This is a genomic window from Micromonospora sp. NBRC 110037, assembly GCF_001652995.1.
In the GTDB taxonomy this organism is placed as follows: Bacteria; Actinomycetota; Actinomycetes; order Mycobacteriales; family Micromonosporaceae; genus Micromonospora; species Micromonospora chalcea.
Window position 1 is genome coordinate 283,545 of sequence record NZ_BBVA01000002.1, and the last position, 112,605, is coordinate 396,149.

Here is a 112,605-nt window from a genome sequence, read left to right on the forward strand (position 1 = left end):
ACCGGGACATCGACCAGCTCATGCGGCGCACCAAGCGCCGCCCACTGCCCGCGCACACGGTTTCGCCGCGCAGCGCGCTGATCTTCGGTCTGGTGCTGGCGGCCGTCTCGGTGGCGCTGATGGCGGCGACCACCAACTGGCTGGCGACGGTGCTGACGCTCGCCGCGATCGCCTACTACGACCTGGTCTACACGCTGTGGCTGAAGCGGACCACCGCCGCCAACACGTTCTGGGGCGGCATCTGCGGGGCCGCGCCGGTGCTGATCGGCTGGGCCGCTGTCACCGGCTCGCTGGCGCCGGCCGCGTGGGGCCTGTTCGCCGTGGTCTTCTTCTGGCAGATGCCGCACTTCTACGCGCTGGCCATCAAGTACAAGGCCGACTACGCGCGCGCCGGCGTGCCGATGCTGCCGGTGGTGGCCTCGGTCCGGCGGGTCAACGCCGAGATCATCGGGTTCTCCTGGCTGACCGTGCTCTCCTCGCTGGCGGTCTGGCCGCTCGGGATGAGCCCGATCTACGGTGTCACCGCGCTCGTGGTCGGCGGGATCTTCCTCGTCGAGGCGCACAAGCTGTGCCGTCGCGCGACGCGGGGCGAGGCGGTCAAGCCGATGCGGCTGTTCCACTGGTCCACCACGTACCTCACGATCCTCTTCGCGGCCGTCGCGCTCGACGCGCTGCTCTGACGCGCCCGTCCGGCGGTTCATCAGAAATTTTTTTCGGGCTTCCCCGGAGGGGTCCAACCCGGACAGATTGTGACGATCTCGCCCGCCCGCTTCGCCCAGATATAAGCGACATATGCAGGCGAATTACCTGTGGTTCTTCTTAAACCGGCGGGTAATTGGCATCACATTCAGTTCATGGTTCTCGCACATCCGGGTGGAACTCTGCTTAGGCTTCGCGTCATGGCAGATGGTTCCGATACGACGCTGACGGCTGACAAGACCGCGGAGCAGGCCCCCAACGGCCTGGTCGCGGGCATCAAGTCGTTCGCCGCCGGACACGGCGGCGCGAAGGCGGTCATCGAGTACGTCGGCAAGCGCGGCGCACGGATCGTCCTCGTGGGTTCCGACGGGGTATGGGCAGACCAGTTCGCCGACGGCACCGACGTCGCGCGGCAGGCCTGCGCGAAGGCCGGGGTCGACGTCGAGAACGCCTGGGAGCGTGAACTGATGGACCAGATGCGTCCGAGCAACGACCTGTGGCGGTCGATGGCCCGGCGCACGATGGCCCGTTGACATAACCGAATGACCAACCACCACCAGTCGACCCGGGGGAGACCCCGGGTCGCTTTCGTCACCTGCGCCGAGCTGCCCGACCTCGACCCGGACGACCGGCTCGCGCTCGGCCCGCTCGCCGCCCGCGGGGTCACCACCGAGATCGCGGTCTGGGACGACCCGGCCGTCGACTGGTCCGGGTACGACCTGGTCGTGATCCGCTCCCCGTGGGACTACGCGCGGCGGCGCGACGAGTTCGTGGCCTGGGCGCGTACCGTGCCGGCCCTGGTCAACCCGGCCGACGTGGTCGCCTGGAACACCGACAAGCGCTACCTGTCCGAGCTTTCCGCCGCCGGAGCGCCCACCGTGCCGACGCAGTGGGTCGAGCCCGGGCGGGAGTGGACCCCACCGGCAGGCGGCGAGTACGTGATCAAGCCGGCGGTCAGCGCCGGCAGCCAAAACACCGGCCGCTACGACCTGACCGACAGGGAGCACCGGGAACTGGCGGTGGCCCACGTACGGCGGCTCTCCGACGCCGGGCGGGTCACCATGGTCCAGCCGTACCTCGACGCGGTGGACACCGCCGGGGAGACCGCGCTGCTGTTCCTGGCCGGGCCCGACGGCCTGGCGTTCAGCCACGCGATCCGCAAGGGTCCGATGCTGACCGGGCCGGACCTGGGCGAGGCCGCGCTCTACAAGGAGGAGCGCATCGACGCGCGCACCGCCACCGCGGAGCAGCGCGCGGTGGCCGAGAAGGTGCTGGCAGCCGTGCCGGGCGGCCCGGACCGGCTGCTCTACGCCCGGGTCGACCTGATCCCCGGCCCGGACGGCACGCCGGTGCTGGTCGAGCTGGAGCTGACCGAGCCGAGCCTGTTCGTCGGGTACGCCGACGGCGCCCCGGACCGGCTCGCCGACGCGGTCCTCACCCACTTGACCCCCCGCGCCTGACCCGTCCCGCCTGGCGGTGGCCGTGGCCGTGGCCGTGGCGAGCGTGCCGGCCCTGGCGGCGTCCGGGCTTTGGCAGCGGGCCCGGGACCGCGACCCTCCCGGCTGCGGACGCACCTCGCCGACCCACCCGACGCGGTGCACGCAACGCCAGGCTGTCTCAGGGCTCGAGGCACCCACGGTGTTCCACTCGCTGTCTGCCGCGGCCCTGGGTGGAACAGCATGGGTGTCTCAGGGCTGTCCAGGCACCCATGGTGTTCCACTCGCGATCCGTCCGTGCCGTGAGTGGAACGCCATGGGTGGCACGAGGGGGCGCGTTTCCACTCGGGCTGGCGGCGCGTTTGCCGGCCGTCGCCGCCATCGTGGCGTCGGCGGCTTTCGCCGGGGCCCACCGGGCCGCGTCTTCGATACCATCAGCGCGCGCTGCTCGGCCTGGACGTCGCCAGGCTGCTGCACCGCGACGGCGATCTCTGGGTGCTGATCGTCGCGTACGCGGTCAGCAACGGCAGCTTGGTCATGCTGGCTGTCACCACCGACGCCGGCCCGGCTGAACCGGAGCCGCCCGAGCCGCCGGTGCCGCCCGCGCCGCCGGGAGGTCAGTCGCGGTCGCTGTGGTTGCGTGTCCAGCGGCCGCCGATCGGCGGCGTGTCCAGCCGCAGCGCGGCCTCGGCGCCGGCCAGGTCGTTGTCCTCGAACGCGCAGGAGACGCAACTGCCCGCCTCGGTGACCCAGATGCCGTACGCCTGGGTGTCGGCGTCCCGGTGCCAGATCCGGTTGGCGCGCACGGTGGCCGAGTCGAACGGCGCGGCGATGGTGATGCCGCCGCAGGCCGGCGGGCCGTCCGGCAGCTCGTACCTCGTGCCCGGCCCCGGGGTGGCCTCGTTCCAGCCGGTGGTGCCGTCCGGGCGTACCTCGGCCAGGGAGAGCCGGGTGGCGCTGTTGTCGGACACCACCGCGTCCCGTGAGCCGACCCGGACCACCTTGCCCCGGTGCCCGCCGTCGGGCCAGTCCGCGTTGCCGTCGGTGAGCTCGCGCGGGCCGTAGCGCACCGCCTCGCCGGAGCCGGAGCAGGCCGGGGCGGAGCGGCGGCCGTTGTCCCGGATCCGGTTGCCCACGATCGAGGTGTCCAGCATCGGCCGGTCGATCCGGATGCCGTCCAGCGCGTTCTCCCGGATGTCGTTGTCCTGGATCACCACGTCGGCCGCCGCGCCCCGGTAGCCGTGGCCCAGGTCGTGCTCGTGGTAGCCGAAACCGCCGTTGCGGCTGATCCGGTTGCCCTGCACCGTGTACGGGCCGGGGGTGTTGCCCATGCTGATCCCGTCGCCGACGTTGGCGTCGATCACGCAGCCGGTGAGCAGGCCGCCGCGCCCGGCCACCCCGGCGGTGCCGTTGCCGGACACGTCGAAGCCGGCCTCCAGGTTGTTGGTCATGGTGCAGCCGGAGACGATCAACCCGTCGGCGCCCCAGTCGGAGATGCCGAACCGGTTGGCCTGGCTGTGGCAGCCGATGATCCGGAAACCGCGCGGTGGGGTCCAGTAGTCCTTCTGCAACTCCAGGAAGATCCCGTTGGTGCCGTTGCCGATGGTGGTGCAGTTGGCGATGGTGAGGCGCTCCACGTCGCCCCAGCCGCCGATGCCGACGCCGATCCCGGCGCCGCCCATCTGGTCGCCGTTGTCCAGCCGGCCGCACCCGACCACGACCACGCCGTCGATCAGGCTGTCCTGGAGGAAGTCACAGCCCAGGCCGGTCGCCCCGGTGTGGTGGATGTAGAGGTTGCGGAACACGCCGCGCACCACGTACTGCAGGCCCAGCCCCTTGGCCAGGTAGTCGTAGGAGGTCTGGGCGACCCCGGAGCCGTCGATCTCGAAGTCGGCGAACGTGCAGTCGGCGATGTGCCGGTCCCGGTCCGCGCCGTGCTGGACGGTGGTCCAGTACGCCAGCGGGACCGGTGCGCTGCGGTCGCCCTCGTTGCTGAGCAGGAACCGGGTCGCGGCCGGTCCGGCGCCGATCAGCGAGACACCGCTGCGCCAGACGGTGCCGGCGTCGCGGATCGAGTACAGGCCGGGCGGACAGTAGATCACCCGGGCCCGGCCGTCGGCGTCGTACCCGGCGCCGAGCCGGTCCACCAGGGCCGCCAGCGCCGGCTGGTCGTTCGTCACCCCGTCGCCGGTGAGGCCGTGCTCGTGGGCGTCGCACCACAGCGGCGCGCCGGCGACCGGCGTCAGCCGTTGCGGCGTGGTGGTGGCGAGGCTCTTGCGCGGCACCGGGAACTCCCCTCGGGCGTACGGTCCGTGGCCCGGACTGCTTTCCCGTTCCCGTCGCGCGATAACGCCCCGCTCAGGCGCCGGCGCCCACCGGCTCGGCGACCGGCTCGGCCGGGGCCGGCGGGGCGGCCGGCAGCCGCTCCCGGGTCGCGAACAGGACGCCGAGCGTGGCCAGCAGCACCAGGCAGGAGCCGAGCATGTGCGCGCCGACCAGCACGCCCGGCAGGTGGGTGAAGTACTGGACGAAGCCGATCACGCCCTGGCCCAGCTCGACCGCGATCAGCACCGCGGCGGCCCGCGCCGCGCGCTCCGCGCCGACCGCCCGGAACGCGAAGTACAGCGCCACCGAGAGACCGATCAGCAGGAAGACGCCGTCGGCGTGCACCTGCGAGATCTGCGTCGGGTCCAGGCCGTTGCGGGCCGCGCCGTGGTCGCCGGCGTGCGGGCCGCTGCCGGTCACCCAGGTGCCGACCACCAGCACCGACGCGCTCACCGCCGTGGTGATCCAGGCGAGGGTACGCAGCGGCGCCGGCACGGTCGGGCTGACCGGCCCGTCCGGCTCCTTGATCCGCCGCCAGAGCGCGTACGCGGCGGCGATGACCGCCATCGAGGCGAGGAAGTGCAGCCCGACCACCCACGGGTTGAGGTTGGTCAGCACGGTGATGCCGCCGATGACCGCCTGGGCCGGGATGCCGAACAGCACGCCGACGGCCAGCGGGAGCAGCCCGCGCCGGCGGGGACGGTGGGCCAGCACGGCCAGCACGACGGCGAGTGCGATGATCCCCACCGCGAAGGTGAGCAGCCGGTTGCCGAACTCGATCACCCCGTGCACCCCCATCTCGGCGGTCGTGGTGTAGGAGTCGTCGGTGCACCGGGGCCAGGTGGGGCAGCCGAGGCCGGACGCGGTGAGCCGGACGGCCCCGCCGGTGACCACGATCGCGACGTTCGCGATGATCGAGGCGAGCGCGAGGCGGCGCAGCAGCGTGGACGAGACCGGGAACCGGACGGAACGCTTCACGGAGCGAATCCTACGCACCGTAGTTGATCCCGATCGGGTGACTCCGCCACCCCGGTGGTCGGAATCACCGGACCCGGGTTTGCGAGCCCCGGACGATTTACGTAACGTTGCCGTTGTGAAAAACGCGGCGGCGCTGTCCCGGGCGTCGGTGACCGGTGCGGTCACCGGCGGTTCGCGGTCGCGTCGTGGCACCCGGCACGTCGAGCGGGAGTCCGCTCCGGCCGACCTGTCGACCCGTGACCGGGTCACCCAGCTCCTGCTGGAGCGGGGCGCCACCACCGCAGCGCAGCTCGGCTCGGCGCTCGGCCTCAGCCCGGCCGCGATCCGCCGGCACCTCGACGCCATGCTCGCCGACGGCGACGTGGTCGCCCGCGACCAGGTCGTGCGCGGCAGCCGGGGGCGGGGCCGACCGGCCAAGGTCTTCGCGCTCACCGAGGCGGCCCGGGGCCGCTGCGGCACCCACCACTACGACAACATGGCCACCGCCGCGCTGCGGTGGATCGCCCGCACCGGCGGCGCCGAGGCGGTCGCGGCGTTCGCGGCCGAGCAGGTCTCCGCGCTGGAGACCCGCTGCCGGGCGGCCATGGAGGACGCGGGAGACGCGCCGCTCGCGCGGGCCGAGGCGCTCGCCGGGGCGCTCACCGCCGAGGGTTACGCTGCCAACGCGTCCACGATCGCCTCCGGCGGCCAGCTCTGCCAGCACCACTGCCCGGTGGCGCACGTGGCCGCCGAGTTCCCTCAGCTGTGCGAGGCCGAGACCGAGGTCATCTCCCGTCTGGTCGGCACCCACGTACAGCGCCTGGCCACCATCGCGCACGGCGACGGCGTGTGCACCACGCACATTCCCGCCCAGTCCGGTTCCACCGTCACCACTGTGAGGACAGATAGATGACCGAGCAGATCGTTCAGCCCCTGACCCAGGAGGAGCAGCTCGCGGCCCTCGGTCGTTACGAGTACGGCTGGGCCGACCCCGACGTCGCCGGGGCGTCCGCCCAGCGCGGCCTCAGCGAGGCGGTGGTGCGGGACATCTCGGCCAAGAAGAACGAGCCGGCCTGGATGCTCGACCTGCGGCTCAAGGGCCTGCGGCTGTTCGGCCGCAAGCCGATGCCGAACTGGGGCGCCGACCTCACCGGGATCGACTTCGACAACATCAAGTACTTCGTGCGGTCCACCGAGAAGCAGGCCACCTCCTGGGAGGACCTGCCCGAGGACATCAAGAACACCTACGACAAGCTCGGCATCCCGGAGGCGGAGAAGCAGCGCCTGGTCGCCGGTGTCGCGGCGCAGTACGAGTCCGAGGTGGTCTACCACCAGATCCGTGAGGACCTGGAGGAGCAGGGCGTCGTCTTCCTGGACACCGACACCGCGCTCAAGGAGCACGAGGACCTGTTCAAGGAGTACTTCGGCACGGTCATCCCGGTCGGCGACAACAAGTTCGCCGCGCTGAACACCTCCGTCTGGTCCGGTGGCTCGTTCATCTACGTGCCGAAGGGCGTGCACGTGGACATCCCGCTGCAGGCCTACTTCCGGATCAACACGGAGAACATGGGCCAGTTCGAGCGGACGCTGATCATCGTCGACGAGGGCGCGTACGTGCACTACGTCGAGGGTTGCACCGCGCCCATCTACTCCTCCGACTCGCTGCACAGCGCGGTCGTGGAGATCATCGTCAAGAAGAACGCCCGGTGCCGGTACACGACCATCCAGAACTGGTCGAACAACGTCTACAACCTGGTCACCAAGCGTGCCGTGTGCCACGAGGGCGCGACCATGGAGTGGGTCGACGGCAACATCGGCTCCAAGGTCACCATGAAGTACCCGGCGGTCTACATGACCGGCGAGCACGCCAAGGGCGAGGTGCTCTCGGTGGCCATGGCCGGCGAGGGCCAGCACCAGGACGCCGGCGCCAAGATGGTGCACGCCGCGCCGCACACCTCCTCGACCATCGTGTCGAAGTCGATTGCCCGGGGCGGCGGCCGCACCTCGTACCGCGGTCTGGTGCAGGTGCTGGAGGGCTCGACCAGCAGCAAGAGCACGGTCAAGTGCGACGCGCTCCTGGTCGACACGATCTCCCGCTCCGACACCTACCCGTACGTCGACATCCGCGAGGACGACGTGTCGATGGGGCACGAGGCGACCGTCTCCAAGGTCAGCGAGGACCAGCTCTTCTACCTGATGAGCCGGGGCCTGAGCGAGGACGAGGCGATGGCGATGATCGTGCGCGGCTTCATCGAGCCGATCGCCAAGGAGCTTCCGATGGAGTACGCGCTGGAGCTCAACCGCCTGATCGAGCTGCAGATGGAGGGTGCGGTCGGCTGACGCCGGCCCCCGTCCTCCGCCTCACCTGACACCTCGTCGCAGAACACAAGGAAGAGATGACTACCCAGGCTTCCGCGCCGCCCACGACCAAGTCGCAGGCGCTCCGCTCGTACGACGTCGCCGACTTCCCGGCCCTGACCGGCCTGGAGGAGGAGTGGCGCTTCACCCCGCTCAAGCGCCTGCGCGGCCTGACCGGGTCGGTGCAGGGCGCGACCGGCGCGGTCCGGCACGAGTACGGTGACCTGCCCGAGGGCGTCACCGTCGACCGGATCGGCCGGGACGACCCCCGGGTGGGCAGCGTGCTCACCCCGTTCGACCGGGTCAGCGCGCTCGCGTACGGCGGGGCCGACCGCGCGCTGCTGGTGCGGGTCGCCCGCGACGCGGTGGTGGAGGCGCCGGTGCGCCTGCGGGTGGTCGGCGAGAACGCCGAGGCGCTCGCCTTCGGCCACACGTTCGTCGAGGTGGACCGGTTCGCCGAGGCCACCGTGGTGATCGAGCACGTCGGCTCGGCCACGCTGGCCGACAACGTCGAGGTGTCGGTGGGCGACGGGGCGAAGCTGACCCTGGTCACCGTCGCCGACTGGGCCGACGACGCGGTGCAGGCGCAGCACCTGAAGGTGCGGCTGGGCCGCGACGCCCGGATCCTGCACGTGCAGGTCAGCCTCGGCGGCGACCTGGTCCGGCAGTACACGTCGGTGGAGTACACCCAGCGCGGCGGCGAGGCCGAGCTGTACGGCGTCTACTTCGCCGACTCCGGCCAGCACCTGGAGCACCGGCAGCTGGTCGACCACACCGTGCCGGACTGCCGCAGCAACGTCGGCTACCGGGGCGCGCTGCAGGGCGACGACGCGCACACGGTCTGGGTCGGCGACGTGCTGATCCGCGCCGAGGCCACCGGCACCGACACGTACGAGATCAACCGGAACCTGCTGCTCACCGACGGCGCGCGGGCCGACTCCGTACCCAACCTGGAGATCGAGACCGGCGAGATCGCCGGCGCCGGGCACGCCAGCGCGACCGGCCGGTTCGACGACGAGCAGCTGTTCTACCTGATGGCCCGGGGCATCCCGGAGGCCGAGGCGCGGCGCCTGGTGGTGCGCGGCTTCTTCGCCGAGCTGATCAACAAGATCCCGGTCGAGGACCTGCGCGAGCGCCTCGGTGACGCCATCGAGGCCCGGCTGGCGAAGGCCGGCGCCTGATGCTCAAGATCTGCTCCACCGAGGACGTGCCGAAGGGCACCGCGATCAGCGCCGACGTGGACGGCGTGCAGGTCGCGATCGTGCACGGCGAGGACGACGTGTTCTACGCGGTGCACGACGAGTGCTCGCACGCCGCCGTGGCGCTGTCCGAGGGCGAGGTCGAGGGCTGCACGCTGGAATGCTGGCTGCACGGATCCCGTTTCGACCTGCGTACCGGTGAGCCCACCGGGCTGCCCGCGACCGAACCCGTACCCGTCTATTCCGTCGAAGTCCGCGACGGCGACATCTACCTTTCCGTGGACGGCGACGGCCGTCCGCTGCCGAGCAATGGAGTGACCCGCTGATGAGCACCCTGGAGATCCGCGACCTGAAGGTGTCGGTCAAGCTGCCCGAGGGTGAGCTCAAGCCGATCCTGCACGGGGTCGACCTGACCGTGCGCTCCGGCGAGACGCACGCCATCATGGGCCCGAACGGCTCCGGCAAGTCGACGCTGGCGTACTCGATCGCCGGTCACCCGAAGTACGAGATCACCGGCGGCGAGGTGACCCTCGACGGCGAGGACGTGCTGTCCATGTCCGTCGACGAGCGGGCCCGCGCCGGTCTCTTCCTGGCCATGCAGTACCCGGTCGAGGTCCCCGGCGTGTCGGTGGCCAACTTCCTGCGTACCGCCAAGACCGCCATCGACGGTGAGGCGCCGAAGCTGCGCACCTGGGGCGGCGAGCTGCGCGGCGCCATGGAGCGCCTCCAGATGGACCCGGCGTTCGCCCAGCGCAACGTCAACGAGGGCTTCTCCGGCGGCGAGAAGAAGCGGCACGAGATCGTGCAGCTGGAGCTGCTCAAGCCGAAGATGGCGATCCTCGACGAGACCGACTCCGGCCTGGACGTGGACGCGCTGCGCGTGGTCAGCGAGGGCGTGAACCGGGTACGCGACACCGGTGACACCGGCCTGCTGCTGATCACCCACTACACGCGCATCCTGCGTTACATCAAGCCCGACTTCGTGCACGTCTTCGTGGCCGGCCGGATCGTCGAGCAGGGCGGCCGGGAGCTGGCCGACAAGCTCGAGGAAGAGGGCTACGAGCGCTACGTCGCCGGAGCCGGCGCGGCACGGGCCTGACCTGCCATGACCTCGATGGCCATCCCGGCGGGCATGCCGCAGTACGACGACGTGCCGCGCTTCGACGTGGCGAAGGTGCGGGCCGACTTCCCGATCCTCGACCGGGAGGTCAACGGCCACCCGCTGGTCTACCTGGACAGCGCCAACACCTCGCACAAGCCGCGGCAGGTGCTCGACGTGCTCGCCGAGCACTACGCGCTGCACAACGCCAACGTGTCGCGCTCGGTGCACACGCTGGGCACCGAGGCCACCGAGGCGTACGAGGGCGCGCGGGCGAAGATCGCCGCGTTCATCAACGCGCCGAGCGTGGACGAGGTGGTGTTCACCAAGAACTCCACCGAGGCGATCAACATCGTGGCGTACGCCTTCTCCAACGCCTCGCTGCGCGCGGACGGCGACCCCCGGTTCCGGCTGGGCCCCGGCGACGAGATCGTGATCTCCGAGATGGAGCACCACTCGAACATCGTCCCGTGGCAGCTGCTCGCGGAGCGCACCGGCGCGACGCTGCGCTGGTTCCCGGTCACCGACCAGGGCCGGCTCGACGAGTCCGGCCTGGACGACCTGGTCACCGAGCGGACGAAGATCGTCTCGCTGGTGCACATGTCGAACATCCTCGGCACCGTCAACGCCACCTCGCGGATCACCGCGCGGGTCCGCGAGGTCGGCGCGCTGCTGCTGCTCGACTGCTCGCAGTCGGTGCCGCACCTGCCGATGGACGTGGTCGACCACGACGCCGACTTCATCGTCTTCACCGGGCACAAGATGTGCGGCCCGACCGGCATCGGCGTGCTCTGGGGCCGGGGCGAGCTGCTCGCCGCGATGCCCCCGGTGATGGGCGGCGGCTCGATGATCGAGACGGTGACCATGGGCGGCTCGACGTTCGCCGCGCCGCCGGCCCGGTTCGAGGCGGGCACCCCGCCGATCGCCGAGGCGGTCGCGCTCGGCGCCGCGGTGGACTACCTCACCGCGATCGGCATGCCGGCCATCCAGTGGCACGAGAAGGAGCTGACGGCGTACGCGCTGGACGCCCTCGCCACCGTGCCCGGCCTGCGGATCTTCGGCCCGACGGTGCCGGTGGGCCGGGGCGGGACGATCTCGTTCGCGCTCGGTGACGTGCACCCGCACGACGTCGGGCAGGTGCTCGACTCGCTCGGCGTGCAGGTGCGGGTGGGCCACCACTGCGCCCGGCCGGTGTGCACCCGGTTCGGGGTGCCGGCCACGACGCGGGCGTCGTTCTACCTCTACACCACCACCGCGGAGATCGACGCCCTGGTGGCGGGTCTGGAGCGGGTGCGGAAGGTGTTCCAGTGATGCAGCTCGAATCCCTCTACCAGGAGATCATCCTGGACCACTACAAGCACCCGCACGGCCGCGGCCTGCGGGACGCGGCGGACCCGGCCGCCCGGGTCGGCGAGGCGCACCACGTCAACCCGACCTGCGGCGACGAGATCACCGTACGGGTGGCGACCGACGGCACGGTGTTCACCGACATCTCGTACGACGGGATGGGCTGCTCGATCAGCCAGGCGTCGGCGAGCATCCTGCACGAGCTGCTGCGCGGCAGGGCCGCGAGCGACGCCGCGGTGGTGCACGAGGCGTTCGTGCAGTTGATGTCCGGGCGGGGCCAGGTCACGCCGGACGAGGACGTGCTCGGAGACGGGGTGGCGTTCGCGGGTGTCGCGCGCTACCCGGCCCGGGTGAAGTGCGCGCTGTTGTCGTGGATGGCGTTCAAGGACGCCGCGGCACGCGCCGGGGTGGGCGTGAGCCCGGAGGTGAAGGCATGAGCGACGAGAACATGACCCCCGAGGCTGGCGCGGTGGCGACGGACGGCGCGGCCGTCAACGGTGCTGTTGCCGGCGGCGCGGCCGCGGGCGCGGCGGCGCCGGCCGGCGGCAAGGCCGCTATCGGCGACATCGAAGAGGCGATGAAGGACGTCGTCGACCCCGAGCTGGGCATCAACGTGGTCGACCTGGGCCTGGTGTACGGCGTCCACGTCGACGACGACAACGTGGCCACCCTGGACATGACGCTGACCTCGGCGGCCTGCCCGCTGACCGACGTGATCGAGGACCAGGCCCGGCAGGCGCTGACTACCGGTCCCGGTGGCGGCCTGGTGAACGACATCCGGATCAACTGGGTCTGGCTGCCGCCGTGGGGCCCCGACAAGATCACCGACGAGGGGCGCGACCAGCTGCGCTCGCTCGGCTTCAACGTCTGACAGTTCTCCCGGTCACCGCCACGGGCGCGGCACCCTTGAGGGGTGCCGCGCCCGCGGTGTTCTCTCGGCATGATCGACACCGTTACGCCGATGTGGTGTGGTCGGAGTGGCTTTGATGCCGCCACATCGGCGAAGTGGTGTCGATCAAGGTGACCCGGCGGCACTGCCACGGGCGTTAGTGCCCCGAACAGCGAGATCTTGGTACGAGATCGCCCCTGCGGGGGCCCCTGCGGGGGCAGATTCGTACCAAGATCTTCAGTCCAACCGAGGCGCGGGAAAACCGGTTCCGGGGTGGGGGAACCAGGGGGCAGGATGAGCGGGTGATCGAGGCGTACCCGAAGCAGGCTCCTGTCCGTGCGGCCACCGCCGCGCGCCGACAGCGCATCCTGCCCCCGGCCGCCTCGACCCGCCATCCCTCGTCGTGACCGGGGCGTTCCTGGCCGGCCTGGTCGCCGGCTACGGCGTCGCCATCCCGGTCGGCGCGATCGCGATCCTCATTCTCGGGCTCAGCGCGCGTACCTCGTTCCGGGTCGGTTCGGCGGCGGCGCTCGGCGTGGCCACCGCCGACGGGATGTACGCGGCCGTCGCGGCGCTGGGCGGGGCAGCGGTGGCGAGTGGCCTCGCGCCGTTCGCGGGTCCGCTGCGGCTGATCGCCGCGGGGGTGCTGCTGGCCCTCGCCTGCCTCACCGCCTGGCGCGCGATGCGCCCACCCGCCCCGGCGCAGGAGCCGAACTCACCCGCCCCGGCGCAGGAGCCGAGTCCGCGGGGTGGCCTGGACACGCCGGTGCGGGCGTTCGCCGCGGTCCTCGCGCTGACCCTGCTTAACCCGGCCACCGTCGTCTACTTCGTGGCGCTCGTCCTCGGCCGGGGCGACGTGCTCGGCTCCGGCGGGGCAGGTGCGATCGCCTTCACGGCCGGGGTGTTCCTCGCCTCGGCCAGCTGGCAGCTGCTGATCGCCGGCGGCGGCTCGCTGATCGGCCGGGCCCTCACCGGTCCCCGTGGGCGGCGGGTCACCGCGCTGCTGTCCAGTGTCATCATCGCCGCCCTCGCGGTCGCCACACTGCTCGGCGTCTGACCGAAGGGGACGGCCGCGGCCCGACGGCATCGATCGGATTCCGGGAGCCGGGACGACCCGGAGCATCGTCCGGACGCAACCGCATCATCTTCGCGGCTGATGTTCGGAGTCGCGAGTGGTCCTAGGGTCACGGAACAATCCGTGGACCGTTCACGTACATCCGGTCATCCCCACCGGTCGTGCGTCGATCCACACCAGACCCAGCAGGGAGAAGACTTGAGGATCACCCTGTGGCGTCCGCCGCGCGACCGGCAACCCGCCCGGCGCGGACGGACCGCTGCCCTCCTCGTCGCCGCGCTGGCCGCGGCGACGCTTCCCGTTCTCGCGGCGCCCGCGCCCGCCTCCGCCGCACCCGGCGTCCACGGGCCGTGGCAGAAGGTGGACGGCAAGCCGGCGGCCACCAAGGCGGGCCGCCAGGCCGCGATCAAGGCCAAGCGGCTGACCGCGTACAAGCTGGACCGCGGCACCATGAAGGGCCTGCTGGACAAGGCGCCGGCCGAGAAGCGCGTCGCGGTGGCCCGGGTGGCGAAGCAGGTGGTGTCGCTGCCCGCTCCGGACGGCAGTTTCCAGCGCTTCGAGCTGGTCGACTCGCCGGTCATGGAGGCCGGTCTGGCCGCGAGGCACCCGGAGATCACCACGTACGCCGGCAAGGGCCTGGACGACCCGGCCGCGACCATCCGCGCGGACCTCACCCCGCTCGGGTTCCACGCCTCGGTCCGGTCGGCCAAGGGCAACTGGTACATCGACCCGTACTACCAGCGTGACCAGAGCCTGTACGCGAGCTACTTCGCCCGCGACCTGGAGCACCCGGAGGGCGAGTTCGTCGAGCGTGCGGACGTCACGCAGGAGGCGCACGCCCTGGCCGAGGAGATCGCCGAGGCGGAGGTCCCGGCCGGGCCGCTGGTGAAGCTGCGCACCTACCGGGTGGCGCTGGTGACCGACCCGTCGTACGCCACCTACTTCGGCGCGGAGAACGTCACCGCCGCGAAGGTGACGCTGATGAACCGGGTCACCCAGATCTACGAGGACGAGACGGCGATCCGGCTCGTGCTGATCAACGACACCGACAAGACCAACCTGAACACGCCGGCCCTGGCCACCGAGCCGAACGGCCCGTGCGGCGCGGCGGCATGCTTCACGCCGGCGCAGCTCACCTCCTGCGGCAGTGGCACGCTCAGCCGTAACCGGATCGTGCTCGGCCAGCTGGTAGGCGCGAGCAACTACGACGTGGGCCACGTCGGCCTGGGCGTCAACGGCGGCGGCGTGGCCAGCCTCGGCGTGATCGGCGGCAACGGCAAGGCGCAGGGCTGCACCGGCCTGCCGACACCGGTCGGCGACTTCTACGCGGTCGACTACGTCTCGCACGAGATGGGTCACCAGTTCGCCGGCAACCACACCTTCAACGGCACCCAGTACAACTGCTCGGGCGGCAACCGCAGCGCGGCCAACTCGTACGAGCCGGGCAGCGGTTCGTCGATCATGGCGTACGCGGGCATCTGCCAGCAGGACAACCTCCAGCCGCACAGCGACCCGTACTGGTCGCACCGCAGCTACACCGAGATCACCAACTACGTCACGTCGAACCGCCCGGCCATCAACGAGGTGCAGAACGTCTCGCTGTACGGGTTCGACGCCGACGGTGACTCGTTCACCATCAGCTACGCGGGCAGCGACTCGGCGCCGATCACGCGGGGCGTCAACTACACCACCGCGGGCATCAAGGCGGCCATCGAGGGCATCGCCGGCTGGCCGGCCGGCGCGACGGTCACCGTGGCCGCGTTCGGTGGCAGCGGCACGCTCAACGACAACGGCTTCCAGATGACCTTCGGCGGCACGCTGGCCACCACCAACGTGGCGTCGCTGGAGCTGACGAACGCCTCCGGCGCGTCCGGTTTCGTCGGTGAGACGGCCAAGGGCGGCGCCATCGACAACGGCGGCTGGCTGGTCGAGGAGACCACCAACCACGCCCCGGTGGTCACCGTCCCGGAGACCGTCACCATCCCGGTGCGTACGCCGTTCGCGCTGACCGGCAGCGCCACCGACGCCGACGGCGACACCGTCACGTACCTGTGGGAGCAGAACGACAGGGGCGCCACGACCGGCACCGCGCTGACGAACAACACGAAGGTCAACGGTCCGCTGTTCCGGGTGTTCGGCGAGGCGGCGATCGTGTCGCCGACGGACACGCTGAAGTACTACTCGCCGGGGCTGAACGCGGTCACCACCGACTCGACCCGGGTGTTCCCGGACATGCGGCAGATCCTGGCCGGCAACACCAACGCGGTCACCGGCGCCTGCCCGGCTGCCCCGGCGCCGCCGGCCACCGGTGGCGCGTCGAACGTGCCGGCCGAGCTGGTCGACTGCTACTCCGAGTTCCTGCCCACCCGCGACTGGGTCGGCATCGCGGGTGACCGGACCCTGCACTTCAAGCTCACCGCCCGGGACGGGCGGCTGGGTGGCGGCGGCGTCGGCAGCGGCGACGTCGCCGTGGTGCTGGCGCCGGACGCGGGTCCGTTCCTGGTGACCTCGCAGGGCGCCGCCGCCGTCCTGGACGGCGGCTCGACCCAGACCGTGACGTGGGACGTGGCCGGCACCGACGTGGCGCCGGTGAACGCCGCGCAGGTGAAGATCTCGCTGTCCGCCGACGGCGGGCTGACCTTCCCGTACGTGCTGGCGGAGCAGACCGCCAACACCGGCTCGGCGACGGTGACGCTGCCGAACGTGGCGACCGGGAAGGCCCGGATCAAGATCGAGGCGGTCGGGAACGTCTTCTTCGACGTCAACGACGCCGACTTCACGATCCGGTCCGCCCCGGCCGTCACCAGCACCGCCCCGGACGGCGTGAGCGTCCAGTACAGCGACGCGCTCTCGCCTGCCGTCACGGTCACCGCCACCGACGGCGACACCACGGGCGCGGACCTGACCGCCGCCGCCACCGGGCTGCCCGCCGGCCTGTCCCTGGCCGTCACGAGCACCTCCGCGGCCGACGCCCGGCCGGGCTCGCGTACCTGGACGGTCGCCGGCACCACCACGGCGGCCCCGGGTGCCTATCCGGTCACGGTGACCGTCTCCGACGGCTCCGGGCTGACCGGCAGCACCTCGTTCACCATCACGGTCACCGCCGAGGACGCGGCGGTCAGCTGGGCCGGTGACACGCTGGTGAACACCGCGACCGGCGGCGCCTCCGGCAAGGCCCTGCTGCGGGCCGTGCTCCGGGACAGCTCGGTGCTGCCCGGCGCGACGGACACCACAGCCGGTGACATCCGGACCGCCACCGTCACCTTCACGAAGGACGGCGTGACGCTCTGCGCCGCAGTGCCGGCCCTGCTGGGCACGGCCACCACGAGCGCGTCCGCGGCGTGCGAGGCCACGCTGCCGAAGGGCACGCACACCGTCACCGCGACAGTGGGCGGCAACTACACGGGCAGCACCACCGCGCAGGTCACAGTCGCCGTCTCCGACGGCGGGTTCCTCACCGGTGGCGGTCACCTGACCGCCACCCGCTCGGCGGGCACCTACCCGGCCGACGTGAACTCCACCGTCGAGGTGGAGCTGAACGCGAAGCCGGGCAAGGCGAACAAGCCCGCCACCGGCAAGGCCGAGATCGAGTTCCGCTCCGGCGGGAAGGCGTACACGATCAAGGCCGGCACCGTCGACGCGCTCGGCGTCACCTCGGCGGGCAAGGTCGCCCAGGTGCGCTACCAGGCCGCCCTGTACGACAACAAGGGCAAGCTGGTGGCCTCCGGCCTGACCCTGGCCGTCACGGTGACCGACCGGGGCGCCCCCGGCAGGAACGACACCGTCGGGGTCACGCTGTGGAAGGGCGGCGCGCTGCTGTTCTCGTCCGACTGGACGGGCGGCGGCACCGCCGAGGTCACGCTGAAGGGCGGCAACCTCACCGTCCACTGATCCACCCGGTAGACGCGGGAGGGCACCGGTCACGGTGTCCTCCCGCGCTGCGTTCCCGGGTCCGGCGATGCCGTACCGTCGGGCCATGAGCAGCCGACCCGCCGCCGGCGGCGGCCGGTGGGTCGAGGTCGACCCCGGCCGCGTCGCCCGCTGGGTCGAGGGTTTCACCGACCGGCACGGCCCGCCCACGACCACAGTCCAGGAGTACGGGCTCCTCCTCACCGCCCCGGACGACGCCACCGCCGAGCTGCACACCCCGCCCGGGGCGAGCGCGTCGGCGGACGTACCCGGATTCGTCGCCTCCGCCACCGCGGCCCGCCGGCTCGGTCTGCTGCTGGCCCGCAAGGGCGCTGTCGCGGTCGGCGTCGCCGACGGCGCCGACCTGGTGGTCTCCAAGGTGGACACCAGGTACGTGCAGGGGCGTACCGCGGCGGGCGGCTGGTCCCAGCAGCGGTTCGCCAGGCGGCGCGACAACCAGGCGAAGGCGGCCCTGGGCGACGCGGCCGAGCTGGCCGTACGCCTGCTGTTGCCGGAGGCCGGAACGCTGTCGACGCTGGTGTGCGGCGGCGACCGGCGCGCGGTGGACACGGTGCTGACCGACCGACGGCTGGCCCCGCTGGCGGCGCTGCGCGCGCCGCGCCTGCTCGACGTGCCGGAGCCCCGGCACGCGGTGCTGGTGGCCGCCGTCGCGGCCGCCCGGGCGGTCCACATCCTGGTCCGCTGAACAGGAAAGATCACCTCAAGACGGCGCAATCCCGCTCCTCGATGGTGCATCGAATCGACTCGATGCCTATCGTCGGTGTCACGAAGCGGCGGGTCTCCGGGCGACCCGCAGGGGCAGCTTCGCCTCCGCCATCACGCGCCGACATCGTTGGGAGACAACAACTTCATGAGCGGATATCAGGACGGCCGGCTGCGAGCCCGGTGGCGCCGTGCGACGAGACTCCTCGTCGCGGCGGCGGCAATGAGCGCCGGAAGCCTCGTGCTCACCGCCACACTCACCGCCGGTACGGCGAACGCGGGCCCGGCGCAGCGCGCCGCGCTCGCCGCGCCCACCGTCAGCAGCGTCACCGCGGGCGGCGCGCACACGTGCGCGATCAGCACCGACGGGGGACTGTGGTGCTGGGGCTCGAACTACGGCGGTCAGCTCGGCGACGGGACCACCACGAACCGCAGCGCCCCGACGCGGGTCGGCACCGCCACCTGGACCAACGTCGACGCCGGCTCCGGGCACACCTGCGCGGTCCGCACGGACGGGACGCTGTGGTGCTGGGGCTCGAACTTCCGGGGCCAGCTCGGCGACGGGAGCACCACCAGCCGCAGCGCCCCGGTGCAGGTCGGCACCGCGACCACCTGGGCCCGGGTCGACGCCGGCCCCCAGCACACCTGCGCGATACGCACCGACGGCACGCTCTGGTGCTGGGGCTTCAACCGGACCACCCAGCTGGGCGTCGGCGCCTCGCCGTACGTCGCGAACACCCCGCTGCAGGTCGGCACGGCCACCGACTGGGTGAGCGTCTCGACCGGCTACGGGCACACCTGCGGTATCCGGACCGGCGGCACGCTCTGGTGCTGGGGGGCCAGCTCGGACGGCCAGCTCGGGCTCGGCAACCTGACGCCGCAGACCGCGCCCGCGCAGGTCGGCACCGCGACCGGGTGGACCGGCGTCGCGGCCGGGTACGCGCACACCTGCGGGGTCCGCGCCGGCGGGCTGTGGTGCTGGGGTGAGAACGGATACGGCCAGCTCGGCGTGAGCGGCTCGTACCGGACCGCGCCGGTGCAGATCGGCACCGCCACCACGTGGAACCGGATCGCCGCGAGCAGCGACACGTCCTGCGCGTCGCGTACCGACGGCAGCCTGTGGTGCTGGGGCAAGAACTCGGCCGGCCAGGTGGGCGACGGCAGCACCACCCACCGGTCCGCGCCCGCGCAGGTCGGCACCGCCACCAGCTGGACCGGCGGGCTCGCGGTCACCGACCACGGCTGCGCGATCCGTACCGACGCCGGCCTGTGGTGCTGGGGCGACAACAGCGGAGGCCAGCTCGGTGACGGGACGACTGTCAACCGGTCCACTCCGGCTCAGGTGACACTGCCGGCCTGACCGGCCCCGGAAACGACATCGGCCCGCACCGCCGTCCGTGGCGGTGCGGGCCGATGCGCCGAGCGGGGATCAGGTCCCGGCGCCGAAGGTGTCGCAGGACTTCGGGTCACCGGTGGTGAAGCCCTTGGTGAACCACTGCTTGCGCTGCTCCGAGCTGCCGTGGGTGAACTCGTCCGGGTTCACCGGGCGGCCGGAACGCTCCTGGATCGCGTCGTCGCCGATCTTCTCGGCGGCGTCGATGGCCTGGGAGATGTCCTCCTCGGTGATGCTCTTGAAGATCTTCTGCCCGCGGTCGTCGGCGGTGCCGGTGGCGTTCTTCGCCCACGCGCCGGCGTAGCAGTCGGCCTGCAGCTCCAGCTTCACCGACAGCGCGTTCGCGCTCTGCGGGTCACGCTCCTGCTGGCGGCGCATCTGCGCCTCGGTGCCGAGCAGGTCCTGCACGTGGTGGCCGTACTCGTGGGCCAGCACGTACGGCTGGGCGAACTCGCCCTTGGCGCCGAGCTGGTCGGCCAGCAGCCGGTAGAACGTGAGGTCGATGTAGACCTGGTCGTCGGCCGGGCAGTAGAACGGGCCCACGCCGGAGTCGGCGGCGCCGCAGGCGGTGCTGACGTTCTGGCTGAAGAACACCGTCTTCGACGGCTTGTACTGCTCGCCGAACGCCTCCGGCATCGCGGTACGCCAGTACGCCTGGATCGAGTTGACGTAGAGGGTGTTGCGGCAGTCGAGCTGCTCCAGCGCGTCCTGCGCCGAGCACTTCTGCTCCAGCGAGGTGTTGTCGCCCTGCTCGGAGCCGCCGCCGTTGGTGGCGGCGTTGAGGCCGAAGCCGCCGCCCACCAGGGCGACGAGCACGGCGATGATGATGCCCACGATCCCGCCCCGGCCGCCGCCGATCGGGATCGGAATGCCCATCCCGCCGCCTCCGCCGGACCCTCGCCGGTCGTCCACCTGGCTGGTGTCGACCCGCGCGTTCTCGTTCAGCTCCATGTTGACCCCGATCACCGATGTGTCCGTTTGTGATGGTTGCGGTACCGGACCGGGTCCGGACGGCGGATTTCGTACCCGATGATCTTGCACGGTAATCCGGCGGAGGGGGCCCGCGGGGACCGGTACACTTGCCCCCGTGCTGCGCTGCGAAGGCTGAACCGCCCCGCGCCGACGGGAAAACACCACCCGCCGGCGCTTTCGCGTGCCCTGAGTCAGCCCTTCCGGACCCGAGAGCGAGTACTCCGAGATGATCACTGCCACCGGCCTGGAACTGCGCGCCGGTTCCCGGATCCTGCTGTCCGACACCACCCTGCGGGTGCAGCCGGGGGACCGGATCGGCCTGGTCGGGCGCAACGGCGCCGGCAAGACCACCACGCTCAAGGTGCTCGCCGGCGAGGGACAGCCGTACGGCGGCCAGATCGACCGGCGCAGCGCCATCGGCTACCTGCCGCAGGACCCGCGCACCGGCGACCTGGACGTCACCGGACGGGACCGGGTGCTCTCCGCCCGCGGTCTGGACGTGCTCATGGCGCAGATGAAGGAGCTGGAGAACAAGCTCGCCGAAGGCGCCGACGACGAGCGGCTGGTCCGCCGCTACGGCGCGCTGGAGGACCAGTTCGCCTCGCTCGGCGGCTACGCGGCCGAAGCCGAGGCCGCCCGCATCTGCGCCAACCTCGGCCTGCCCGACCGCGCCCTGGCGCAGACCATCGGCACGCTCTCCGGCGGTCAGCGCCGCCGCATCGAGCTGGCCCGGATCCTGTTCCGCGACGCCGGCGAGAACGGCGGCGGCATCCTGCTGCTCGACGAGCCCACGAACCACCTCGACGCCGACTCGATCACCTGGCTGCGCGGCTTCCTCGCCAACCACAAGGGCGGCCTGATCGTGATCTCCCACGACGCCTCGCTGCTGGAGGCGGTGGTCAACAAGGTCTGGTTCCTGGACGCCACCCGGTCCGTGGTCGACACGTACAACCTGGGCTGGAAGGCGTACCTGGAGGCGCGGGAGACCGACGAGCGGCGCCGCCGCCGGGAGCGCGCAAACGCCGAGAAGAAGGCCGGCGCGCTGATGGCGCAGGCGGACAAGATGCGGGCCAAGGCCACCAAGACCGTCGCCGCCCAGAACATGGCCCGGCGCGCCGAGCGCCTGCTCTCCGGCCTGGACGAGGTCCGCGTCGCGGACAAGGTCGCCAAGGTACGGTTCCCGAGCCCCGCCCCGTGCGGCAAGACGCCGCTGACCGCCACCGGCCTGTCCAAGTCGTACGGGTCGCTGGAGATCTTCACCGACGTCAACGTGGCGGTGGACCGGGGTTCCCGGGTGGCCATCCTCGGCCTCAACGGCGCCGGCAAGACCACGCTGCTGCGGATGCTCGGCGGGCTGCTGGAGCCGGACACCGGCGAGGTACGCCCCGGGCACGGGCTGCGGCTGGGCTACTACGCCCAGGAGCACGAGACGCTCGACGTGGACCGGACGATCCTGGAGCACATGCGCAGCGCCGCGTCCGACCAGACCGACACCGACCTGCGCAAGATCCTCGGCGCGTTCCTCTTCTCCGGCGAGGACGTGGACAAGCCGGCCGGCGTGCTCTCCGGCGGCGAGAAGACCCGGCTGGCGCTGGCCACGCTGGTCTGCTCCGGCGCCAACGTGCTGCTGCTGGACGAGCCGACGAACAACCTCGACCCGGTCAGTCGTGAGCAGGTGCTCGACGCGATCGCCCGCTACCCGGGCGCGATCGTGCTGGTCACGCACGACCCGGGCGCGGTCAGCGCGCTCAAGCCGGACCGCGCCATCCTGCTGCCCGACGGCGACGAGGACGCCTGGTCCGACGACCTGCTGGAGCTGGTCGAGCTGGCCTGACCCGCCCTCTTTTCCCCGTGGGCCGGGTCGGGGCGGGTCGGGTCGGTCAGGTCAGGAGATCGGCCAGGTGGGGGAGGACGCCGGAGGTGAGCAGGATGGTCGCGCCGATGACTATGAAGATCACCGGCACCAGCCAGTGGCCGGCGCGGCCGACCAGGGCCACCACCCGGGGGTGCCCGCCGAGCGCGGCGGCGACCGCGCACCACACGGCCACCAGTAGCGCGAACACCAGCAGCCAGACCAGGCCGGTGGCCGGGTCGAGGGAGCGGAACACCGGCACGTAGACGGCGATGTTGTCGGCTCCGTTCGCCACGGTCACCCCGGCGACGCCGAGCAGGCTGCCGACCACCGCCGGCGGCTCGTCGTCGTCGCCACGGGACATCAGCGCGCGTACGCCGAGCGCGACCGGCAGCAGGCCGAGCAGGCCGGGCCACGGGTCCGGCATCACGAGCAGCCCGGCGGCGGCCACCACCGCGACCGCGACGAGCGCGCCGATGCCCGCGTACTGGCCGGCGACGATCTGCCAGGGCCGGGGGCGTCCGGTGTGCCGGAGGGCCACGAACAGCACCGTGAGCACGACGATGTCGTCGAGATTGGTGGCGGCGAAGACACCGGCGGCACCCGCCGCGGCCGTGATCACGTCAATCACCCCGCGCACGATACGGCCCGCCGCGCCGGCCATCGCATGATCCACACCAGTTCGCCGAAGTGGAGGTGTCCGGAGCGCGGTGACGCAGCCACTTCGGGGAGGTGGTGTCGATCATGGGGGAGGATGCGCTCGTCCGGCGGGGCGGTACGGATCAGCCGGTCGGAAGGATCACTCTATCGGGAAGCTGACATTGCGTAGCGTGTCGGTTGGCGAATAGTTGATATCTGGCGCATGATCGTCCGAGGCGGTCTAATAGGTGGGACCGTATCCGAACCGCACAGTCTGGGACGTGAGGGATCAGCATGGCAGCCACCGGCACAGCCACCAGCACTGAGAAGGGTCGCCGGATCGTCGGGGCCGAGCGTCAGACGCTCGCCAAAGACCTGGTAAAGCGGTACACCGGGGGTGAGAGCATCCGTGCTCTGGCGGCCTCTACCGGCCGTTCCTACGGGTTCATCCACCGTGTGCTCACCGAATCCGGCGTGCAGCTGCGGCAGCGCGGCGGCGCCCGGCGCCGGAAGAAGGCGTGACCCGCCGCCCAGCGTCGTCCATCAGCGCAGTGTTCCGGGGCGTCCGGTGACCGCCGAGACGACTGGAGTGCGCTTCGACTGCGACGGGCCGGTTGCGACGGTGACGTTGTGCCGGCCCGACGTGCTCAACGCCCAGACCCCGGCGATGTGGCGGGCGATGAGCGACTTCTCCCGCGACCTGCCCGGCGACGTCCGCGTCGTCGTCGTACGCGGCGAGGGGCGCGCCTTCTCCGCGGGCCTGGACCTGGCGGTCGCCGGTGCGACCGGGCCGGGCTCCTTCGCCGAGCTGGCCGCGCTCCCGGAGGCGGAGTGCGCCGACCGGATCGCCGAGTACCAGGGCGGCTTCACCTGGCTGCACCGGCCGGACGTGGTGTCGATCGCCGCGGTGCAGGGCCACGCCATCGGCGCCGGCTTCCAGCTCGCGCTCGCCTGCGACATGCGTGTGCTCGCCGCCGACGCCAGGCTCTCGATGGCCGAGGTGACACTCGGCCTGGTGCCCGATCTGGCCGGCACGCGCCGCCTGGTCGAGCTGGTCGGCTATTCGCGCGCCCTGGAGATCTGCGCCACCGGCCGCCGGATGGACGCCACCGAGGCGGACCGGATCGGCCTGGCCACGCTCGTGGTGCCGAACGACGAGCTGGACGCCGCGGTGCGTGACCTGTCGGCCGGGCTCCTCGCCAACAACCGGGACGCGATCGTCGAGATCAAGGCGCTCCTGGCGGGTGCGGCCGACCGTACGCACGCCGAGCAGCAGCGCGCCGAGCGGGAGGCGCAGACCCGGCGTATCCGGGACCTGGCCGGCCAGGGCGAGTAACCGGCCCGGAGCGCGATTTCGTAAGGACCGTTCGGGAAGATCTGAGTTACTCGCGAGGTTGTCACAGGCGTCTGGAGAATGGACTCCGACGATTCATGCTGCCTGACGACCTGGAGGTGACGAGTGTCCCACCCGATGGCCGGCGGCGGCATGGGCGGCTGGAGCATGCTCCGGTCGCTGCGCAACCGGGACGAGGTCTCCGCCCACGAGCTCAAGCGCGGCACGGCCCGGCGGATCGTCGCGTTCGCCCGGCCCTACCGGCGTGACATCGTCGTCTTCCTGATCACCGTGATCATCGCCGCGGTGATCGGCGTGGCCACGCCGCTGCTCGCCGGCGACGTCATCGACGCGATCGCCGGCGGCGGTCCGGACGCCCGCACGACTGTGGTCCGGCTCGCCCTGATCATCGCCGCGCTCGCCGTGGCCGATGCCCTGTTCTCCCTGGTCCAGCGGTGGTATTCGGCCCGCATCGGCGAGGGCATCATCCTCGACCTGCGCACCCGGGTCTACGACCACGTCCAGCGGATGCCGCTGCAGTTCTTCACCCGCACGCAGACCGGCGCGCTGGTGAGCCGGCTCAACAACGACGTGCTCGGCGCGCAGCGGGCGTTCACCTCGACGCTGTCCGGAGTGGTCAGCAACGTCATCCAGCTCGTGCTCACCGCCGGCGCGATGCTCGTGCTGTCCTGGCAGATCACCGTGCTGGCGTTGGTGCTGCTGCCGATCTTCATCATCCCGGCCCGCCGGGTGGGCCGGCGCCTGGCCGAGATCACCCGCGAGTCGTACAACCTCGACGCGAAGATGAACGCGACCATGACCGAGCGGTTCGGCGTGGCCGGAGCGCTGCTGGTCAAGCTGTTCGGCGCGCCGGAGGTCGAGGCCGACCGGTTTGCCCGCCGGGCCGAGCGGGTGCGCGACATCGGCATCCAGTCCGCGATGTACTCGCGGACGTTCTTCGTGGCGATGCTGCTCGTCGCGTCGCTGGCCCAGGCGCTCACCTACGGGGTGGGCGGCTGGCTGGCGGTCACCGGTGCGGTCAGCGCCGGCACCGTCGTCAAGCTGGCGCTGCTGCTGACCCGCCTCTACGGCCCGCTCACCGCACTCTCCAACGTCCGGGTCGACGTGATGAGCGCGCTCGTGTCGTTCGACCGCGTCTTCGAGGTGCTCGACCTGCGTCCGGGCATCGCGGAGAAGCCCGACGCGGTGCCGGTGCCGCGCGGCAGCGGCCGGGTCGAGTTCCGCGACGTGCGCTTCCGCTACCCGAGCGCCGCCGAGGTGTCGCTCGCGTCGCTGGAAGAGGTCTCGACCCTCGACCGTACGGTGAACGAGCCGGTGCTCAAGGGCGTCTCGTTCGCCGTCGAGCCCGGGCAGATGGTGGCCCTGGTCGGCCCCTCCGGCGCCGGCAAGTCGACGCTGTCCATGCTGATCTCCCGGATCTACGACGTCAGCGAGGGCCAGGTGCTGGTCGGCGGCGTCGACGTGCGGGACGCGACGCTCGCCTCGCTGCGCGACGAGATCGGCGTGGTCACCCAGGACTCGCATCTGTTCCACGAGACCATCCGCGAGAACCTGCGGTACGCCAAGCCCGACGCCACCGACGACGAGATCTGGGCCGCCCTGGCCGGCGCGCAGGTGGCCGACCTGGTCCGGGCGCTGCCGGACGGGCTCGACACGACGGTCGGCGAGCGCGGCTACCGCTTCTCCGGCGGCGAGAAGCAGCGCATCGCCATCGCCCGGTTGCTGCTCAAGGCCCCGTCGATAGTGATCCTGGACGAGGCCACCGCCCACCTGGACTCGGAGAGCGAGGCAGCGGTGCAGCGGGCGCTGTCGGTGGCGCTGACCGGCCGTACCGCGCTGGTGATCGCGCACCGGCTCTCGACGGTGCGCGACGCGGACCAGATCCTCGTGCTCGACGAGGGGCGGATCGTGGAGCGCGGCCGGCACGACGAGCTGGTGGCCGTCGGCGGCCTGTACGCCGAGCTGTACCGCACCCAGTTCGCGGTCACCGACTCGCCCGCGCCTCATGCCGAGGCGGAGCAGCCGGAGCCGGTGGTGACCACTGTGCCGATGGGCACCTACGTCGCCCACGAGGCCATGCCTCCGGCGGCAGCCAACTAGCGGCCCGCGAGGCCTCAATCCCGGCGCCGACGGGCGTGGATCGGCGCCGACCGGGTGGACGGGCACCCAGCGGCCGGGCCGTGGCGACCCGGACGGCCGCAGCCCTAGCTCGCGGCGACCGGGGCTCTAACCCGCGGCGACCGCGGCACGCAGCTCGGCGAACGCGGCGCCGAGCGTCTCCGGGGTGAAGTGGGCGTTCAGGCCGCTCGGGTTGGGCAGCACCCACAGCCGGGCCGGCCCGAGCGTCTCGGGCTGCGGCCCGAAGCCGGCCTTCGGCCGGGTGAACCCGATCCGGTACGCGGTCACGCCGACCACCGCCACCCAGCGCGGCCGGTACCGCTCGACCTTCGCGGTGAGCGTCGCCGCGCCGTCGACCAGTTCGGCGGCGGTCAGCTCGTCGGCGCGGGCACTGGCGCGGGCCACCATGTTGGTGATCCCGAGGCCGAGTGCGGGCAGCAGGTCCTGCTCGCTGGGGTGCAGCAGACGCGGGGTGAACCCGCCCCGGTGCAGGGCGGGCCAGAACCGGTTGCCCGGACGGGCGAAGTGCCAGCCGGTCGCCGCCGACCACAGACCGGGGTTGATGCCGACGAAGAGCACGTCCAGGCCGGGCGCGATGACGTCCGGCAGCAGCCGGTCGGCCGCCGCCGCGAGCTGCTCGCGGCTGGGGCGTGGGTGCCGCCGGGCGGGCGTGCCCGGCCCCGGGGCCGCCTCGGGCCGCCCACCGCCCGGGCGCCGTCGGTCGCTCACCGGCCCACCGCCCCGGGCGCCCGGCCCACCACAGCGGCCACTGTCACAGCCCGCGCAGCGCGCCGCCGTCGACCGGGACGGTCACCCCGGTGACGTACCCGGCGGCGGGGGAGAGCAGGAACGCCGCCACCCGGCCGAACTCCGCCGGGTCGCCGATTCGCCCGAGCGGGATCGCCGCCTCCGCCTGGGCGCGGGCGCGCTCGGGATCGCCGGAGCCGGCCAGCAGCTCCCGGTTGCGGTCGGTCATGATCCGCCCGGGTAGCAGGCTGACCACGCGGACGCCGCGCGGGCCGAACTCGTCGGCCATGTCCTTGGCCACGCCGGCCAGGCCCGGTCGCAGCCCGTTGGAGATGCCGAGGCCGGCCAGCGGTCCGCGTACCGAGGTGGACAGCACCAGCCCGATCGCGCCGCCGTCGGTGAGCGCGCCGGCCACCGTGCGGGCGAGCCGGACGCTGCCCAGGAAGACGGTCTCGAACGACTCGCGCCACTGCTCGTCGGTGACGGTGGCGGCGGTGCCGGGCGGCGGGCCGCCGACCGAGATCAGCGCGCCGTCGAGGCGGCCGAAGTGTTCGCGGGCGGCGGCGACGAGCCGGTCCGGGGTGGCGGGGTCGGCGAGGTCGGCGGTCAGCCCGATCGCCCGCTGCGGGTCGCCGAGCGCCTCGATCGCGGCGGCCACCCGTTCCGGGGTACGCGCGGAGATGACCACCCGGGCGCCGTCGGCGACGAGTTGTTCGGCGGTGGCGAAGCCGAGGCCGCCGGAGGCGCCGGTCAGCACGTACACCCGGTCGGCGAGTCCGAGATCCATACGCCCGATCCTGCCGTACCCGGGGGCGCGTGTCAGCGCGGGGCGGGCCGCAGCAGGCGTACCCGGCCGGCGAACTGGGCCGCGACGGCGCCGCCGGCCCGGGCGACGGCCGGCATCCGGCGGGGCCGGGGCGGGCGGTGGCCGTCGTAGCGGCTCGCGGCCTCGCGTGCGGCCAGCTCCTCCGCGCCCAGCGGCGGCAGCGTGCCCCGGTCGCGCAGCTCGCGGGCCAGGTCCCAGCCGTCGCGCAGGGAGCCGTTCGAGGGGCGTCCGTCCGCCCACGTGGTGAACGTCGCCGGCCAGTGCGCGCCGAGGCCGGCGGCGAGCAGCGGCCAGTGCCGGGCCACGTCCGCGGCCCGCTTGCGCAGCAGCGCCCGGCGGGCCGCCTCGACCGGGGCCGGTGCGAAGCCGGGCGGCAGCGGTCCACCGGCGACGAGCGCGGCGACCAGCTCGGCCTGCCGGGCCGCCAGGTCGCCGCTCACGTGACCGCCGGGTGGCCGGAGGCGGCGGCGAGCGCGTCCAGCTCCGCGCGCAGCTCGGCGGCGGGCGGGTAGTGCCCGTCGCGTTCCAGCAGCAACGCGGGCGGCCGGCGCCGCCGGCACAGCTCGCGGACCAGGTCCAGCACGGCGGCGGGCACCGGGTCGGTGTGCGTGTCGTGGTAGAAGCCGCCGTGTTCGGCGCCGCCCGCGACGTGCGCGTAGGCGATGCGTTCCAGCGGCAGCCGGTCCAGCAGCGCGGTCGGCTCGCCGCCCCGGTTGCGGGCGTTGGCGTGCACGTTCGCGACGTCGAGCAGCAGCAGCGCGCCGGTGGCGTCGAGGATCTCGGTGAGGAAGTCCGCCTCGTCCAGCTCGTCGTCGGGCCAGTCGAAGAGCGCGGCGATCGGCTCCAGGGCCAGCGGCACCGGCAGCTCCGCCTGCGTCCGCCGCACGTTCGCCACCACCGCGGCGACCGCCTCGCGGCTGCGCGGCAGCGGCAGCAGGTGACCGGCCTCCAGACCGCCGGCCCGCACGAACGCGATGTGCTCACTCACCAGCGGCGCGTCCAGGGCCGCGGCCACCGCGGCCAGGTGCGCCACCCGGGCCGGATCGACCGGTTCCGCGCCGCCGAGGGACAGCCGCACCCCGTGGGGTACGACATCGACGCCGCGTCCGCGCAGCTCGGCGAGCCCGTCCGGGAGCGGCCCGGCCGGTGCGACCGCCTCCGCGACCACCTCGACGAAGCGCAGCCCCGGCAGCCCGGCCACGAAACGGGCGATCTCGGGACGCCAGCCGATGCCGACGCCGGACGGGCCGCTCATCCGCCGCACCCGCCTCCGCCGCAGCCACCGCCTCCGCCGCAGGAGCTGCCACCGCCGCACGTGGAGGCGCCGCCTCCACAGGAGGTGCCGGAGCTCGCGCCGCCGACGTTGCCCATCGCCTGCCGCTGGATCTCGGCCTGCTCGGCGAAGCCCGGATCCATGGTCCAGAGCGTGGCGGTGCCGAACAGCGCCACGCCCAGCGCCACGTCCGTCGCGCCGTACGTGGCGTACGCGGGGGAGGCGGCCGGTCGCAGCCAGGCGTGCCGGCGGCGCATGTCGTTCAGCGCGGCGGTGGCCGCCCGGGTACGCCAGGGCACGCGGTTGAGCAGCACAAACGCGAGGCCGAGCGGGAACAGGCTGAGCAGCAGCCAGCCGGTGGGCCGGTCGTTGAGCAGGCCGGAGATCGCACGCACGACGCCAATTGCCAGCAGGAAGCCGATCAGCAGCGCGCCGCGCCGCAGCGTCCGGCGCCGCTCCTGGTCCAGGGCCAGGCCCCGGCGTACCAGGCCGTCGCGCAGCTCGTCGAGCGCGCGCCGCACCCACTCGTCGGCGGCCAGGTCCCGGGTCCGCAGGCCGCGGCTCGCCGCGTGGTGGACCGCCTGGTCCAGCGGGGTGGCCCCGGCCGGCAGCGGACCGCCGGTGGTGAGCCGCCGGTCGGGTCGTACGCCGACCGCGCCCGCGTGGCGCAGCGCGCCGAGCGTGGCCCAGACGGCGAGCTGGTCGCCGCCGTTGAGGTAGGCGACCTGCTGCGGACCCAGCGCGCCGTGATCGGTCACCGGCGTGCCGGCCAGCATCCGACGCCGGTACACGATCGCGCCGATGACCAGGACTACGGCGAGCAGGAGGTACCAGCGCAGGAATACGGGGCCGGGGATGCCCCAGGTGTCGGAGGGGGTCATCGTCTGCTCCTGTCGCGAGGAGGGGTCGCGGCTCATTGTGGAGCAGGCGCGCCAGAGTCGATCTCCTGGAGCGGCGCAGTTACCGGACCGAGACCGGCGGGCTCAGTGCCGGCGCACTGCCTCCTCGACCAGGTCGAGCACCCGGGCCAGGTCGCCGGCCGGGCGGCCCATCGCCAGGTGCAGCACCAAGCCGTCGTAGGCCAGCTCCAGGAACTGGGCCAGCACGTCGATCGGGACGTCGTCGCGCAGCACGCCGGCCTCGCGCTGGCGTACCAGGCGCTCCCGGGTCGCCGCGGCGATGGCTTCGGAACGCTCCGCCCAGCGCTTGGCGAAGGCCGGGTCGGTACGCAGCCGGCGCGAGACCTCCAGCTGGCTGCCGAGCCAGCCGGTCGTGTCGGGCGAGACCGCCCGGGCCAGCAGGTCGCGCATGACCTGCACCAGGCCGTTGCGGGCGACCGTCTCCACCATGGCGGCGGCGTCGTCCTCGGCGACGGCGAGGAACAGGGAGTCCTTGTCCCGGAAGTGGTGGAAGATCGCACCCCGGGACAGGCCGGTGGCCTCCTCCAGCCGCCGCACTGTGGCGCCCTCGTAGCCGTGCCGGGCGAAACACGCCCGCGCCGCCGCGAGGATCTCCTGCCGGCGCGCGTCGAGCTGGTCCTGACTTACTCTGGGCACGAACGGATCGTCGCAGGTGGAACCGCGTGATGCAAACCGTACGTACGGCTTGAGATGCGGATTCGGAAGATCATCCGGCCGCGTCCGATGGTTAGGATCGGCGTGTGACCGCCCTTCCCGCGCGCCCGCTCACCGTCGCCGCCGTCCAGGCCCAGCCCGTCCCCGGTGACGTCGCCGGCAACGCCCGCGCCGCCGCCCGCCTCGTCGCCCGGGCCGAGGGCGCCCGGGTCGTGGTGCTGCCCGAGCTGTTCCTGCCGGCGTACCACCCGCCGACGCTGGGCGCCGACCCGGAGGGCACCGACGTGGCCGCCGACGCCGACGGCCGGGTCGCCGACCCCCGGCTGGACCCGCTGCGGACCGCCGCCGCCGACGCGGGCGCGGCAGTGGTGATCGGCGCCGCCGTCCGCCACCCCGACCGGCGGCGCACCATCTCCTCGCTCGTCGTCGACCCGGCCGGCACGGTCACCGCCGCGTACGACAAGCAGCAGCTCTGGAGCGGCGAGCGCGAGCTGTTCGACGCCGGCCGCCGGGGCGCCACGCTCGAAGTCGACACGTGGCGGCTGGGCCTGGGCGTCTGCTACGACGGCTGCTTCCCGGAGCACGCGCGGGCGGCGGCCGGGGACGGCGCGCACGGGTACCTCTGCCCGAGCGGCTACCTGGCCGGCTCGGCGCACCGCCGCGACCTCTACTACGCCGCCCGGGCGCTGGACAACACGATGTACGTCGTGTTCGCCAACGCGGTCGGCGGCGCGGACCCCTGGCGGTTCAACGGCGGCGCGGCGGTGTACGACCCGGAGGGCCGGCCGCTGGCGCGGGGCGCCGACACCGGCGAGGACGTGCTGGTGGCGACGCTGGCCCCGGACGCGCTGGCGGCCACCCGCGCGGCGCACACCATGCTGCTCGACCGGCCGGTGGACGCCGGCGCGGCCCGTACGGCGCTCGTCGCCTGACCGTGGCTGGGCCCGGGGCCCTGTCGGTGCTCCGAGCGTTCCCGTAGGGTGCCCAAGTGCCGTTGCTCCTGCTCGATCTGGACAACACCCTGCTGGACCGCGACGGGCCGTTCCGTGTCTGGGGAGAACGCTTCCTGGCGGGCATCGGCGCGCCGCCCGCCGACCTCGACTGGCTGGTGTCGGTGGACGCCGACGGGCTGACCAACCGGTGGGACGTCGCGGACGCGATCCGCGACCGGTACGCGCTGCGCATCCCCTCGATCGACCTGGTGGACGAGCTGCACGACGGCGTGGTGGCGCACATGCGGCTCGATCCGCTGGTGGCCTGCGCGCTGCGGATCGCCGCCGACGCCGGCTGGGTGCCGGTGGTGGTCACCAACGGAGCGTCCCGTCAGCAGGACGCCAAGATCCGCAAGACCGGCCTGGACCGCTACGTCGCCGACTGGGTGATCTCGGAGGAGGCCGGCGTCAGCAAGCCGAACCCGAGGATCTTCGCGCTCGCCGCCCAGCGGGCCCGGATGCCGTTGCGTGGTGCGTGGGTGGTCGGCGACAGCCCGGAGGCGGACATCGGCGGCGCGACCGCGGTGGGCCTGCCCAGCGTCTGGCTGCATCGGGGGCGCCGCTGGTCGGACCCCCGGTTCGCGCCGACCCGGATCGAGGACGGGCTGATCGCGGCCGTCGCCGCAGTGCTGGCCGGCTGACCGGCGGCGCGGGCCGGCAGGCAGCGCGGCGGCGCCGTGCGGAAATCCGTTGACCCGCGCCGGGGCGCGTACGAGCATGGTGCCGCGCGAGTGCGCAGCCGGGGGGTGCCCGGTCGAGGAGAGGAGGTCGGTCATGGCCGTTTTCGCAGGGTCGTACCACCTGCCTCCACCAGCCTCGATCGAAGGACAGATCCACCCGTGCGCGATCACGACTTCCCGGCGCCGCAGCGCCGTGGCCGCGGCAAGAGCCGCTTCGACGACGACGAAACCGACTTCCTGAAGCGGGGGCGGCCCACGCCGGCCCTCGCCGACCCGGACGCCGAGCCCGACGCGGAGGACAGCTGGTCCTCCTGGGACCGGGCCGTCCACGGCCCCGAGCCGTACCCGGACTGGCTGGTCACCGAACTGGCCGCCCGGGACACCGAGCTGGGGGTGCTCAAGACCGGCAAGGAGGCGGACGTCCACCTGGTCCGCCGCGCCGTGCCGGACACCGACCGTTCGTGCCTGCTGGCGGTCAAGCGGTACCGCGACGCCCAGCACCGGCTCTTCCACCGCGACGCCGGTTACCTGGAGGGCCGCCGGGTACGCCGGTCGCGGGAGATGCGGGCGATGACCGGCCGGACCGCGTTCGGCCGGCAGATGATCGCCGGGCAGTGGGCGGCGGCCGAGTTCGCCGCGCTGTCCCAGCTCTGGGAGATCGGCGCCGCCTCCGGGCGGATCGCGGTGCCCTATCCGGTGCAGCTGCTCGGCACCGAGCTGATGCTCGAGTTCGTCGGCGACGCCGAGGCGGGGGAGGCCGCGCCACGGCTGGCGCAGGTCCGGCCCGACGCCGCCGAGCTGCGTGACCTGTGGGATCAGCTGGTCGAGGCGCTCACCGTGCTGGCCCGGGCCGGGTACGCCCACGGCGACCTGTCTCCGTACAACCTGCTGGTGCACGCGGGCCGGCTGGTGATGATCGACCTGCCGCAGGTGGTCGACGTGGTGGCCAACCCGCAGGGCGGCGAGTTCCTGGGCCGGGACGTGCGGGTGGTGGCCGCCTGGTTCGCCGCCCGCGGGATGCCGGCCACCGTCACCGATCCGGAGGCGCTCACCGAGGCGCTACTGCGGGAGGCGGGGATCCGCTGACGGGCGGGCGTCCCGGGTGGTCGAGCCGCCCGGGACGCCCACCCGTGCGGGTCATTGCAGGTAGCGCTCGACCTCCGGCACCGGGCGCTCGCCCTGGGCGTCCGGGTCGCCGTGCGCCTGGCGCGCGGCCCGGCGACGGCGCAGCAGGTCCCAGCACTGGTCCAGGGACTCCTCCAGGGCCCGCAGCCGCTCCCGGGCCTCGTCGTCGGTGCCGGACTCGTGCTGCTGCGCGTCGGCCCGCAGCCGGTGCTCCTCGTCGACGAGTTCCGAGATCCGGCTCAGGATGGTCTTGTCGTCCATGCCCGAAGCTTGGCACAGCGGACGGGTCCGCGCCCGCGTTCTGCCGGCGTCCGCGATAGGTGAGCGCTGCTCGCGCTCCGCAACCACCACTGTGTACGGGAGTGACGCACATCCCACGGGCTCCATTCTCGACAAAGAGATTGTTGTTACGTGAAATATCCTCCGACCTGCCTTTTGATCTGCGGCTCAGGATGGCATGCTCGCGAGCAACGTCACGGGTCGATACGAAGCCGCGACCCTGAGTCAACCGAGGGAGCGTTCAGGTGCCCGAACCAACGGACACACCGGGACCCACCGGCCGACCCCGAACCGTGCCGCTGCGGCAGATCCTGCCGGCGGTGCTCCGCGACCCCGCCCGGGCGCTCATCGACATCGGCAACCGTACCGAAGGTGAACTGGTCCGGCTGAACCTCGGCTCGTTCCGCCCCTACCTCGTCACCCACCCCAAGCACGTGCAGCACGTCCTGCGCGACCGGGCGGACAACTACGAACGAGCAGGCGATGGGCTGTTCTGGCGTCCGGTCAAGCGGCTGTTCGGCGAGGGGATCCTCGGCGAGGGGCAGATCTGGTCGGCCAGCCGGCGCATGCTCCAGCCGATGTTCACCGCCAAACGGGTCGAGGCGCTGGTCGACGGCATGGCCGACGCGATCCGCGACGCGGTCGACGAGCTGGACGAGCCGGCCCGCGCCGGCCGTCCGGTCGACATCGGCGTGGAGCAGGCGCGCATCGTCAGCCGGGCGATCATGAAGGTGCTCTTCGCCGACCGCATCTCGGTGCCGGACGCGATGCGCGTGATCGAGGCGCAGGACCGGATCGCCACCGCCGTCATCCCCCGCATCATCGTGCCGTTCGCGCCGCTGTCGCTGCCGATGCCGGGCGACCGCACGTTCGCCCGTGCCGTACGCATCGTGGACGACGTGCTGGTGCCGATCGTCCGCGAGACCCGCGAGTCCGCCGACCAGGGCGACGACGTCATCTCGACGCTCTGGCAGGCCCGCACCGACGACGGGCGGCAGCTCGACGAGCGGCAGGTCCGCAACGACACAGTGGCCATGTTCGCCGCCACCACCGAGACCACGATCAACGTGCTGACCTGGGCCTGGCCGCACCTGGACCAGCACCCCGAGGTGGCCGAGCGGCTCTACGCCGAGATCGACGAGGTGGTCGGGGGCGAGCCGGTACGCCGCGAGCACCTGAGCCGGCTCACGTACACCCGGATGGTGCTGGACGAACTGCTGCGGCTCTACCCGATCGGATGGATCATCCCGCGCCGCGCGGTCGCCGGGGACGTCATCGACGGCGTGCCGATCGAGCCCGGCGCGACGATGGCGGTCAGCCCGCTGATCACCCAGCGGATGCGGCAGTTCTGGGACCGCCCGGACGAGTTCGACCCGGAACGGTTCCGGCCCGAGCGGGTCCGGGCCCGGCACCGGTACGCCCACTTCCCGTTCGGCGGTGGGCCGCACCAGTGCCTCGGCATGTACCTGTTCTACCTGGAGGCGCAGCTCATCCTCGCCACCATGCTCAGCCGCTACCGGTTCCGGCTGCACCGCCCCGGCGTACCCGGGTTGCGGCTGGCCGCGGCGCTGCGGCCGCGCGAGCGGGTGGAGCTGACACTCGTCGCGGCCGGGCGGGCGGAGCGGGCATGACCGACGGGCCGACACCGGATTTACTCGCCGTCGCCGCGGAGCAGGGCCGGGTCTGCGCGCTCGCCGCGCAGGGCCAGCGCGGCCTGCGCAAGGCCGCCGCCGCGCACCCGGAGCTGTTCCCCGCGGACCCGTTCGACGCGACGCTGTTCAGCAGCATCGCCCAGGCGATGGCGTTCAGCGCCCCCTGGCACAGCGCCGCCGAGCTGGCCGTGACCAACCGCGCCGTGCTCTGGGGCTTCGCCGTGGACTGGCTGGTCGACCACCAGGCCACCAGCCGGGCCGAGGTCGACCGGATCACCGGTGTCTGCCTGGACGTGCTCGACGGCGCCGGCACCGACGACCCACTGGGCCGGTTCCTGGCCGAGCTGCGCGACGACGTGGCCGCCGCGCCCGGCTACCCGGCGCTGCGCGGCCACTGGCGTGCGGCGATGGAACGCACGCTCGACGCGATGGCCCGCGAGTGGGACTGGCGGCGCACCGGCCGCCCCACGCTCGCCGACTACCTCGCAAACGCCGACAACCTCGCCGCCACAGTGGTCAACGTGGCGCACTGGATCCACACCGGATCGGTGTCCACCGCCGAGGCGATGGACCACGCGGTCGCCGTCAGCGACGAGGTGCAGCGGGCCCTGCGGCTGGTGAACGACCTCGGCACCCACCGCCGCGACGCCGAGTCCGGCGACCTCAACGCGCTGCTGCTGGTGGACGACCCGGCCGAGGTCGAGCGGCGGTTCGCCGAGCAGGTCGACCACTGCCGCGTCCGGCTGGCGAAGCTGGCCGGTGAGGCGCCCCGGGAAGCCGACTTCCTGTCCCGGCAGCTCGGCTTCACCACCGGCTTCTACCGCAACACCGACTTCTGGGGCGTGCGGTGACGCTCACCGCCGGATCGGTGCCCGCCACCCGGTCCGGGACCGCGCACGACCTGGTCGCCGCGCTCACCGGCGAGCCGGCCGGGCAGACGTCGCCGTCGGTCTACGAGACCGCCCGGCTGGTCGCGCTCGCGCCCTGGCTGGACGGCCACGACCGGCGCCTGGCCTGGCTGCTGGCCCGGCAGCGGCCGGACGGCGGCTGGGGCGGTCCCGGCGGGTACGCGCTGGTGCCGACGCTGAGCGCGGTCGAGGCGCTGCTGACCGTGCTGCGTCGCGACGGCCCGGCCGCCGTGCCGGCCGCCGCGGCCCACCGGGGCCTGACGTTCCTGTCCGGCGCGCTGCGCGGCGACGCGCCGCCCGACCTGCCGGCCACCGACCTGATCGTGCCCGCGCTGCTCACTGCCGTGGACCGGCACCTCACCGGACCGGCCGGGCCGCCACCCGGGCTGGCCGAGTGGGCCGGCCGGCCCCGCCTGCCGCTGCCGGCCGGTCTCGACCCGGCCCGCCTGACCCGGGTACGCGCGCTGCTGGCCGCCGGGCGGCCCGTGCCGGAGAAGCTGGCGCACGCGCTGGAGGTCGCCGGTGAGCTGGCGTACCGGGCGGCCGGCGTGCGTCCCTCGGCCAGCGGCGCGGTGGGCGCCTCCCCGGCCGCCACTGCCGCCTGGCTGGGCCGTCCGGAGCCCGGAGCGGCGCTGGACTATCTGCGCGCGGTGGCCCGGCCCGGCCCGGTGCCCTGCGCCAGCCCGATCACCGTCTTCGAGCGCGCCTGGGTGCTCGGCATCCTGGTCCGGGCCGGTGTGCCGGTCGGCGCGCCCGAGCCGGTGCTCACCGAGCTGCGCGCCGCCGTCGGCCCGTCCGGCGCGGCCACCGCGCCCGGCCTGCCCGCCGACGCGGACACCACAGCTGTCACGCTCTACGCGCTGGCCCGGCTGGGCCGCGCCCCCGGCGTCGGGCCGCTGGCCGGGTTCGACACCGGACGGCACTTCTGCACCTGGCCGGGGGAGGACGGCGCGTCGCTGACCACTAACGCGCACGTGCTCGACGCGCTCGGCGAGCAGCCGAGCGGACCCGGCGTCACCGGCGCCCGCCGCCGGGTCACCGAGTGGCTGGTGGAGCGGCAGCAGCCGGACGGGCGCTGGGAGGACCGCTGGCACGCCTCGGCCTGCTACGCCACGTACGCGGTGCTGCTGGCGCTGGCCGACCACGCGCCCGACGGCACGGCGCGTGCCGCCGTCGAGCGGGGCGTCGCCTGGCTGCTGGACACGCAGCGCCCGGACGGCTCCTGGGGACTGTGGCACGGCACCGCCGAGGAGACCGCGTACGCGGTGCTCGCACTGGCCGGCGCAGGCCGTTCCGGGGACGCGCGGATCGCCGCGGCGCTCGCCCGCGGACGCCGTCGACTGTCCGAGCTGGACGGATGCGACGACGAACCGGCACTATGGCACGACAAGGATCTCTACCGCCCGACGCAGATCGTGCGCGCGGCGGTGCTGGCGGCCTCCGGCCGCGCCGTCGAGGCCGGACCCACCATGATCAGGATCGCTTGAATGGAGTTCACGACGGCTGCTAGCGTGCGCCGGAGTCGATCGGATTTCGGACCGACCGTAGACCGGGCCAGGACGGTGTGATGGGTTCCCGCAGTACGAATCTCCGTACGAAGATCATCGCGCTGCTGGCGTCGCTGACCGCGCTCTGGGCGTTCGCCGCGTGGGTGACCGTGCGGGACGGGTTCAACCTGCTCGGCGTGCAGACGCTCAACGCGCGCGTCTTCGAGCCGAGCGACCCGCTGCTGCAGGAGCTGCAGGCCGAGCGGCGGCTGTCGCTGCGCTATCTGGGCGAGTCCGATCCGGGCCGGCTGCGGGAGCTGGACGCCCAGCGCGCCCGTACCGACGAGACCGCCACCGCGCTGTGGCGCTCGGTGCAGGACTGGCGTACCGAGATCCCGGCCAGCGAGGAGCTGATGCAGCGGCTCGGCGAGCTGAAGACCGAGCTGGACCAGATCGGCCAGGTACGCGCCGACGTCAGCCGCAAGACCATCGACCGCACCGCCACGCTCACCGCGTACGACGAGGCGGTCGACGCGATCTTCGCCGTCTTCGACGCGCTCGGCGGCCTCGACGACGACGAGATCGCCAAGGACACCGCCGCGCTCATCGACCTCAACCGGTCCCGGGAGCTGCTGTCCCAACAGGACGCGCTGATCACCGGTGCGATCGCGGCCAACCGGATCACCGTGGCCGAGCAGACCGCGTTCGCCCGCCTGGTCGGCGCGCAGTGGTTCCTCGCCGACCGCACCGCCCGGGAGCTCGCCCCGACCGACCGCGCACGCTTCGAGCGGATGGTCGAGGGCGACGCGTTCCAGCAGTTGCAGACCCTTCAGGACCGGGTCCTCGCGGCCAAGGGCGCCGACGTGCGCCCGCCGGTGACCGCAGCGGCGTGGCAGGCCGCCGCCGAGCAGGCGATGGCCGACCTGCGCGGGGTGATCCTGGCCGGCGGCGAGGACATCGTGTCCCGGGCCATGCCGGTAGCGATCGGCGTCATCGTGCGGCTGGTGCTCGCCGCCGGTCTCGGCCTGCTCGCCGTCATCGCCTCCGTGGTCGTCTCGATCACCACGGCCCGGTCGCTGGTGCGGCAGCTCGAACGGCTGCGCGAGGCGGCCTTCAACCTGGCGCACGAGCGGCTGCCGAGCGTGGTGGAGCGGCTGGGCCGCGGCGACGAGGTGGACGTCGCCCGCGAGGCGCCGCCGTTGCAGTTCGGCGACGACGAGATCGGCCAGGTGGGCAAGGCGTTCAACGTCGTGCAGGAGACCGCCGTCCGCACCGCCGTCGAGCAGGCCGAGCTGCGCCGCAGCGTACGCGACGTCTTCCTCAGCCTGGCCCGGCGCACCCAGGCGCTCGTGCACCGGCAGCTCACGCTGCTGGACGCGATGGAACGCCGGGAACACGACGCCGAGGAGCTGGAGGACCTGTTCCGGGTCGACCACCTGGCCACCCGGATGCGGCGCAACGCGGAGAACCTGATCGTGCTCTCCGGCTCCACGCCCGGCCGGGCCTGGCGACGCAACGTGCCGATGGTCGACGTGGTCCGCGGCGCGGTAGCCGAGGTCGAGGACTACACCCGGGTCACGGTGCGCCCACTCGGCGAGGTGTCGCTGACCGGCCGCGCCGTCGGTGACGTCATCCACCTGCTGGCCGAGCTGATCGAGAACGGGCTCTCCTTCTCGCCGCCGCAGACCACTGTCGAGGTTCGCGGTCAGCTCGTGGCGAACGGCTTCGCCATCGAGATCGAGGACCGGGGCCTCGGCATGAGCCCCGACGAGCTGGCCGCCGCCAACGCGCGCATCGTCGACCGGTCCGAGCTGAACCTGGCCGACGCCGCCCGGCTGGGCCTGTTCGTGGTCAGCCGGCTCACCGAGCGGCACGGCGTCAAGGTGCAGCTCAAGGAATCCGCGTACGGCGGGACCACCGCCGTGGTGCTGATCCCGCGTGAACTGATCACCGCTGACGGCGCCGACGCGGCCGAGGCCCTTCCCGCACCCGGGACGGCCCTGCCCGTGGCGCCCGCGCCGGACCCGGTGCGGAGCACTCCGGCCGGCGACGGGCCGGCGATCCCGTCCGGCCCGGACGGCGCCGCCGAACCGGACCAGCCGGCCGAGCCCGCCCCGCAGGTGCCGGAGCCGGTGACGCGGGCGCCCCGGCTGACCCCGTCCGGGCTGCCGGCGCGTACCCGCAAGCGGCAGCCCGCGGTGGCCGGGCCCACCACGGAGCTGGCGGTGGTGGAGCGGCGGCCCGCCGCCACGACCGACGCGGCGGAGGCGTCGCCGGCGACGGAGCCGGAGACCGAGGCGGAGACGACGCCGGTCACCGACGCGGGACTGCCGGTCCGGGTACGCCAGGCCAGCCTCGCGCCGGAACTGCGGCACGACCAGACCGAGGCGGACGACGACGCCGCCGACGATGACACGGCGCGTGCACCGGAGCAGGTGCGCCGGATGATGAGCTCCTACCAGAGCGGCACCCGACGCGGCCGTACCGATGCCGCGCGCCTGCTCGGCGGGGCTCAGGGGGCCGGCGGTGCGCCGGCCGACGCGGACGAGCAGGTTACCTGACCGGGACGTCGACGCGACGGAAACCGGAAGCTGACGGCACACAGCCGGAAAGAAGAGGACGACGAGTGGCGCAGAAGACGGCTTCGAGCGCGGATCTGACGTGGCTGCTGGATGACCTGGTCGGCCGGGTCAAGCAGGCGGAGCACGCCGTGGCGCTCTCCACCGACGGACTGCTGATGGCCTCGTCCCGCGGATTGAGCCGGGACGACGGCGAGCACCTGGCCGCCATGGCGGCGGGCATCCAGAGCCTGGCCCGTGGCGCGGGCAAGCGGTTCGGCGGCGGGCAGGTGCAGCAGACCATCATCGAGATGCAGTCCTCCTTCCTGTTCGTCACAGCGGCCGGGCGTAACGCCTGCCTGGCGGTGCTGGCCTCGGAGGACGCGGATGTCGGCCTGATCGCGTACGAGATGGCCATGCTCGTCACCCGGGTCGGCCGGTTCGTCGCGTCACCGACCCGGGAACAGCCCCTCGGCGAGAACGCGGCACGATGACCGGCCGGGGGGAGTCCGCGGAGCAGGAGTGGGTGGACGACCACGCCGGCCCGGTGGTGCGCCCGTACGCGGTCACCGGCGGCCGGGCCCGCCCGGTGACCGGCACGTTCGACCTGATCTCGCTGGTCACCGCGACCCGCACGGATGTCGGGTCGGAGTCCGGGCTGGGCCCGGAGCACGTGGCGATAGTCGGCCTCTGCCAGCGGATTCTCTCCGTGGCCGAGATCGCCGCCCATCTCGACCTGCCGGTGGGCACGGTCCGGGTCCTCCTCGGAGACCTGGCCGCCCGCAGTCTGGTGCAGGTACGCGAGCCGCGCGCGACCACCGCCGGCCTTCCCGACGAGCACGTTTTCGAGGCGGTTATCAATGGACTACGGGCGCTCTGAGCGGCCGGCGGGCGCCGGGCCGCTGCCCACCGCGATCAAGATCCTGATCGCGGGCGGGTTCGGCGTCGGCAAGACCACCATGGTGGGCGCGGTCAGCGAGACCAAGCCGCTGCGCACCGAGGAGGTGCTTACCGAAACCGGGATCGGCATCGACGACCTGTCCGGCGTGGAGGAGAAGTCGACCACCACCGTGGCGATGGACTTCGGCCGGATCACCATCAGCGACGACCTGGTGCTCTACCTGTTCGGCACGCCCGGGCAGGACCGGTTCTGGTTCGTCTGGGACGAGCTGGCGCTCGGCGCGCTCGGGGCGGTGGTGCTCGCCGACACGCGCCGCCTGGCGGACTGCTTCCCGTCGATCGACTACTTCGAGGGGCGCGGCACGCCGTTCGTGGTGGCGGTGAACTGCTTCGAGGGGGCCAAGAAGTTCCGGCTCGACGAGGTGCAGGCGGCGCTCGACCTGGACCCGGGCGTACCTGTGGTGCTGTGCGACGCGCGCAAGCGTGAGTCGGCCAAGGAGGTGCTGATCACGCTGCTGGAACACGCCATGAAGCTGCGCGAGGCGCGCCGCCGCGCCGCCGGCGACTGAGGCTGCGTCGCATGACCGAGCTGAGTGTCCGGGCGATGTCACCGGAGGAGTTCGACAGCTGGCAGGACGAGCTTGCCGCCGGGTACGCGCGCGAGCACGTCACGGCCGGCAACTGGACGCCCGAGGAGGCGCTCGACCGGGCCCGGGAGGCCACCGCCGGCTTCCTGCCGCAGGGCATGGCCACGCCCGGCATGCTGTTCCTGGTCGGCGAGCTTGCCGACGGCTCACCGGTCGGCTGGCTGTGGATCGGCCTGACCCACCCTCGCGGTCTCGCCGACTGCGCGTTCCTCTACGACATCGAGGTGGCCGCCGGGCACCGGGGCCGGGGGCTCGGGCGGGCGCTGCTCGCGGCGGGGGAGCGGGCGGCCCGGGAGCACGGCGCCCAGGCGCTGGAGCTGAACGTCTTCGGCACCAACGAGACGGCGCGCAAGCTGTACGAGACGTCGGGATACCGGGTGGTCACCCAGCAGATGCGCAAGGACCTGCCCGCCTAGGCACGAGCGTCAGAGGCGGGTGGCGGTCCGGATCAGGCCGGCCAGCGCCCGGGACCGGCTGTGCGGTGGCCACGCGATGACTGTGGTCACCGCCGGCGCGTCCGGCACCGGCACGGTGGCCAGGTCGGCGAGCAGCAGCGACCGGGCCGACTCCGGCAGCACCACCACGGTCCGGCCGAGCGCGATGAGCTGGAACAACTGGGCGTGGTCCCGGACCTCGGGGCCGGGCCCGTCCGGATACGACCCGTCGGCCCGGGGCCAGCGCGGCATGGGCAGGCCCGGCAGCGCCTCCACCTCGGCCATCAGCAGGTGCGGTCGCCGGGCCAGCGGATGCCCGGCCGGCAGGATCGCCACCTGCGGCTCGGTGATCAGCTCTTCGGTGTCCAGCCCGGTCGTCGAGTCGTACGGCAGGTGCAGCAGCGCCACGTCGGCCCGCCCGTCGCGCAGCAGCCGTTCCTGCTCGCCGATGCCGCACAGCAGAACCTCGACCGGGACCGCGTCCGGCTCGGCGGCGTACGCGCCGAGCAGTTTCGGCAGCAGCTCGCTCGACGCCCCGGTCTTGGTCGCCAGCACCAGCCCGGGGCCACCGGTAGCGGCCTGCCCGGCGCGTCGGGTGCGGCGGTCGGCGGCGGCCACGGCGTCGAGTGCGGCCCGGCCCTCCCGCAGCAGCACCGACCCGGCCGCGGTGAGCGCGACGCTGCGGCTGTCCCGCTCCAGCAGAGTCACGCCGAGACGGCGTTCGAGCTGCCGGATCGCTCGCGACAGCGGCGGCTGGGCGATGCCCAGGCGCCGCGCGGCGCGGCCGAAGTGCAGCTCCTCGGCGACCGCCACGAAGTAGCGAAGCTCCCGCGTCTCCATCCCGCCACCGTACCGCCGCATCGATACCTTCCGGGTATCGCGCGCCACCGAAGCGGTGTTGGAGGCCCGCGCGGCCCGCGGACAGGATCGAGGGCATGAGCGAACGGACGATCGCGCTGGTGACCGGCGCGAACAAGGGAATCGGGTACGAGATCGCGGCCGGCCTGGGCGCGCTCGGCTGGCGGGTGGGCGTCGGCGCCCGGGACGAGCGGCGGCTCGCCGAGGCGGTGGCGAAGCTGCGCGCGGGCGGCGTGGACGCGTTCGGCGTACCGCTGGACGTCACCGACGACGCGAGCGTGACCGCCGCCGCCCGGCTGCTGGAGACGGAGGCCGGCGGTCTGGACGTGCTCGTCAACAACGCGGGCGTGACAGGTGGCGTTCCGCAGCACCCGGGCGACGTCGACCTCGCGACCATCCGGACCGCCGTCGAGGTGAACGTGATCGGGGTGGTCCGGGTGACCGAGGCGATGCTGCCGCTGCTGCGCCGCTCGGCGTCGCCCCGGATCGTCAACATGTCCAGCGGTGTCGGCTCGCTGACCCGGCAGAGCGCCTCCACCGGAGAGGACCAGACCGGGCCGCTGTCGGTGGCTTACTCACCGTCGAAGAGCATGCTCAACGCGGTGACCATCCAGTACGCGCGGGCGCTGGCGGACACCGGCATCCTGATCAACGCCGCCTGCCCGGGCTTCACCGCCACCGACCTCAACAGCTTCCGCGGTGTGCGGACCCCGCAGCAGGGAGCGGCGATCGCGATCCGGCTCGCGACGCTGCCCGACGACGGGCCGACCGGCGGCTACTTCGAGGACGCGGGCACGATCCCGTGGTGACTCCGGTCAGCTTCTAGACGTGACTGAGCGTGACGCTCACGGCGGGGTATACCGCTCTCAGGTGACGTCATCTTCCCCGGACGACACGCCCGGACATGCGGTGGTCCATCAGAGCGCGGTGCGGACCGGCTGTCGAGGGTGGCCCGTCAGAACCACATGACCGGGTTGCCGGTCGCCACCGACGCCGCGCACAGCCGGCGCAGCGGCTCCACGATGTAGGCGAAGTCGCTGCCCGACCGGCTCCGGGACCGCACCGCGAGCCGCTCGGGCGGCGGCTCGCCGTGCTCGCCCACGGGTCGCATCGCCAGCACCGTCCGTGTCCCGCCGGCGGTGAGCTCCACCCGGTCGCCGGGCAGCGGCCGCTGGCCGAACCGGACGGCCCGGAACAGCGTCACCGGCGGGTCGGCGGTGTCGACGACGAAGAAGCCGTCCGGATCTACCCCGGCCCGGAAGTCCGGGCCGAGCATGAACACCCCGTGGTAGCTCTCGACGTACTGCATCAGCACCCGGCCGGTCGCCTCGTCGATCAGTTCGACCCCGTCGGTGATCCGATCGGTGCGCGCGAACGCGTCCAGCTCGGCGAGCGCCACCGCCGCCCGGTCGGCCGGCAGCGAGCCGCCGTTGAGGTTCGGCAGCGCGGTGGCGAGCGTCGGGAAGCGCTCCGGGCCGGCGGCGCGTAGCGCCTGCTGGAACAGGCGTACGCCGGCCCAGTTGGAAACGTGCTCGCTCGCCTGCTCCATGGCCTTGTGCGGGCACGCCTCCGCCAGCCAGGCGTCGAACGTGCGGTGCGCGGCCTCGTTGCCCTCCCACTGCCGCAACAGCGCGAGACAGCCGTCCTCGTCGATGCCGACCGGTCCGACCGGGCACGGCGTGGTGAGGCCGTCCTGCCAGCACCGGCAGTACACGAACGCGTCGAGTCCCACGCCGGCACGCTACCGGCGCCCGTTCGTCGGCGCGTACCCGCTTTCCGCCGGTTCGTTTCCGGCGGCCCACTTCGGGCGCGGGTCACGTGATGGCGAGCAGCAGGCCGTCCCCCTGTTCGGCCGCGGCGCGGTAGAAGTCACGCAGCGCGGTGAAGTTCGGCAGCAGGTAGGCGTCGAACTCGTCGGCGCCGTCGTCCCAGATGTGCGGGTAGATCTCGGCCTCCGACAAGGCTGCCGGGTCGAAGCGGGCCCGCAGCGTCGCCTCGTCGATCGCGTCGAGCCCGCCGGCCACAGCGCGGACGGCGTCGGGCATCAGCAGCCGCGCCGGGCCCATCCCCAGGTCCGGCCCGATCGGGTCACCACCCAGGACGGCCGGCCCGGCGTCGCCCCGGATCTCGTACGTGTCGCCGGTCAGTAGGTAGTGCAGCCCGTGCCACGCCTTGTCGAGGTCGAGCTCGTCCGGGCCACCCTGGAACAGGGTGTCGACCTTCTCCGGGTCGGCGAGGACCGCCGCCAGCTCCTCGGCGGACAGCCGGCGTGCGTTGAAGATCATGCCCACGGGGTGCCTCTCAGGGGTGCCGGTCGGAATCGGCGGCAGCGTAGCGTGCGCTTGCGACAGGCATGGCACCATCGGCGCATGGCCACTGACACCCGCCACCTCGCCGTCCACATCGACCGTCCGGTCGCGGAGGTCTACGCCTTCGCCGCCGACCCGGCGAACCTGCCCCGCTGGGCGCCGGGCCTCGGCGGTTCGGTGAACCTCATCGACGGCCAGTGGTTCGTGGACACACCCGAAGGGCGGGCGCGGCTCACGTTCGCCCCGGCCAACGAGTACGGCGTGCTCGACCACGAGGTGCGGACGCCGTCGGGCGAGACGGTGTACGTGCCGTTGCGCGCCATCGCCGACGGCAACGCCACCGAGGTGGTGTTCAGCCTGCGCCGGATGCCCGGCATGAGCGACACGGACTTCGACCGGGACACCGCGCTGGTCGAGGCGGATCTGGCCCGGCTCAAGGCCGTGCTGGAGAGCGCCGCCGGCTGAGAGGCGCGCGTGGTCAGTCGGCAGTCCGGCCCCGACAGTGGCAAGGAGGGCGCGTCATGCCCCTGCTGCGGATCCACCTCGACAGCGACCCGACCACCGCCCGCCGCGTCCTGCAGACGCATCGCGAGGGCGGCGTGCATCACGAGTCGCGGGAAGCGGCCCGGGAGCAGGTGTGGTGCCAGGGCCGCACCCCGGCCGGTGACCCGGTCTTCGTCGGCATCACCAACGGACGCCGCAACGTGCAACTGCTCTACGACGTCGAGGTCTACTCCGATACCGTCCCGTGAACGCACGCGGCACTCACGCCCCTGAAATGGGAATTGCGCGCCGGGCTCGGCCGGTGATCGTGAGCGGGACGAAATTCGACGCACCTGGGCGCCGAATGCAATTCTTGATTCAGTCGCCGATCGCGTCCCGCATTCGTTCCCTCGTCCAGTATTCGGACGGGTCGGTGGCACCCGGGCTCGGATTGTGGGTCGCGACCACCGGGCCGGGCGGCGCCGGCCGCCCCGCGCCGCCGTCGCGCGCCGCGACGACCACGACGGCCACAGCCACGGCGAGCGCCGCGACGGCGGCCGCGCCGAGCAGTACACGATGTGACATGTCGCCTCCTCCGGACCGGTCGACCGGTGCCGGTCCGCCTGGTGCGCCGGCGGCACACCAGGCGGACCGTCGTTCACCAGGTGTCGTTCGCGTACGTGTTGTAGAGCGTCCCCACCACCGCGGCGGAGAAGTGCGGCGAGCCGTTCGTGTTCGTGCCGCTCGAGTAGCTCATCACCCCGTGCACGTCACCGCGCCTGGTGGTGTTGTCATAGCTGTAGTACCACGGGCCGCCGCTCGAACCGCCCCCGAAGCCGCAGTTCATCTCGATCCGGTTGCTGCCCGCGTCCCTCGACGTGCCCGAGCAGACCCACTGGATCTCGCCGCTGTCCTTGTTGCTCGGGTAGCCGAAGACGTCGTAGTGGTACGCGCGCCCACCGCCGGTGAGCAGGCCGTTCGCGCCGACCGCGTCCACGATCGACCGGCTGCCGTAGACGAGCGCGACCGCCACGTCGTACTGCCGCTCGCGGGTGCTGATCCAGCCGCTGGGCACCGCGAGCGTGGACCAGTCCCAGGTGCCGTACGGCTGCGCGCCGTTGCGGTAGGACGGCACGAACATCCAGTTCGCGGTGTGCCAGTCCCGGCCCGGCCCGTCGTGCACGCAGTGCGCGGCGGTGAAGACCATGTTGCGCGCCGGGCTGTTCACCACGCTCGCCGAGCAGTAATGGCCCAGGCCGTCGGTCGAGCTGGTGTAGAAGATCTTCCCCACCGTGATCGACTCGTTGAGCTGGGCGCCGAAGCCGCTGCCGTCCTTCGGCGCCACCGCCTCCGCGAAGCGCCGTACCCGCTCCGCCGTGGGGCTCTGGGTGACCGGGCCGGCGGCCTTCTCCACCTCGTCGGCGGGAGTGGCCGCCGCCATCCGCTCGGCCGTCCAGTATGCCCTGGCCTGCCCGGCCGACGACCCCACCTTGCGCTCGATCGAGGTCACCGCGGCCGGAGCAGCGGTGCCGGAGGTGGTGTCGGTGGCGGCCTGAGCCGGAGTGCCGGCGAGGATCGTCGGCAGGATCAGGGCCGGCAGGGCCAGAAGTCTGATCGTCGTCTTCATGAAATCCTTCCCAGTTTTCGATTCCCGGATCGAAACTGGAGCGCCCCGTTGTTCATCGCGATGTCGGCAACGTATCGACGGGATTCGGAGCGTGTCAATGAATCATGGACGTCGATTGTTTGCGGTGTCGGATGTGCGATCGGGGAGGGCGGGGACATCATCGAATTGCAATTCCGGGTCCGTGAGCGGCGCTCGACCTCGGTAGCCTCGAAGCCGTGACGAAGCGACCGGGGCCACGATGACTGCTGATCCGCCGCCTGCCGCCGAACGGCTGATCTTTGCCGAGATGACCGTCGACGACCTCGACGACATGGCCGCCATGCTCGGCGACCCGCTCGTGATGCGCTACTACCCGCGGCCGAAGACCCGGGCGGAGGCACTGGACTGGATCCGCTGGAACGAGGGCATCTACCGCAGCCACGGCTTCGGACTGTGGGTGCTCAGGTCACGGGCGACAGGCGAGTTCGTCGGCGACTGCGGTCTCACTCCGCAGCCGGTGGACGGGGTGATGGAGGTCGAAGTCGGTTACCACCTGCTGACCGCAACGCAGGGTCACGGGTACGCCACGGAGGCGGCGGCTGCGTGTCGCGACCACGCGCGCGACCGGCGGCGTCGACCGCCTCGTCGCGATCATCCACCCGGACAACACGCCCTCGCAGCGGGTCGCGGAGCGGATCGGGCTGAGCTTCGAGCGTGCGACGACGTCCGGATCGGGGGATCCGGTGCACGTGTACGCCGCGCGGCTGGCCTGACCGGCTCAGCGGCGGGTCGACGTCAGGAACCGGGTCCACGCGGCCGGGGTGAAGGTGAGCACCGGCCCGGCCGGGTCCTTCGAGTCGCGGACGCCGACCACACCGGGCAGGTTGCCGGCGACCTCGACGCAGTCGCCGCCGTTGCCGCCGCTGCGGGTGCTCTTGCGCCACCGGGCGCCGCTCAGGTCCATGCCTTCGCCACTTCCCTCAGCAGTTCCAGGGTCCGCGCGCGGGGCAGCGCCTCGCCCCGGATGCGTTCCCACCGACGCTCCAGGGTAGCAATCTCCGAGGGCTGCTCGATGATCTGCGCGCGGGCCTGGCTGTCCACATGCGCCACCCGGCTGCCGTCGCGCAGCTCCGCGATGACGAACGGCCCGTCCAGCCCGGGATAGGTCGGCGTGTCGGCCGGCACCACGTGGAGCTGCACGTTCGGCAGCTCGGCGCAGGCCAGCAGGTGGGCCACCTGCGCGGTCATCAGCGCCCGGTCACCGGCGGCGGCGCGGCGCAGCACCTGCTCGTCGAGCACCACGACGTACAGCGGCCCGCGCGGCCGGGTGAGGATGCCCTGCCGGTCCAGCCGGGCGGTGACCAGGTCGGTGATCTCGTCGGCGGTCAGCGGCTGGCCGATGAACGTGGCCCGGGCGTACGCCTCGGTCTGCAGCAGCCCCGGCACCCACGCCAGTTGGAAGGCTCGCAGCGCGACCGCCTCGCGTTCGATGTCCACCCATGGGCGGAACCAGACGGGCTCGCGGCGGCGGACCGCGTCCGGCCAGAGCGCCTCGATCGGCTGGCCCAGCAGGTTCGCCACAGTCGCGCGGTGCCGGCTCTGCGGGATGTGCCCGGGGTTCGCCCACCGGGCCACCGTCTTCGGGTGCAGGCCGAGCCGCTCCGCCAGGCTCTCGGCGGTGTGGCCGGCGCCGGCCAGCGCGGTGACGAAGGCATGGTTCATGCCCGTTCCTCCCCGGAGCAAAAGAACCGTCCGGAGGAGATTACACAACGCTGTGTGATTGTTCGGGCACCCTCGGCACGGTGAAGGCATGACCGAACCGACACCCACATCGGCGTACCCCCGGGTGGTGCTGCCGCTCACCGGCCACCGCGCGTGCGGTCCGGCCTGGCGCTGCGACCGCTGCGGCGAGCCCTGGCCGTGCCCGACCCTGCGGGCCGCGCCCACCGACGCGGCCCGCCGCGCCACGATGATCCCCGAATTCTCCCGGCTCACCCGGCAGGCGATCCGCGACCTGCGCGGCCACCCCGACGGCCCGGACCCGATCGCGATCGTGCGGCGCTTCCTGTGGTTCCTGCCGCTCACCGACGCCGAGGCACGCGCCGTCGCGCTCCGCCTGCGCTGAGATGTAAGGAAGGGCCCCTTCTTAACAGACGTCTGTTAAGAAGGGGCCCTTCCTTACATCCAAGGTCAGCTGGCGATCATGCGGCGCAGCACGTACTGCAGGATGCCGCCGTGCCGGTAGTAGTCCGCCTCACCCGGGGTGTCGATGCGGACCACGGCGTCGAACTCCACGCCGGTGTCGGTGGTGACCTTGACCGTACGCGGGGTGTCGCCGTCGTTCAGCGCGGTCACGCCGCTGATCGAGAACGTCTCCGTGCCGGTCAGGCCCAGCGACTCGGCGGTCTCCCCGCCCGGGAACTGCAGCGGCAGCACGCCCATGCCGATCAGGTTCGAGCGGTGGATCCGCTCGTACGACTCGGCGATGACCGCCTTCACGCCCAGCAGCATCGTGCCCTTGGCGGCCCAGTCACGCGACGAGCCGGAGCCGTACTCCTTGCCGGCCAGGATGACCAGCGGGACGCCCGCCTCCTGGTACGCCATCGAGGCGTCGTAGATCGAGGTCTGCTCACCGGTCAGGTGGTTGACGGTGAAGCCGCCCTCGACACCCGGGACGAGCTGGTTGCGCAGCCGGATGTTGGCGAACGTGCCCCGGATCATCACCTCGTGGTTGCCCCGGCGGGAGCCGTACGAGTTGAACTCGTGCCGGGCCACGCCGTGCTCGGCCAGGTACTTGCCGGCGGGGGAGTCCGCCTTGATCGAGCCGGCCGGGGAGATGTGGTCGGTGGTCACCGAGTCGCCCAGCTTCGCCAGCACGCGCGCGTCGGCGATGTCCTGCACCGGGGCCGGCTCCTGCTGCATGCCCTCGAAGTACGGGGGCTTGCGCACGTACGTCGACTCGCCGTCCCAGGAGAACGTGTCACCGGTCGGGGTCGGCAGCGACTGCCAGCGCTCGTCACCGGCGAACACGTCGGCGTACGCGGCGCTGAAGCCGGTCGCGCCGATCGCGGAGGCGATGACGTCTTGGATCTCGGCGCTGTTCGGCCAGATCTCCCGCAGGTACACCGGGTTGCCCTGGGCGTCCTCGCCGATCGGCTCGTTGGCCAGGTCGATGTCCATGGTGCCGGCGAGCGCGTACGCGACCACCAGCGGCGGGGACGCCAGGTAGTTCATCTTGACGTCCGGGTTGATCCGGCCCTCGAAGTTGCGGTTGCCGGACAGCACCGACACGACGGCGAGGTCGCCCTCGTTGACGGCGGCGGAGACCTCCTCCGGCAGCGGGCCGGAGTTGCCGATGCAGGTGGTGCAGCCGTAGCCGACCAGGTTGAAGCCGAGCTTCTCCAGGTACGGGGTGAGGCCGGCGCGGTCGTAGTAGTCCATGACGACCTTCGAGCCCGGCGCCAGGGTGGTCTTCACCCACGGCTTGCGGGCCAGGCCCTTCTCCACCGCGTTGCGGGCCAGCAGCGCGGCGCCGATCATGACCTGCGGGTTCGAGGTGTTGGTGCAGGAGGTGATCGCGGCGATCACCACGGCGCCGTGGTCCAGCTCGTACTCGACGCCGTCGGCGCCGGTCACCCGTACCGGATTGCTGGCCCGGCCGCCCGCGCCCACCGCGGCGGTCTCCAGGTCGCGCGGTGCGTCCGCCGGGTCGTTCACGCCGTTGGCGGGGGAGTCGCTGGCCGGGAAGGACTCGGCGGACGCCTCGTCGGCCGGGCCGTCGGCGCCGAACGGCTTCTCCTGCTGCGGCACGCCCGGCTTGCGGCCCGGGTCGCCACCGGTCTCGTCGGCGGCCACGTAGTCGCTGAGCGCGGAGCGGAACAGCGTCTTGGCGCTGCCCAGCGGCACCCGGTCCTGCGGGCGCTTCGGGCCGGCCAGCGACGGCTCGATGGTGCTCAGGTCCAGCTCGAGGCGCTCGGAGTACTCCGGCTCGCGCTCCGGGTCGTGCCAGAGGCCCTGCTCCTTGGCGTACGCCTCGACCAGCGCCACCTGCTGTGCGTCGCGGCCGGTCAGCTCCAGGTAGCGGACGGTCTCGGCGTCGATCGGGAAGATCGCCACGGTCGAGCCGTACTCCGGCGACATGTTGCCGATGGTGGCGCGGTTGGCCAGCGGCACGGCGCTGACGCCGGGGCCGTAGAACTCGACGAACTTGCCGACCACGCCGTGCTTGCGCAGCATCTCGGTGATGGTCAGCACCAGGTCGGTGGCGGTGGTGCCGGCCGGCATCTCGCCGGAGAGCTTGAAGCCGACGACGCGGGGGATCAGCATGCTGACCGGCTGGCCGAGCATCGCGGCCTCGGCCTCGATGCCGCCGACGCCCCAGCCCAGCACGCCCAGGCCGTTGACCATGGTGGTGTGCGAGTCGGTGCCGACGACCGTGTCCGGGTACGCCTGGCCGTTGCGCTCCATGATCGTACGAGCCAGGTACTCGATGTTGACCTGGTGCACGATGCCGGTGCCCGGCGGGACGACCTTGAACTCGTTGAACGCGGTCTGACCCCAGCGCAGGAACTGGTAGCGCTCCTTGTTGCGCTCGTACTCCAGCTCGACGTTGCGCTCGAAGGCGTCCTCGCGGCCGAACAGGTCGGCGATGACCGAGTGGTCGATGACCAGCTCGGCCGGAGCGAGGGGGTTGACCTTCGTGGCGTCGCCGCCGAGGTCGCGTACCGCCTCGCGCATGGTGGCCAGGTCGACCACGCAGGGCACGCCGGTGAAGTCCTGCATCAGCACCCGCGCCGGGGTGAACTGGATCTCCACGCTCGGGTCGGCGGTGGCGTCCCACGCGCCGAGCTGCTGGATGTGGTCGGCGGTGATGTTCGCGCCGTCCTCGGTCCGCAGCAGGTTCTCCAGCAGGATCTTCAAGCTGTAGGGCAGTCGCTCGTGGCCCTCCACCTTGTCGATCTTGAAAATCTCGTAGCTCGCGTCTCCGACGCGTAGCTGGGTCTTCGCACCGAAGGTGTCGAGGCTCGCCACGTCGTACTCCTTCACACCAGCGACCGTGAGTAGTCCTGAGCAGTTTGTCGCACCGACCGGAGCGCCGCCGTGCTTAGGCAACACTTACCTGCGTCGGTCTCTACAAAACCGTACGTCCGTCTTGCTATTCACGCAACCTCGTGCCACGCTGCGGGACGAGGAGGTGCCACCATGATCCATCACGTCCTGCTCGCCTGCCCCCGCGGCTCCGAGGATCTGTCCCGCTCCTTCTACACCGGCTTGCTCGGCCTCACCGAGAAGCCCAAACCCCCGGCCCTCGCCGCCCGCGGTGGTTGCTGGTTCACCGGGTACGACGCCGAACTGCACCTGGGCGTCGAGGACGACTTCCGTCCCGCCCGCAAGGCCCACCCGGCCCTGGTGCGCCCCGACCTCGACGAGCTGGCCGCCCGCCTGGACGCCGCCGGCCACGCCGTGACCTGGGGCGACGAGGAGATTCCCGGCATGCGGCGGTTCCACACGCACGACCCGCACGGCAACCGGCTGGAGTTCTTGGCCCCCGCCGGATGACCGGGCGCGGGTAGGGTCGGCGGGGTGGTCGACGTACAGCACTGGCTCGCCGCCCTCCCACCGGGCCTGATCTGCCTGCTCGTGGGCGTGGTGATCGGCGTCGAGAGCATGGGCATCCCGCTGCCCGGCGAGATCGTGCTGGTCAGCGCCGCCCTGCTCGCCGCCACCGGCGCCGTCGGGCCCGAGTGGGTGGCCGCCGCCGCAGCCACCGGCGCGATCCTCGGCGACTCCGTCGGGTACGCCGTCGGCCGCCGCGGTGGCCGTCCCCTCTTGGAGCGGCTCGGTCGGCGCTTCCCGAAACACCTCGGCCCCGCGCACCTGGCCCGCGCCGAGCTGAGCTTCGCCCGGCACGGTGTCTGGGCGGTGTTCTTCGGGCGGTTCGTCGCGCTGCTGCGCATCCTCGCCGGGCCGCTCGCCGGAGCGCTGCGCGTGCCGTACCGCCGGTTCCTGGTGGCGAACGCCGCGGGCGGGCTGGTCTGGGCGTTCGGCACTACCTACCTGTTGTTCTATCTGGGGCAGGCCGCCGAGCACTGGCTCAAGGACATCTCCTGGGCCGGGCTGGTGCTGGCCGTGCTGGCCGGCGTGGTGAGCACCGCGTGGCTGCGCCGCCGAGCCAAGCGCCTGCAGCCCCTGGACAGCCCCGACACCCCCGACCCGGTCCCCGCAGCCGACCGCTGACCCACCCCGCCCGCACTCCGGTCCCCGCCCTGGGCCATGGCCCCTGCTCCGGTCCCCGGCCCTGCTCCCGTCTCCGCCTCGCCTAGCTGCCTCCCCCGGGCGCCGCCGCCGAGGTGATCAAGGAGTTTGTGTACGGATTCGGCCCGCCAGAGGACCAAAACTCCTTGATCGTCCGGCGTGGGCGCTGGCTGGTGGGCTGTAGGCCGGGAAAGCGAGAACGGGCGGGGCGAGCGGGAACGGGTGCTCAAGCGCGGGTGCGGGATTCCGGTGCGCCACCCGCCCCGTTGATCATGAGGTTGGCGGCAGTTTGTGTCTGTTTTGTCCCGGCCAACCTCATGATCAACGAGACGGGGTGAGGGCGTGGGGAGATCTGGTGGTGCGATGGCCGGTGGTCAGGGGGCGGTCAGCAGGTCGAGCAGGGTGTCGCGGGCGGTGCGTACGGCGGCTCGGGACTCCTCGGTGTGGTCCAGCGCGTCGAATCCGTGCTGACCGTTCGGCACGTCCACCACGTGCAGCGGGATGCCGCGCCGCCGGGCGACCACCGTGAACGCCTCGATGGTGGGTGCGACCTCGGGCCGTTCCCGGCCCGCCCTGGTCAGCACCAGCGTCGGCCGAGCCGGCTCGGCCGGCCGTGCGGCGTCGATGCCCGTGTCGCCGGAGTCCACGCTGCCTGGCGTCGTGGTGTCGTCCGGCCGCGCCGGGGTGGCGGTGGCGTCGCCGGTGGGGGCGGGCAGGTCGAGCGCGTCGATCGGGCGGAAGCGCGGATCCACCGGGGGCCACCCGGGCAGCGGGGCCAGCAGCGGATAGGTCGCGGCCAGGCCGCGCAGCCAGCGGGGCGGGTCGCGGAGCCAGTCGCCGAGCAGCAGGCCGGCGCCGGAGAAGAACCAGAGGCCGAGCCGGTCGGCGTCGACGCGAGGATCGGCGCGGAGCAGTTCGGTGGCGGCGGCGACCCGCGCGGCGACGGCGTACAGGTCGTCGGGGCCGGCCACGGTGAGCTGGGGAGTCGCGGCCAGCACGCCCCGCTCGGCGAGCAGCGCGCCGTAACCGCGGTAGAGCGGCCAGTCGCGCGCGTCCGGCGCGTCGGGCGGGCCCGGCACGCCGTGCACGATCACGACTGCGGGGTGCCGGCCGTCGCCGGTGGGGACGTGCAGGTCGACGTCGCCGTGCCGCTCCACCGCGGCGGGCCGGGGGTCGAGGACGAACGGGCTTTCCCAGAAACTGGTTCCCATCACGCCGATGCTAGGAGAACCCGCCCGGCCGCGCCGCCCCGTGACTGTCCGCTCAGGAGGACGACGACGCCTTCGCGTGCCGTTCGCGCAGCCGGTCCCGGATCTCCTCCGGGGTGTACGCGCGGCGCCGCCGTTCCGCGCGCGCCACGACCACTCCGGTCGCCGCGACGCCGGCGAGACCCGCGAGTCCGAGTACCTTCCACCACCGCATCCGTTGCCGCATCCGCTTAGGGTAGTCCTCCATGAGCATCAGCCTGGACGAGGCCGTGGAGCTGACCCGCACCGGCGATCTGTGGGTGTTCCGCGGGCGCAGCGTGCCGGACCGCGCCATTCAGCTCACCACCAACAGCCCGGTCAACCATGTGGGCATGGCGGTGGTGCTCGACGACATGCCGCCGCTGATGTGGCACGCCGAGCTGGGCCGTTCGCTGCCGGACATGTGGACCGGCACGCACCAGCGTGGCGTGCAGCTGCACGACCTGCGCGACGCGGTCTGCGTCTGGGCCAACCGGTACGGCCAACGGGGCTGGCTGCGTCAGCTCGAGCCGCCGGCCGACCCGGCGATGGAGGAGGCGGTGCTGCGTACCGTGGCCCGTCTCGACGGCACGCCGTTCCCGTCCACCGCGCAACTCGCCTGGCGGTGGGCCCGGGGCCGGGTGCCGCACCCGCGCCGCCTGAGCCTCGACGGCATCAAGGGCCGGATCGGCGGCCGGGGCCGGACCAGGAGCGGAGACGAAAGCACGGACGGCGGGCAGAGCAGCGACAACGCGTTGGAGACGGCGTACTGCGCCGAGGTGGTGGCGGTGACGTACGAGGCGATGGGTCTGCTGCCCGCCGGGCGGCGGCCCAACTGGTACGACCCGGGACGGTTCTGGAGCGGCGACGACCTGGCCCTCAGCGGCGGCGCGCGCCTCGGAGCTGAGATCGAGGTGCGGATCCCGCCGCGCTGAGGAAGGTTTGCCGCCGCGCCGGGCCGGTAATGAGGAGCGTCGTGACGGCTTCCACCGACCTCGACACGCTCACCGACTTCTTCGACCGGTACGGCGTGGCGCTGACCACCGCCGACGTGCCGGCCATCGCCGGCTGCTACGCCCTGCCCGGGCTGGTGGTCGCCGACACCTACAGCTTCTCGTTCACCTCGCCGGCGGCGGTGGCGCTCAGCTTCGTCGGCGCCGCCCCCGACTACCAGGAGCGGGAACTGGTGGCCGCGAACGCGCAGATCGAGGACGTGCAACAGGTCTCGGCGCTGCTCACCGAGGTGGCGGTGCGCTGGGAGTTCCTGGACAGCCAGGGCGGCGCGGTGCCCGGCGAGCGTTACCGCTACCTGCTGCGTACCACCGAGGACGGTCCGGTCATCTGCACTGTCATCCGTACCGCCTGATCGTGGTGGTGCGGCGGCCGGCCACGCGGGCCGGCCGCCGCACCGACGGACGTCAGCGGTGGTGGGCGCCGGCCCAGCGGTCGGCCTCGGGGGCCGGGTGCAGGCCGGGCTCGTGCAGGCCCTCCTCGGTGACCTGGCCGATCCGGCGGTACGTCTCGGGCCGGCTGGTGCGCAGCACCGCGCCCCAGATCAGGCCGAGCACGCCCGCCGCCACCGGAATCGCCGGCAGCAGCCACTTCAGGTAGCTCGCGGTGTCGGGCGCGAGCAGCGCGTCGAAGTTGAACAGCAGCACCAGCAGCACGGCGGTGAGCAGGATCGTGCCGAGCCCCGGGGCGATCGCCCGCTGCCACGCGCTCTCCGGGCCGGGACGGCCCCGGAAGAAGCCCACGACGGAGGCCGAGGTGAGCGTCATCAGCAGCACGACGCCGACCGCCGCCGCGCCGGACAGCCAGGTGAACAGGTCGATGACCGGGTCACGGCCGGTCATCGCGAACGCCAGGAACACCACCACGGCGAGGATGCTCTGCACCAGCGAGCCCGCCACCGGGGCGCCGCTGCGGCTGGAGGTCGCGCCGAGGAAGCCCGGCAGGACCCGCTCGCGGCCCAGCGCGAACAGGTACCGCGCCACGCCGTTGTGGAACGACAGCAGGGCGGCGAGCACGCTGGTGATGAACAGGACGTTGGCGATGTCCGCGACGACCGCGCCGGTGTACTGGTCGAGCGCGCCGAAGATGACGCCGGGCCCCGCCTCGGCGCTGGCCGCCGGCGCGTTCTCCGGGCCGGTCAGCACGGTCAGCGCCCACGCGGAGAAGGCGTAGAACAGGCCGGTGAACGCGACGGCGATGTAGGTGGCCCGGGCCACCGTGCGCCGCGGGTCCTTGACCTCCTCGCTGTAGATGGCGCCGCTCTCGAAGCCGGTGAAGGAGGCGATGGTGAACGCGAGCACCGCGCCGAAGCCGGCGCCGAACAGGTGGCCGGGGCTGATGCCGGCGGTGGTGACGGCGCCGCCGGCCGGGTTCGCGAAGGCGACCAGGTCGAAGATCAGCACGGCGATGCACTCGAGGATGAGCAGCACCGCCAGCACGGTGGCGTTCAGGTCGATGCGCAGGACGCCGAGCGCGCCGATGAAGACCCAGGCCAGCAGCGCCCAGACCCACCAGTCGAGGCTGATGCCGGTCTTGGCGTCCATGAAGTCGCCGAGGATCGCGCCGAGCAGGCCGTAGAGACCGATCTGAATCGCGTTGTACGCGGCCAGCGCGACGGCCGAGCCGGCCACCCCGCCGGCTCGACCGAGGCCGTTGGCGATGTACGCGTAGAACGCGCCCGCGTTGGCGACGTACCGGCTCATCGCGGCGTAGCCGGTGGCGAAGACGGCGAGCACTGCTGCGAGCAGCACGTATCCGAGCGCGGCGCCGATGTTGCCGCTGACCGCGTACATGGTGGTGACGCCACCGCCGAGAACGGTCAGCGGGGCCGACGCGGCGACGGTGAAGAAGACGAGGTGAGCGGTGCCGAGACGACCGCGGCGCAGCCCACCGTCAGAGAAAAACGGATCGGAGGACAAGGCTTCTCCAGGGGAGGGAAGTGAGGGGGTTCAGCTGTCTACTTCGGAACAACCTGAAGCAGGGTATTGGTGATCACTGATCGTCACAACCCCGTCTCGATATCGATTTGGGGGGCTCCTGATCGACCGGAATTGAGCTGTGCGTGGTCATGCCGTACCGTCCCGTGTCGACGTTCACGGCCACCGTTCGAGGATGGACCATGACCTACCCCGGGGCGCAGGCCACCTACCGGCTTGCGGATGCGCTGTTCCTTATCGGACACGACGAGTTCACCGGCAAGCCGCATGTCGCCGTCGACCGGCTGGAGTGTGGGCTGGCCGGCGCCGCGCTCGCCGAATTGATGTTCGAGGGCCGGATCGCCCTCGACGGCGGCGGAATCGCCGCTGTCGATCCGCGACTGTGGCAGGAGCCGCTCACCGATCTGCTCATTACCGAGATTCTGCGTCGGGAGGGCGCGCACCCGGCCCGGCTGTGGATCCGTTATCTGCGGACCCAGCTCAACATCAACGAGCGTGTCGGCACCCGGCTGGTCACCGCCGGCGTGCTCCGCCGGGAGCAGGGCAAGCTGATCGGCCGGACGGTGCGCTGGCCGGCCAACGACCCGAACCAGGCGGCCTCGCCGCGGGTACGGCTGACCGCCATGCTGATGCACTCGTCCCCGGCCGAACTGGACCCGGGCACGCTGCTGCTGGCCAGCCTCGCCGAGGCGGTCGGGCTGGCCGCGAACATCTTCGACCCGCAGGTCGGCGTCCGGATGCGGGACTGCCGGCGGTTCCTGCCGGGGCAGCTCGACGGACTGCTCGCCGCCGTCGTGGGCGCGCTCGACGTGAGCACCACGACGGTACGGCGATGACGTCCCGCCCCGGGTGAGGCCGGGGCGGGACGATCCCGGTCAGGCCGGGTCGCGCCACATCGGGTAGAGGCTGGGCCCGTCCGGCAGGTCGAGCGTGACCGGGCGGCGCCGGAACCCGAGGCGCTCGTAGAGCGCGGCGTTGCGCGGCGAGCTGGCTTCCAGGTACGCGGCGGAGCCGGCCTGATCCAGCTCGGCCAGCTTGTTACGCAGCAGCGCCGACCCGACGCCCTTGCCGTGATGGTCCGGGTGTACCGCGATGAAGGGCAGGTACCAGTGCGGCTCGCTCGGGTGGCGGGCGCCCATCATCTCGTCGAGCATGCCGAACCGCTTCATGGCCTCGGCGCCGATCGCGGCCTCCATCTCGGCGAACTCGTCGCCCTCCTCGGCCTCGTGGCCGTCGCCGGTGGGCAGCCAGAGCGTGGCGCCCAGGCCGTCGCCCGCGAGGTGGACCTCGCCGGTGCGCAGCGCCAGCGCGACGAACGGCCCGAAGAAGGCGGGATGGACCCGCGCGCGGTGGTCGTCGGCCGGGAAGACCCAGCCGCTCACCGGATCCTGCATGAACGCCTCGGCGAGAATCGCGGTCACGACGGCGGCGTCCGCCGTGGACGCCCGCCGGATGTTGCCCTGCCACTCAGTCACTGGCCATCCGTCCTACCGGCTCGACGAGCCATTGTGGTCATTGATCGGCGTGCAAGGTATCAGGAGTCCGCGCCGTGCGGCAGGCCCGATTCCGGCCGCTCGCCGCGGCCCGGTCCCGGTGGCTACGCTGGCCCGGACCCCGACAGGAGGACCATGTCCCACACGCGTCGCTCCGGCCCGCAGCCCGGGGCCGCCATGACCTCGTCCCCCTGGATCCTCGTCGCCGCCGGCGTGGTCGTGATGGTGGTCCTGTTGGCGGTGGCGCTCGGTTCGGTGCGGGGACGGAGCACGTTCCCGGCGGCCGATCCGCCCGATCCGCTGATGCCGCTGCCGCACGTGCCGCCGACCCCCACGGCGGTCAGCGCCAGCGGTCCGTCGCCTGTCTCCGCCACCGCTCCGGTGTTGCCGGGTCTGTCGCCCCGCTCCACGGAGCTGCCCGCCCGGCCGACGCCGGCCGCGTCGACGCCCAGCCCCCGGGGCGTCGCCCGGCCGGTGCCGCCCCCGTCGTCTCCGCCGCCGGTGGCGCCGCCGTCCGCGGTGACCGGCAGGTACAGCGTGCAGAGCGCCTTCGACGGCGGCTTCATCGGCGAGGTGCTGCTCGTCAACACCGCGCGTTCGCACCGGGGCTGGACGGTGCGCGCGGTCTTCCCCGGCGGAAGGCTGGTCACCGCCTGGGTCGAGGGCGCCGAGCAGGGCGTGTTCCGTTTCGACGACGGCGTCTTCACCTACCGCAGCGGATTCGACCTGGCCCCCGGGCAGTCCCTGGCGGTGCGGTTCCACATCGAGCGGGCGGGCACCCGGCCGGCGAGCTGCACCGTCGACGGCACGCCCTGCGTCGCTCGGTAGAACCCGCGCCCCGGGATCGGGGCGACACGCGTGCACTCTCTTGCAAGGTAACTGCTTTGTTGCAGCATGGTTTGCAAGGTATTGCAGAATGTTTCGGCAAGGGCTAGCGTGCGGGCGAATCAGCGACCAGAGAAAGGCCGTCGATGAAACCGCCGCCGATATCCCCCAAGGCGCTGCTCGCCCTGGTCACCTCCCTCGTGCTCGCCGTCGTCGGCGTTCCGGTGGCCCTCCATCAGCTCGGCGACGACGCTCCCGAGCGCGCCGCCACCCCCGACGTCCTCGCCGCCGGCAACGCTCCCCAGTGGAACCACGAGCCCTCGCCCGACGCGCTGCTCGCGGCGAGCCGCAACACCGCCAAGGCCGAGCAGTTCTACTTCGTCCTGCCGGACCGCTTCGCCAACGGCGACAAGCGCAACGACAACGGCGGCCTCACCGGCGGCCGGCTCACCACCGGCCACGACCCGACCGACAAGGGCTTCTACCACGGCGGCGACCTCAAGGGCCTGATCGACCGGATGGACTACATCCAAGGGCTCGGCACCACCGCCATCTGGCTCGCCCCGATCTTCAAGAACCGGCCCGTGCAGGGCACCGGCGCCGACGTCTCGGCCGGCTACCACGGCTACTGGATCACCGACTTCACCCAGGTCGACCCGCACTTCGGCACGAACGCGGAGCTGAAGAAGCTGGTCGACCTCGCCCACCGGCGGGGCATCAAGGTCTACCTCGACATCATCGTGAACCACACCGCCGACGTCATCCGGTACGCCGAGGACAAGTACGGCTACGTGGACAAGAAGACCGCGCCCTACCGCGACGCGCAGGGACGACCCTTCGAGGACCGGAACTACGCCGACGGCACCCGTAAGTTCCCCGCCGTCAACGAGAAGTCGTTCCCGTACACCCCGGTGTTCGCCACCCCCGCCGACGCGAAGGTCAAGGTACCGGCGTGGCTGAACGACCCGACCATGTACCACAACCGCGGTGACTCCACCTTCGCCGGGGAGAACAGCGAGTACGGCGACTTCTCCCGCCTGGACGACCTGTGGACCGAGCGGCCCGAAGTGGTGCGCGGCATGACCGACATCTACGCCGAGTGGATCGGCAAGGCCGGCGTGGACGGGTTCCGCCTCGACACCGTCAAGCACTCGAACCTCGAGTTCTGGCCGCAGTTCGCCCGCGGCATCGACGCCGCCGCGGCGAAGGCCGGCAAGAAGGACTTCTTCATGTTCGGCGAGGTCTACAGCGCCGAACAGGAGATCCAGTCCACCTACGTGCGGCGCGGCGGCCTCCCCGCCACGCTCGACTTCTCGTTCCAGGAGGCGGCACGTGGCTACGCCGCCGCCGACGGCTCGGCCAAGGCCCTCGCCGACGTGTACGCCAAGGACGACCTCTACACCGCGCGGGACACGAACGCCAACCGGCTCACCACGTTCCTCGGCAACCACGACATGGGCCGGATCGGCTCGTTCGTCGCCGCCGGCGGCGGGGACGACGCCGCCCAGCTGACGCGCAGCCGGCTCGCCCACCAGCTCATGTTCCTCACCCGTGGCCAGCCGGTCGTCTACTCCGGCGACGAGCAGGGCTTCACCGGCCCGGGCGGGGACAAGGACGCCCGGCAGGACATGTTCGCCTCCCGGACCGCCGACTACCTCGACGACGACCTGATCGGCACCACCCGCACCCACGCCGTCGACCAGTACGACACCCGCCATCCGCTCTACCGGACCATCGCCGAGCTGGGCGGCCTGCGGGCCGCGCACCCGGCGCTGCGCGACGGCGTCCAGGTCACCCGGCACGCCGCCGACGGTCCCGGCGTCTTCGCGTTCTCCCGCGTCCTGCCCGCCGACCGGATCGAGTACGTGGCGGCGGTGAACAACGCCGCCACCCCGCAGACTGTCACGGTGGACACCTGGTCGGCCGGCGCCCGCTTCACCGGCGTGTACGGCGGCGCCGCAGACGTGACGGCCGCTGCCGACGGCAAGCTGAGCCTCACCGTGCCGGCGATGTCGGCGGTGGTGCTCAAGGCCGACCGGGCCATCCCGCACCCCGGGGCCGCTCCGAAGATCACGATCACCGAGCCGGGTGACGAGCCCGCCCCCGGCAAGGCCACCGTCACCGCCCAGGTCACCGGCGACCCGCTCGCCACCGTCACGTTCGCCGCCCGGGTCGACGGCGGGAAGTGGACGCTGCTGGGCAGCGCGCACCGCGCCCCGTACACCGTGCACCACGACCTCACCGGCCTGCCCGGCGGCACCACTGTCGAGTACAAGGCAGTGGTCCGCGACGGCAAGGGCCGCACCGCCACCGCCCGCGCCACCGGCACCGTCGGCACCCCGGACCGGGGCGAGTCGCGGGACTGGGCGATCGTGCACTACAAGCGCCCGGCCGGCGGGTACGACGACTGGCGGCTCTACGCCTGGGGTGACATCGACCCGGCGTACGTCACCGAGTGGCCCGCCGGGCAGCCGTTCGCCGGCGAGGACTCGTACGGCCGGTTCGCCTGGGTGAAGCTCAAGCCGGGCGCGAAGTCGGTCGGCTTCGTCGTGGTCGACTCCGGCGGCAACAAGGACGTCGCGGCCGACCGCTTCATCGACGTGACCCGGACCGGGGAGGTCTGGGTCAAGCAGGGCGACGCCGAGGTGTACCCGACGCGGCAGGCCGCCACCGGCGAGCCCGACCCGCCGGTGGCGCCGGACACGGCGCTGATCCACTGGCGCAAGGCCGACGGCAACTACGACGGCTGGGGCCTGCACCTGTGGGACGGCGCCGCCAGCCCGACCGACTGGGCCACGCCGCTCAAGCCGGAGAAGATCGACGCCTACGGCGCGGTGTTCCGCGTGCCGCTGAGCGCCGGCGCGACCGGGCTGAGCTACATCGTGCACTCCGGCGACCAGAAGGACCACCCCGAGGACCAGCGGCTCGACTTCGCCACCGCCGGGCGCGAGGTGTGGCTGCTCGCCGGCGTCAAGGGCCGGCTGCTGCCGACCACCACGTCCGGCGCCGCGACCGACATCGACATCACCAGGCAGAAGGCGAACTGGATCGACAGGTCCACAGTCGCCTGGGCCACCGGCCCGACCGACGGCAGGCGGTACGCGCTCGCGGTCGCCCCGGCCGGTGGAATCGGCGTCGCCGACGGCGAGCTGACCGGCACGTACACCGAGTTGCCGCTGCGGGCGCAGCGCAACGGGCTGACCGAGGCGCAACGACAGGCGTACCCCCATCTCTGGGACCGTCGCGCCTTCACGCTCGCGCGCGGCGACCTGGCCAAGGTGCCGGCGGCGCTGCGCGGGCAGCTCGTGGTGACCGAGCGGGACGCCGAGGGCGCCCTGCTCGCCGCCACCGGCGTGCAGATCCCGGGCGTGCTCGACGACGTCTACGCGGCCGCGACCGGCGCGAAACTCGGCCCGACGTTCGCCGGGCGGGTACCCACGCTGGCCGTGTGGGCGCCCACCGCGCAGAAGGTGGCGCTGGAGCTGTTCGACTCGCCAACGGCCGAGCCGACCACTGTGGCGATGCGACGCGACGACCGCACCGGTGTCTGGTCGGTGCGCGGGACGAAGGCGTGGACCGGCCGCTACTACCGCTACCAGGTGCAGGCGTGGCAGCCGGCGACACAGAAGGTGGTCACCGCGTCGGTGACCGACCCGTACTCGGTGGCGCTCGCGCCGAACTCCACGCACAGCCAGATCGTCGACCTGACCGACCCGGCGCTCGCGCCGGCCGGCTGGGCGAACCTGCGCAAGCCGGCCGCCCCGCCGGCGTCGAAGGCCCAGATCACCGAGCTGTCGGTGCGGGACTTCTCCATCGCCGACAACACGGTTCCGGCCGAGCGGCGCGGCACCTACCTGGCGTTCACCGACCCGCAGACGGCGGGCATGAAGCACCTGCGGGCGCTCGGCGACGCCGGGGTCAACTACCTGCACCTGCTGCCCGCGTTCGACTTCGCCACCATCCCGGAGAAGCGGGCCGACCAGGCCCAGCCGGCCTGCGACCTGGCCGCGCTGCCGCCGGACTCCGACCAGCAGCAGAAGTGCGTCGCGGCGGTCGCCGACACCGACGGCTACAACTGGGGGTACGACCCGCTGCACTACACGGTGCCGGAGGGCGGGTACGCCACCGACCCGAACGGCGCCAAGCGCACCACCGAGTTCCGGCAGATGGTCGCCGGGGTGAACAAGGCCGGCCTGCGGGTGGTCATGGACGTGGTCTACAACCACACCTCGGCCGCCGGCGCCGACCCGAAGTCGGTGCTCGACCAGGTGGTGCCGGGCTACTACCACCGGCTGCTCGACGACGGGTCGGTGGCCAACTCGACCTGCTGCGCCAACACCGCCCCGGAGCACGCCATGATGGGCAAGCTCGTGGTGGAGTCGATCGTCACCTGGGCCAAGGCGTACAAGGTCGACGGCTTCCGGTTCGACCTGATGGGCCACCACCCGAAGGCGAACATCCTGGCCGTACGGGCCGCGCTGGACAAGCTCACGCTCGCCCGCGACGGCGTGGACGGCCGGAAGATCCTGCTCTACGGCGAGGGCTGGAACTTCGGCGAGGTCGCCGACGACGCCCGGTTCACCCAGGCCACCCAGATCAACATGGCCGGCACCGGCATCGGCACGTTCAACGACCGGCTCCGCGACGCGGTGCGCGGCGGCGGCCCGTTCGACGCGAACCCGCGCGCGCAGGGCTTCGCCTCCGGCCTCTACACCGACCCGAACGGCGACGAGGTCAACGGCACGGCGGCCGAGCAGCGGGCCCGGCTGCTGCACCAGCACGACCTGATCAAGGTGGGCCTGACCGGTAACCTGCGCGACTACCGGTTCACCGACTCCTCCGGGAAGCGGGTCACCGGCGCGCAGGTCGACTACAAGGGCGCGCCGGCCGGATACACGGCCGCGCCGGGCGAGTCGGTCACCTACGTCGACGCGCACGACAACGAGATCCTGTACGACGCGCTGGCGTACAAGCTGCCGCAGGGGACCTCGGCGCAGGACCGGGCCCGGATGCAGGTGCTCGCGCTGGCGACCACAGCGCTCGGGCAGGGCGCCGGGTTCGTCACCACCGGCTCGGAGCGGCTGCGCTCGAAGTCGCTGGACCGCAACTCGTACAACTCGGGGGACTGGTTCAACCAGATCCGCTGGGACTGCGCCCAGGGCAACGGGTTCGGCGCGGGCCTGCCGCCGGAGGCCGACAACCGCGACAAGTGGTCGTACGCGAAGCCGCTGCTGGCCGACCCGTTGCTGGTGCCGGACTGCGCGGCGGTCGAACTGGCCGACGCCCGGTACGCGGAGCTGCTGCGGGTCCGCCGATCCTCGCCGGTGTTCGGGCTCAGCAGCGCCGAGCAGGTGCAGAAGCGGGTGGCGTTCCCGCTGTCCGGACCGAAGGAGACGCCGGGCGTGCTCACCATGACCCTCGACGCGCGCGGGCTGGACGGGACGTGGAAGTCGGTGACCGTCGTCTTCAACGCCACGCCGGAGACGGCGAAGCAGACGGTCACCGGGCTGCGCGGGGCGAACGTGGCGCTGCATCCGGTGCTGCGGAACTCGGCCGACCCGGCGCTGCGTACCGCCTCGTTCGACCGGGCCGCCGGCACGTTCACCGTGCCCGCGCGCAGCGTGGCGGTGTTCGTCCAGAGCTGACCGGCACGGCCGACCGGCCCCCTGCCACGTCACGTGGCAGGGGGCCGGTCGCGTACCCCGGGACCGTCAGGTCAGTTGAAGCAGTCCTCGACGGTGTTGGCGCAGTTGGTGGGGTCGTTGTTGCTGATGAGGGACTTGTCGTCGAGCTTGACGCGTCCTTCGTTGTTGAGGACGCCGCCGGCGACCCGGTGGAGCTTGCTGGAGTCGGTGGCGGTGTTCTTGGTGACGTGGGTCTTGGTGAGGGTGATCTTGGCCTTGTTGTTGAAGATGCCGCCGCCGTTGAGGGCGGTGTTGGCCTTGATCTCGGTGTCGCGGATGGTGAGGGTGGCGTTGTCGTCCTTGTCGTGCTCGCGGGTGAGGAAGCCGTCCTCGATCTTGATGAGCCACTCACCGTTGTAGATGCCGCCGCCGAAGCGGTTGGCGGTGTTGTCGACGATCTTGCTGTCGGCGATCGTGGCGCTGGCGTGCTCCTTGTCGTTCGGGTAGCCCCAGTGCTTGCCGCCGGTGACCACCACGCCGCCGCCGTTGCCGTCGGCGTGGTTCTTGGCCACGTGCACCTTGTCCAGGTCCAGGTCCGTGTTCTCGGCGTAGACGCCGCCACCGTTCTCGCAGGCGGTGTTGCCCGTGATCGCGGTGAAGGAGACCGTGACGGTGCCGCCGCTGCTGAACAGACCGCCGCCGTTCTTGCCGGCGCGGTTGTCCGACAGGCTGGACTTGATGCCGTCCTTGCCGTGGTCGGAACCGAAGATCTCGACGATCCCGGCCTCGTGGTGCTTCTCCTTCTTGTCGTAGCCCTTCGGCGCGGCCGAGGCCGCCGGGCCGTGCTCGCCGGAGAAGCCGCCGCCGTTGGCGATGCCGCCGCCGTTGCCGCCGGCGGTGTTGTCGTCGACGTGGGTTTCCTCGACCTTGAGGATGCCCTCGTTGAAGATGCCGCCGCCGTCGCCCTGGGCGTGGTTGTTGACGACCTTGCTCTCCTTGAGCCAGGTGCGGCCGTAGTTGGCGATGGCGCCGCCGTCGCCCTCGGCGTTGTTGTCGGTCAGCTTCACGTTGTCCAGGTGCGCGCTGCCGCCGCGCTCGACCAGGAGCGCGCCGCCGTCACCCTCGACCCGCTTGTCGTCGTCCTTGCCGCCGTTCATGCCGTCGGCGACGGGCGTGACAGCGGCGGCCGTGGTCGCCGCGGCCGGAGCCGCGACAGCCGGAGCGGCCGGGGCCGCCACCGCCGGGGCGGCCGCCGGAGCAGCGGCCGGCGGCTGGCCGCCGCCACCCGGGTACTTGAACTCGTTGGCGTTGCCGCCCTTGATTGTGAGGTCCTTGAGGGTGAGGTCGCCGCCGTCGCGGACGCGGAAGATGCGGAAGGTGTCTTCGGCGTCGCGCTTGATGGTGGAGCCGTTGCCCTTGATGGTGACGTCCTGCTTGATCTCGGGCAGGGCGGAGCCGAACTTGCGGTCCTTGACGCCGAGTTCGTAGGTGCAGTTCTCGGCGAGCTTGAGGGTGCCGCCGTGGTCGCGGTTGGCCAGTTCGAGGGCGTCGATCAGGGCGTCGTCGTCGCAGGCGACCTCGCGGGTCTTGCCGTGGTCGTCCTTGCCGTCCTTGTCCCAGTCGCCCTTGTCCGGGCCCCACTCGCCGCGGTCACGGCCTTCCTGGCCACGGTCCTTGCCGTCCTTGCCGTCCTTGTCGTACCCGTCCCGGCCGTACTCGCCCTTGTCGCCGTGGTCGTCGTCGCTGAGCTGCTGCGTGGTCGACCACTTGACGTCGGCGAGCCGGTGCGGGCCGGTGGCCCCGGTGGTCGCGTAGGCCACGCCGGCGAGGCTGACCGCTCCGGTCAGGCCCACGACGCCCGTGGCGAGCCACATCCGGCGACGCCGGAGCGGGGAGATGGTCTTGCTGGTGGCGTCATTGTTATTGCGAAGGTAGTTGGACATCGGAGCTCTCTGCCCTCTCCTTGTACCTGACAAGGTCGCTTCGCCCTGGCGAGGCGGCCTTCGCTACAAATCGGTTGTAGCTGCTGAGAACGACCGTATGAGAACCTTCTTCGCCTCGTGGCCATATACGAAAAAAACCCGCATAAGGGTGCGGGTGGGATGGGCGGGCGCAGTGCGGTCCGGACGCCCCGGTGGGGGACACCACGGCCAGCCGGGCCGCTCCGAGGTCGGGTGCCCTCCTCCCGCCGTCGCGGCGGAAGGAGGGCACCCCGGGTTATGTGGTGGAGCGAATCAGTTGAAGCAGTCCTCGACGGTGTTGGCGCAGTTGGTGGGGTCGTTGTTGCTGATGAGGGACTTGTCGTCGAGCTTGACGCGTCCTTCGTTGTTGAGGACGCCGCCGGCGACGCGGTGGAGCTTGCTGGAGTCGGTGGCGGTGTTCTTGGTGACGTGGGTCTTGGTGAGGGTGATCTTGGCCTTGTTGTTGAAGATGCCGCCGCCGTTGAGGGCGGTGTTGGCCTTGATCTCGGTGTCGCGGATGGTGAGGGTGGCGTTGTCGTCCTTGTCGTGCTCGCGGGTGAGGAAGCCGTCCTCGATCTTGATGAGCCACTCACCGTTGTAGATGCCGCCACCGAAGCGGCCGGCTGTGTTGTCCACGACCGCGCTGTCGGCGATCGTCGCGCTGCCCGCGAGGCCGTCCTTCTCGGCGCCGTTGCCGGCCCAGTCGCGCCCGCCGGTCGTCACCACGCCGCCGCCGTTGCCGTCGGCGTGGTTACCCGCCACGTGGACCTTCTCCAGGAGCAGGTCGGTGTTCTCGGCGTAGACGCCGCCACCGTTGTCGCAGGCGACGTTGCCGCCGATCGCGGTGAACGAGACGGTGACCCAGCCGCCGCTGCTGAACAGGCCGCCACCGTTGTGGCCCGCCCGGTTGCGGCTCAGGGTGCTCAACGAGGCGTCCTTGCCCTCGTACGCCCCGGTGATCTCGACCGTGCCGGCGCGGTGCTTGCCGTGCTCACCCTTGTCGGCCTTCGCCGCCGAGGCCAGGTCGACCGGCCCGTCGTGGTGCTCACCGCTGCCGTTGGCGATGCCGCCGCCGTTGCCGCCGGCGGTGTTGTCGTCGACGTGGGTTTCCTCGACCTTGAGGATGCCCTCGTTGAAGATGCCGCCGCCGTCGCCCTGGGCGTGGTTGTTGACGACCTTGCTCTCCTTGAGCCAGGTGCGGCCGTAGTTGGCGACGGCGCCGCCGTCGCCCTCGGCGTTGTTGTCGGTCAGCTTCACGTTGTCCAGGTGCGCGCTGCCGCCGCGCTCGACCAGGAGCGCGCCGCCGTCACCCTCGACCCGCTTGGCATCCAGCTCGGCCGGGTCGGCCGCCTTCGGCACGGACGGCCCGGGGTACTTGAACTCGTTGGCGTTGCCGCCGGAGACGGTGAGGTCCTTGAGGGTGAGGTCGCCGCCGTCGCGGACGCGGAAGATGCGGAAGGTGTCTTCGGCGTCGCGCTTGATGGTGGAGCCGTTGCCCTTGATGGTGACGTCCTGCTTGATCTCGGGCAGGGCGGAGCCGAACTTGCGGTCCTTGACGCCGAGTTCGTAGGTGCAGTTCTCGGCGAGCTTGAGGGTGCCGCCGTGGTCGCGGTTGGCCAGTTCGAGGGCGTCGATCAGGGCGTCGTCGTCGCAGGCGACCTCGCGGGTCTTGCCGTGGTCGTCCTTGCCGTCCTTGCCCCAGTCGCCCTTGTCCGGGCCCCACTCGCCGCGGTCACGGCCTTCCTGGCCACGGTCCTTGCCGTCCTTGCCGTCCTTGTCGTACCCGTCCTTGTCGTAGCCGCCGTCGGAGTCGTTGCCGGCGTTCTGGGGAGCGACGGCGTGGTTGTCCGCCACCGGCTCGGTGCCGGACTTGTCGTCGCGGGCGGCGAGACCGCCCAGCGCCGCCAGCCCGACGACGCCGGTCAGCCCGGCCACGCCGGTGGCGACCCAGAGCGCCCGCCGCTTGCTCGTCCGCGGGGCAGGCGCCATCGGCGCTCCACCGTCGGGTGTCGTTACATCGTTCGACATGAGATGAGAGCCCTTTCGGTTCTTCCCAAACGGGTCGCACCGCCCCAGGCCGGGCGACCAGCTACAAACCGGTTGTAGCCTCTGACCAGCACCGTATGAGAAGGTTCCTCGCGAGGAAGACGTATCCGAAAAAAGCCCGCATTCCTCCCACGATCGGCGGTCGGTGACCAACCACGTGAGCGGACCGCAACTCCCCCAGACGGCGGCGGGCCCCACCACCTGCCGTGAAGGCGCGGTGGTGGGGCCCGCCGGAAGATCGCGGCCCGCAGGACTCAGCCGGGCAGGCGGGGGCCCGCCTCACGCTGCTCGGCCAGCCAGGTCTCCACCTCGTCGGAGCGCCGCGGCAGACCGGCCGACAGGTTCACCGGACCGTCCGCGGTGACCAGGATGTCGTCCTCGATCCGCACGCCGATGCCCCGCAGCTCCTCGGGGACCATCTCGTCCTCCGGCTGGAAGTAGAGCCCCGGCTCGACGGTCAGCACGTACCCCTCGCCGAGCGGACCCTCCCGGTAGTTCTCCTTGCGCGCGTTGGCGCAGTCGTGCACGTCGATGCCGAGCATGTGGCTGGTGCCGTGCAGCGTCCACCGCCGGTAGACCGTGGAGGCCGGGTCCATCGCCTCGTCCACGCTCACCGGCAGCAGCCCGAGATCCTTCAGCGCCTCGGCCAGCACCCGCATCGAGGCCAGGTGCACGTCCCGGAACGCCACGCCCGGTCGGCACATCTCGATGCCGGCCTGCTGGGCGGCGTACACGGCGTCGTAGACCTGGCGCTGCAACGGCGTGAACCGGCCGTCGACCGGCAGCACCCGGGTGACGTCGGCGGTGTAGAGGTTGCGGTTCTCCACGCCCATGTCCATCAGCAGCAGGTCACCCGGACGGGTGGCGCCGTGGTTGTGCACCCAGTGCAGGACAGTGGCGTGCTCGCCGGCCCCGACGATCGAGCCGTACCCGACGTCGTTGCCGTCGTGCCGGGCGCGCAGCGCGAAGACGCCCTCCAGCAGCCGCTCGGAGACGCCGCGGTCGGCCGGCAGCGCCCGTGCCACGTCCTCGAAGCCGCGCACCGTGGCGTCGCACGCCTCCTGGAGCTGCGCGATCTCCCACTCGTCCTTGACCAGCTTCAGCTCGGCGATCGCGATGGCCAGCTCCCGGTCGCGGCCGGGCTGACCGTCGGCGCGCGCGCCGTCGTACTGACGCACCGCCGCGTCCACCCGGGCGTCGAAACCGCGCAGCACCCGGGTACGCCCCGGTGCCAGCTCGGCCAGCGTCGCGTCCAGCTCGCTCAGGTCGGCCGTCGGCAGGCCCAGCTCGGTGGACTTCTCCCGCAGCGTCGGCCGGCGGCCCACCCACAGCTCACCGTGCCGGCTGCGGAAGAACTCGTCGGTCACCCGCGACGACCGGGGCCGCATGAACAGCGTGGACTCGCCACCCGGGCGCAGCACGAGGACGCTGTCCGGCTCCAGGTCGCCGGTCAGGTACGCGAAGTCGCTGCCCGGACGGAACCGGTGCTCGGTGTCGTTGGCGCGTACCTTCTCGTTGCCCGTGGGGATGACCAGCGTCTCGCCCGGGAAGGCCTCGGCCAGCGCGGCCCGCCGCTTGGCGTGGTTGGGCGCCTCCGGGCGCGGGGCGACCGGCAGTTCGGTGTCCCGCCAGCCCTGGCGCATGAACGACAGGAACGCCTCCGGGAAGTCCGGGTCGTGCGACTCCGTACCGTCCGCCGGTTTGCCCTGTCGCGTCCGCTCCTCGGCCATGATCCGTCCCTCCCTGAGCCTCGTCGCTGGTCCAGACGGTACCGCGCGCACGACAGCGGGAGGTGCCTGCGGTGCCGCGACGGAGGCTTCCGGCGCGTGGAAAGATGGCGGCCATGTGCGGACTCCTGGCCTTCTTCAGCGCGCGCGGCGACGCCGCCGCCCACCGCGACAACATCGCCGGCGCACTGGAGTGCCTGCACCACCGTGGCCCGGACGAGACCGGGGTCGAGGTGGTCGGCGACGCCTCCGGCCGGTACGCGGACGGTGTGTTCGCGCACAAGCGCCTGGCGATCATCGACGTGGCGCTGAGCCACGAGCCCCTGCCGTACGCGGGCGGGCGGTACCTGCTCACCTTCAACGGCGAGATCTACAACTACATCGAGCTGCGCGAGGAGCTGATCCGCGACTACGGCGCCCAGTTCGCCACCAACGGCGACGGCGAGGTGATCGTCGCCGGCTACCACTACTGGGGTGAGCAGGTGCTCACCAAGCTGCGCGGCATGTTCGCGTTCGTCATCTGGGACCGGCAGGAGCGGCGGGCCTTCGGCGCCCGGGACTACTTCGGCATCAAGCCGCTGCACTACCTGGAGACCCAGGACGGCCTCTACCTCGCGTCGGAGAAGAAGGCGCTGCTGCCGTTCGCGCACTCGGCGTACCAGGGCGACGCGGGCATCGACACCGCCAACCTGAGCCATTACCTGACGCTGCAGTACGTGCCGGAGCCGGGCACGCTGCACAAGGGGATCAGCCGGATCGGCTCGGGGGAGTACCTGAACTGGACCCCGGGCGGCCGGATCGAGGTCCGCCGCTGGTACCGCCCGGTGTTCCGGCCGGCCCCGGTCTCCGACGAGCAGCGGCTCTACCACGACATCCGGGAGACGCTGCGGGAGAGCGTCCGGATGCACATGCGCTCGGACGTGCCGGTCGGCTCGTTCCTGTCCAGCGGCATCGACTCCACCGCCGTGGTGGCGCTGGCCCGCGAGTTCAACCCGAACATCCTCACCTTCACCGTCGGCTACGACGTGCCCGGCTACTCCGAGATCGACGTGGCCCAGGACTCGGCCCGGCACCTCGACGTGACCACCATCCCGACCAAGATCGGGCCGCAGGACATGATCGACGCGCTGCCGAAGATCGTCTGGCACCTGGACGACCCGGTCGCCGACCCGGCGCTGGTGCCGCTGTACTTCGTGGCGAAGAAGGCCGCCGAGCACGTCACGGTGGTGCTCTCCGGCGAGGGCGCGGACGAGTTCTTCGGCGGCTACACGATCTACCGGGAGCCGCTGTCGCTCAACTCGGTGAACAGCCTGCCCGACGGTGTGCAGAAGGGCCTGCGCGCGGTGTCCAAGGCCATTCCGCAGGGGGTCAAGGGCAAGAGCTTCCTGGAGCGCGGCACCACCCCGATCGAGCAGCGCTACTACGGCAACGCCCGGATGTTCACCGAGGAGGAGAAGCAGCACCTGCTGCGCCGCTACGACCCCTCGGTGCGCTACACCGACGTGACCGCCCCGATCTACGCCGAGTGCACCGAGCTGGACGACGTCACCAAGATGCAGTACGTCGACCTCTACACCTGGCTGCGCGGCGACATCCTGGTCAAGGCCGACCGGATCTCGATGGCGCACTCGCTGGAGGTGCGGGTGCCGTTCCTGGACCGGGAGGTGTTCAACGTCGCCGCCGGCATCCCGGTCGACCTGAAGCTGCCGCCCCGCTCCGAGGCCACCAAGTACGCGATGCGCCAGGCGCTGCAGGGCGTCGTGCCGCCGGCCATCGTCAACCGCAAGAAGCTGGGCTTCCCGACCCCGACCCGGGTCTGGCTGCGCGGCGAGATGTACGAGTGGGCGCGGCACGTGCTGTCCACCTCGGGCGCGGGCGACCTGATCGACCTGTCGTACGCGATGCGCCTGCTGGAGGAGCACAAGCGGGAGGAGGCGGACCACTCCCGCAAGGTGTGGACCGTGCTGATCTTCTGCATCTGGCACGCCATCTTCGTGGCCAAGACGCTCGACCCGGGCATCCAGCGCAACCAGTCCGCGCTGCTCACCAAGCCGGTCGTCGGCAGCATGGTCCGCTGACCCGAGCGTGACGAGGAAGGGCCCCCGGGGTGTTCCCCGAGGGCCCTTCCCGTTACGGGGTCACCTGCCGGTGCAGGTGACCGTCGGCAGGGTGTTGGTGCCGGAGAAGTTCGCGGTGAAGCCGAACGTGGTGGTGCCCTCCGGCGGGACGCTGCCGTTGTAGGCGGCGTTGGAGACGCTCACCGACGCCCCGCTGCCGCTCAACGTGCCGTTCCACACCTGGTTGATGGTCTGGCCGCTGGGCCAGGTCCAGTTCGCGGTCCACCCGGAGTACGTCGAGGTGCTGTGGTTCATGATCGTCACTTCGCCCTGGAAGCCGCCACCCCAGGCGGTGACCACCTTGTACACCGCCATGCAGGAGCCGGCCGGCATGGTCGGGCTGGTCGTCACCGGCGGAGGCGAGGTCGGCGGCGCGGTCGTCGGGGGCGCGGTGGTCGGCGGCGCGGTGGTCGGCGGCGCGGTCGTCGGGGGGTTGCTGCCGCCCGAGCCGATCCCGGTCACCTCGCCGTTACCGCCGTCGAACGTCACGTCCGAGCAGCCGAAGAAGTTCTCCTGGCTGTCCGAGCGGACCCAGCGCGAGTAGATGATGTGCCGGCCGCTCTTGTTCGACGGCAGGTTGCCGGTGAAGTAGTAGTGACCGTCGTTGGTGCCGACCGCGCCGCGCTGCGGCGGGTTGGTCACCTGCAGGAACGGCTGCTCCTCCAGGTCGCTCCAGGCCAGCGGCCGGTTCGGGCTCCAGCTGTCCTTGGTCACGTAGAAGTAGAACGTGCCCGGGTGGTGGGCCCAGTTGCTGTACCGGAACTCCATCGACCGGCCCGCCGTCAGGTGGGTGATCGGCCAGTCGTTGCGCGCCGCGTCGTACCCGCTGAAGCCGGGGTTGCCGCCGCTGCACAGCTTGCCGTCGGGGATGAACCCGACGGTCCGCCCGCCGGCGTCGGAGCGCAGCACGCTGAACCAGTTGTACAGCGAGTTCGCGCCGCTCTCGGCCACCGCCGACGAGCAGGCGGGGTTGTTCGGCCGGATCTCACCGGTCCCGGTGAGGCCGTCCTTCCAGCACAGGTAGGTGCGGGCGCCCGGCGTCATGGCCGCGCCGTGCGCGGCCGCCGGTCCGGAGTTGGTGACCAGGGCGAACGCGCCCAGGGTCAGGGTGGCGGCCGCGGTGAGCAACGCGGCCGTACGGGATCGGGATCGGTGCACGGGGATCTCCTGACTCGCGGAGCGTGGCCCGGTTCGGCCCGCCCCGCTGCGACGAGCGGATGCGACGATCGCGGTGCCCGCGCCCGGTCGGAGTGCGGCCGTGGCCGTCGACGGGCGCGCACCGTCTGCGGTCCGTTGCCCAACGGACCGTGGATGCCCTCGCGTCGGATCGACCCGGCGGCCGGTGACGCGGCAGCCCCCGCGTCGTCACCCGGCACCGCCATCCCACCACGTCCGGGCGCGGCCCGCAATAGGCGCCGTTCGATGCCAGGGTCCCGGCGCGCGGTGGCGCCGGTATGCGCCAGGATCGGGGTAGGACGACGAGGGGAGCCAGGATGGGGTACGCGGTGGTGCTCGGCGAGGCGCTGGTGGACCTGCTCGACGCCGAGCGCGACGGAGAGCCCGTCTACCGGCAGGCGATCGGCGGGGGACCGCTCAACGTGGCGGTGGCGACCGCTCGGCTCGGCGGAGACGCGCGGTTCGTCGGGTCGCTCGGCGACGACGCGCTGGCCGGACGGATCCGCGCCTTCCTCACCGACGCCGGTGTGGACGTGAGCGGGACGGTGACCGTGCCGGCCCCGACCGCGCTCGCGGTGGCCACCTTCGCCGGCCCCGAGCCGGACTTCCGCTTCTACGGCGAGCCCCGCTCGTACGCGCTGCTCGGCCCGGACGACCTGGACGTGGCGCTGGTCGAGGGCGCGGACGTGCTCTACTGCGGCTCGATCGTGCTGCTTGCCCCGCCGGTGCTCGCCGCCGCCCGGCGCGCCTGGTCGATCGCGGGCGCGCTGCGGGTGTTCGACCCGAACGTGCGGCCCCGGCTGCTCACCGCCCCGGACGCGCTGGACGGGCTGCGCGCGGTGGTCGCCGAGTTCGCCGCCGCCGCGCACCTGGTCAAACTCAGCAGCGCCGACGCGCGGGTGCTCTACCCGCACGAGCCGGTCGAGGGCGTGGCCGCGTACCTGCGGGAACTGGGCGCGAGCACGGTCGTGGTCACGCTCGGCGCGGACGGCGCGCTGGTCGCCGCCGGCGACGACGTGGTGCGCGTGCCCGCGCCGAAGGTGGACGCGGTGGACGCGACCGGCGCGGGGGACTCGGTGATGGGCGCGCTGGTGGCCGAGCTGCTGGCCGCCGGTGAGCCGGCCGACCCGGCCGGGTGGCGGGACCGGGTGGCGTTCGCGCTGCGGGTGGCCGCAGTGGTCTGCGAGTCCCCGGGTGGCGCCACCGCCATGCCCACCCGCGCCGAGGTGACCGCCCGCTTCGCGTGAAAGGAAGGGCCCCTTGTTAACGCCTCAGGTAGAGAAGGGGCCCCTTCTTAACGCGCTCAGCGCTCAGCCCGCGTGCGGGTCATCGTCAGGACGGTGACCAGGGTGAGGACGGCGGCGCCGGCCAGGACCGTGGCCATCGGCAGCGCGCTGCCCTCGCCGCCGAGCCCGACCAGGGGCGCGGCCAGCGCGCCGACGACCGACTGGATGCCGCCCATCAGCGCGGCGGCGGTGCCGGCGTGGCGGGCGTGCGCGTCCAGCGCCAGCGCCGTGCTGTTCGGCGTCACCATGCCCAGCGCGCCGACGTACCCGAACAGCGCCACCGCGGTCAGCGCGAGGCCGTCGGTCAGCGCGCCGCTCAGCACGCCGGCCGCGGCGACCAGGCCGACCGCCAGCGCGGTGACCAGCAGCCGGCGTGGCGGGAACCGGTCGAGCAGCCGGGCGTTCAGCTGCCCGACGGCCACCAGGCCGAGCGCGTTGACGCCGAAGATGACGCTGAACACCGCCGCGGAGACGCCGAAGACGTCCTGGAATACGAACGACGACCCCGAGATGTACGCGAACAGCCCGGCGAAGGCGAAGCCCTGGGTCAGCGCGTACCCGAGGTAGACCCGGTCGGCGAGCAGCGACCGCATGGTCCGGGCGGTGGCCCCCAGTCCGCCGGTGCTGCGGCGCTCGGCCGGCAGCGTCTCCGGCAGGCGCAGCGCGACCGCGACGGCCAGCACCGCGCCGATGGCGGCCAGCACCAGGAACACGGACCGCCAGGAGCCGAACCGGAGCACCAGGCTGCCCACGCCCGGCGCCGCGATCGGCGCTACCCCGAAGACCAGGGTGAGCCGGGAGAAGTACTTCGCGGCGGCCCGGCCCGAGTAGAGGTCGCGGACCACGGCGCGGGCGACCACCACGCCCATGCCGCCGGCCAGGCCCTGGGCGAACCGGACGGCGGCCAGCAGCGGGGCGTTCGGCGCCGCCGCGCACGCCAGCGCCAGCACGGTGTACGCGACCACGCCCACCAGCACCGGGCGGCGGCGCCCCCAGCGGTCGCTGAGCGGCCCGGTGACGAGCTGGCCGAATGCCAAGCCGATCAGGCAGGTGGTCAGCGAGAGCTGGATGCCGGCCTGGTCGGCGCCGAGGTCGCGGGTCATGGCCGGGAACGCGGGCAGGTACATGTCCAGCGAGAGCGGGCCGATCGCGGTGAGCGTGCCGAGCAGCACCAGCAGGCTCGCGCCCCCGGTGGACGCGGTGGCGCCGGCACCGGTCGGGCGGGCGGCGGGCGGCGCGGCTTGACTCACGAGCGGGTACCCCCTGAAATCCGATGTGCTCGGGTACCTTACCTCTGTAGTCAGAACTATTGCGATGTGAGGCGGGTGACCCCGTGTCGACGAACGAGCAGGTCGCGCGGTTCGGCGCGGTCCTCGGGGAGCTGCACCGGCTCGTGCGCCGCCGGTCCACGGCGCGCGCCGGGCGGGACCCGCTGCCCGAAGCTCAGGTGGAACTGCTCCTGCTCGTCCGGGACACGCCGGGCATCAGCGGCAAGGACGTGGCCCGGCGCCTCGGCACGGCGCCCAACACCGTGAGCACGCTGGTCCGCGACCTCACCGACGCCGGGCTGCTGGCCCGCGACCGCGACCCCGCCGACCGCCGCGTGGTCCGGCTGCGCGTCACCGAGGCCGCCCACCGGCGGATGGCCGACCACCAACGGCACCGCACCGCGCTGCTCACCGAGGCGCTGGCCGACCTCGACCCGGCGGCGCGTGACGCGATCCTGGCCGCCGCTCCGCACCTCGACACGCTGCTCACCACGCTGCGGGCACACACCCGCCCGGAACGGGACCCCCGTACGTCCGGAAACCCGGTGGCCGCCGCGCCGCCCGGGGCCGGATGATCGCCGGGTGATGCTGCACCAGGACGAGACACCTGTGGACGAGGGGATCGTCCGGGCGCTGCTGACCGACCAGCGCCCCGAGTGGGCCGCGCTGCCGTTGACCCCCGCCGGCGCCGGGACCGACAACACCATGTACCGGCTCGGCGACGACCTGCTCGTCCGGCTGCCCCGCACCGCGGAGAAAGCCGGCGCGCTGCGCAAGGAACAGCTGTGGCTGCCCCGGCTCGCGCCACTGCTGCCGTACCCGGTGCCGGAACCGCTCCACGCCGGGACGCCGACCGCCGCCTTCCCGCTGCCGTGGTCGGTGCAGCGGTGGATCCACGGCGACGAGGTCGGACCCGGCACGGTCCGGGACTGGGCCGCCCTCGGCGCCGACCTGGCGGTGTTCGTACGTCACCTGCACGCGGCCGACCTGCTCGGCGCGACCCGCGCGGACGCGCTGAGCGGATACCGCGGCGGCAGCCTGCACCCCTGTGACACCTGGGTCAGCGCGGCGCTCGACGACTGCCGGCGCAGGATCGGCGACGAGACCGACGTCGACACCCTGCACCGGCTCTGGCGCGACGCCCTCACCCTGCCCGAACCCGCCGGCCGGCACGTCTGGCTGCACACCGACCTCAAGCCCACCAATGTGCTGGCACGCGACGGCCGGCTGTGCGCGGTGATCGACTTCGGCGGGCTGACCGTCGGGTTCCCGGACGCGGAACACGCGCCGATCTGGGACCTGCCGCCGCAGGCCCGGCACGCCTACCGGGAGGCGCTCGGTGTCGACGACGTGACCTGGGTACGGGCCCGCGCCTGGGCGCTCGGGGTGGCGGCCAGCGGCGTCTCCTACTACTGGCACACGTTCCCGGCGTTCGTCGCCGAGTGCCGCAACCGTCTCCGCGAGATCCTCGCCGACGCCGGCTGAGCCCGGGCCGCCGCTCAGGCGGTGCCGTCGAGTTCGGCGTAGCCGCGGCGGGCGGCGATCAGGCCCGGCCGGGCGCCGAACGGCGACTCGGCCGCCACCCGCTCCGGCGGCGCGCTGCCGGTGTGCCCGGCGCGGATCAGCCACGCCTGCCGCGCGAGCTGCGCGTGCTGCTCGCGGACGAAATCCGCGCCGACCGGCTCGCCGTGGCCCGGCACCACCACCGTCGCGGGCGTGGTCAGGCGCAGCAGGTCGGCCAGCGCGTCCGGCCACCGCAACGGGTACGACTCCTCGAACGCCGGCGGCCCGCTCTGCTCCACCAGGTCGCCGGCCACCAGCACGTCCGCATCGGGCACGTGCACCACCAGGTCGGCGTCGGTGTGCCCATGCCCGGGATGGCGCAGCACCACCCGGCGGCCACCGACGTCGAGCACCGTCTCCTCGACCACCTCGTGCGTCGGCGCCCGCAGCTCGGTACGCGCCAGCTCCTCGGCCAGCGCCGGCTGCTCGGCGCGCATCTCCTCGTACGCGGCGCGGCGCAGCGCGTCCGGCCGGTCCCGCAGCGCCGCCACGGCCTGCGGGTGCGCGTAGATCGCGGTGTCCGGCCCGGCCAGCGTGGCGTTGCCGAAACAGTGGTCGAAGTGGTGGTGCGTGTTCACGATCGTCCACGGGTACGGCGTCACCGCCCGCGCCGCCGCCGCCAGCTCGCGCGCCTGCCCGGCCGTGGAGAGCGTGTCGACCAGCAGCGCCGCGCCGTCGCCGACCACGAGCACCACGTTCACCGCCAGCAGCGGCTCACGTCGCACGTGCACACCGGGGGCGACCTCGGTGAAGCCGGCGGTCATGACGGGCCGAGGGCCCGCTCGACGAAGCGCTGCCGGTCGACCAGCGCCCGCTCGACCCGGCCCTGCGCCGCCACTGCCGGACCGTCGGTGACAGTCACCTCGAAGACGAGCCGCTTCCCGTCGACCTTCACCAGCTCGGCGTGGGCGGCCACGGTACGCCCGACCGGGGTGGCCGCGCGGTGCTCCAGCTCCACCCGTACGCCGACGGTGGTCGACCCGGACGGCATCCGGGTCGCGGTGGCGGCCACCGTCGCCGCCTCGGCCAGCGCCAGCACGCGCGGGGTGCCGAGCACCGGCACGTCCCCGGAGCCCACCGCCTGCGCGGTGTCGGCGTCGGTCACTGTCAGCTCGACGCGGGCGGTCAGGCCCGGCGTGAAGGGCGACTCCGGCTGCTCCTGCATGCGGCCGAGCCTAGTGCAGATGAACGGGGGCCGTCCGGCGTCCGAGCCGCCGCGCCCGTGTCGTCCCCGCCCGCCCGCAGGCCCGCCCGTCGCCCGCCGTTAACCTTGTCCGCGATGGCCGAGCAGACACAATCTCCGACCCCCGCCCCCGACGCGACCACCGAGTCGCCCGACGGCGGGCGCCGCCGTGTGATCGCGATGACCATCTGGGGCGTCGCCTTCGTGGCGGGCTGGCTCGTCATCGGCCTGCCCACCGACCCGGCGTACGCGTTCCTGTGGATCTGGGCCGGCACCATCGCCTGGAACTCGGCCCGCCCGTGGCGCAGCCACCTGCGCTTCGCCCGGGACTGGATCCCGGTGGTGCTGCTGCTCGCCGCGTACAACCTGTCCCGGGGCTTCGCCGACAACGGCGCCACCCCGCACGCGATGGAGCTGATCGTCGCCGACCGGTTCCTCACCGGCTGGCTCACCGGCGGTGAGGTGCCGACGATCTGGCTGCAGGAGCGCCTGTACGACCCGTCCGAGGTGCGCTGGTGGGACGTGCTTGTGAGCTGGATCTACTTCTCGCACTTCGTGGCGACGTTCGCCGCCGCGGCCGTGCTGTGGATGCGCAACCGGCGGCGCTGGATCGCGTACATGTCCCGCTGGGGCTTCCTGTGCGCGGCCGGACTGGTCACCTACTTCGCCTACCCGGCCGCGCCGCCGTGGTGGGCGGCGCAGAACGGCCTGCTGACCGAGGTCGCGCGGATCTCCACCCGGGGGTGGAAGGAGATCGGCATGCACGGCGCGGGCAATCTGCTCAACGCCGGGCAGATCGCCTCCAACCCGGTGGCCGCCATGCCGTCGTTGCACACCGCGTTCGCGCTGTTCGTGGTGCTGTTCTTCATGCGGTCGGTGCGCAAGCGCTGGTGGCCGCTGATGCTGGCGTATCCGCTGGCCATGACGTTCACGCTGATGTACAGCGGCGAGCACTACCTGATCGACGTGCTGGTCGGCTGGGCGTACGTGGGCATGACGTTCCTGGTGGTCGGCCTGGCCGAGCGCTGGTGGGCGGCGCGGCGGGCCCGGCGTGCCGGTGAGCCCGCCGGCGCGGCCGGCGTGCCGCAGCCCGCCACCGCGGCCGTCGCCGACGCCCCCGCCGACGACCGGGACGCGGTGCCGGCCGAGCGACGCTAGCCCCGCTGGCGGGTCAGCGGCGGTGGTCGGCCCGGCGCGCGGCCCGCGACCGCTCGGTCAGCTCTGCGGCCAGCTCCCAGGCGTCGGCCAGGTCCCGGTCGACCGCCGCCGCCCCGGCCCCGCCCGCGGTGTCCGCGTGCACGGTGGCCAGCCGCAGCAACCGCTGCGCCGGCCCCTGCGTGACGCGCACGCTCTGGATCCGGGCGTACGGCACCAGCGTCAGCTGGCGGGTCAGCAGCCCGGACCGGGCCACGAACACCCGCTCGTCGAGGCCGGCGCCGACCACCTTGCGGCTCAGCGGGCGCAGCCAGCGGGCCCGGGACGGGGGCGGTGTGCCGGGCAGTTCGTCCAGCCGTACGCCGGGCAGCACCTCCGCCACCACCATCGCGCCGGTGCCGGCGTCGCCGACCGGCAGCAGCCGGTCCGGGCGGTTGCGGTCGTCCGGCTCACCGGCCGAGTAGCCGGCCACCTCCAGCCGCAGCCGCAGCCAGCCCTTCATCCGCCAGAGCAGCGGCCAGGTCGCCCGCACGGTCTGCACCCGGTGCAGCGGCACCGTCTGCACCCGCGTCTCCAGCAGCCCGTTGTGCACACGCAGCGTGCCGTCGTCCCGGTCGAGCCGGAAACTCCAGTCGTCGAGCACCCGCCGGACCGGTTGCAGCACCACACCCGCCATCGCGGTGAGCGTGCTCGCCACCGCGATGAACGACCACGAGCCCTCGGAGAGGAACTGGGCGCCCACGAACACCACGCCGACCGGCAGCAGGAACGCCTGCGGCGTGAGCAACTGGCTGACCAGCAGGTCCTGGTTGCGGACGACGTGCAGCCGGCGGCCGGCCGGCGCGGGCGCGACCGGCGTACCCGGGGCGGCCGGCACGCCCGGCTCGGCCACGGCGGACGGGGCCCGGCCGGCGACAGCGAGCAGCCGCTGCCGCAGCGCGGTGGCCTCGGCCACGCTGAGGTAGGCCAGCGGCGCCTCGGTCTTGCCCCCGCCGACCACCTCGAGCCGCAGCTCGGCCAGGCCGGTGAGCTGGGCCAGCAGCGGCCGGACCACCTCCACCGCCTGCAACCGCTCCAGCGGGATGGCGCGCGTGCGCCGCCACAGCAGGCCCTCGTACACGCGCAGCTCCCGGCCCACCAGGTGGTAACCGGTGTTCCACCAGCTCACCACGGACAGCACGGTGGCGCCGAGCACGAAGACCGTGACCAGCAGGGCGAACCAGCCGAACCCGACCCGCGACAGCGTCGACCAGGACAGACCGGCGATCACGACGACGAGTGACTTCGCGCCGTGCAGCGCGGGGCTCAGCGGATGCAGCCGCTGCCGCGGTTCCTCCCCGTCCGCCGAGGGCGCGGCGGCCGGACCCCAGGGTCCCGGGTACGGCGGAGCGGGCGCGGGCCACGGCCCGGGCGTCGCGTCGGCCGTCCCGTATCCGGGCGGGGGGCCGTAACCGGGTGGTGGCGCGTATCCGGGCGGCGGTCCGTAGCCGGGCGGCGCGGCGGGCGGCCCGTAACCCGGCCCGGGCGGCTGTTCCGGACCGACCGGCGGTGGGGGACCGGGCGCCGCCCCGGGCCGGTCGTCGTGGGGCCGCGGCGCGCCGGGATCGCTCCGGTCGCTCACAGGCCCTCCGCCCGGTCCTCGCCCAGCGCGGTGAGCCGGTCGCGCAGCCGGGACGCCTCGGCCGGACGCAGCCCCGGCACCCGGGCGTCGCTGGCGGCCGCCGCCGTGTGCAACTGCACAGTGGCGAGGTCGAAGGCACGCTCCAGCGGACCGGCGCTCACGTCGACGAACTGCATCCGGGAGTACGGCACGATGGAGAGCCGCCGCACCAGCAGACCGTGCCGCACCAGCAGGTCGTCGTCGCGCTCGGCGTACCCCCAGGCGCGGACCGCGCGCACGATGGTGATCGCCCGCCAGACGCCGATCAGCAGGGCCACGCCGACGGCGGCGCCGAGCAGCCAGTGCCCGGACAGCGCCCAGGCCACGCCGAGCACCACGAGCGCCACCGCCAGCCCGATGCCGAGCCGGATCAGCTCCACCCAGATCAGGTCGCGGGAGATCGGCCGCCAGTCGACGGTGTCCGGCCAGGGCTCCAGCGCGCTGCGCGACGCGGGCGGGAGGCCGGTGTGGCCGTCACCGCTCACCGGGAGGACCTGCCGTGCTCGCCGCCGGTACGGGCTCGGGTCGTCTGCTCGCTCACGCTTCGAGCGTAGGCGATCAGGGAAGCGGGACCACCTCGCGGAGGAAGCCGCGTGCGTCGAGGAAGTCCCCGAGGGAGTCCCGGTGCGCCGGGCAGGCGAGCCAGGTCTTGCGCCGGTCGGGCGCGTGCAGGCGGGGATTGTGCCAGCGAAGCTGGTAGGCGGCGGGAGCACGACACCCCCGCGCCGAGCAGATCAGCTCGTCTTCGGGGGCGTTGGGAGTCGTCACCGGGGCGAGTCTAGGCGTCGCACGCCGGGAGTTTTAGCGCCGGGCGGCCACGGGGGGAGCCGCCCGGCGACGGGGTGAATCGTACACACTGCGGACCCCTTTTTGTCCACCCGTGTTCAGCGTTTTCGTGCGGCGGTACGGCGTGGCCGGACGGCGCGGCGAAAATCGTGCCTCTCCCACCCTCGGCTCTCAGCGAGGCATGACAGTCTTGATACGCACCACGCCGCGACGACGACCCTGCTGTGGAGGACCGGTGGCCCAGCCGACCACACCCGACGTGCCGAACCCGACCGAGGCGCCGCCGGACGCCCCGCCCCCGGCGGCCACCACCCCGGCGCAGGACGCCACGCTGCTGGAGCGGGCGCTGTTCGAGACCAAGCGGGTGATCGTCGGCCAGGACCGGATGGTCGAGCGGATGTTCGTCGCGCTGCTGGCCCGGGGGCACTGCCTGCTGGAGGGCGTACCGGGCGTGGCCAAGACGCTCGCCGTGGAGACGCTGGCCCGGGTCGTCGGCGGATCGTTCGCCCGGGTCCAGTTCACGCCGGACCTGGTGCCCGCCGACATCATGGGCACCCGGATCTACCGGCAGTCCAGCGAGAAGTTCGACGTCGAGCTGGGTCCGGTCTTCGTCAACTTCCTGCTCGCCGACGAGATCAACCGCGCGCCGGCCAAGGTGCAGTCGGCGCTGCTGGAGGTGATGAGCGAGCGGCAGGTCTCCATCGGTGGCGAGAGTCACCGGGTGCCGGACCCGTTCCTGGTGATGGCCACCCAGAACCCGATCGAGCAGGAGGGCGTCTACCCGCTGCCGGAGGCGCAGCGGGACCGCTTCCTCATGAAGATCGTCGTGGGCTACCCGACCGACGCCGAGGAACGCGAGATCGTCTACCGGATGGGCGTCGCCCCGCCGGAGCCGGCCCGGGTGTTCGACACCCCCGACCTGATCGCCCTGCAGCGCAAGGCCGACCAGGTCTTCGTGCACAACGCGCTCGTCGACTACGCGGTCCGGCTGGTGCTCGCCACCCGGGCGCCGGCCGAGCACGGCATGCCCGACGTCGCCCAGCTCATCCAGTACGGCGCCAGCCCGCGCGCCTCGCTCGGCCTGGTCCGGGCCACCCGCGCGCTGGCGCTGCTGCGCGGGCGCGACTACGCGCTGCCGCAGGACGTGCAGGACATCGCGCCGGACATCCTGCGACACCGGCTGGTGCTCAGCTACGACGCGCTCGCCGACGACGTGCCGGCCGACCACATCGTGCACCGGGTGATGTCGACCATCCCGCTGCCCGCTGTCGCGCCCCGTCAGCAGGCCGCGCCGCCGCCGGCGGTGCCGCACAACGGATGGCCCGGGCAGCGGCCGTGACCCCGCCCACCCGGCTCGCCACCGGCGACCGCTCCGGAGCCGTGCTGGCCCGGCTCCAGCTCATGGTCACCCGCAAGCTGGACGGGCTGCTCCAGGGCGACTACGCCGGGCTGCTGCCCGGCCCGGGCAGCGAGGCGGGGGAGTCCCGGGAGTACCGGCCCGGCGACGACGTGCGCCGGATGGACTGGCCGGTCACCGCCCGCACCACCATGCCGCACGTGCGGCGTACGGTCGCCGACCGCGAGCTGGAGACCTGGCTGGCTGTGGACATGTCGGCCAGCCTGGACTTCGGCACCGGGCGGTGGCTCAAGCGGGACGTGGCGGTCGCCGCCGTCGCCGCGCTGGCCCACCTCACCGTGCGGGGCGGCAACCGGATCGGCGCCGTCGTCGGCACCGGCGGGGCCGGTGGGCCGGGCACGCTGCTGCGGCTGCCCGCCCGCGCCGGCCGCAAGGAGGCCCAGGGGCTGCTGCGGGCGGTGGCCGGCGCCGAGATCCGGCCCGGTCGCAGCGACCTCGGCGCGCTCGTCGACATGCTCAACCGGCCGCCCCGGCGGCGCGGCGTGGCGGTGGTCATCTCCGACTTCCTCGCGCCGCCGCAGCAGTGGGGCCGGCCGCTGCGTAAGCTGCGGGTCCGCCACGACGTGCTGGCCGTGGAGGTGGTCGACCCGCGGGAACTGGAACTGCCCGACGTGGGGGTGCTGCCGGTGGTCGACCCGGAGAGCGGGGAACTGCACGAGGTGCAGACCGCCGACCCGGGACTGCGCCGCCGGTACGCCGAGGCGGCGGCCGCCCAGCGCGGGGCGATCGCCGCCGAGCTGCGCGCCGCGGGCGCGGCCCACCTGCGCCTGCGTACCGACCGAGACTGGCTGCTGGACATGGTGCGTTTCGTGGCCGCGCAGCGGCACGCCCGCACCCGAGGGACGACGCGATGATCCGTTTTCTGCAACCGTGGTGGCTGCTGGCCGTGCTGCCGGTGCTCGCCCTCGCCGCCGCGTACGTCTGGCGGCAACTGCACCGCCGGCAGTACGCGCTGCGGTTCACAAACGTCGACCTGCTGCGTACCGTCGCGCCCAAGGGACTGGGCTGGCGGCGGCACGTGGCGGCCACCGCGTTCCTGCTCTGCCTGCTGGTGCTGGCGACCGGGCTGGCCCGCCCGGCGATCGACACCCGCGAGCCGCTGGAGCGGGCCACCGTCATGCTCGCCATCGACGTGTCGCTGTCGATGCAGGCCGACGACGTGTCGCCGAACCGCCTGGAGGCGGCGCAGGAGGCGGCCAAGCAGTTCGTCGGCGAGCTGCCGGAGAGCTACAACCTGGGGCTCGTGTCGTTCGCGAAGTCCGCGAACGTGCTGGTGCCGCCGACCAAGGACCGGGCGGCGGTGAACACCGCCATCGACGGGCTGGTGCTGGCCGAGGCGACAGCCACCGGCGAGGCGGTCTTCACCTGCCTGGAGGCGATCCGGTCGGTGCCGGCCGACGGCGCCGCGGGCATCCCGCCGGCCCGGATCGTGCTGCTGTCCGACGGCTACCGGACCTCCGGCCGGTCGGTGGAGGAGGCCGCCGCGGCGGCGCAGGCGGCGAACGTGCCGGTGTCCACCATCGCGTTCGGCACCGACTCGGGCCAGGTCGACATCGGCGGGCAGCTCCAGCGGGTGCCGGTGGACCGCACCGCGCTGTCCCAGCTCGCGGAGACCACCCAGGGCTTCTTCTACGAGGCCGCGTCGGCCAGCGAGCTGAAGCAGGTCTACCAGGACATGGGCAGCTCGATCGGCTACCGGACCGAGCCGCGCGAGATCACCCAGTGGTACGCGGGCGTCGCCCTGCTGCTGGCGCTGTGCGCGGGCGGGCTGAGTCTGCTCTGGACGTCCCGGCTGGTCTGAGCCGGGCCCGGCCGGCGGTGGTCAGTGACCGCCGCCGGCCAGCACGAACAGGACCGCCACCCAGACGGCGGCGAGGGTGAAACCCAGGGGGGCGACGTAACGGCTCATGGGTGTGCTCCGTGGCGACAGTCGGCCCGGTGCGGGCCGTGGGGGGTCGGGGCGTACGCGCACGAAGTCGTGACCGGGTGCTCCGCCGCGCGGCAGGGCCGCCCCGGCGTGGGCGCCGGAGAGCGGATGCGGTGCGGAGGGCGGGAAGCGGGTCAGCCGCGTCGACCGAGCCGTGGCTCAGCGGGGCTGACGGTGGGCCCGGCCACGACTGGGAGGATCGCTATCTCGCACAGCGATCACCTCCTACGGTCGGCGGGGCCCGGAACGCGGGCGCAGACCGGCCCGCAGACCCGGTGATCGTACACCGGTGTGTGCGGGGGTCGCGCGCGCGGCCGCCGACCCCGGCGGCGCCGGCGTGTGACCTGCTCGGGTTAGCGCTTACCTACCGGTAACCCCTAGGCTCCGACCGGACCGAGAGATCACTGGAGCAGAGGGGGATCCGTGGCCCGTACGGTGCTGGTGACCGGCGGCAACCGGGGGATCGGCCTGGCCATCGCGCAGGCCTTCGCCAAGCAGGGCGACCGGGTGGCCGTCACGTACCGGAGCGGCGAGGCCCCGGAGGGCCTGTTCGGGGTGCGGTGTGACGTGACCGACGCCGAGTCGGTCGACGCCGCGTTCACCGCGGTCGAGGCCGAGCTGGGCCCGGTGGAGGTGCTCGTCGCCAACGCCGGCATCACCGACGACACGCTGCTCATGCGGATGTCCGAGGAACAGTTCACCCGCGTGCTCGACACCAACCTGAGCGGCTCGTTCCGGGTCGCCAAGCGGGCCTCGACGAAGATGCTCCGGAACCGGTGGGGCCGGATGATCTTCATCTCCTCGGTGGTCGGCCTCTTCGGTGGCGCGGGCCAGGTCAACTACGCGGCCAGCAAGGCCGGCCTGGTCGGTGTGGCCCGCTCGATCACCCGCGAGCTGGGCAGCCGCAACATCACCGCGAACGTGGTGGCGCCCGGCTTCATCGACACCGACATGACCGCCGGGCTGCCCGAGGAACGCAAGGCGGAGCTGCGCAAGGCGATCCCCGCCGGGCGGATGGCCACCCCGGACGAGGTCGCGGGCGTCGTCACCTGGCTCGCCTCGGACGCGGCCGGCTACGTCACCGGCGCCGTCATCCCGGTCGACGGCGGCCTCGGCATGGGTCACTGAGCAGAGCACGGAGGAGACACGCAATGTCCGGACTTCTCGCCGGTAAGCGGCTGCTGGTCACCGGCGTCATCACCGACGCCTCGATCGCCTTCTCGGTGGCGAAACTCGCCCAGGAGAACGGCGCCCAGGTCGTGCTCACCGGCTACGGCCGGCTCTCCCTGGTGGAGCGGATCGCCAAGCGGCTGCCCGAACCCGCGCCGGTGATCGAGCTGGACGTCACCAGCGAGGAGCACCTGGCCGGCCTGGCCGACAAGGTACGCGAGCACGTCGACGGCCTGGACGGGGTGGTGCACTCGATCGGGTTCGCCCCGCAGAGCTGCCTCGGCGGCGGCTTCCTCGACGCCCCGTGGGCGGACGTGGCCACCGCGCTCCAGGTCTCCACCTACTCGTACAAGTCCCTGGCCATGGCCGCGCTGCCGCTGATGTCCTCCGGCGGTGCCGTGGTGGGCCTCACCTTCGACGCCACCAAGGCGTGGCCGGTCTACGACTGGATGGGCGTGGCCAAGGCCGGGCTGGAGTCCGCCTCCCGCTACCTGGCGCTGCACCTGGGCAAGCAGGGCATCCGCAGCAACCTGGTCGCGGCCGGCCCGCTGCGCACCATCGCCGCCAAGTCCATCCCCGGCTTCGACCAGTTCGAGGACGCCTGGACCGAGCGGGCCCCGCTGGGCTGGAGCCTCACCGACCAGGAGCCGGCCGCCCGGGCCTGCCTGGCGCTGCTGTCGGACTGGTTCCCGGCCACCACCGGCGAGATCGTCCACGTCGACGGCGGCTACCACGCCATCGGCGCCTGAGATGTAAGGAAGGGCCCCTTCTTAACGCCTCGCGCATAGGAAGGGGCCCTTCTTAACACCCCATGCCCGGGTGGTCACCGCGCCGACCAGGGGGCGTCGCCACACCGTCACGGCGGGCGAGGAAGAATGGACCCCATGGCGTACGACGCGTTGGTGCTGGTCTCCTTCGGCGGCCCGGAGCGGCCCGAGGACGTTCTCCCGTTCCTGCAGAACGTCACCCGGGGGCGGGGGGTGCCGCCGGAGCGGCTGGCCGAGGTCGCCGAGCACTACCTGCACTTCGGCGGGGTGTCGCCGATCAACCAGCAGTGCCGTGACCTGCTCGCGGCGATCCGCGCGGACTTCGCCGCCAACGGCGTCGACCTGCCGGTCTACTGGGGCAACCGCAACTGGGATCCGATGCTCGCCGACACGGTGGCGCGGATGCGCGACGACGGGATCACCCGGGCGCTGGCGTTCGTCACCAGCGCGTACGGCGGCTACTCCTCCTGCCGGCAGTACCAGGAGGACATCGCCTCGGCCCGCGCCGCGGTCGGCCCGGACGCCCCGCTGATCGAGAAGCTGCGCCAGTTCTGGGACCACCCCGGCTTCATCGAGCCGCACGCCGACGCGGTCCGCGCCGCGCTCGCCCAGCTCGACCCCGCGAAGCGGGACAGCACCCGGCTGGTCTTCACCGCGCACTCGGTCCCGATGTCGGCGGCCGCCAGCGCCGGCCCGCACGGCGGCCGGTACACCGCCCAGCTCGAGGAGGTCGCCCGGCTGGTGCACGCCGCGGCCGCGCCGGACCTCGCGTACGACCTGGTCTGGCAGAGCCGGTCCGGCCCGCCGCAGGTGCCGTGGCTGGAGCCGGACGTCAACGACCACCTGGCCACGCTGCCCGAGCAGGGCGTGACGAGCGTCGTGGTCAGCCCGATCGGCTTCGTCTCCGACCACCTGGAGGTGGTGTGGGACCTGGACACCGAGGCGCTGGAGACGGCCAAGCAGCTCGGCCTGGACTTCGTCCGCGCCGGCACCCCGGGCGTCGACCCGCGGTTCGTGGCGATGGTCCGCGAGCTGGTGCTGGAACGCACCGCCCCGGACGGCGAGCGGCTGCGCCGTCGGCTCGGCGAACTGCCGGCCTGGGACACCTGCCCGGCGTTGTGCTGCGTACCCCCGGCCCGCCGGCCCTGAGCCCGACCCGACGACACCCCTGGGGACGACACGATGCTTGACCGCAAGCCGGTGCAGAGCTGGCTCACCGACATGGACGGCGTGCTGGTGCACGAGGGACAGCCGGTGCCGGGCGCGCCGGAGTTCGTCAAGAAGCTGCGTGCCTCCGGCAAGCCGTTCCTGGTGCTGACGAACAACTCCATCTACACCCCGCGTGACCTCCAGGCCCGGCTGGCCCGGATGGGGCTGGACGTGCCGGAGGAGGCGATCTGGTCGTCCGCCCTGGCCACCGCCCAGTTCCTGGCCGACCAGCGGCCGGGCGGGACCGCGTACGTCATCGGTGAGGCCGGGCTGACCACGGCGCTGCACGCGGTGGGGTACGTGCTCAGCGACTTCGCCCCGGACTACGTGGTGCTGGGGGAGACGCGCACCTACAGCTTCGAGGCGATAACCAAGGCGATCCGGCTGATCAACGACGGCGCCCGGTTCATCTGCACCAACCCGGACGCCACCGGCCCGTCGATGGAGGGCGCGCTGCCGGCAGCCGGCTCGGTGGCGGCGATGATCTCCAAGGCGACAGGTGTCGACCCGTACTTCGTCGGCAAGCCCAACCCGATGATGATGCGCTCGGCGTTGAACACCATCGACGCCCACTCCGAGTCGACCGCGATGATCGGCGACCGGATGGACACCGACATCCTGTGCGGCCTGGAGGCCGGCCTGGAGACGATCCTGGTGCTCACCGGCATCAGCAGCCGGGCCGAGGCCGAGCGGTACCCGTACCGTCCGTCGCGGATCGTCGACTCGGTGGCCGACCTGATCGACGAGGTCTGAGCCGGGGTTCTACAGCCGCAGCGGCGCGTTGCAGGCGGCCACCAGGGCCTGCCGGCAGGCGGTGGTCAGCGGCCGCAGCGCCGCGTCGCGCTGCTGCGCCTCGTAGGTGTTCACCGCGCCGCCGGGCGCGCTCTCTCCGGCCAGCGCCAGCACCCGATCGAGTACGGCGGCGCGCGCGAACAGCCGGCGGGCCCGCGGGTCGAAGCCGGGCGGCAGGTCGGTGCCTCCGTCCGGGCGGCGCAACGCGGCGAGCGCACCGGCCAGCTCGGGCCGCCACTGCGCGACGTCGAGGCGGGTCAGCGTGGCTGTCGTCTCGGCGAGCACCGCGGAGAGTTCCGCCTCGGCCTCCGCCGCGCCGGGCGTGGACAGGGACGCCTTCGGCGCGTCCGCCGGCAGCGGGTGGACCCGCCAGAGCACTGTCTCCCAGGTCATCCCCGACCCGGAGGTGTGCGTGCGGACCTCCGGCACCAACCCCATGCCGCTGGCCACCACCGCCTCGCCGGCCACCAGCGCCGCCCCGGCGAACGCGCCCGGGCCGGGCAGGCCGCGCGGGTCGCCCGGCGCGGGCAGCACCAGGCGGATGTCGTCCGGGGAGTGCTTGGCCAGGCTGGGCAGCGCCTCCCGCAGGGACACGTCGGTCCAGGTGCCGGGTGCGTCGGCGACCAGGTGCTCCTCGTCGCCGGCGACCGCGTCGGCCACCTCGTCGAACGGCACCAGGCCGGCTCGCCAGGCACGCACCCAGGCGACGAACCGGCTCGACCGGCGCGGAGCCAGTGTGGCCGCGCCCGCTGCGGGGGAGGACATGCCGAAAGGGTACGTGCTCCGCGCCGCTGCTGTCTCGGCTGCCGCTCCGGTGGCGCGACCTGCCCCCAACTAACCCCTTCGCACCGTTTCGTGCCGACGGATGACGCCCCGGTCGGCGCGTCGGCGAGCGACACGCCGAGGTCGTGGCTAGCGTCTCCGGCATGGCGGGGCGATACGACGGCGACGTGCTGGCCGGCGACTGGCGGCGACGGAAGGTGACCCCCGAGGTCGACGCCGAGCCGGACCTGGTGGTCGAGGACGCCGACTCCGGGTTCTGCGGCGCGGTGGTCGGCTTCGACACCGGCGCGGTGGTGCTGGAGGACCGGCACGGGCGACGGCGAAACTTCCCGCTGCTGCCCGCCGCGTTCCTGCTCGACGGCCGGCCGGTCACGCTGCGGCGGCCGGCCCGCGCCCCGGTGCCCGCCGCGCGCCGCCGTACCGCGTCCGGCTCGATCGCTGTGGACGGCGTACGGGCGCAGGTCGCCAAGGCCAGCCGGATCTGGGTCGAGGGCGTGCACGACGCCGCGCTGGTCGAGCGGATCTGGGGCGACGACCTGCGCATCGAAGGCGTCGTGGTGGAGCCGCTGGACGGCATCGACGCGCTCGCCGACGAGGTACGCGCGTTCGCGCCCGGCCCCGGCCGCCGACTCGGCGTACTGGTCGACCACCTGGTGCCCGGCTCGAAGGAGAGCCGGATCGTCGCCCGGGTCAACTCGCCGCACGTGCTGGTCACCGGGCACCCGTACGTCGACGTGTGGCAGGCGGTACGCCCGGCGGCCCTGGGCATCGCGGCCTGGCCGGTGGTGCCGCCGGGGCAGCCCTGGAAGGAGGGCGTCTGCGCGGCGCTCGGGGTGGCCGAGCCGGCTGACATGTGGCGGCACATCCTGTCCCGGGTGGACAGTTTCGCCGACGTGGAGACGCCGCTGATCAACGCGATGGAGCGGTTGATCGACTTCGTCACCGAGCCTGTCTGAGAGGTCGGTTGCGGTTGAGGGCCGGGGGCGACCGTGCCCGGCTCCGGGCGGTCAGGCTTGATCCCTGCGCCGGTCACGGTCGCCCCCGGCCCCGCCGTGCGCCAGCGCCACCCGCCCCCGGACCTCCCGCCCCGCCCCTCGCGCCCCCCGCCAGGGTGATCAAGGAGTTTGTGGGTGAATTGGAGATCAACGCGGACGCGAACTCCTTGATCACGGGGTGAGCGGTGCGGGTGTGCGTCGATCATGGAGTTGTGGCCCCTGCGGATCGGGCATAGCGGGGCAAAATGAGGGCCACAAGTGCAAGATCGGCGGGGCGGGGGTGGGGCGGGGCGGGGGCGGGAGTTACGGGAGCTCGTCGGGGGTTCGGGTCAGGACGAAGGTGGCTATGTCCAGGGCTACCGGGGTTCCTGTTTCGTCGCGGATCACCGTCAGGATCTCGCCGTCCTGGGAGCCTGCGCGGCCCCGCCACCGGTCCGGTCCCTCGGGGGTGAAGCGCAGCTGCGGCCTGCCCACCTGGCCGCCGACCAGGTCACCGGCGGCGTCGACGCGGAACTCGTACTCGCCGCCCATCCACCACCAGCGCCCGGTCAGCGCGGCCACGTCGGCGGCGGGCGGGCCGGCCGGGCGCCAGGGGGCGGGCGCGGCCGGTTCGGCGTCCAGCACCAGCGTGAGCGCTTCCCGGCCGAGCGCGCCGATGTGGTGGCCGCGCAGCCCGTACGAGTTGGCGAAGTTGACCACGGCGGTGCCTGTGGGCCGGTGCACGGCCAGGCCGGCGACGTACCCGGGCATGGATCCGCCGTGCCCGACGTACACGCGGTCGCCGACCCGGTAGAGCTCGATGCCGAGGCCGTGCCCGCCGGTCCACGAGTCGAGGTCGTTGATGACCATGGGGGCGCACATCTCGGTGAGCGTGGCGGGGGAGAGCAGCGCCGGGTCCGGGTCGGCCAGGAACGTGGCCCAGCGGCCCAGGTCCTCGACCGTGGACCAGAGCTGACCGGCCGGCGCCATCGCCGCGGTGTCGGTGCGTGGCTCCTCCCGCAGCGTCTCGTGCCAGGGGTGGACGACGTAGCCGCGGGCGTACGGCTCGGTGGGGTGGTACGTGGTGCGGCGCATGCCCAGCGGGGCCAGCAGCCGCTCGGTCAGCAGCTCCGCCCAGGGCGTGCCGGTGATCCGTTCCAGCGCGGCGCCGAGCAGCCCGTACGCCAGGTTCGAGTAGTGGTAGACGAAGTGCGGCGGGTAGGCGATCTTGTCCGGCGTCAGCCCGGCGAGCAGGGTGTCCAGGTCCGTGCCCCCGACCCGCTCCCACCAGTCGCCGTCCGGCTCGCGTTGCAGGCCGCCGACGTGGCCGAGGAGCTGGCGCACCGTCACCGAGCCGACCGGGGTGCCGGGCAGGTGGGCGTCCAGCGGGTCGTCCAGTGACAGCCGGCCGGCGTCGCGCTGCTGCATCACCAGCACCGCGGTCATGGTCTTGGTGATCGAGCCGATCCGGTACTGCAGGTCGCCGTCGGGGCGGGGCGTCTCACCGGCGACGGCGAGGTGCGCCAGCCGGCCGTCGCGGACCACGCCGAGCGCGAGCGAGGGGCCCCGCCCCTCGGCCTGGGCCCGGGCGACCAACAGGTCCACCTGACGCGCGGTCTCGGGCAGCAGGGGCATCTCGTCCTCCTCGTCGGCGGTGGGCGCGGTACGCCGAGCCGAGCCTAGCGATCATGACAGTTCGATGACACGTGCGTTGACGTGTCAGGATTGTTCTCGTGGACGCCGTGTTCTGGATCGTTCTGGGTGTGGTATTGGCGGTCGCCGAGATCTTTACGACGACGCTCTTCCTGATCATGTTCGGGGTCGGGGCGTTCGCCGCGGCCGGCGCCGCGGCGCTCGGTGCGCCGGTGGCGCTGCAGGCGGTGATCTTCGCGGTGGTGTCGGCGTTGTCGGTGGCGGTGGTCCGTCCGGTGGTCCGGCGGCACGCGCGGCCGGCGATCGAGACCGGGGAGCAGCCGTTCGGGGTGGAGGCGCTGGAGGGGGCCACCGCTGTGGTCCTGGAGCCGGTCGACTCCGAGCGCGGGATGATCAAGATCGATGGTGAGCTGTGGACGGCCCGCTCGTACGACGCGACGCGCTCGTACGCCGAGGGTGAGCGGGTGCAGGTGATCAAGGTTCGGGGCGCTACCGCCCTGGTATGGCAGGACGACATTTCCACCCCGGGCGAGCTGCCCGAAGCGAAAAGGTGAACGGTATGGAGTTTCTGGCGATCCTGATGATCGCGGTGGCGTTGATCGGTGTGGTGACGCTGTTCAAGGCGGTGCGGATCGTGCCGCAGCAGCGGCAGGACGTGGTGGAGCGGCTGGGCCGGTACAAGCGCACGCTGAACCCGGGCCTGAACCTGCTGGTGCCGTTCGTCGACGCGGTACGCACCAAGGTCGACATGCGTGAGCAGGTGGTCAGCTTCCCGCCCCAGCCGGTGATCACCTCCGACAACCTGGTCGTCTCGATCGACACGGTCCTCTACTTCAAGGTGGTCGACTCGGTTCGCGCCACCTACGAGATCTCCAACTTCCTCCAGGCGATCGAGCAGCTCACCGTCACCACGCTGCGTAACGTGATCGGCTCGCTGGACCTGGAGCGCGCGCTGACCAGCCGCGAGGAGATCAACCGGCACCTGTCCGGCGTGCTGGACGAGACCACCGGCCGCTGGGGCATCAAGGTGACCCGGGTCGAGATCAAGGCGATCGAGCCGCCGCCGAGCATCCGCGACTCGATGGAGAAGCAGATGCGCGCCGAGCGGGACCGCCGCGCCGCGATCCTCAACGCCGAGGGCCACAAGCAGTCGCAGATCCTCACCGCCGAGGGTGAGAAGCAGGCCGCGGTGCTGCGCGCCGACGGTGACCGGCAGGCCCGGATCCTCCAGGCGGAGGGCCAGGCCAAGGCGATCCGTACCGTCTTCGACGCGATCCACACCGCCAACCCGAGCCAGAAGGTGCTGGCCTACCAGTACCTCCAGGCGCTGCCGCAGATCGCCAACGGCACTGCCAACAAGGTCTGGATCGTCCCGACCGAGCTGACCAAGGCCCTGGAGGGCATGGGCGGCGCGCTGGGCGGGCTGGCCAACATGGCCGGCGACGTGCCGTCGCCGGAGGCCGCCCGCAGCGCCGGCGAGGTCGAGCGGGAGGCCGCCGAGGCCGCCCAGGCCGCGGCCGTCGCGGCCCAGGAGATCCACAACGAGGTACGTGTGGCCGAGGCGCAGGCCACCGGCGGCAACGCCCCGCAGGGCCTGCCCGCGCCGGAGCCGGTGTCGCCGGCCAGCCTGGTGAACGACCCGGCGGACCAGCGCGAGCGGGGCTGACCGGCAAATCCGAAAAGTCCTCATACGGCGCTCCGGCGACTGCCACCATCGGTCTTGAGGACGGGTGGTGAGCAGGGCCGGAGCGCCGTTGCGTGTCCCGGGCCACCCGCGGCGCGAACGAGGTGACGCATGAAGGACCCGGCGAACCGGCTGTTCTCCCGTACCCCGGTCCCCGGCGCGCACGACCCCGCCGGGCCGATCGGCTCCCGGCGTACCGGAGGGGGGTTCGGGGTCCTGCCGTTCGTCTCCGAGCCCGGCCCCGGCGCGCCCGCCACCGACGCGACCTGGGCCTGGTCGATCCGCCGGTTCGCCCGCGCGGCGGTCTGGCTGCTGCCCGCGTACGCGGTGCTCTACGGCCTGGTGGCGATGGCCAGCGACGGCGGGGTGGGCAACGACCCGTACCCGGCCGACGGCCGGCCGCTCTACCTGGTCGGTTGGGTCGCCTCGGTGTGGCTCGGGCTGCTCGCCCTGCTCGCGCTCACCGGCCTGCTCGCCGCCACCCGCTGCCGCCGCGTCGCGCTGGCCGGGCTGCTCGCCAGCATCGGCGGGATGGTGCTGATGCTGCCGTTCGCCGGGCTGGCCGAGCAGACGCCGGTGTTCGGCGTGACCGCGCGCGGCATCGTGCTGTTCGGCGCCACGCTCTACAGCGTGGGCTGGTTCCTGACCGGCTGGTCGGTGGCCCGGTCCGGGATGTTCTCCTACGGCGACGGGACCATGCTGATGATCGCCGCCCCGCTGCTCGGCCTGGGCGGCGCGCTGATCGGCTCGCTGCAGACGTTCGGCGCGATCTTCGTGCTGGTCGCCGGCATCGGCATCGGCTACCGCAGCGGCCGCCTGGTGCCCGAGACGATCGTCCGGGACGCCGCAGCCGCCAGCGTCGCCGCCGCTCCGGTGCCGCCCGCGTCACCGAAGGGCCCACTCGGCGCCGGTTGACCGGTTCTCCAGCTGGGCGGCCGCCGTGAAGTAACTGACAGTTGCCTGGCGAGGTGGCCGGTAGGCGGCTTTCGTGGCAATCCTTGCCTTCATGCCGTCACCCAGGTCGCCGCTGTCGCGGCTGTTCACCGTGCTGCTGGCCGGCCTGCTCGCCGGGCTCGTCCTCGCGGTCGCCGCGCTTCCCGCCGGACTGCTCGGCGGGTTCGCCGCCCGGGCGGCGCTCGGCGCGTACGCGGACCTGCCCGACGCGCTGCGCACCCCGGCCCAGCCGCAGCGCTCCTACCTCTACGCCAACGACGGCAAGACGCTGATCACCACGTTCTACGACGTGAACCGCACCGACGTGTCGCTGGACGAGATCGCCCCGGTGATGCGGCAGGCGATCATCGCGGCCGAGGACCGGCGGTTCTACTCGCACGGCGGCGCGGACCTGCGCGGCATCGCCCGGGCGCTGGTGGCGAACGTCAAGGGCGGCGGCACCGAGCAGGGCGGCTCCACGCTGACCATGCAGTACGTCCGCAACGTGCTCAAGACCGACCCGAACCGCACGCCGGCGGAGCGGCAGGCCGCCACCGAGCAGACCGTCGGGCGCAAGCTCCAGGAGATCCGGTACGCGAACGCGCTGGAGCAGTCGCTGTCCAAGGACGAGATCCTCAACCGCTACCTCAACATCGCGTACTTCGGCTCCGGCGCGTACGGCGTCGCCGCCGCCAGCCAGCGCTACTTCGGCAAGGACCCGGCCGACCTGACGCTGGGCGAGGCGGCGCTGCTGGCCGGCCTGGTCCAGTCGCCGGAGGCGTACAGCCCGATCGATGGCGACCTGGACCAGGCGCTGGCCCGCCGGGCGTACGTGCTGGACGCGATGGCCGAGACCGGCGCGATCACCGCCCAGCAGGCCGCTGCGGCGAAGGCGCAGGCGCCCACGCTGCGGCCGACCGCCCAGCCCAACGGCTGCACCGCGACCGCCCAGGGGCACGACGACTGGGGCTTCTTCTGCGACTACCTGCGCCGCTGGTGGCTCACCCAGCCCGCGTTCGGCGCCACCCCCGAGGAGCGCGAGCAGGCGCTGCGCCGGGGCGGCTACCGGGTCGTCACCACGCTGGATGCGAAGATCCAGGAGACCGCGCAGGAGCAGGCCACCAAGGTCTACGGGTACGGCAACAAGCGCGCGTTGCCGATCGCGGCGGTCGAGCCCGGCACCGGCCGGGTGCTCGCCATGGCGGTGAACCGGCACTACAGCCTCGACGCCAACCCGGACGGGCAGGCCAACCACCCGAACACGGTCAACCCGCTGATCTCCGGCGGCGCCAGCGTCGACGGCTACCAGGCCGGCTCGACGTTCAAGATGTTCACCATGCTGGCCGCGCTGGAGGCCGGCAAGCCGCTGTCCACCGGCTTCGACGCCCCGAGCCGGCTGCCCACCCGGTACGCCTCGGACGACGAGGGCAACTGCGACGGCACCTGGTGCCCGGCGAACGCCAACCCGCAGTGGATGGACGGCTACCGGATGATGTGGGACGGCTTCGGCCGCTCCGTCAACACGTACTTCGTCTGGCTGGCCGAACAGGTCGGCGAGGACAAGGTGGTGGAGATGGCGCAGCGCCTCGGCATCACCTTCCGGGCCGACTCCGACGCCACGTTCGCCCGCGACCACGCCGCCGACTGGGGCGCGTTCACGCTCGGCGTGGCCGCCACCACCCCGCTCGACCTGGCGAACGCGTACGCCACGGTGGCCGCCGAGGGCACGTACTGCACGCCGCTGCCGGTGGTCTCGGTGACCACGCCCGACGGCGGGACCGTCGACGTGGGGCAACCGGAGTGCAAGCGGGTCCTCGACCCGGACGTGGCCCGGGCCGCCACCGACGCGGCCCGCTGCCCGGTCGGCCAGCAGTCGGCGTTCGGGCAGTGCAACGGCGGCACCGCCACCGCCGTCGACGCGATCGTCGGCCGCCCGGTCGCCGGCAAGACCGGCAGCTCGGAGCGGAACGCCACGGAGACGTTCGTCGGGTACACCCCGCAGGTCGCCGTGGCCGGCATCGCCGCCAACCCGGACGACGTCACCGACCTGGTCGGCTCCGCCGTGCAGGCGAAGGTGATCGACGCGGTCGCGCGGACCATCAGGACAGCGGTCACCGGCAAGCCGGTGGCCGACTTCACCGCGCCGAGCCGGGCGCTGGTCGGCGACCCGCAGCGTCCGCAGCCGCCCCGGCGGACCGAGCCGGACCGCCGCGAGCAGCGCGAGGACCGCGAGCTGCCCTCCGACGTGCTGCGCTGGCTGCGCGACCGCGGGTAAGGAAGGGCCCCTTCTTAACGCCTCCGGTAGTAAAGGGGCCCCTTCTTAACGCCGCACCCCACCCGCGCCCACGACGGCGTCCACCGCCGCGTCGAGGGCGGCGGCCACCTCGTCCACTGTGGCGTCGCCGTCGAGCGTGACGAACGAGCCGAACTCCGGCAGCGCCCGGTATGCCCCGTCCAGCGCGCGCAGGTGCGCCAGTTCCTCGGTGTCGATGCCGCGCTCGGCCACCCGCCGCCGGGCCACCTCGGGGGAGGTGGCCAGGAAGCACACCACCGCCGGGCGCGGGAAGACCGCGTAGACGGCGCGCACCACGTGCCGTCCCCGGTCGCCCCGGGCCGCCATGATCACGTCCTGGCACCAGGTCCACCGGTCCAGCACCGCCACCCGGCCGGTCAGGCGGGCCACCGCCACGGTCCGGGCCATCGCCGCCGCGCGCACCGTCGCCTCCAGCGCCGGATAGACGGTACGGCCGAACAGCGCCACCCCGTCGGCCCGGCCGAGCGCCCGGGCCAGCCGGTTCCACAGTGGCCGCCCACCGGCGTTCTCGAAGTACCGCGCCCGGACACCCCGCTCGCACAGCCGCGCCGCGAGCGCCCTGGCCTGGGTGGTCTTGCCGGAGCCGTCGACGCCGATCAACGCGATCATCACCGGGCGGCCCACAGCCCCGGACGCTAACGCACCCGGACAACCATGCACGTGACGTGTCGGATCCGGGCGGACGGCTCCGACCCACCGGCGAGCGCACCCGACCGGGACGCGCCGCAACGCGGAGGAACACATCATGGGCACTGTCAGCTACGGGGTGCACACGTCCGTCGACGGCTTCATCGAGGGCCCGAACGGCGAGTTCGACTGGCCGCAGATGGGGGAGGAGCTGTCCGCGTACTCGATCGACCTGGCCGAGCGGGCCGACGCCTTCGTCTACGGGCGGCGGGTGTGGGAGATGATGGCCTCCTACTGGCCTCAGGTCGAGTCGATCTCCGACCACCCGCACGACCTGGCGTTCGCGCCGATCTGGCGGCGTACCCCGAAGATCGTGGTCTCCCGCACGCTCGCCGAGGCTCCCCACGGCGCCGTGGTGGTCGGCGGCGGCGACCTGGCGAAGGAGTTCGCCGAGGTCCGCGAGCGGTTCCCCGGCGACCTGCTGGTCACCGGCGGCACCGGCGCGGCGACGGCGCTGGCCGCGCTGGGGCTCGTCGACACCTACGAGGTGATCGTGCACCCGGTGGTGCTCGGCGGCGGACGGCAGGTGCTGCCCGACCTGGCCCGCCAGCACCTGCGGCTGGTCGAGACGCGTCAGTTCGACGGGCGGTCGGTGCTGCTGCGCTACGCGCGGGCCTGACGCCTCAGCGGCCCCGGCGGCGGGGCCGGTACGTGGCGAGCGCGGCCGGTACGCCGCGGCGCACGATGCCGGCCCGGTCGCTGTCCCCGCGCAGCACCGCCGCGGCGGTCTTGCGGGCCTGCTCGGCGGTGAAGTGCGGCGGCAACATCAGCTCGGCCGGGTCCACCACCGCGTTGACCACCACCGGCCGGTCCGCGTCGAGCACCCGCTGCCACAGGCCGTCCACCCGGTCGGGGGAGTCGACCAGCTCACCGCCGAGGCCCAGCACCTCGGCCCACCTGTGGTACGCCACGTCCGGCAGGTCCTGGCTGTCCGGGAACATCGGCGTGCCCTCGCTGGACCGCTGCTCCCAGCTGACGAACGCGAGGTCACGGTTGTTGAGCACGAGCACCACGAACCGGGGGTCGGCCCACTCCCGCCAGTACTTCGCCACAGTGATCAGCTCGTTGACGCCGTTCATCTGCATCGCGCCGTCGCCGAGCAGCGCGATCACCGGGCGGTCCGGGTGGGCGAACTTCGCCGCCAGCGCGTACGGCATGCCGCCGCCCATGGACAGCAGCGTGCCGGAGAGGCTGGCCAGCATGCCGGGGCGCACGCGCACGTGCCGGGCGTACCAGGCGGTGGCGGTGCCGCAGTCCACGGCGAGCACGGCGTCGTCCGGCAGCGCGTCGTCGAGCGAGGTGAACAGCGACTGCGGGTTGACCGGGTCGGCGGGCTGCGCGGCGACCTCGCGCTGCGCGGCCCGCCACTTGCCGGTGGCGTCGGCGATGGTGGCCCGCCAGGCGGTCGGGCCCGGCCCCGGGCCCAGCTCCCGGAGCAGGGCGCGCAGCGTCGGTCCGGCGTCGCCGGTCAGGTTCACCTCGGTCGGGTAGCGCAGCCCCATCCGGCTGCCGTCGATGTCGATCTGCACCGCCCGGGCCTGCCCCTCCGGCGGGTAGAACTCCGAGTACGGCATCTGGCTGCCGACGATCAGCAGCCGGTCGCACTCGCGCATGAGTTGCCAGCTGGGGCGGCTGCCGAGCAGGCCGATCGCGCCGGTCACCCAGGGCTGCCGGTGGTCGACGGCGGTGAAGCCGAGCAGCGCGGTGGCCACCCCGGCGCCGAGCCGGTCGGCGATCCGGCGTACCTCGTCCTCGGCGCCCAGCGCGCCCTGCCCGACCAGCATCGCCACCCGCTGGCCGCCGCGCAGCACCTCGGCCGCGCGGCGCACGTCGGCCTCCGGCGGCACTGTCGGCTCGCTGCTCGGCACCGCGCTGGTGTGGTAGTAGCCGTGCGCGTGCGGCGGGTGCGGCACCGCCGGCAGGTCCTGCACGTCGGAGGGAAGGACCAGGGCGGTCACGGTACGCCGGGCCAGCGCGGTGCGGCAGGCCCGGTCCACCAGGTGCCGGGCCTGCGACGGATCGTCGAGCTGGGCCAGGAAGGCCGACGCCACGTCCTTGTAGAGCGAGAGCAGGTCCACCTCCTGGTAGTAGCCGCCGCCCTCGGCGGGCAGCGCGGTGTGCCCGAGCAGCGCCACCACCGGCTGGTGGTCGAGCTTGGCGTCGTAGAGGCCGTTGAGCGCGTGGATCGCGCCCGGGCCGCTTGTCACCACCACGCAGCCGAGCGGGCCGCCGCCGTACTTGACGTGCGCGCCGGCCGCGAAACCGGCGGTCTCCTCGTGCCGGACCTGGATGAACCGGGCGCGTCCCTCGGCGCGTTGCAGCGCCGAGGTCATGCCGTTGATCCCGTCGCCCGGGTAGCCGTAGTAGCGATGTACGCCCCACTCGGCGAGCCGGGCCACCAGGTAGTCGGCGACTGTGGCGTCGCGGGGGAGGTTGCCGTCGTGATCCGCGCCCATCGTGGTCCCTCCGTCGCGTCGGCCTTCGGGCTCCGTTCCCCGCCCGGGGCGGCGGAAACCCGGCCCGTGCCGGGGCGCCCCGGGCGGGCCGGGCAGAATCGCGTGGTGCCCGTCCACGAGATCACCGACCCCGACGACGACCGGATCGCCGACTACCGCGCGCTCACCGACGTGGAGCTGCGTACCCGCTGGGAACCGCCGCACGGGCTGTTCATCGCCGAGGGGGAGCTGGTGCTGCGGCGGGCGCTGCGGGCCGGCTACCCGGCCCGGTCGTACCTGGTCGACGCCAAGCGCGTGGACCAGCTCGCCGATCTGGACACCGGTGACGCGCCGGTGTACGCGGCCACGCCGGACGTGCTCCAGCGCGCCACCGGCTTCCACGTGCACCGGGGCGTGCTCGCGTCGTTCCACCGCAAGCCGCTGCGCTCGGCCGACGAGGTGCTGGCCGCCGCCCGGCGGGTGGTGATCCTGGAGGACGTCAACAACCACACCAACCTGGGCGCGATCTTCCGGGGCGCCGCAGCGCTCGGTGTCGACGCGGTGCTGCTGTCGCCGACCTGCGCCGATCCGCTCTACCGGCGCAGCGTACGGGTCAGCATGGGCGAGGTGTTCGCGGTGCCGTACGCGAAGCTCGACAGCTGGCCCGGCGGGCTGGACCAGGTCCGGGCGGCCGGGTTCACCGTGCTCGCGATGACGCCCGCGCCTGATGCCGTACCGATGCAGCGGCTGACCCCGGCGCAGCGCGAGCGGGCGGCGTTGCTGCTCGGGGCGGAGGGGCCGGGACTGACCGCGGCGGCGCAGGCCGCCAGCGACGTGCGGGTGGTGATCCCGATGCGGCGCGGCGTGGACTCGCTGAACGTGGCCGCCGCGGCGGCGGTGGCGTTCTGGGAGCTGGGGCGGGACGACCCGCTCTGACGACCGGCTTGCATGACCATGCGACGGCGTGCATAATCTTCCTTGTGTCCAAGGTTCTCACCTCCCTGCCCATCGGCGAACGTGTCGGCATCGCCTTCTCCGGCGGCCTCGACACCTCGGTCGCGGTCGCGTGGATGCGCGACAAGGGCGCCATCCCGTGCGCCTACACCGCCGACATCGGCCAGTACGACGAGCCCGACATCGCCTCGGTGCCCGGCCGCGCCCACACCTACGGCGCCGAGGTCGCCCGCCTCGTCGACTGCCGCGCCGCCCTGGTCGAGGAAGGACTGGCGGCGCTGACCTGCGGCGCCTTCCACATCCGCTCCGGCGGGCGGGCCTACTTCAACACCACGCCGCTGGGCCGGGCCGTGACCGGCACGCTGCTGGTGCGCGCGATGATCGCCGACGACGTGCAGATCTGGGGCGACGGCTCGACGTTCAAGGGCAACGACATCGAGCGGTTCTACCGGTACGGCCTGCTGGCCAACCCGCAGCTGCGGATCTACAAGCCGTGGCTGGACACCGACTTCGTCACCGAGCTGGGCGGCCGCACCGAGATGTCGGAGTGGCTGCTGGAGCGCGGCCTGCCCTACCGGGACAGCACCGAGAAGGCGTACTCCACCGACGCCAACATCTGGGGCGCCACCCACGAGGCCAAGACGCTCGAACACCTGGACACCGGCATCGAGACGGTCGAGCCGATCATGGGCGTGAAGTTCTGGGACCCGTCCGTGGAGATCCCCACCGAGGACGTCACCATCGGCTTCGACCAGGGCCGCCCGGTGACGATCAACGGCAAGGAGTTCGGCAGCGCCGTCGACCTGGTGCTGGAGGCCAACGCCATCGGCGGCCGGCACGGCCTGGGCATGTCCGACCAGATCGAGAACCGGATCATCGAGGCCAAGAGCCGGGGCATCTACGAGGCCCCCGGCATGGCGCTGCTGCACGCCGCCTACGAGCGGCTCGTCAACGCCATCCACAACGAGGACACGCTCGCCAACTACCACAACGAGGGCCGCCGCCTCGGCCGCCTCATGTACGAGGGCCGCTGGCTGGACCCGCAGGCGCTGATGCTGCGCGAGTCGCTGCAGCGCTGGGTCGGCACGGCGGTCACCGGCGAGGTCACGCTGCGGCTGCGCCGGGGCGAGGACTACTCGATCCTCGACACCACCGGCCCGGCGTTCAGCTACCACCCGGACAAGCTGTCGATGGAGCGCACCCAGGACTCGGCGTTCGGCCCGGCCGACCGGATCGGCCAGCTCACCATGCGCAACCTCGACATCGCCGACTCCCGCGCCAAGCTGGAGCAGTACGCCTCCGTCGGCATGGTCGGCGGCGGGAACCCGCAGCGGGTCGTGGGCGCCGCCCAGGCCGCTTCGACCGGGCTGATCGGCGCCATGCCGCAGGGCGGCGCCGAGGCCATCGCGTCCCGGGGCGTGCCCACCGCCGAGGACGAGGCGCTCGACCGGGCCGCCATGGAGTTCGGCGTCGACTGATCCCGCAGCCCGGCCGGTGCGGCCCTCGGCAACGACGGTGACGCAGGGTAGCGTGTCGCCCGTGTTCCCTACCGTGCGTGAGGTCCTGGACCTGGTGCCGATGCGCCACGGTGCGCCGCGCCTGGTCGCCGGGAACGCCGGGCTGGACCGGCCGGTGCGGTGGGTGCACATCGCCGAGGTGCCCGACATCGCCACCCTGCTCGGCGGCGGGGAACTGGTCCTGACCACCGGGATCGGGCTGCCGGCCGACGACGCCGGGCTGCGCGAGTTCATCGGCACCCTGGCCGACGTCGGCGCCTCCGGACTGGTGGTCGAGCTGGGCCGCCGGTACCTCACCGGAGTGCCCCGGGTGATGGCCGCCGCCGCCGAACGCCGCGGCCTGCCCCTGGTCGAGCTGCGCCGGGGCACCCCGTTCGTCCGGATCACCGAGGCGGTGCACGGGCTGATCGTGGACGCCCAGCTCACCGAGCTGCGCGCCACCGAGGAGATCCACCAGCGGTTCACCGACCTGTCGGTGGAGGGCGCCGAACCGGCCGAGGTGCTGCGGCAGGCCGCCGAACTGGCCGGCTGCCCGATGGTGCTGGAGAACCTGTCCCGGCAGGTGCTCGCGTACGACCCGGCGGGGGAGAACGCGGAACTGCTGCTGGACGGCTGGGAACAGCACTCCCGGCAGATCCGCCCGGCCGGGCGCACCGCGTACGACCCGGGCAGCGGCTGGCTCGTCACCACCGTCGGGGCGCGCGGGCAGGACTGGGGACGGCTGCTGCTGCGCTGGCCGGTCGCCGAGTCCACCCCGCCGACCCGGCTGACCATCCTGATCGAGCGGGCCGCCTCCACGCTGGCCCTGGGGCGGCTGATCCGGCGCGACGCCGAGGGCCTGGAACGGCAGATCCACCGTACGCTGCTGACCGCGCTCATCGACCACTCCCGCCCGGTGGACGAGGTGGCGCTGCGCGCCAAGGCGCTGGGCGTCGTCCTGGACCGACGGCACCTGGTCGGCGTGGTGGTCCGGCACCGTGGCGACGAGCCGGCCGCCGGCCCGGGCGCCGACGCCGACCCCGAGGCCGGTCCGGCCCGCCTGCGCGACCTCGCCGAGGCGGTCGGCCAGGCCGTGCGGGACGCCAAACTCACCGCCCTGACCAGCGCCGTCGACGACCATGCGGTGGGGGCGCTGCTGGCCCTGCCCGACGCGGCCGACGAGGAGAAGGCACTCGCCGCGTTCGCCACGGCGTTGCGCCGGGTACGCCTCGACGCCGCCCCGTCCCGCCCTCCGGCCACCCGCACCGTGGTGGCGGCCGGTTCGGGCGTGGGCAGTCTGCGCGAGGCGCGCCGCTCACTCGTCGAGGCGCGTCAGATCGCCGAGGCGGCGCGGCGGGACCCCCGAGACCTGCCCTGCTACCGGCTGCCGCACGTCGGGCTGGCCGGTCTGCTGCACCTGCTGCGCGACGAGCCCCGGCTGCAGACGTTCGTCGAGCGCGAACTCGGGGCACTGCTCGCGTACGACGCCCAGCACCCGCGTGAGCAGTTGCTCGGCACGCTGCGCGCGTACCTGGAGCAGGGGCGGAACAAGTCGGCGGGCGCTGCCGCGGCGCACCTGTCCCGGCCGGCGTTCTACGAGCGGTTGGCCCGGATCGGCCGCATCCTCGACGCCGACCTGGACTCGGTCGACAGGTGCCTGTCCCTGCACGTGGCCCTGCTGGCCCTCGACGCCATCCGAACCCCCTGACCCACCCCCGGGGCCGTCACGCCGGTCCCGCCGACCCCGCCGATCTTGGACTTGTGGCGCCCGAGATGCCCAGAACCGCGGCTTATGCGCGCCGCCACAACTCCAAGATCGATGGGCCGAGGCGGTGATCATGAGGTTAGGCCGGTGTTTTGCCCGGATTCGCCCCGCCAACTTCATGATCAACGCGGCGGGGGGGCGGGGGTGGGGGTGGGGGTGGGTCAGGTTAGGGCGGTCAGGGTTTTGGCGTAGGGGGGCGGGACGAAGTTCGGGCCGGCGGGGGTGAACACGTCGGAAGTGGCGGCCGCCTGCCAGGCGGTGTCGGGCAGGGCCGCGACCAGGGCGCGTACCACCGGGGCGTCGCGCCACTGGTCCTGCTGGGCGAGCAGGCTCAGCGCGACCACCGACTCCTCCACCTCGCCGACGCACTCGAACGGCTTGTGCCCGTCGACGCCGAGCAGCTCCCGGTAGCCGGGCACCTGGGACTCGTCGGCCAGCAGGTCGCCGCCGAAGATGCCGGTCAGTCGCTCCCGGGGCATGAACGGGGCCATGGCGAGGAACACGAAGCGGCACTTCGGGCAGTCGCGGCACCAGCGCTCGCTCGCGTCGCGCAGCTTGAACGCGGCGTTGCAGCTGGTCACCACCGCGTCGTACCGGTCGATCTCGGCGAACAGCCGGGCGATGTGCAGCTCGGACAGGGAACGCAGCAGCGAGAAGTACGGCTCGGTGAGCCCGGCGTGCTCGGCCAGCGCCGCGCGCAGCAGCCCTTCCGCCTCGACGCCCTTGGACCACTGGTGGTTGATCTCGTGGCCGTTCCAGATCAGGTTCGGGTCGGACGCCGAGCGCTCGTTCGACATCACCACCGGGCCGAGCCCGTGCAGGACGGCGGTGGCCACGGCGATCAGCGAGTTGATCGCGGTGACCGGAATGTGCCCGTTGCGCGCGCCGGCCGCGTTCAGCTCGAACAGCACCGGGTCCAGCCGCCGCCGGGCGGCCAGCGGCACCAGGTCCGACGCCTCGTTCACCGCCACGATCACGTGGTTCGGGTTGACCGAGAAGGGCACCGGGTCGAGGCCGGCGCGGCGCAGCGCCTCCAGCGTGACGATGGAGTCCTTGCCGCCGCCCACCGCCGACAGCGGCCGCCGGTCGGAGTTGTCCAGCGCCGGCGCCGGATCCACCGTCCCGGCGGGCACCTCGGGACGCAGCTCCAGCACGTGCGGCAGCTCGTTGCGGTACGCGTACTCGGCGAGGCCCTTGGTGTAGACGGCGGTGACCAGCTCGACGGCGGCGGCGCCCAGCGGCGCGGGCAGCACCAGCCGGGGTGGCGCGGCGGCCTTGTAGTAGCTGACGCCGGCGACCACGTGCAGCAGCTCCAGGACCCGCGCCAGGGTTGCCGCTGTGGCGTCGGGGACCGGCTCGGCCGGCAGCGGGAGCGTGATCACCTCGGTGAATCGCCGCTCGCCGTCGGGACCGGTCAGGGCGTAGTCGAACAGGACCTCGCCGGTGGCGAAGTCGATCGAGTAGGACGGGAAGGTGAAGGCGTCCATCCGCCGCAGCTGCTCGTTGGGCACACGCCATACTAGGCCCTGGTTCGTCCGCCCGTGTCCGGCTGGGCCGACCCCCACCGCCGTGCACCGACCGAGTCCGAGGAGAGCCCGTGCGCCTGTCTGATCTGCGCGGACGTCATGTCGCCGTCTGGGGCGCCGGCCGCGAGGGCCGGGCCGCGGTGACCGCGATCGCCGCGCACGGGCCGGCCGGCCTGGTCGTCGTCGACGACAGCGCCAACTTCCTCACGCTGCCCTGGGAAGGCCCGCTGGCCGACGCGGCGCCGCTGGTGACCGGCGAGGCGGGCTTCGACCGGCTGGCCGCCGCGGACGTGGTGGTCCGCTCGCCGGGCGTGCCGAACACGCACCCGTGGATGGTGGAGCTGCGCCGCCGGTCCGTGCCCGTCACGCAGGGCAGCGCGCTGTGGATGGCCGACCACGCGGACCGGACCGTCGGGGTGACCGGCAGCAAGGGCAAGAGCACCACGTCCAGCCTGATCAGCCACCTGCTCACCGCGATGGACCGGCCGAACGTGTTCGGCGGCAACATCGGGGTGCCGCTGCTGGACCTGCCGGAGGCGGAGCTGTACGTGCTGGAGCTGTCCAGCTACCAGTGCGCCGACCTGACCGACTCGCCCCGGGTGGCGGTGGTGACAGCGCTGTTCCCCGAGCACCTGGACGCGCACGGCGGTGAGCGGGAGTACTACCGGGACAAGCTGAACCTGATCGCGCACGGCCCGCACGCCGTGGTGGTCAACGGCGCCGACCCGCGCCTGGCCGCGGAGCTGGGCGACCGGGCCGCGATCCGGGCCGGCTCACCGGACACCACGCACGTGTCCTCCGGCCCGGACGGCACGCAGTGGTTCCACCTGCGGGACACGCCGCTGTTCCCGCGCGCGGTGCTGCCGCTGGTCGGGCGGCACAACGAGGGCAACCTCTGCGTCGCGCTCGCCGTGCTGGACGCGCTCGGCGTCGACGTGGTGGCGCGCAAGGACAGCCTCGCCGTCGCGGTCGCCGAGTTCCAGGGCCTGGCGCACCGGCTCACCGAGATCGCCGACCCGTCCGGGCTGACGTTCGTCGACGACACGCTCGCCACCAGCCCGTACGCGGCCATGCACGCGATCGACGCGTACGAGGGGCGGCCGTTGACGGTGATCGTCGGCGGCGCCGACCGGGGGCTGGACTACAGCCCGCTGCGCGCGCACCTGGCCGACCGGGAGATCACCGTGATCGGCGTGCCGGACAGCGGCCCCCGCATCGTGGAGGCGCTGTCCGGGCTGCCGTCGGTGCGTACCGAGCTGGCCGACGACCTGGTCGCCGCCGTCGGGCTGTCCCGCAAGCTCACCCCGGCCGGCGGGGTGGTGCTGCTGTCCCCGGCCGCGCCGAGCTACGGCCGGTTCCGCAACTTCGAGCACCGATCCGAGGTGTTCGCGCAGGCGGTGGCGGACACCGCCCGCTGAGTCAGCCGCGTTCCGCCCGGGCGTCCCGCGACGGCCCCGGCTCGGCCGACAGGAGCGCGTCGAGCGACTCGGTGGGCGCCGAGCTGTCCACCGGTTCACGCGGCCCGGGCGCGGTGGCGGCGACCGCCGTGCCGGCGGCGGGTGTCGCCTCGACGCGGGCCGGCCGCTGCTTGACCGGGGTCCAGGCGAACGCGAGCGCCCCGCCCACCAGCGCCAGCAGCATGCCGACCAGGAACCCGCCCAGGTTCGAGGTCAGCCAGGAGACCAGCCCGAGCACCAGGGAGAGCACCGCGTAGAAGACCCGTTGCTGCGGGGTGGTGATCAGCAGCACGCCGCAGATCACCAGGATCGCCGGGACCAGGTACGCGGCCAGGCCCTGCGGCCCGACGTGCAGCAGGACGCCGAGCGGCGCGCGCAGCGTCACCAGCATCTCCGCGCCGCCGAGCGCGATGAGCAGCCCGGCGGTGAACGGTCGCGCGCGCCGCCAGCGCCGCCAGCGTGCGCGGACGCCGGCGGCCGTGTGCTGTCCCGGGCTCATGTCAGCACCCGTCGGAGCTGAAGCCCATGCGCAGGTTGGGCAGCGTGAAGATCGCGGCGGTGGTGGCGTAGTTGTTCTGCCGCAGGTTGGTGATGGTCACCGTGTCGGCCTGCTGGGCGAACACGCCCGGGTTGCCCTTGACCCCGGGGACCTTGTCGACGGTGCTGGCGTCCTGCCCGACGTCGATGTTCTTGAAGGAGGCGTTGCCGGCGATCTCGTCGCCGTCGACCACGAGCGTGCGGGCGGTCACCGGCTTGCCGGAATTGCCGGCGGTGATCCGCAGGTTGGTTCCGCCGAGGTTGATGCTCTGGCAGAGGTTCGTCAGTTCGGCCTTGTCGATGGCCGAGACGATCACGAGCACCTGCCCGCCGGTGTCGCCCTGGTTGGGGCTGTCCGGGATCATCTGGTCGAGCGTGGCGAACTGCTCGAACCCGGTCCCCTCCAGTTTGTCGGCGGTGACGGTGAACGGCATGCCCGAGATGGCGAACTGCGCGCCGAGGACACCCTGCGCGGTGAGCATCACCATGCCGGCCGCGCCGACCGTCACGGTGCCGAGCGTGACGGCGAACCGGCGCCAGCGTACGCCGCTTCTCGGTTGATCGATCTGCTCCGACATGCTGGCTCCCTTTCGAGATCAATTCATCCGCGACGATGTGAATTGGATTCGCGGGGCGTCCGCGCCGGGTGGGCGCAGGCCGAAGTTACCGCTGAGTAAAGGGCCGGTCAACTGCCTGTAGCAGATCATTGGACGGCATTTGCCAAAAGCGGCCAAAGTGAAAAACCGCTGCGGTTTCTGATCGGTCAGGGATGAGCGGGCGGCGCGCACGGCGCCGTGGCGGCCGGTCCGTCGTCCGGTCGGGCGGCCCGGGCGGCGCGCCGGGCGCCCTCGGGACCGAGGAACGGCGCGGTGGCCGCGTACGTGAGCACCGGCAGCAGCGCCGGCAGCTCGTCGGCCCGCCCCTGCGCCACCCGCTCACGGATGGTGGCGTGGATGCCGCCGACCACAGTGGACACCAGCGCGTCGCGATCGACCTCCGCCGGCTCCGGACCGGTGCCGGCGAAGAACCGGCGGAAGCTGCGCAGCAGCGCGTCGCGTTCCCGGCGCGCGTCCGGGCCGGCCGCGTCCACCTCGACGAGTGCCATCCGGGCGAACGCGGGCACGCTCGCCAGCACGTCTAGCAGCGTGCGCAGCGCCGCGCGTGCCGCGTCCGGCCAGGCCGGTCCGGCGTCGCGGTAGGCGTCCTCCATCAGGTGCGACACCACGGCGATGCCGTGCCGGTACGCGGCCAGGAACGCGTCCTGCTTGCCGTTGAACAGCGCGTAGAACGCGGGCCGGGTGACTCCGGCCGCGTGGCAGATGTCGCTGACCCGGGCGTTGTCGTACCCCCGGGCGGCGACCTCCCGGACCAGCCCGTCGAAGAGGCGGTCGCGCTGGGTCGCCGCCACCTCCTCGGCCGGCACCCGGCGCGGGCCGCGCTTGATGGCGCGGTCCGGGTCGCGGCCGTGGCGGGCGCCCGGCAGGGGTGCGGGTGCCGGTGACGGCGGGCTCGGGATGGTCACCTGTCGACCTCTCTCGATGCGTTGACTTTACGACCCTCCGGGGTTTATAACTTTCGACACGCTCAGTTCACGCCCCGTCACCGCTGGTGATCTCTCCTCGTCGGTCACCCCGTACGTGTCGAAGGAGGGCCGGATGGCTGCCATTATCGCCGCGCGCACCCGTCCCCCCAAGGCCGGAAAGACCGAGGTGACGCGGCGTCGCCGCACTGCGCCACGCCGCCCGGCCCGCTGAGGCCGCAACGGCGCACCACCACCATCGGCGGCCCGGCCGCCGCACCCACCGGCTCCGTCCATCCCGGACGCCGCCGGAACCGTTTCCTGTCCCACCGCCGGAAGGAACAACCATGCCCAGGTACGGACGCATCGGCGCGGGTCTCGCCGCCCTGGCGCTGCTGACCGGTCTGGTCGGCGCCGCCCCCGCCACCGCCGCACCCACCACCTCGCTGGCCAGCAACGTGCTGACCTACCCGACCGTCGCCGGCACCGCCGTGTCGGTGGGCGACGTCATCCAGGCCAGCCTGCGCAGCGGCACGAACGCCACGTTCTACTCCTCGTCCAGCGGCACCACCGGCATCAAGTGCGCCGCGTCCAGCTTCAGCGCCAAGGTGCTGACCAACCCGAC

At 72.8% G+C, this 112,605-nt stretch carries 105 protein-coding genes and 1 pseudogene (2 of these 106 running past the window's edge); 65 read left to right on the forward strand and 41 right to left on the reverse strand.

Annotation, left to right across the window (positions count from 1 at the left end):
• The 3 genes from A4R25_RS01305 to A4R25_RS01315 all read left to right on the forward strand — a co-directional run.
• On the forward strand, positions 1-680 hold the 3' portion of the coding sequence (locus A4R25_RS01305; RefSeq protein WP_043329632.1) for a heme o synthase. 280 nt of this gene lie to the left of the window's left edge; only the last 680 of its 960 coding nucleotides appear in the window; the start codon falls outside the window, past its left edge; its stop codon occupies positions 678-680.
• A gap of 219 nt (positions 681-899) precedes the next feature.
• Positions 900-1,232 carry a hypothetical protein gene (locus A4R25_RS01310; RefSeq protein WP_013287454.1) on the forward strand — a complete coding sequence of 111 codons (333 nt, stop codon included), beginning with the start codon at positions 900-902 and terminating at the stop codon, positions 1,230-1,232.
• Between the two features lie 9 nt (positions 1,233-1,241).
• Positions 1,242-2,159 (forward strand): RimK family alpha-L-glutamate ligase, encoded by a 918-nt coding sequence (locus A4R25_RS01315; protein WP_064445303.1) that lies wholly within the window; start codon positions 1,242-1,244, stop codon positions 2,157-2,159.
• 593 nt (positions 2,160-2,752) lie between these two features.
• Here A4R25_RS01315 and A4R25_RS01320 read toward each other — a convergent pair.
• Positions 2,753-4,420: a right-handed parallel beta-helix repeat-containing protein gene (locus tag A4R25_RS01320; RefSeq protein WP_043329635.1), complete on the reverse strand. Its 1,668-nt coding sequence runs from the start codon at positions 4,418-4,420 to the stop codon at positions 2,753-2,755.
• 73 nt (positions 4,421-4,493) lie between these two features.
• On the reverse strand, positions 4,494-5,456 hold the full coding sequence (locus A4R25_RS01325; RefSeq protein WP_181373768.1) for a heme A synthase: 963 nt from the start codon (positions 5,454-5,456) through the stop codon (positions 4,494-4,496).
• Positions 5,457-5,664: 208 nt separating this feature from the next.
• Here A4R25_RS01325 and A4R25_RS01330 point away from each other — a divergent pair, with 208 nt between their 5' ends.
• The 12 genes from A4R25_RS01330 to A4R25_RS01385 all read left to right on the forward strand — a co-directional run bounded on the left by A4R25_RS01330 (position 5,665) and on the right by A4R25_RS01385 (position 19,376).
• Positions 5,665-6,330 (forward strand): metalloregulator ArsR/SmtB family transcription factor, encoded by a 666-nt coding sequence (locus tag A4R25_RS01330; RefSeq protein ID WP_223201463.1) that lies wholly within the window; start codon positions 5,665-5,667, stop codon positions 6,328-6,330.
• A complete protein-coding gene (sufB, locus tag A4R25_RS01335) occupies positions 6,327-7,757 on the forward strand; it encodes a Fe-S cluster assembly protein SufB (protein WP_013287447.1) in 1,431 nt (476 codons plus the stop codon). The genes A4R25_RS01330 and sufB overlap by 4 nt, the downstream gene beginning before the upstream one ends.
• 56 nt (positions 7,758-7,813) lie before the next feature.
• Positions 7,814-8,956 carry a Fe-S cluster assembly protein SufD gene (gene sufD, locus A4R25_RS01340; RefSeq protein WP_064445304.1) on the forward strand — a complete coding sequence of 381 codons (1,143 nt, stop codon included), beginning with the start codon at positions 7,814-7,816 and terminating at the stop codon, positions 8,954-8,956.
• On the forward strand, positions 8,956-9,300 hold the full coding sequence (locus A4R25_RS01345; RefSeq protein ID WP_064445305.1) for a non-heme iron oxygenase ferredoxin subunit: 345 nt from the start codon (positions 8,956-8,958) through the stop codon (positions 9,298-9,300). The genes sufD and A4R25_RS01345 overlap by 1 nt, the downstream gene beginning before the upstream one ends.
• Complete coding sequence (gene sufC / locus A4R25_RS01350) at positions 9,300-10,073, forward strand: Fe-S cluster assembly ATPase SufC (protein WP_064445306.1); 774 nt, start codon at positions 9,300-9,302, stop codon at positions 10,071-10,073. The genes A4R25_RS01345 and sufC overlap by 1 nt, the downstream gene beginning before the upstream one ends.
• Positions 10,074-10,079: 6 nt before the next feature.
• Positions 10,080-11,384: a cysteine desulfurase gene (locus tag A4R25_RS01355; RefSeq protein WP_064445307.1), complete on the forward strand. Its 1,305-nt coding sequence runs from the start codon at positions 10,080-10,082 to the stop codon at positions 11,382-11,384.
• Entirely contained in the window at positions 11,384-11,857 is a 474-nt protein-coding gene (gene sufU, locus A4R25_RS01360) for a Fe-S cluster assembly sulfur transfer protein SufU (RefSeq protein ID WP_064445308.1), read from the forward strand. Before A4R25_RS01355 ends, sufU begins: the two co-directional genes overlap by 1 nt.
• Before the next feature lie 11 nt (positions 11,858-11,868).
• Complete coding sequence (locus A4R25_RS01365; protein WP_064446423.1) at positions 11,869-12,291, forward strand: metal-sulfur cluster assembly factor; 423 nt, start codon at positions 11,869-11,871, stop codon at positions 12,289-12,291.
• Between the two features lie 421 nt (positions 12,292-12,712).
• Positions 12,713-13,366, forward strand: coding sequence for a LysE/ArgO family amino acid transporter (locus tag A4R25_RS01370; protein WP_064445309.1), 654 nt, complete (start codon positions 12,713-12,715; stop codon positions 13,364-13,366).
• 216 nt (positions 13,367-13,582) lie between these two features.
• Positions 13,583-17,275: a M12 family metallo-peptidase gene (locus A4R25_RS01375; RefSeq protein WP_231915396.1), complete on the forward strand. Its 3,693-nt coding sequence runs from the start codon at positions 13,583-13,585 to the stop codon at positions 17,273-17,275.
• 85 nt (positions 17,276-17,360) lie between these two features.
• Positions 17,361-17,999 carry an acVLRF1 family peptidyl-tRNA hydrolase gene (locus tag A4R25_RS01380; RefSeq protein ID WP_064445310.1) on the forward strand — a complete coding sequence of 213 codons (639 nt, stop codon included), beginning with the start codon at positions 17,361-17,363 and terminating at the stop codon, positions 17,997-17,999.
• A gap of 165 nt (positions 18,000-18,164) precedes the next feature.
• Positions 18,165-19,376 (forward strand): hypothetical protein, encoded by a 1,212-nt coding sequence (locus tag A4R25_RS01385; RefSeq protein ID WP_064445311.1) that lies wholly within the window; start codon positions 18,165-18,167, stop codon positions 19,374-19,376.
• A 69-nt stretch (positions 19,377-19,445) separates the two neighbouring features.
• Here A4R25_RS01385 and A4R25_RS01390 read toward each other — a convergent pair whose 3' ends face one another.
• A complete protein-coding gene (locus tag A4R25_RS01390; RefSeq protein ID WP_064446425.1) occupies positions 19,446-20,360 on the reverse strand; it encodes a neutral zinc metallopeptidase in 915 nt (304 codons plus the stop codon).
• A gap of 247 nt (positions 20,361-20,607) precedes the next feature.
• Here A4R25_RS01390 and A4R25_RS01395 point away from each other — a divergent pair, with 247 nt between their 5' ends.
• Entirely contained in the window at positions 20,608-22,215 is a 1,608-nt protein-coding gene (locus A4R25_RS01395; RefSeq protein ID WP_064445312.1) for an ABC-F family ATP-binding cassette domain-containing protein, read from the forward strand.
• A gap of 46 nt (positions 22,216-22,261) precedes the next feature.
• On the opposite strand, the gene A4R25_RS01400 is transcribed toward A4R25_RS01395, so the two are convergent.
• A complete protein-coding gene (locus A4R25_RS01400) occupies positions 22,262-22,864 on the reverse strand; it encodes a cadmium resistance transporter (protein ID WP_231915397.1) in 603 nt (200 codons plus the stop codon).
• A 302-nt stretch (positions 22,865-23,166) separates the two neighbouring features.
• Between A4R25_RS01400 and A4R25_RS01405 the strand changes: the two genes are divergently transcribed.
• From A4R25_RS01405 to A4R25_RS01415, 3 genes are all read left to right on the forward strand, one after another.
• Complete coding sequence (locus tag A4R25_RS01405; RefSeq protein WP_007072022.1) at positions 23,167-23,394, forward strand: helix-turn-helix domain-containing protein; 228 nt, start codon at positions 23,167-23,169, stop codon at positions 23,392-23,394.
• A 46-nt stretch (positions 23,395-23,440) separates the two neighbouring features.
• Positions 23,441-24,208, forward strand: a complete 768-nt coding sequence (locus A4R25_RS01410) for an enoyl-CoA hydratase/isomerase family protein (RefSeq protein WP_064445313.1) — start codon at positions 23,441-23,443, stop codon at positions 24,206-24,208.
• Positions 24,209-24,343: 135 nt separating this feature from the next.
• Complete coding sequence (locus A4R25_RS01415; protein WP_064445314.1) at positions 24,344-26,326, forward strand: ABC transporter ATP-binding protein; 1,983 nt, start codon at positions 24,344-24,346, stop codon at positions 26,324-26,326.
• Positions 26,327-26,452: 126 nt separating this feature from the next.
• On the opposite strand, the gene mug is transcribed toward A4R25_RS01415, so the two are convergent.
• The 6 genes from mug to A4R25_RS01445 form a co-directional block, all read right to left on the reverse strand.
• Positions 26,453-27,073, reverse strand: coding sequence for a G/U mismatch-specific DNA glycosylase (gene mug / locus A4R25_RS01420; protein ID WP_064445315.1), 621 nt, complete (start codon positions 27,071-27,073; stop codon positions 26,453-26,455).
• 43 nt (positions 27,074-27,116) lie between these two features.
• Positions 27,117-27,878, reverse strand: a complete 762-nt coding sequence (locus A4R25_RS01425) for an SDR family oxidoreductase (RefSeq protein ID WP_064445316.1) — start codon at positions 27,876-27,878, stop codon at positions 27,117-27,119.
• Between the two features lie 32 nt (positions 27,879-27,910).
• Positions 27,911-28,357: a hypothetical protein gene (locus A4R25_RS01430; protein ID WP_064445317.1), complete on the reverse strand. Its 447-nt coding sequence runs from the start codon at positions 28,355-28,357 to the stop codon at positions 27,911-27,913.
• Entirely contained in the window at positions 28,354-29,172 is an 819-nt protein-coding gene (locus tag A4R25_RS01435; RefSeq protein WP_064446427.1) for a DUF692 domain-containing protein, read from the reverse strand. Before A4R25_RS01435 ends, A4R25_RS01430 begins: the two co-directional genes overlap by 4 nt.
• Positions 29,169-30,071: a TIGR04222 domain-containing membrane protein gene (locus A4R25_RS01440; protein WP_064445318.1), complete on the reverse strand. Its 903-nt coding sequence runs from the start codon at positions 30,069-30,071 to the stop codon at positions 29,169-29,171. The genes A4R25_RS01435 and A4R25_RS01440 overlap by 4 nt, the downstream gene beginning before the upstream one ends.
• Before the next feature lie 102 nt (positions 30,072-30,173).
• Positions 30,174-30,746 (reverse strand): TetR/AcrR family transcriptional regulator, encoded by a 573-nt coding sequence (locus A4R25_RS01445; protein WP_030503274.1) that lies wholly within the window; start codon positions 30,744-30,746, stop codon positions 30,174-30,176.
• A 104-nt stretch (positions 30,747-30,850) separates the two neighbouring features.
• On the opposite strand from A4R25_RS01445, the gene A4R25_RS01450 reads away from it, so the two are divergent.
• The 3 genes from A4R25_RS01450 to A4R25_RS01460 all read left to right on the forward strand — a co-directional run bounded on the left by A4R25_RS01450 (position 30,851) and on the right by A4R25_RS01460 (position 33,522).
• Positions 30,851-31,696 carry a carbon-nitrogen hydrolase family protein gene (locus A4R25_RS01450; protein WP_064445319.1) on the forward strand — a complete coding sequence of 282 codons (846 nt, stop codon included), beginning with the start codon at positions 30,851-30,853 and terminating at the stop codon, positions 31,694-31,696.
• Between the two features lie 56 nt (positions 31,697-31,752).
• The gene (locus A4R25_RS01455) at positions 31,753-32,397 is read left to right on the forward strand and encodes an HAD family hydrolase (RefSeq protein ID WP_030503276.1); all 645 of its coding nucleotides are present in this window, start codon (positions 31,753-31,755) and stop codon (positions 32,395-32,397) included.
• Positions 32,398-32,595: 198 nt separating this feature from the next.
• Positions 32,596-33,522 (forward strand): serine protein kinase RIO, encoded by a 927-nt coding sequence (locus tag A4R25_RS01460; protein WP_064445320.1) that lies wholly within the window; start codon positions 32,596-32,598, stop codon positions 33,520-33,522.
• Positions 33,523-33,573: 51 nt separating this feature from the next.
• Here A4R25_RS01460 and A4R25_RS01465 read toward each other — a convergent pair whose 3' ends face one another.
• Positions 33,574-33,822, reverse strand: a complete 249-nt coding sequence (locus A4R25_RS01465) for a DUF2630 family protein (protein ID WP_030503278.1) — start codon at positions 33,820-33,822, stop codon at positions 33,574-33,576.
• 311 nt (positions 33,823-34,133) lie between these two features.
• On the opposite strand from A4R25_RS01465, the gene A4R25_RS01470 reads away from it, so the two are divergent.
• The 8 genes from A4R25_RS01470 to A4R25_RS01505 all read left to right on the forward strand — a co-directional run bounded on the left by A4R25_RS01470 (position 34,134) and on the right by A4R25_RS01505 (position 42,408).
• Positions 34,134-35,471, forward strand: a complete 1,338-nt coding sequence (locus A4R25_RS01470) for a cytochrome P450 (protein ID WP_176722849.1) — start codon at positions 34,134-34,136, stop codon at positions 35,469-35,471.
• Positions 35,468-36,343: a terpene synthase family protein gene (locus A4R25_RS01475; protein ID WP_064445321.1), complete on the forward strand. Its 876-nt coding sequence runs from the start codon at positions 35,468-35,470 to the stop codon at positions 36,341-36,343. Before A4R25_RS01470 ends, A4R25_RS01475 begins: the two co-directional genes overlap by 4 nt.
• A complete protein-coding gene (locus tag A4R25_RS01480) occupies positions 36,340-37,887 on the forward strand; it encodes a prenyltransferase/squalene oxidase repeat-containing protein (protein ID WP_064445322.1) in 1,548 nt (515 codons plus the stop codon). The genes A4R25_RS01475 and A4R25_RS01480 overlap by 4 nt, the downstream gene beginning before the upstream one ends.
• Before the next feature lie 80 nt (positions 37,888-37,967).
• Positions 37,968-40,448, forward strand: a complete 2,481-nt coding sequence (locus tag A4R25_RS01485) for a nitrate- and nitrite sensing domain-containing protein (RefSeq protein ID WP_064445323.1) — start codon at positions 37,968-37,970, stop codon at positions 40,446-40,448.
• Between the two features lie 65 nt (positions 40,449-40,513).
• Positions 40,514-40,939 (forward strand): roadblock/LC7 domain-containing protein, encoded by a 426-nt coding sequence (locus A4R25_RS01490; RefSeq protein WP_030503283.1) that lies wholly within the window; start codon positions 40,514-40,516, stop codon positions 40,937-40,939.
• Complete coding sequence (locus A4R25_RS01495) at positions 40,936-41,325, forward strand: DUF742 domain-containing protein (protein ID WP_030503284.1); 390 nt, start codon at positions 40,936-40,938, stop codon at positions 41,323-41,325. The genes A4R25_RS01490 and A4R25_RS01495 overlap by 4 nt, the downstream gene beginning before the upstream one ends.
• The gene (locus A4R25_RS01500; RefSeq protein WP_043329666.1) at positions 41,306-41,914 is read left to right on the forward strand and encodes an ATP/GTP-binding protein; all 609 of its coding nucleotides are present in this window, start codon (positions 41,306-41,308) and stop codon (positions 41,912-41,914) included. The genes A4R25_RS01495 and A4R25_RS01500 overlap by 20 nt, the downstream gene beginning before the upstream one ends.
• 11 nt (positions 41,915-41,925) lie before the next feature.
• The gene (locus tag A4R25_RS01505; RefSeq protein ID WP_064445324.1) at positions 41,926-42,408 is read left to right on the forward strand and encodes a GNAT family N-acetyltransferase; all 483 of its coding nucleotides are present in this window, start codon (positions 41,926-41,928) and stop codon (positions 42,406-42,408) included.
• Positions 42,409-42,417: 9 nt separating this feature from the next.
• Here A4R25_RS01505 and A4R25_RS01510 read toward each other — a convergent pair whose 3' ends face one another.
• Positions 42,418-43,266, reverse strand: coding sequence for a LysR family transcriptional regulator (locus A4R25_RS01510; protein WP_043329670.1), 849 nt, complete (start codon positions 43,264-43,266; stop codon positions 42,418-42,420).
• Between the two features lie 95 nt (positions 43,267-43,361).
• Between A4R25_RS01510 and A4R25_RS01515 the strand changes: the two genes are divergently transcribed.
• On the forward strand, positions 43,362-44,093 hold the full coding sequence (locus tag A4R25_RS01515) for an SDR family oxidoreductase (RefSeq protein ID WP_064445325.1): 732 nt from the start codon (positions 43,362-43,364) through the stop codon (positions 44,091-44,093).
• 146 nt (positions 44,094-44,239) lie between these two features.
• Here the strand turns inward: A4R25_RS01515 and A4R25_RS01520 are convergent, their stop codons facing one another.
• Together A4R25_RS01520 and A4R25_RS01525 are read right to left on the reverse strand one after the other, a co-directional pair.
• A complete protein-coding gene (locus A4R25_RS01520) occupies positions 44,240-45,016 on the reverse strand; it encodes a hypothetical protein (protein ID WP_064445326.1) in 777 nt (258 codons plus the stop codon).
• 82 nt (positions 45,017-45,098) lie between these two features.
• A complete protein-coding gene (locus tag A4R25_RS01525; RefSeq protein ID WP_222949423.1) occupies positions 45,099-45,569 on the reverse strand; it encodes a YfbM family protein in 471 nt (156 codons plus the stop codon).
• An 84-nt stretch (positions 45,570-45,653) separates the two neighbouring features.
• On the opposite strand from A4R25_RS01525, the gene A4R25_RS01530 reads away from it, so the two are divergent.
• The gene (locus A4R25_RS01530; RefSeq protein WP_043329676.1) at positions 45,654-46,058 is read left to right on the forward strand and encodes an SRPBCC family protein; all 405 of its coding nucleotides are present in this window, start codon (positions 45,654-45,656) and stop codon (positions 46,056-46,058) included.
• A gap of 56 nt (positions 46,059-46,114) precedes the next feature.
• A complete protein-coding gene (locus tag A4R25_RS01535; RefSeq protein WP_064445328.1) occupies positions 46,115-46,345 on the forward strand; it encodes a hypothetical protein in 231 nt (76 codons plus the stop codon).
• A gap of 109 nt (positions 46,346-46,454) precedes the next feature.
• Here A4R25_RS01535 and A4R25_RS01540 read toward each other — a convergent pair whose 3' ends face one another.
• On the reverse strand, positions 46,455-46,661 hold the full coding sequence (locus tag A4R25_RS01540) for a hypothetical protein (protein WP_064445329.1): 207 nt from the start codon (positions 46,659-46,661) through the stop codon (positions 46,455-46,457).
• Between the two features lie 73 nt (positions 46,662-46,734).
• Entirely contained in the window at positions 46,735-47,703 is a 969-nt protein-coding gene (locus A4R25_RS01545) for a serine protease (RefSeq protein WP_064445330.1), read from the reverse strand.
• A 238-nt stretch (positions 47,704-47,941) separates the two neighbouring features.
• On the opposite strand from A4R25_RS01545, the pseudogene A4R25_RS32190 reads away from it, so the two are divergent.
• Positions 47,942-48,455, forward strand: a pseudogene (locus A4R25_RS32190) (GNAT family N-acetyltransferase).
• Between the two features lie 5 nt (positions 48,456-48,460).
• Here the strand turns inward: A4R25_RS32190 and A4R25_RS01550 are convergent.
• Both A4R25_RS01550 and A4R25_RS01555 read right to left on the reverse strand, forming a co-directional pair.
• Positions 48,461-48,646, reverse strand: a complete 186-nt coding sequence (locus A4R25_RS01550) for a DUF397 domain-containing protein (RefSeq protein WP_064445331.1) — start codon at positions 48,644-48,646, stop codon at positions 48,461-48,463.
• Complete coding sequence (locus tag A4R25_RS01555; RefSeq protein WP_064445332.1) at positions 48,637-49,404, reverse strand: DUF5753 domain-containing protein; 768 nt, start codon at positions 49,402-49,404, stop codon at positions 48,637-48,639. Before A4R25_RS01555 ends, A4R25_RS01550 begins: the two co-directional genes overlap by 10 nt.
• An 88-nt stretch (positions 49,405-49,492) precedes the next feature.
• On the opposite strand from A4R25_RS01555, the gene A4R25_RS01560 reads away from it, so the two are divergent.
• Positions 49,493-49,807, forward strand: coding sequence for a hypothetical protein (locus A4R25_RS01560; RefSeq protein ID WP_043329691.1), 315 nt, complete (start codon positions 49,493-49,495; stop codon positions 49,805-49,807).
• Between the two features lie 65 nt (positions 49,808-49,872).
• Here A4R25_RS01560 and A4R25_RS01565 read toward each other — a convergent pair whose 3' ends face one another.
• A complete protein-coding gene (locus A4R25_RS01565; RefSeq protein ID WP_043329693.1) occupies positions 49,873-52,728 on the reverse strand; it encodes an aconitate hydratase in 2,856 nt (951 codons plus the stop codon).
• A gap of 156 nt (positions 52,729-52,884) precedes the next feature.
• Between A4R25_RS01565 and A4R25_RS01570 the strand changes: the two genes are divergently transcribed.
• Entirely contained in the window at positions 52,885-53,241 is a 357-nt protein-coding gene (locus A4R25_RS01570) for a VOC family protein (RefSeq protein ID WP_043329695.1), read from the forward strand.
• A gap of 24 nt (positions 53,242-53,265) precedes the next feature.
• Positions 53,266-53,919, forward strand: a complete 654-nt coding sequence (locus A4R25_RS01575) for a DedA family protein (RefSeq protein ID WP_064445333.1) — start codon at positions 53,266-53,268, stop codon at positions 53,917-53,919.
• A gap of 392 nt (positions 53,920-54,311) precedes the next feature.
• On the opposite strand, the gene A4R25_RS01580 is transcribed toward A4R25_RS01575, so the two are convergent.
• Together A4R25_RS01580 and A4R25_RS01585 are read right to left on the reverse strand one after the other, a co-directional pair.
• Positions 54,312-55,148: a hypothetical protein gene (locus A4R25_RS01580; RefSeq protein ID WP_231915398.1), complete on the reverse strand. Its 837-nt coding sequence runs from the start codon at positions 55,146-55,148 to the stop codon at positions 54,312-54,314.
• Positions 55,149-55,200: 52 nt separating this feature from the next.
• Entirely contained in the window at positions 55,201-55,392 is a 192-nt protein-coding gene (locus A4R25_RS01585; RefSeq protein ID WP_036343738.1) for a hypothetical protein, read from the reverse strand.
• Here A4R25_RS01585 and A4R25_RS01590 point away from each other — a divergent pair.
• The gene (locus tag A4R25_RS01590) at positions 55,391-56,098 is read left to right on the forward strand and encodes a hypothetical protein (RefSeq protein WP_064445335.1); all 708 of its coding nucleotides are present in this window, start codon (positions 55,391-55,393) and stop codon (positions 56,096-56,098) included. The two genes, A4R25_RS01585 and A4R25_RS01590, sit on opposite strands and share 2 nt — an antisense overlap.
• Positions 56,099-56,139: 41 nt before the next feature.
• Positions 56,140-56,529, forward strand: a complete 390-nt coding sequence (locus A4R25_RS01595) for a hypothetical protein (protein WP_064445336.1) — start codon at positions 56,140-56,142, stop codon at positions 56,527-56,529.
• A gap of 52 nt (positions 56,530-56,581) precedes the next feature.
• Here A4R25_RS01595 and A4R25_RS01600 read toward each other — a convergent pair whose 3' ends face one another.
• Positions 56,582-58,093, reverse strand: a complete 1,512-nt coding sequence (locus A4R25_RS01600) for an APC family permease (protein WP_043329703.1) — start codon at positions 58,091-58,093, stop codon at positions 56,582-56,584.
• Between the two features lie 200 nt (positions 58,094-58,293).
• On the opposite strand from A4R25_RS01600, the gene A4R25_RS01605 reads away from it, so the two are divergent.
• On the forward strand, positions 58,294-58,947 hold the full coding sequence (locus A4R25_RS01605) for a GPP34 family phosphoprotein (RefSeq protein ID WP_030503305.1): 654 nt from the start codon (positions 58,294-58,296) through the stop codon (positions 58,945-58,947).
• Positions 58,948-58,986: 39 nt separating this feature from the next.
• Here the strand turns inward: A4R25_RS01605 and A4R25_RS01610 are convergent, their stop codons facing one another.
• Positions 58,987-59,586 carry a GNAT family N-acetyltransferase gene (locus tag A4R25_RS01610; RefSeq protein WP_064445337.1) on the reverse strand — a complete coding sequence of 200 codons (600 nt, stop codon included), beginning with the start codon at positions 59,584-59,586 and terminating at the stop codon, positions 58,987-58,989.
• Between the two features lie 153 nt (positions 59,587-59,739).
• On the opposite strand from A4R25_RS01610, the gene A4R25_RS01615 reads away from it, so the two are divergent.
• Both A4R25_RS01615 and pulA read left to right on the forward strand, forming a co-directional pair.
• Positions 59,740-60,432: a cellulose binding domain-containing protein gene (locus A4R25_RS01615; protein WP_064445338.1), complete on the forward strand. Its 693-nt coding sequence runs from the start codon at positions 59,740-59,742 to the stop codon at positions 60,430-60,432.
• A 143-nt stretch (positions 60,433-60,575) separates the two neighbouring features.
• Positions 60,576-66,074 (forward strand): pullulanase-type alpha-1,6-glucosidase, encoded by a 5,499-nt coding sequence (gene pulA / locus A4R25_RS01620; protein WP_064445339.1) that lies wholly within the window; start codon positions 60,576-60,578, stop codon positions 66,072-66,074.
• Positions 66,075-66,145: 71 nt separating this feature from the next.
• Here the strand turns inward: pulA and A4R25_RS01625 are convergent, their stop codons facing one another.
• The 3 genes from A4R25_RS01625 to A4R25_RS01635 form a co-directional block, all read right to left on the reverse strand.
• On the reverse strand, positions 66,146-67,996 hold the full coding sequence (locus tag A4R25_RS01625) for a hypothetical protein (protein WP_064445340.1): 1,851 nt from the start codon (positions 67,994-67,996) through the stop codon (positions 66,146-66,148).
• A 291-nt stretch (positions 67,997-68,287) separates the two neighbouring features.
• Positions 68,288-70,003, reverse strand: a complete 1,716-nt coding sequence (locus A4R25_RS01630) for a hypothetical protein (protein WP_231915399.1) — start codon at positions 70,001-70,003, stop codon at positions 68,288-68,290.
• Positions 70,004-70,314: 311 nt separating this feature from the next.
• Complete coding sequence (locus A4R25_RS01635; protein WP_030504250.1) at positions 70,315-71,790, reverse strand: aminopeptidase P family protein; 1,476 nt, start codon at positions 71,788-71,790, stop codon at positions 70,315-70,317.
• Positions 71,791-71,903: 113 nt separating this feature from the next.
• Here A4R25_RS01635 and asnB point away from each other — a divergent pair, with 113 nt between their 5' ends.
• Complete coding sequence (asnB, locus tag A4R25_RS01640) at positions 71,904-73,865, forward strand: asparagine synthase (glutamine-hydrolyzing) (RefSeq protein ID WP_043329713.1); 1,962 nt, start codon at positions 71,904-71,906, stop codon at positions 73,863-73,865.
• A 60-nt stretch (positions 73,866-73,925) separates the two neighbouring features.
• Here asnB and A4R25_RS01645 read toward each other — a convergent pair whose 3' ends face one another.
• Positions 73,926-75,062: a lytic polysaccharide monooxygenase gene (locus A4R25_RS01645; protein WP_064445342.1), complete on the reverse strand. Its 1,137-nt coding sequence runs from the start codon at positions 75,060-75,062 to the stop codon at positions 73,926-73,928.
• A gap of 335 nt (positions 75,063-75,397) precedes the next feature.
• On the opposite strand from A4R25_RS01645, the gene A4R25_RS01650 reads away from it, so the two are divergent.
• The gene (locus A4R25_RS01650; protein WP_064445343.1) at positions 75,398-76,327 is read left to right on the forward strand and encodes a carbohydrate kinase; all 930 of its coding nucleotides are present in this window, start codon (positions 75,398-75,400) and stop codon (positions 76,325-76,327) included.
• 56 nt (positions 76,328-76,383) lie between these two features.
• On the opposite strand, the gene A4R25_RS01655 is transcribed toward A4R25_RS01650, so the two are convergent.
• Positions 76,384-77,616 carry a multidrug effflux MFS transporter gene (locus A4R25_RS01655; RefSeq protein WP_064445344.1) on the reverse strand — a complete coding sequence of 411 codons (1,233 nt, stop codon included), beginning with the start codon at positions 77,614-77,616 and terminating at the stop codon, positions 76,384-76,386.
• An 83-nt stretch (positions 77,617-77,699) separates the two neighbouring features.
• On the opposite strand from A4R25_RS01655, the gene A4R25_RS01660 reads away from it, so the two are divergent.
• Positions 77,700-78,209 (forward strand): MarR family winged helix-turn-helix transcriptional regulator, encoded by a 510-nt coding sequence (locus A4R25_RS01660; RefSeq protein ID WP_064445345.1) that lies wholly within the window; start codon positions 77,700-77,702, stop codon positions 78,207-78,209.
• Positions 78,210-78,219: 10 nt separating this feature from the next.
• Positions 78,220-79,119 (forward strand): aminoglycoside phosphotransferase family protein, encoded by a 900-nt coding sequence (locus A4R25_RS01665; RefSeq protein WP_197494870.1) that lies wholly within the window; start codon positions 78,220-78,222, stop codon positions 79,117-79,119.
• A 14-nt stretch (positions 79,120-79,133) separates the two neighbouring features.
• Here A4R25_RS01665 and A4R25_RS01670 read toward each other — a convergent pair whose 3' ends face one another.
• Together A4R25_RS01670 and A4R25_RS01675 are read right to left on the reverse strand one after the other, a co-directional pair.
• The gene (locus A4R25_RS01670; protein WP_064445347.1) at positions 79,134-79,961 is read right to left on the reverse strand and encodes an MBL fold metallo-hydrolase; all 828 of its coding nucleotides are present in this window, start codon (positions 79,959-79,961) and stop codon (positions 79,134-79,136) included.
• Positions 79,958-80,362 (reverse strand): thioesterase family protein, encoded by a 405-nt coding sequence (locus A4R25_RS01675; protein WP_064445348.1) that lies wholly within the window; start codon positions 80,360-80,362, stop codon positions 79,958-79,960. Before A4R25_RS01675 ends, A4R25_RS01670 begins: the two co-directional genes overlap by 4 nt.
• 114 nt (positions 80,363-80,476) lie before the next feature.
• Between A4R25_RS01675 and A4R25_RS01680 the strand changes: the two genes are divergently transcribed.
• Positions 80,477-81,538, forward strand: a complete 1,062-nt coding sequence (locus A4R25_RS01680; RefSeq protein ID WP_064445349.1) for a phosphatase PAP2 family protein — start codon at positions 80,477-80,479, stop codon at positions 81,536-81,538.
• Positions 81,539-81,551: 13 nt separating this feature from the next.
• On the opposite strand, the gene A4R25_RS01685 is transcribed toward A4R25_RS01680, so the two are convergent.
• The 3 genes from A4R25_RS01685 to A4R25_RS30435 all read right to left on the reverse strand — a co-directional run bounded on the left by A4R25_RS01685 (position 81,552) and on the right by A4R25_RS30435 (position 83,963).
• Positions 81,552-83,156: a PH domain-containing protein gene (locus A4R25_RS01685; protein WP_373887989.1), complete on the reverse strand. Its 1,605-nt coding sequence runs from the start codon at positions 83,154-83,156 to the stop codon at positions 81,552-81,554.
• On the reverse strand, positions 83,153-83,680 hold the full coding sequence (locus A4R25_RS01690; RefSeq protein WP_064445350.1) for a PH domain-containing protein: 528 nt from the start codon (positions 83,678-83,680) through the stop codon (positions 83,153-83,155). Before A4R25_RS01690 ends, A4R25_RS01685 begins: the two co-directional genes overlap by 4 nt.
• A 73-nt stretch (positions 83,681-83,753) precedes the next feature.
• Positions 83,754-83,963 carry a hypothetical protein gene (locus A4R25_RS30435; protein ID WP_069087711.1) on the reverse strand — a complete coding sequence of 70 codons (210 nt, stop codon included), beginning with the start codon at positions 83,961-83,963 and terminating at the stop codon, positions 83,754-83,756.
• A 253-nt stretch (positions 83,964-84,216) separates the two neighbouring features.
• Between A4R25_RS30435 and A4R25_RS01695 the strand changes: the two genes are divergently transcribed.
• The 7 genes from A4R25_RS01695 to A4R25_RS01725 all read left to right on the forward strand — a co-directional run bounded on the left by A4R25_RS01695 (position 84,217) and on the right by A4R25_RS01725 (position 91,224).
• Positions 84,217-85,320, forward strand: a complete 1,104-nt coding sequence (locus A4R25_RS01695; protein WP_043329721.1) for a MoxR family ATPase — start codon at positions 84,217-84,219, stop codon at positions 85,318-85,320.
• Complete coding sequence (locus A4R25_RS01700; RefSeq protein ID WP_064445351.1) at positions 85,299-86,252, forward strand: DUF58 domain-containing protein; 954 nt, start codon at positions 85,299-85,301, stop codon at positions 86,250-86,252. The genes A4R25_RS01695 and A4R25_RS01700 overlap by 22 nt, the downstream gene beginning before the upstream one ends.
• Positions 86,249-87,199 (forward strand): VWA domain-containing protein, encoded by a 951-nt coding sequence (locus A4R25_RS01705; RefSeq protein WP_064445352.1) that lies wholly within the window; start codon positions 86,249-86,251, stop codon positions 87,197-87,199. Before A4R25_RS01700 ends, A4R25_RS01705 begins: the two co-directional genes overlap by 4 nt.
• 549 nt (positions 87,200-87,748) lie before the next feature.
• On the forward strand, positions 87,749-88,453 hold the full coding sequence (gene fabG, locus A4R25_RS01710; RefSeq protein ID WP_043329724.1) for a beta-ketoacyl-ACP reductase: 705 nt from the start codon (positions 87,749-87,751) through the stop codon (positions 88,451-88,453).
• Between the two features lie 23 nt (positions 88,454-88,476).
• On the forward strand, positions 88,477-89,244 hold the full coding sequence (gene fabI / locus A4R25_RS01715; RefSeq protein ID WP_043329725.1) for an enoyl-ACP reductase FabI: 768 nt from the start codon (positions 88,477-88,479) through the stop codon (positions 89,242-89,244).
• 135 nt (positions 89,245-89,379) lie between these two features.
• Positions 89,380-90,411 (forward strand): ferrochelatase, encoded by a 1,032-nt coding sequence (locus A4R25_RS01720; protein ID WP_064445353.1) that lies wholly within the window; start codon positions 89,380-89,382, stop codon positions 90,409-90,411.
• Between the two features lie 33 nt (positions 90,412-90,444).
• The gene (locus A4R25_RS01725) at positions 90,445-91,224 is read left to right on the forward strand and encodes an HAD-IIA family hydrolase (RefSeq protein ID WP_043329726.1); all 780 of its coding nucleotides are present in this window, start codon (positions 90,445-90,447) and stop codon (positions 91,222-91,224) included.
• A gap of 9 nt (positions 91,225-91,233) precedes the next feature.
• Here A4R25_RS01725 and A4R25_RS01730 read toward each other — a convergent pair whose 3' ends face one another.
• Positions 91,234-92,028: a hypothetical protein gene (locus tag A4R25_RS01730; protein ID WP_030504270.1), complete on the reverse strand. Its 795-nt coding sequence runs from the start codon at positions 92,026-92,028 to the stop codon at positions 91,234-91,236.
• Positions 92,029-92,189: 161 nt separating this feature from the next.
• Between A4R25_RS01730 and A4R25_RS01735 the strand changes: the two genes are divergently transcribed.
• Positions 92,190-93,002: a DUF3097 domain-containing protein gene (locus A4R25_RS01735; protein WP_064445354.1), complete on the forward strand. Its 813-nt coding sequence runs from the start codon at positions 92,190-92,192 to the stop codon at positions 93,000-93,002.
• Between the two features lie 342 nt (positions 93,003-93,344).
• Here the strand turns inward: A4R25_RS01735 and A4R25_RS01740 are convergent, their stop codons facing one another.
• Positions 93,345-94,655, reverse strand: coding sequence for a serine hydrolase (locus A4R25_RS01740; protein ID WP_064445355.1), 1,311 nt, complete (start codon positions 94,653-94,655; stop codon positions 93,345-93,347).
• Between the two features lie 98 nt (positions 94,656-94,753).
• Between A4R25_RS01740 and A4R25_RS01745 the strand changes: the two genes are divergently transcribed.
• The 4 genes from A4R25_RS01745 (at position 94,754) to A4R25_RS01760 (ending at position 99,565) form a co-directional block, all read left to right on the forward strand.
• Positions 94,754-95,227: an NfeD family protein gene (locus A4R25_RS01745; protein WP_030504273.1), complete on the forward strand. Its 474-nt coding sequence runs from the start codon at positions 94,754-94,756 to the stop codon at positions 95,225-95,227.
• A gap of 5 nt (positions 95,228-95,232) precedes the next feature.
• Positions 95,233-96,339: an SPFH domain-containing protein gene (locus A4R25_RS01750; protein ID WP_043329729.1), complete on the forward strand. Its 1,107-nt coding sequence runs from the start codon at positions 95,233-95,235 to the stop codon at positions 96,337-96,339.
• A 129-nt stretch (positions 96,340-96,468) separates the two neighbouring features.
• The gene (locus A4R25_RS01755) at positions 96,469-97,272 is read left to right on the forward strand and encodes a hypothetical protein (RefSeq protein WP_064445356.1); all 804 of its coding nucleotides are present in this window, start codon (positions 96,469-96,471) and stop codon (positions 97,270-97,272) included.
• Positions 97,273-97,363: 91 nt separating this feature from the next.
• Complete coding sequence (locus A4R25_RS01760; RefSeq protein ID WP_082930884.1) at positions 97,364-99,565, forward strand: transglycosylase domain-containing protein; 2,202 nt, start codon at positions 97,364-97,366, stop codon at positions 99,563-99,565.
• Between the two features lie 45 nt (positions 99,566-99,610).
• Here the strand turns inward: A4R25_RS01760 and A4R25_RS01765 are convergent, their stop codons facing one another.
• On the reverse strand, positions 99,611-100,228 hold the full coding sequence (locus A4R25_RS01765) for a thymidylate kinase (RefSeq protein WP_064445358.1): 618 nt from the start codon (positions 100,226-100,228) through the stop codon (positions 99,611-99,613).
• A gap of 121 nt (positions 100,229-100,349) precedes the next feature.
• Between A4R25_RS01765 and A4R25_RS01770 the strand changes: the two genes are divergently transcribed.
• Entirely contained in the window at positions 100,350-100,910 is a 561-nt protein-coding gene (locus tag A4R25_RS01770; protein ID WP_064445359.1) for a dihydrofolate reductase family protein, read from the forward strand.
• A 4-nt stretch (positions 100,911-100,914) separates the two neighbouring features.
• Here the strand turns inward: A4R25_RS01770 and A4R25_RS01775 are convergent, their stop codons facing one another.
• Positions 100,915-102,747, reverse strand: a complete 1,833-nt coding sequence (locus A4R25_RS01775) for a thiamine pyrophosphate-requiring protein (protein ID WP_064445360.1) — start codon at positions 102,745-102,747, stop codon at positions 100,915-100,917.
• Positions 102,748-102,813: 66 nt separating this feature from the next.
• Here A4R25_RS01775 and A4R25_RS01780 point away from each other — a divergent pair, with 66 nt between their 5' ends.
• The 3 genes from A4R25_RS01780 to A4R25_RS01790 are packed head-to-tail and all read left to right on the forward strand — an operon-like array spanning position 102,814 to position 106,884.
• A complete protein-coding gene (locus tag A4R25_RS01780) occupies positions 102,814-103,662 on the forward strand; it encodes an RNA methyltransferase (protein WP_231915400.1) in 849 nt (282 codons plus the stop codon).
• Positions 103,663-103,706: 44 nt separating this feature from the next.
• On the forward strand, positions 103,707-105,158 hold the full coding sequence (argG, locus tag A4R25_RS01785) for an argininosuccinate synthase (protein ID WP_064445361.1): 1,452 nt from the start codon (positions 103,707-103,709) through the stop codon (positions 105,156-105,158).
• Positions 105,159-105,210: 52 nt separating this feature from the next.
• Positions 105,211-106,884, forward strand: coding sequence for a PucR family transcriptional regulator ligand-binding domain-containing protein (locus tag A4R25_RS01790; RefSeq protein WP_064445362.1), 1,674 nt, complete (start codon positions 105,211-105,213; stop codon positions 106,882-106,884).
• Positions 106,885-107,102: 218 nt separating this feature from the next.
• Here the strand turns inward: A4R25_RS01790 and A4R25_RS01795 are convergent, their stop codons facing one another.
• Entirely contained in the window at positions 107,103-108,452 is a 1,350-nt protein-coding gene (locus tag A4R25_RS01795) for a hypothetical protein (RefSeq protein ID WP_064445363.1), read from the reverse strand.
• An 86-nt stretch (positions 108,453-108,538) separates the two neighbouring features.
• Between A4R25_RS01795 and murD the strand changes: the two genes are divergently transcribed.
• Positions 108,539-109,885, forward strand: a complete 1,347-nt coding sequence (gene murD / locus A4R25_RS01800; RefSeq protein WP_064445364.1) for a UDP-N-acetylmuramoyl-L-alanine--D-glutamate ligase — start codon at positions 108,539-108,541, stop codon at positions 109,883-109,885.
• A gap of 1 nt (position 109,886) precedes the next feature.
• On the opposite strand, the gene A4R25_RS01805 is transcribed toward murD, so the two are convergent.
• The 3 genes from A4R25_RS01805 to A4R25_RS32080 form a co-directional block, all read right to left on the reverse strand.
• Positions 109,887-110,423 (reverse strand): DUF6114 domain-containing protein, encoded by a 537-nt coding sequence (locus A4R25_RS01805; protein WP_064445365.1) that lies wholly within the window; start codon positions 110,421-110,423, stop codon positions 109,887-109,889.
• A gap of 1 nt (position 110,424) precedes the next feature.
• Positions 110,425-111,039: a DUF6230 family protein gene (locus A4R25_RS01810; RefSeq protein ID WP_030500319.1), complete on the reverse strand. Its 615-nt coding sequence runs from the start codon at positions 111,037-111,039 to the stop codon at positions 110,425-110,427.
• Positions 111,040-111,224: 185 nt separating this feature from the next.
• Positions 111,225-111,983, reverse strand: coding sequence for a TetR/AcrR family transcriptional regulator (locus tag A4R25_RS32080; RefSeq protein ID WP_043329745.1), 759 nt, complete (start codon positions 111,981-111,983; stop codon positions 111,225-111,227).
• Positions 111,984-112,327: 344 nt separating this feature from the next.
• Here A4R25_RS32080 and A4R25_RS01820 point away from each other — a divergent pair, with 344 nt between their 5' ends.
• Positions 112,328-112,605, forward strand: partial view of a hypothetical protein gene (locus tag A4R25_RS01820; protein WP_030500321.1) — the 5' end (the start) only. Its footprint extends 409 nt past the window's final position; 278 of the gene's 687 nt are visible here — the first part of the coding sequence; its start codon is at positions 112,328-112,330; its stop codon lies beyond the right edge, outside the window.

Excerpts from the sequence above, each read along its gene's own strand:
- A4R25_RS01635 (WP_030504250.1), bottom strand. The coding sequence starts at position 71,790 with ATGGCCGAGGAGCGGACGCGACAGGGCAAACCGGCGGACGGTACGGAG.
- A4R25_RS01560 (WP_043329691.1), top strand. The coding sequence starts at position 49,493 with ATGACCGAACCGACACCCACATCGGCGTACCCCCGGGTGGTGCTGCCG.
- A4R25_RS01505 (WP_064445324.1), top strand. The coding sequence starts at position 41,926 with ATGACCGAGCTGAGTGTCCGGGCGATGTCACCGGAGGAGTTCGACAGC.
- A4R25_RS01760 (WP_082930884.1), top strand. The coding sequence starts at position 97,364 with ATGCCGTCACCCAGGTCGCCGCTGTCGCGGCTGTTCACCGTGCTGCTG.
- A4R25_RS01605 (WP_030503305.1), top strand. The coding sequence starts at position 58,294 with ATGACCTACCCCGGGGCGCAGGCCACCTACCGGCTTGCGGATGCGCTG.
- A4R25_RS01555 (WP_064445332.1), bottom strand. The coding sequence starts at position 49,404 with ATGAACCATGCCTTCGTCACCGCGCTGGCCGGCGCCGGCCACACCGCC.
- A4R25_RS01315 (WP_064445303.1), top strand. The coding sequence starts at position 1,242 with ATGACCAACCACCACCAGTCGACCCGGGGGAGACCCCGGGTCGCTTTC.
- A4R25_RS01740 (WP_064445355.1), bottom strand. The coding sequence starts at position 94,655 with ATGCCCCTGCTGCCCGAGACCGCGCGTCAGGTGGACCTGTTGGTCGCC.
- sufD (WP_064445304.1), top strand. The coding sequence starts at position 7,814 with ATGACTACCCAGGCTTCCGCGCCGCCCACGACCAAGTCGCAGGCGCTC.
- A4R25_RS01535 (WP_064445328.1), top strand. The coding sequence starts at position 46,115 with ATGCCCCTGCTGCGGATCCACCTCGACAGCGACCCGACCACCGCCCGC.
- A4R25_RS01500 (WP_043329666.1), top strand. The coding sequence starts at position 41,306 with ATGGACTACGGGCGCTCTGAGCGGCCGGCGGGCGCCGGGCCGCTGCCC.
- A4R25_RS01735 (WP_064445354.1), top strand. The coding sequence starts at position 92,190 with ATGGCGGGGCGATACGACGGCGACGTGCTGGCCGGCGACTGGCGGCGA.
- A4R25_RS01725 (WP_043329726.1), top strand. The coding sequence starts at position 90,445 with ATGCTTGACCGCAAGCCGGTGCAGAGCTGGCTCACCGACATGGACGGC.
- A4R25_RS01650 (WP_064445343.1), top strand. The coding sequence starts at position 75,398 with ATGGGGTACGCGGTGGTGCTCGGCGAGGCGCTGGTGGACCTGCTCGAC.
- A4R25_RS01615 (WP_064445338.1), top strand. The coding sequence starts at position 59,740 with ATGTCCCACACGCGTCGCTCCGGCCCGCAGCCCGGGGCCGCCATGACC.
- A4R25_RS01525 (WP_222949423.1), bottom strand. The coding sequence starts at position 45,569 with ATGATCTTCAACGCACGCCGGCTGTCCGCCGAGGAGCTGGCGGCGGTC.
- A4R25_RS01680 (WP_064445349.1), top strand. The coding sequence starts at position 80,477 with ATGGCCGAGCAGACACAATCTCCGACCCCCGCCCCCGACGCGACCACC.
- sufC (WP_064445306.1), top strand. The coding sequence starts at position 9,300 with ATGAGCACCCTGGAGATCCGCGACCTGAAGGTGTCGGTCAAGCTGCCC.
- A4R25_RS01530 (WP_043329676.1), top strand. The coding sequence starts at position 45,654 with ATGGCCACTGACACCCGCCACCTCGCCGTCCACATCGACCGTCCGGTC.
- A4R25_RS01540 (WP_064445329.1), bottom strand. The coding sequence starts at position 46,661 with ATGTCACATCGTGTACTGCTCGGCGCGGCCGCCGTCGCGGCGCTCGCC.
- A4R25_RS01775 (WP_064445360.1), bottom strand. The coding sequence starts at position 102,747 with ATGGGCGCGGATCACGACGGCAACCTCCCCCGCGACGCCACAGTCGCC.
- A4R25_RS01345 (WP_064445305.1), top strand. The coding sequence starts at position 8,956 with ATGCTCAAGATCTGCTCCACCGAGGACGTGCCGAAGGGCACCGCGATC.
- pulA (WP_064445339.1), top strand. The coding sequence starts at position 60,576 with ATGAAACCGCCGCCGATATCCCCCAAGGCGCTGCTCGCCCTGGTCACC.
- A4R25_RS01810 (WP_030500319.1), bottom strand. The coding sequence starts at position 111,039 with ATGTCGGAGCAGATCGATCAACCGAGAAGCGGCGTACGCTGGCGCCGG.
- A4R25_RS01365 (WP_064446423.1), top strand. The coding sequence starts at position 11,869 with ATGACCCCCGAGGCTGGCGCGGTGGCGACGGACGGCGCGGCCGTCAAC.
- A4R25_RS01310 (WP_013287454.1), top strand. The coding sequence starts at position 900 with ATGGCAGATGGTTCCGATACGACGCTGACGGCTGACAAGACCGCGGAG.
- A4R25_RS01805 (WP_064445365.1), bottom strand. The coding sequence starts at position 110,423 with ATGAGCCCGGGACAGCACACGGCCGCCGGCGTCCGCGCACGCTGGCGG.
- A4R25_RS01550 (WP_064445331.1), bottom strand. The coding sequence starts at position 48,646 with ATGGACCTGAGCGGCGCCCGGTGGCGCAAGAGCACCCGCAGCGGCGGC.
- A4R25_RS01770 (WP_064445359.1), top strand. The coding sequence starts at position 100,350 with ATGGGCACTGTCAGCTACGGGGTGCACACGTCCGTCGACGGCTTCATC.
- A4R25_RS01355 (WP_064445307.1), top strand. The coding sequence starts at position 10,080 with ATGACCTCGATGGCCATCCCGGCGGGCATGCCGCAGTACGACGACGTG.
- A4R25_RS01395 (WP_064445312.1), top strand. The coding sequence starts at position 20,608 with ATGATCACTGCCACCGGCCTGGAACTGCGCGCCGGTTCCCGGATCCTG.
- A4R25_RS01590 (WP_064445335.1), top strand. The coding sequence starts at position 55,391 with ATGAGCATCAGCCTGGACGAGGCCGTGGAGCTGACCCGCACCGGCGAT.
- A4R25_RS01405 (WP_007072022.1), top strand. The coding sequence starts at position 23,167 with ATGGCAGCCACCGGCACAGCCACCAGCACTGAGAAGGGTCGCCGGATC.
- sufB (WP_013287447.1), top strand. The coding sequence starts at position 6,327 with ATGACCGAGCAGATCGTTCAGCCCCTGACCCAGGAGGAGCAGCTCGCG.
- A4R25_RS01440 (WP_064445318.1), bottom strand. The coding sequence starts at position 30,071 with ATGACCCCCTCCGACACCTGGGGCATCCCCGGCCCCGTATTCCTGCGC.
- A4R25_RS01580 (WP_231915398.1), bottom strand. The coding sequence starts at position 55,148 with ATGGGAACCAGTTTCTGGGAAAGCCCGTTCGTCCTCGACCCCCGGCCC.
- A4R25_RS01390 (WP_064446425.1), bottom strand. The coding sequence starts at position 20,360 with ATGGAGCTGAACGAGAACGCGCGGGTCGACACCAGCCAGGTGGACGAC.
- A4R25_RS01750 (WP_043329729.1), top strand. The coding sequence starts at position 95,233 with ATGGAGTTTCTGGCGATCCTGATGATCGCGGTGGCGTTGATCGGTGTG.
- A4R25_RS01720 (WP_064445353.1), top strand. The coding sequence starts at position 89,380 with ATGGCGTACGACGCGTTGGTGCTGGTCTCCTTCGGCGGCCCGGAGCGG.
- A4R25_RS01755 (WP_064445356.1), top strand. The coding sequence starts at position 96,469 with ATGAAGGACCCGGCGAACCGGCTGTTCTCCCGTACCCCGGTCCCCGGC.
- A4R25_RS01585 (WP_036343738.1), bottom strand. The coding sequence starts at position 55,392 with ATGGAGGACTACCCTAAGCGGATGCGGCAACGGATGCGGTGGTGGAAG.
- A4R25_RS01630 (WP_231915399.1), bottom strand. The coding sequence starts at position 70,003 with ATGGCGCCTGCCCCGCGGACGAGCAAGCGGCGGGCGCTCTGGGTCGCC.
- A4R25_RS01675 (WP_064445348.1), bottom strand. The coding sequence starts at position 80,362 with ATGCAGGAGCAGCCGGAGTCGCCCTTCACGCCGGGCCTGACCGCCCGC.
- A4R25_RS01700 (WP_064445351.1), top strand. The coding sequence starts at position 85,299 with ATGGCCCGGGCAGCGGCCGTGACCCCGCCCACCCGGCTCGCCACCGGC.
- A4R25_RS01415 (WP_064445314.1), top strand. The coding sequence starts at position 24,344 with ATGGCCGGCGGCGGCATGGGCGGCTGGAGCATGCTCCGGTCGCTGCGC.
- fabI (WP_043329725.1), top strand. The coding sequence starts at position 88,477 with ATGTCCGGACTTCTCGCCGGTAAGCGGCTGCTGGTCACCGGCGTCATC.
- A4R25_RS01705 (WP_064445352.1), top strand. The coding sequence starts at position 86,249 with ATGATCCGTTTTCTGCAACCGTGGTGGCTGCTGGCCGTGCTGCCGGTG.
- A4R25_RS01385 (WP_064445311.1), top strand. The coding sequence starts at position 18,165 with ATGAGCGGATATCAGGACGGCCGGCTGCGAGCCCGGTGGCGCCGTGCG.
- A4R25_RS01730 (WP_030504270.1), bottom strand. The coding sequence starts at position 92,028 with ATGTCCTCCCCCGCAGCGGGCGCGGCCACACTGGCTCCGCGCCGGTCG.
- A4R25_RS01510 (WP_043329670.1), bottom strand. The coding sequence starts at position 43,266 with ATGGAGACGCGGGAGCTTCGCTACTTCGTGGCGGTCGCCGAGGAGCTG.
- A4R25_RS01670 (WP_064445347.1), bottom strand. The coding sequence starts at position 79,961 with ATGACCGCCGGCTTCACCGAGGTCGCCCCCGGTGTGCACGTGCGACGT.
- A4R25_RS01570 (WP_043329695.1), top strand. The coding sequence starts at position 52,885 with ATGATCCATCACGTCCTGCTCGCCTGCCCCCGCGGCTCCGAGGATCTG.
- A4R25_RS01465 (WP_030503278.1), bottom strand. The coding sequence starts at position 33,822 with ATGGACGACAAGACCATCCTGAGCCGGATCTCGGAACTCGTCGACGAG.
- A4R25_RS01625 (WP_064445340.1), bottom strand. The coding sequence starts at position 67,996 with ATGTCCAACTACCTTCGCAATAACAATGACGCCACCAGCAAGACCATC.
- A4R25_RS01425 (WP_064445316.1), bottom strand. The coding sequence starts at position 27,878 with ATGGATCTCGGACTCGCCGACCGGGTGTACGTGCTGACCGGCGCCTCC.
- A4R25_RS01485 (WP_064445323.1), top strand. The coding sequence starts at position 37,968 with ATGGGTTCCCGCAGTACGAATCTCCGTACGAAGATCATCGCGCTGCTG.
- A4R25_RS01665 (WP_197494870.1), top strand. The coding sequence starts at position 78,220 with ATGCTGCACCAGGACGAGACACCTGTGGACGAGGGGATCGTCCGGGCG.
- A4R25_RS01545 (WP_064445330.1), bottom strand. The coding sequence starts at position 47,703 with ATGAAGACGACGATCAGACTTCTGGCCCTGCCGGCCCTGATCCTGCCG.
- A4R25_RS01380 (WP_064445310.1), top strand. The coding sequence starts at position 17,361 with ATGAGCAGCCGACCCGCCGCCGGCGGCGGCCGGTGGGTCGAGGTCGAC.
- A4R25_RS01495 (WP_030503284.1), top strand. The coding sequence starts at position 40,936 with ATGACCGGCCGGGGGGAGTCCGCGGAGCAGGAGTGGGTGGACGACCAC.
- A4R25_RS01475 (WP_064445321.1), top strand. The coding sequence starts at position 35,468 with ATGACCGACGGGCCGACACCGGATTTACTCGCCGTCGCCGCGGAGCAG.
- sufU (WP_064445308.1), top strand. The coding sequence starts at position 11,384 with ATGCAGCTCGAATCCCTCTACCAGGAGATCATCCTGGACCACTACAAG.
- asnB (WP_043329713.1), top strand. The coding sequence starts at position 71,904 with ATGTGCGGACTCCTGGCCTTCTTCAGCGCGCGCGGCGACGCCGCCGCC.
- A4R25_RS01515 (WP_064445325.1), top strand. The coding sequence starts at position 43,362 with ATGAGCGAACGGACGATCGCGCTGGTGACCGGCGCGAACAAGGGAATC.
- A4R25_RS01435 (WP_064446427.1), bottom strand. The coding sequence starts at position 29,172 with ATGAGCGGCCCGTCCGGCGTCGGCATCGGCTGGCGTCCCGAGATCGCC.